Origin of the sequence: Sphingosinicella microcystinivorans (assembly GCF_003634215.1) — a bacterium.
Classification (GTDB): Bacteria; Pseudomonadota; Alphaproteobacteria; order Sphingomonadales; family Sphingomonadaceae; genus Sphingosinicella; species Sphingosinicella microcystinivorans.
This window is the reverse complement of record NZ_RBWX01000007.1, coordinates 1,072,645-1,187,149: the sequence shown is the minus strand read 5'-3', so window position 1 is coordinate 1,187,149 and position 114,505 is coordinate 1,072,645. Positions and strand designations below refer to the sequence as shown.

104 protein-coding genes (2 of these 104 running past the window's edge) are annotated in these 114,505 nt (G+C 63.0%); 37 read left to right on the top strand and 67 right to left on the bottom strand.

What is annotated here, in order from left to right:
* The 5 genes from sucC to DFR51_RS05730 all read right to left on the bottom strand — a co-directional run.
* Window positions 1–691, bottom strand: the 5' portion of a protein-coding gene (gene sucC / locus DFR51_RS05750) for an ADP-forming succinate--CoA ligase subunit beta (RefSeq protein ID WP_121048025.1). It extends 509 nt beyond the left edge of the window; 691 of the gene's 1,200 nt are visible here — the first part of the coding sequence; it begins with the start codon at window positions 689–691; its stop codon lies off the left edge, out of view.
* A 9-nt stretch (window positions 692–700) separates the two neighbouring features.
* The gene (gene mdh / locus DFR51_RS05745; RefSeq protein ID WP_121048024.1) at window positions 701–1,663 is read right to left on the bottom strand and encodes a malate dehydrogenase; all 963 of its coding nucleotides are present in this window, start codon (window positions 1,661–1,663) and stop codon (window positions 701–703) included.
* Between the two features lie 159 nt (window positions 1,664–1,822).
* A complete protein-coding gene (gene zapE, locus DFR51_RS05740) occupies window positions 1,823–2,938 on the bottom strand; it encodes a cell division protein ZapE (protein ID WP_121048023.1) in 1,116 nt (371 codons plus the stop codon).
* On the bottom strand, window positions 2,935–3,366 hold the full coding sequence (locus DFR51_RS05735) for a PaaI family thioesterase (protein ID WP_121048022.1): 432 nt from the start codon (window positions 3,364–3,366) through the stop codon (window positions 2,935–2,937). Before DFR51_RS05735 ends, zapE begins: the two co-directional genes overlap by 4 nt.
* A gap of 10 nt (window positions 3,367–3,376) precedes the next feature.
* Window positions 3,377–4,126: a ParA family protein gene (locus DFR51_RS05730; protein WP_160119189.1), complete on the bottom strand. Its 750-nt coding sequence runs from the start codon at window positions 4,124–4,126 to the stop codon at window positions 3,377–3,379.
* A gap of 84 nt (window positions 4,127–4,210) precedes the next feature.
* On the opposite strand from DFR51_RS05730, the gene DFR51_RS05725 reads away from it, so the two are divergent.
* Window positions 4,211–5,494, top strand: coding sequence for a serine hydrolase domain-containing protein (locus DFR51_RS05725; RefSeq protein WP_121048020.1), 1,284 nt, complete (start codon window positions 4,211–4,213; stop codon window positions 5,492–5,494).
* Here the strand turns inward: DFR51_RS05725 and DFR51_RS05720 are convergent.
* On the bottom strand, window positions 5,486–6,379 hold the full coding sequence (locus DFR51_RS05720; protein ID WP_121049856.1) for a prephenate dehydratase: 894 nt from the start codon (window positions 6,377–6,379) through the stop codon (window positions 5,486–5,488). The genes DFR51_RS05725 and DFR51_RS05720 overlap by 9 nt on opposite strands.
* Window positions 6,380–6,527: 148 nt before the next feature.
* On the opposite strand from DFR51_RS05720, the gene DFR51_RS05715 reads away from it, so the two are divergent.
* Window positions 6,528–7,193, top strand: a complete 666-nt coding sequence (locus DFR51_RS05715) for a c-type cytochrome (RefSeq protein WP_121048019.1) — start codon at window positions 6,528–6,530, stop codon at window positions 7,191–7,193.
* Here DFR51_RS05715 and DFR51_RS05710 read toward each other — a convergent pair.
* Genes DFR51_RS05710 through DFR51_RS05700 form a run of 3 tightly spaced genes read right to left on the bottom strand, consistent with a single transcriptional unit; the run spans window position 7,190 to window position 10,042 of the window.
* Window positions 7,190–8,449: a DUF418 domain-containing protein gene (locus DFR51_RS05710; RefSeq protein WP_121048018.1), complete on the bottom strand. Its 1,260-nt coding sequence runs from the start codon at window positions 8,447–8,449 to the stop codon at window positions 7,190–7,192. The genes DFR51_RS05715 and DFR51_RS05710 overlap by 4 nt on opposite strands.
* 38 nt (window positions 8,450–8,487) lie before the next feature.
* The gene (locus tag DFR51_RS05705; protein WP_121048017.1) at window positions 8,488–9,366 is read right to left on the bottom strand and encodes an LOG family protein; all 879 of its coding nucleotides are present in this window, start codon (window positions 9,364–9,366) and stop codon (window positions 8,488–8,490) included.
* A gap of 31 nt (window positions 9,367–9,397) precedes the next feature.
* Window positions 9,398–10,042, bottom strand: coding sequence for an extensin-like domain-containing protein (locus DFR51_RS05700; RefSeq protein WP_121048016.1), 645 nt, complete (start codon window positions 10,040–10,042; stop codon window positions 9,398–9,400).
* 196 nt (window positions 10,043–10,238) lie between these two features.
* Between DFR51_RS05700 and DFR51_RS05695 the strand changes: the two genes are divergently transcribed.
* Window positions 10,239–11,351, top strand: coding sequence for a GGDEF domain-containing protein (locus DFR51_RS05695; RefSeq protein WP_160119188.1), 1,113 nt, complete (start codon window positions 10,239–10,241; stop codon window positions 11,349–11,351).
* On the opposite strand, the gene DFR51_RS05690 is transcribed toward DFR51_RS05695, so the two are convergent.
* Complete coding sequence (locus tag DFR51_RS05690) at window positions 11,348–12,496, bottom strand: alpha-hydroxy acid oxidase (RefSeq protein WP_121048014.1); 1,149 nt, start codon at window positions 12,494–12,496, stop codon at window positions 11,348–11,350. The genes DFR51_RS05695 and DFR51_RS05690 overlap by 4 nt on opposite strands.
* Window positions 12,497–12,643: 147 nt before the next feature.
* On the opposite strand from DFR51_RS05690, the gene DFR51_RS05685 reads away from it, so the two are divergent.
* From DFR51_RS05685 to DFR51_RS05675, 3 genes are all read left to right on the top strand, one after another.
* Window positions 12,644–13,780, top strand: coding sequence for a phosphoserine transaminase (locus DFR51_RS05685; RefSeq protein WP_121048013.1), 1,137 nt, complete (start codon window positions 12,644–12,646; stop codon window positions 13,778–13,780).
* Between the two features lie 95 nt (window positions 13,781–13,875).
* Entirely contained in the window at window positions 13,876–15,453 is a 1,578-nt protein-coding gene (serA, locus tag DFR51_RS05680; protein ID WP_121048012.1) for a phosphoglycerate dehydrogenase, read from the top strand.
* Window positions 15,454–15,586: 133 nt separating this feature from the next.
* On the top strand, window positions 15,587–16,702 hold the full coding sequence (locus DFR51_RS05675; protein WP_121048011.1) for an ATP phosphoribosyltransferase regulatory subunit: 1,116 nt from the start codon (window positions 15,587–15,589) through the stop codon (window positions 16,700–16,702).
* Here DFR51_RS05675 and DFR51_RS05670 read toward each other — a convergent pair.
* On the bottom strand, window positions 16,699–17,712 hold the full coding sequence (locus tag DFR51_RS05670) for an alpha/beta hydrolase (RefSeq protein ID WP_243445393.1): 1,014 nt from the start codon (window positions 17,710–17,712) through the stop codon (window positions 16,699–16,701). The genes DFR51_RS05675 and DFR51_RS05670 overlap by 4 nt on opposite strands.
* Before the next feature lie 139 nt (window positions 17,713–17,851).
* Between DFR51_RS05670 and DFR51_RS05665 the strand changes: the two genes are divergently transcribed.
* Complete coding sequence (locus tag DFR51_RS05665; RefSeq protein ID WP_121048010.1) at window positions 17,852–19,141, top strand: adenylosuccinate synthase; 1,290 nt, start codon at window positions 17,852–17,854, stop codon at window positions 19,139–19,141.
* 21 nt (window positions 19,142–19,162) lie between these two features.
* On the opposite strand, the gene DFR51_RS05660 is transcribed toward DFR51_RS05665, so the two are convergent.
* From DFR51_RS05660 to DFR51_RS05620, 9 genes are all read right to left on the bottom strand, one after another.
* Window positions 19,163–19,447 carry an acylphosphatase gene (locus DFR51_RS05660; protein ID WP_121048009.1) on the bottom strand — a complete coding sequence of 95 codons (285 nt, stop codon included), beginning with the start codon at window positions 19,445–19,447 and terminating at the stop codon, window positions 19,163–19,165.
* Window positions 19,444–20,514, bottom strand: coding sequence for a chorismate synthase (gene aroC / locus DFR51_RS05655; protein WP_121048008.1), 1,071 nt, complete (start codon window positions 20,512–20,514; stop codon window positions 19,444–19,446). Before aroC ends, DFR51_RS05660 begins: the two co-directional genes overlap by 4 nt.
* A complete protein-coding gene (gene fabI, locus DFR51_RS05650) occupies window positions 20,511–21,314 on the bottom strand; it encodes an enoyl-ACP reductase FabI (protein WP_121048007.1) in 804 nt (267 codons plus the stop codon). Before fabI ends, aroC begins: the two co-directional genes overlap by 4 nt.
* Before the next feature lie 8 nt (window positions 21,315–21,322).
* The gene (locus DFR51_RS05645; RefSeq protein ID WP_121048006.1) at window positions 21,323–22,213 is read right to left on the bottom strand and encodes a YihY/virulence factor BrkB family protein; all 891 of its coding nucleotides are present in this window, start codon (window positions 22,211–22,213) and stop codon (window positions 21,323–21,325) included.
* Window positions 22,210–23,169 carry a DnaJ C-terminal domain-containing protein gene (locus DFR51_RS05640; RefSeq protein ID WP_121048005.1) on the bottom strand — a complete coding sequence of 320 codons (960 nt, stop codon included), beginning with the start codon at window positions 23,167–23,169 and terminating at the stop codon, window positions 22,210–22,212. The genes DFR51_RS05645 and DFR51_RS05640 overlap by 4 nt, the downstream gene beginning before the upstream one ends.
* A 96-nt stretch (window positions 23,170–23,265) precedes the next feature.
* Window positions 23,266–24,291 (bottom strand): ACR3 family arsenite efflux transporter, encoded by a 1,026-nt coding sequence (arsB, locus tag DFR51_RS05635; protein WP_121048004.1) that lies wholly within the window; start codon window positions 24,289–24,291, stop codon window positions 23,266–23,268.
* Window positions 24,288–24,785, bottom strand: a complete 498-nt coding sequence (locus DFR51_RS05630) for an arsenate reductase ArsC (RefSeq protein WP_121048003.1) — start codon at window positions 24,783–24,785, stop codon at window positions 24,288–24,290. Before DFR51_RS05630 ends, arsB begins: the two co-directional genes overlap by 4 nt.
* Window positions 24,786–24,789: 4 nt before the next feature.
* Window positions 24,790–25,230: an ArsI/CadI family heavy metal resistance metalloenzyme gene (locus DFR51_RS05625; RefSeq protein ID WP_121048002.1), complete on the bottom strand. Its 441-nt coding sequence runs from the start codon at window positions 25,228–25,230 to the stop codon at window positions 24,790–24,792.
* Window positions 25,231–25,233: 3 nt separating this feature from the next.
* A complete protein-coding gene (locus tag DFR51_RS05620; RefSeq protein ID WP_121048001.1) occupies window positions 25,234–25,575 on the bottom strand; it encodes an ArsR/SmtB family transcription factor in 342 nt (113 codons plus the stop codon).
* Window positions 25,576–25,704: 129 nt separating this feature from the next.
* On the opposite strand from DFR51_RS05620, the gene pdxH reads away from it, so the two are divergent.
* The 5 genes from pdxH to DFR51_RS05600 all read left to right on the top strand — a co-directional run bounded on the left by pdxH (window position 25,705) and on the right by DFR51_RS05600 (window position 29,372).
* Window positions 25,705–26,292 carry a pyridoxamine 5'-phosphate oxidase gene (gene pdxH, locus DFR51_RS05615; RefSeq protein WP_121049850.1) on the top strand — a complete coding sequence of 196 codons (588 nt, stop codon included), beginning with the start codon at window positions 25,705–25,707 and terminating at the stop codon, window positions 26,290–26,292.
* Window positions 26,292–27,215, top strand: a complete 924-nt coding sequence (locus DFR51_RS05610; RefSeq protein WP_121048000.1) for a cation diffusion facilitator family transporter — start codon at window positions 26,292–26,294, stop codon at window positions 27,213–27,215. Before pdxH ends, DFR51_RS05610 begins: the two co-directional genes overlap by 1 nt.
* Entirely contained in the window at window positions 27,205–28,008 is an 804-nt protein-coding gene (locus DFR51_RS05605; protein WP_121047999.1) for a PhzF family phenazine biosynthesis protein, read from the top strand. Before DFR51_RS05610 ends, DFR51_RS05605 begins: the two co-directional genes overlap by 11 nt.
* A complete protein-coding gene (locus tag DFR51_RS18720) occupies window positions 28,005–28,592 on the top strand; it encodes a hypothetical protein (protein ID WP_126494725.1) in 588 nt (195 codons plus the stop codon). Before DFR51_RS05605 ends, DFR51_RS18720 begins: the two co-directional genes overlap by 4 nt.
* A gap of 78 nt (window positions 28,593–28,670) precedes the next feature.
* A complete protein-coding gene (locus DFR51_RS05600; protein WP_121047998.1) occupies window positions 28,671–29,372 on the top strand; it encodes an endonuclease/exonuclease/phosphatase family protein in 702 nt (233 codons plus the stop codon).
* A 4-nt stretch (window positions 29,373–29,376) separates the two neighbouring features.
* Here the strand turns inward: DFR51_RS05600 and mnmA are convergent, their stop codons facing one another.
* On the bottom strand, window positions 29,377–30,486 hold the full coding sequence (gene mnmA, locus DFR51_RS05595; RefSeq protein ID WP_121047997.1) for a tRNA 2-thiouridine(34) synthase MnmA: 1,110 nt from the start codon (window positions 30,484–30,486) through the stop codon (window positions 29,377–29,379).
* A 253-nt stretch (window positions 30,487–30,739) separates the two neighbouring features.
* Here mnmA and sciP point away from each other — a divergent pair, with 253 nt between their 5' ends.
* The 4 genes from sciP (at window position 30,740) to fliN (ending at window position 33,406) form a co-directional block, all read left to right on the top strand.
* Window positions 30,740–31,036, top strand: coding sequence for a CtrA inhibitor SciP (gene sciP / locus DFR51_RS05590; RefSeq protein WP_121047996.1), 297 nt, complete (start codon window positions 30,740–30,742; stop codon window positions 31,034–31,036).
* Window positions 31,037–31,230: 194 nt separating this feature from the next.
* Window positions 31,231–32,070, top strand: coding sequence for a flagellar M-ring protein FliF C-terminal domain-containing protein (locus DFR51_RS05585; RefSeq protein ID WP_126494723.1), 840 nt, complete (start codon window positions 31,231–31,233; stop codon window positions 32,068–32,070).
* Window positions 32,067–33,047 (top strand): flagellar motor switch protein FliG, encoded by a 981-nt coding sequence (locus tag DFR51_RS05580; RefSeq protein WP_121047994.1) that lies wholly within the window; start codon window positions 32,067–32,069, stop codon window positions 33,045–33,047. The genes DFR51_RS05585 and DFR51_RS05580 overlap by 4 nt, the downstream gene beginning before the upstream one ends.
* A gap of 29 nt (window positions 33,048–33,076) precedes the next feature.
* Window positions 33,077–33,406: a flagellar motor switch protein FliN gene (gene fliN / locus DFR51_RS05575; protein ID WP_121047993.1), complete on the top strand. Its 330-nt coding sequence runs from the start codon at window positions 33,077–33,079 to the stop codon at window positions 33,404–33,406.
* 160 nt (window positions 33,407–33,566) lie between these two features.
* Here the strand turns inward: fliN and DFR51_RS05570 are convergent, their stop codons facing one another.
* Together DFR51_RS05570 and DFR51_RS05565 are read right to left on the bottom strand one after the other, a co-directional pair.
* Window positions 33,567–33,908, bottom strand: coding sequence for an energy transducer TonB family protein (locus DFR51_RS05570; protein WP_121047992.1), 342 nt, complete (start codon window positions 33,906–33,908; stop codon window positions 33,567–33,569).
* 84 nt (window positions 33,909–33,992) lie between these two features.
* The gene (locus DFR51_RS05565; protein ID WP_121049847.1) at window positions 33,993–34,778 is read right to left on the bottom strand and encodes a succinate dehydrogenase iron-sulfur subunit; all 786 of its coding nucleotides are present in this window, start codon (window positions 34,776–34,778) and stop codon (window positions 33,993–33,995) included.
* Between the two features lie 222 nt (window positions 34,779–35,000).
* Between DFR51_RS05565 and DFR51_RS05560 the strand changes: the two genes are divergently transcribed.
* The 4 genes from DFR51_RS05560 to DFR51_RS05545 all read left to right on the top strand — a co-directional run bounded on the left by DFR51_RS05560 (window position 35,001) and on the right by DFR51_RS05545 (window position 40,625).
* Window positions 35,001–36,059, top strand: coding sequence for a CDP-alcohol phosphatidyltransferase family protein (locus tag DFR51_RS05560; protein ID WP_121047991.1), 1,059 nt, complete (start codon window positions 35,001–35,003; stop codon window positions 36,057–36,059).
* Window positions 36,056–36,490, top strand: coding sequence for an HIT family protein (locus DFR51_RS05555; RefSeq protein WP_121049844.1), 435 nt, complete (start codon window positions 36,056–36,058; stop codon window positions 36,488–36,490). Before DFR51_RS05560 ends, DFR51_RS05555 begins: the two co-directional genes overlap by 4 nt.
* 85 nt (window positions 36,491–36,575) lie before the next feature.
* Window positions 36,576–38,711 (top strand): methyl-accepting chemotaxis protein, encoded by a 2,136-nt coding sequence (locus DFR51_RS19310; protein ID WP_121047990.1) that lies wholly within the window; start codon window positions 36,576–36,578, stop codon window positions 38,709–38,711.
* A 42-nt stretch (window positions 38,712–38,753) separates the two neighbouring features.
* Window positions 38,754–40,625, top strand: a complete 1,872-nt coding sequence (locus DFR51_RS05545; protein ID WP_121047989.1) for an ABC-F family ATP-binding cassette domain-containing protein — start codon at window positions 38,754–38,756, stop codon at window positions 40,623–40,625.
* Here DFR51_RS05545 and DFR51_RS05540 read toward each other — a convergent pair.
* From DFR51_RS05540 to DFR51_RS05515, 6 genes are all read right to left on the bottom strand, one after another.
* A complete protein-coding gene (locus tag DFR51_RS05540) occupies window positions 40,622–41,206 on the bottom strand; it encodes a TetR/AcrR family transcriptional regulator (protein ID WP_160119186.1) in 585 nt (194 codons plus the stop codon). The genes DFR51_RS05545 and DFR51_RS05540 overlap by 4 nt on opposite strands.
* 110 nt (window positions 41,207–41,316) lie before the next feature.
* Window positions 41,317–41,928 (bottom strand): TetR/AcrR family transcriptional regulator, encoded by a 612-nt coding sequence (locus DFR51_RS05535; protein WP_121047987.1) that lies wholly within the window; start codon window positions 41,926–41,928, stop codon window positions 41,317–41,319.
* Between the two features lie 436 nt (window positions 41,929–42,364).
* Window positions 42,365–43,483 carry an LLM class flavin-dependent oxidoreductase gene (locus DFR51_RS05530; RefSeq protein ID WP_121047986.1) on the bottom strand — a complete coding sequence of 373 codons (1,119 nt, stop codon included), beginning with the start codon at window positions 43,481–43,483 and terminating at the stop codon, window positions 42,365–42,367.
* On the bottom strand, window positions 43,480–45,117 hold the full coding sequence (locus DFR51_RS05525; protein WP_121047985.1) for an AMP-binding protein: 1,638 nt from the start codon (window positions 45,115–45,117) through the stop codon (window positions 43,480–43,482). The genes DFR51_RS05530 and DFR51_RS05525 overlap by 4 nt, the downstream gene beginning before the upstream one ends.
* Window positions 45,118–45,197: 80 nt before the next feature.
* Window positions 45,198–45,785 (bottom strand): TetR/AcrR family transcriptional regulator, encoded by a 588-nt coding sequence (locus DFR51_RS05520; protein ID WP_121047984.1) that lies wholly within the window; start codon window positions 45,783–45,785, stop codon window positions 45,198–45,200.
* 77 nt (window positions 45,786–45,862) lie between these two features.
* A complete protein-coding gene (locus DFR51_RS05515; protein WP_121047983.1) occupies window positions 45,863–47,032 on the bottom strand; it encodes an iron-containing alcohol dehydrogenase in 1,170 nt (389 codons plus the stop codon).
* A 160-nt stretch (window positions 47,033–47,192) separates the two neighbouring features.
* Between DFR51_RS05515 and DFR51_RS05510 the strand changes: the two genes are divergently transcribed.
* Window positions 47,193–48,365, top strand: coding sequence for a CaiB/BaiF CoA transferase family protein (locus DFR51_RS05510; RefSeq protein WP_121047982.1), 1,173 nt, complete (start codon window positions 47,193–47,195; stop codon window positions 48,363–48,365).
* A 14-nt stretch (window positions 48,366–48,379) separates the two neighbouring features.
* Here the strand turns inward: DFR51_RS05510 and DFR51_RS05505 are convergent, their stop codons facing one another.
* The 5 genes from DFR51_RS05505 to DFR51_RS05485 all read right to left on the bottom strand — a co-directional run bounded on the left by DFR51_RS05505 (window position 48,380) and on the right by DFR51_RS05485 (window position 57,666).
* The gene (locus tag DFR51_RS05505; protein WP_243446544.1) at window positions 48,380–49,630 is read right to left on the bottom strand and encodes a cytochrome P450; all 1,251 of its coding nucleotides are present in this window, start codon (window positions 49,628–49,630) and stop codon (window positions 48,380–48,382) included.
* On the bottom strand, window positions 49,630–50,535 hold the full coding sequence (locus DFR51_RS05500; protein ID WP_121047981.1) for an MBL fold metallo-hydrolase: 906 nt from the start codon (window positions 50,533–50,535) through the stop codon (window positions 49,630–49,632). Before DFR51_RS05500 ends, DFR51_RS05505 begins: the two co-directional genes overlap by 1 nt.
* Window positions 50,536–50,607: 72 nt before the next feature.
* A complete protein-coding gene (locus DFR51_RS05495) occupies window positions 50,608–52,872 on the bottom strand; it encodes a TonB-dependent receptor (protein ID WP_121047980.1) in 2,265 nt (754 codons plus the stop codon).
* Between the two features lie 228 nt (window positions 52,873–53,100).
* Window positions 53,101–55,068, bottom strand: coding sequence for a flavin-containing monooxygenase (locus DFR51_RS05490; RefSeq protein ID WP_121049838.1), 1,968 nt, complete (start codon window positions 55,066–55,068; stop codon window positions 53,101–53,103).
* A gap of 321 nt (window positions 55,069–55,389) precedes the next feature.
* On the bottom strand, window positions 55,390–57,666 hold the full coding sequence (locus tag DFR51_RS05485) for a penicillin acylase family protein (protein WP_121047979.1): 2,277 nt from the start codon (window positions 57,664–57,666) through the stop codon (window positions 55,390–55,392).
* 113 nt (window positions 57,667–57,779) lie between these two features.
* On the opposite strand from DFR51_RS05485, the gene DFR51_RS05480 reads away from it, so the two are divergent.
* On the top strand, window positions 57,780–60,323 hold the full coding sequence (locus DFR51_RS05480) for a TonB-dependent receptor (RefSeq protein WP_126494721.1): 2,544 nt from the start codon (window positions 57,780–57,782) through the stop codon (window positions 60,321–60,323).
* A 76-nt stretch (window positions 60,324–60,399) separates the two neighbouring features.
* Here the strand turns inward: DFR51_RS05480 and DFR51_RS05475 are convergent, their stop codons facing one another.
* Genes DFR51_RS05475 through ectA form a run of 7 tightly spaced genes read right to left on the bottom strand, consistent with a single transcriptional unit; the run spans window position 60,400 to window position 67,639 of the window.
* A complete protein-coding gene (locus DFR51_RS05475; RefSeq protein ID WP_121047977.1) occupies window positions 60,400–61,764 on the bottom strand; it encodes an MFS transporter in 1,365 nt (454 codons plus the stop codon).
* A 10-nt stretch (window positions 61,765–61,774) separates the two neighbouring features.
* Entirely contained in the window at window positions 61,775–62,998 is a 1,224-nt protein-coding gene (locus DFR51_RS05470) for an MFS transporter (RefSeq protein WP_121047976.1), read from the bottom strand.
* Between the two features lie 17 nt (window positions 62,999–63,015).
* Window positions 63,016–64,452 (bottom strand): aspartate kinase, encoded by a 1,437-nt coding sequence (locus DFR51_RS05465; RefSeq protein WP_121047975.1) that lies wholly within the window; start codon window positions 64,450–64,452, stop codon window positions 63,016–63,018.
* Window positions 64,449–65,363: an ectoine hydroxylase gene (thpD, locus tag DFR51_RS05460; protein WP_121049835.1), complete on the bottom strand. Its 915-nt coding sequence runs from the start codon at window positions 65,361–65,363 to the stop codon at window positions 64,449–64,451. The genes DFR51_RS05465 and thpD overlap by 4 nt, the downstream gene beginning before the upstream one ends.
* A gap of 21 nt (window positions 65,364–65,384) precedes the next feature.
* Entirely contained in the window at window positions 65,385–65,798 is a 414-nt protein-coding gene (locus tag DFR51_RS05455; protein ID WP_121049832.1) for an ectoine synthase, read from the bottom strand.
* Between the two features lie 21 nt (window positions 65,799–65,819).
* Window positions 65,820–67,127, bottom strand: coding sequence for a diaminobutyrate--2-oxoglutarate transaminase (gene ectB / locus DFR51_RS05450; RefSeq protein WP_121047974.1), 1,308 nt, complete (start codon window positions 67,125–67,127; stop codon window positions 65,820–65,822).
* A complete protein-coding gene (ectA, locus tag DFR51_RS05445; RefSeq protein WP_121047973.1) occupies window positions 67,124–67,639 on the bottom strand; it encodes a diaminobutyrate acetyltransferase in 516 nt (171 codons plus the stop codon). The genes ectB and ectA overlap by 4 nt, the downstream gene beginning before the upstream one ends.
* A 285-nt stretch (window positions 67,640–67,924) precedes the next feature.
* Here ectA and DFR51_RS05440 point away from each other — a divergent pair, with 285 nt between their 5' ends.
* Entirely contained in the window at window positions 67,925–68,422 is a 498-nt protein-coding gene (locus DFR51_RS05440; protein WP_121047972.1) for a MarR family winged helix-turn-helix transcriptional regulator, read from the top strand.
* Window positions 68,423–68,428: 6 nt separating this feature from the next.
* Here the strand turns inward: DFR51_RS05440 and DFR51_RS05435 are convergent, their stop codons facing one another.
* A complete protein-coding gene (locus DFR51_RS05435) occupies window positions 68,429–69,022 on the bottom strand; it encodes a cupin domain-containing protein (RefSeq protein ID WP_243446543.1) in 594 nt (197 codons plus the stop codon).
* 107 nt (window positions 69,023–69,129) lie between these two features.
* Here DFR51_RS05435 and aptA point away from each other — a divergent pair, with 107 nt between their 5' ends.
* From aptA to DFR51_RS05415, 4 genes are all read left to right on the top strand, one after another.
* Window positions 69,130–70,443: an omega-aminotransferase AptA gene (gene aptA / locus DFR51_RS05430; RefSeq protein WP_121047971.1), complete on the top strand. Its 1,314-nt coding sequence runs from the start codon at window positions 69,130–69,132 to the stop codon at window positions 70,441–70,443.
* Window positions 70,444–70,546: 103 nt separating this feature from the next.
* Entirely contained in the window at window positions 70,547–71,731 is a 1,185-nt protein-coding gene (locus DFR51_RS05425; RefSeq protein WP_121047970.1) for an HlyD family secretion protein, read from the top strand.
* Between the two features lie 5 nt (window positions 71,732–71,736).
* A complete protein-coding gene (locus DFR51_RS05420; protein ID WP_121047969.1) occupies window positions 71,737–73,929 on the top strand; it encodes a glycosyltransferase in 2,193 nt (730 codons plus the stop codon).
* Window positions 73,930–74,117: 188 nt separating this feature from the next.
* Entirely contained in the window at window positions 74,118–75,092 is a 975-nt protein-coding gene (locus DFR51_RS05415) for a bile acid:sodium symporter family protein (RefSeq protein WP_121047968.1), read from the top strand.
* 27 nt (window positions 75,093–75,119) lie between these two features.
* Here the strand turns inward: DFR51_RS05415 and acuI are convergent, their stop codons facing one another.
* From acuI to DFR51_RS05370, 9 genes are all read right to left on the bottom strand, one after another.
* Window positions 75,120–76,097 (bottom strand): acrylyl-CoA reductase (NADPH), encoded by a 978-nt coding sequence (gene acuI, locus DFR51_RS05410; RefSeq protein ID WP_121047967.1) that lies wholly within the window; start codon window positions 76,095–76,097, stop codon window positions 75,120–75,122.
* Window positions 76,098–76,109: 12 nt separating this feature from the next.
* Complete coding sequence (locus tag DFR51_RS05405) at window positions 76,110–76,883, bottom strand: methyltransferase family protein (protein ID WP_197723606.1); 774 nt, start codon at window positions 76,881–76,883, stop codon at window positions 76,110–76,112.
* An 11-nt stretch (window positions 76,884–76,894) separates the two neighbouring features.
* Entirely contained in the window at window positions 76,895–77,362 is a 468-nt protein-coding gene (locus DFR51_RS05400) for a DUF3237 domain-containing protein (protein ID WP_121047966.1), read from the bottom strand.
* A complete protein-coding gene (locus DFR51_RS05395; protein WP_121047965.1) occupies window positions 77,359–78,132 on the bottom strand; it encodes a glucose 1-dehydrogenase in 774 nt (257 codons plus the stop codon). Before DFR51_RS05395 ends, DFR51_RS05400 begins: the two co-directional genes overlap by 4 nt.
* Before the next feature lie 13 nt (window positions 78,133–78,145).
* Window positions 78,146–80,725 (bottom strand): TonB-dependent receptor, encoded by a 2,580-nt coding sequence (locus DFR51_RS05390; RefSeq protein WP_243445389.1) that lies wholly within the window; start codon window positions 80,723–80,725, stop codon window positions 78,146–78,148.
* Between the two features lie 121 nt (window positions 80,726–80,846).
* Window positions 80,847–81,956, bottom strand: a complete 1,110-nt coding sequence (locus tag DFR51_RS05385; RefSeq protein ID WP_121047964.1) for a saccharopine dehydrogenase family protein — start codon at window positions 81,954–81,956, stop codon at window positions 80,847–80,849.
* Window positions 81,953–83,545, bottom strand: coding sequence for an AMP-binding protein (locus DFR51_RS05380; RefSeq protein ID WP_243446553.1), 1,593 nt, complete (start codon window positions 83,543–83,545; stop codon window positions 81,953–81,955). Before DFR51_RS05380 ends, DFR51_RS05385 begins: the two co-directional genes overlap by 4 nt.
* 32 nt (window positions 83,546–83,577) lie before the next feature.
* Entirely contained in the window at window positions 83,578–84,792 is a 1,215-nt protein-coding gene (locus DFR51_RS05375; protein ID WP_121047962.1) for a thiolase family protein, read from the bottom strand.
* Between the two features lie 77 nt (window positions 84,793–84,869).
* Window positions 84,870–86,189 carry an acyl-CoA dehydrogenase family protein gene (locus tag DFR51_RS05370; protein WP_197723605.1) on the bottom strand — a complete coding sequence of 440 codons (1,320 nt, stop codon included), beginning with the start codon at window positions 86,187–86,189 and terminating at the stop codon, window positions 84,870–84,872.
* Between the two features lie 152 nt (window positions 86,190–86,341).
* Here DFR51_RS05370 and DFR51_RS05365 point away from each other — a divergent pair, with 152 nt between their 5' ends.
* Complete coding sequence (locus DFR51_RS05365; RefSeq protein WP_121047961.1) at window positions 86,342–87,364, top strand: AraC family transcriptional regulator; 1,023 nt, start codon at window positions 86,342–86,344, stop codon at window positions 87,362–87,364.
* Window positions 87,365–87,372: 8 nt separating this feature from the next.
* Here DFR51_RS05365 and DFR51_RS05360 read toward each other — a convergent pair whose 3' ends face one another.
* The 5 genes from DFR51_RS05360 to DFR51_RS05340 form a co-directional block, all read right to left on the bottom strand.
* Window positions 87,373–88,329 carry a threonine ammonia-lyase gene (locus tag DFR51_RS05360; protein ID WP_121047960.1) on the bottom strand — a complete coding sequence of 319 codons (957 nt, stop codon included), beginning with the start codon at window positions 88,327–88,329 and terminating at the stop codon, window positions 87,373–87,375.
* Between the two features lie 58 nt (window positions 88,330–88,387).
* Window positions 88,388–89,587 carry a DmpA family aminopeptidase gene (locus DFR51_RS05355; protein WP_197723604.1) on the bottom strand — a complete coding sequence of 400 codons (1,200 nt, stop codon included), beginning with the start codon at window positions 89,585–89,587 and terminating at the stop codon, window positions 88,388–88,390.
* A 29-nt stretch (window positions 89,588–89,616) separates the two neighbouring features.
* Window positions 89,617–90,918, bottom strand: a complete 1,302-nt coding sequence (locus DFR51_RS05350) for an MFS transporter (RefSeq protein ID WP_170151748.1) — start codon at window positions 90,916–90,918, stop codon at window positions 89,617–89,619.
* Window positions 90,919–90,986: 68 nt separating this feature from the next.
* Window positions 90,987–92,603, bottom strand: a complete 1,617-nt coding sequence (locus DFR51_RS05345; RefSeq protein ID WP_160119185.1) for a class I adenylate-forming enzyme family protein — start codon at window positions 92,601–92,603, stop codon at window positions 90,987–90,989.
* Window positions 92,603–93,073 carry a MaoC family dehydratase gene (locus tag DFR51_RS05340; protein ID WP_121047957.1) on the bottom strand — a complete coding sequence of 157 codons (471 nt, stop codon included), beginning with the start codon at window positions 93,071–93,073 and terminating at the stop codon, window positions 92,603–92,605. The genes DFR51_RS05345 and DFR51_RS05340 overlap by 1 nt, the downstream gene beginning before the upstream one ends.
* Window positions 93,074–93,316: 243 nt before the next feature.
* On the opposite strand from DFR51_RS05340, the gene DFR51_RS05335 reads away from it, so the two are divergent.
* The gene (locus DFR51_RS05335) at window positions 93,317–94,051 is read left to right on the top strand and encodes a TetR/AcrR family transcriptional regulator (protein WP_160119184.1); all 735 of its coding nucleotides are present in this window, start codon (window positions 93,317–93,319) and stop codon (window positions 94,049–94,051) included.
* A 9-nt stretch (window positions 94,052–94,060) separates the two neighbouring features.
* On the opposite strand, the gene DFR51_RS05330 is transcribed toward DFR51_RS05335, so the two are convergent.
* Together DFR51_RS05330 and DFR51_RS05325 are read right to left on the bottom strand one after the other, a co-directional pair.
* On the bottom strand, window positions 94,061–95,404 hold the full coding sequence (locus DFR51_RS05330) for a serine hydrolase domain-containing protein (protein WP_121047955.1): 1,344 nt from the start codon (window positions 95,402–95,404) through the stop codon (window positions 94,061–94,063).
* Window positions 95,401–96,324 (bottom strand): enoyl-CoA hydratase/isomerase family protein, encoded by a 924-nt coding sequence (locus DFR51_RS05325; RefSeq protein WP_160119183.1) that lies wholly within the window; start codon window positions 96,322–96,324, stop codon window positions 95,401–95,403. Before DFR51_RS05325 ends, DFR51_RS05330 begins: the two co-directional genes overlap by 4 nt.
* Window positions 96,325–96,486: 162 nt before the next feature.
* Here DFR51_RS05325 and DFR51_RS05320 point away from each other — a divergent pair, with 162 nt between their 5' ends.
* Window positions 96,487–98,706: a TonB-dependent receptor gene (locus DFR51_RS05320; RefSeq protein ID WP_121047954.1), complete on the top strand. Its 2,220-nt coding sequence runs from the start codon at window positions 96,487–96,489 to the stop codon at window positions 98,704–98,706.
* Window positions 98,707–98,828: 122 nt separating this feature from the next.
* Window positions 98,829–100,286 carry a serine hydrolase domain-containing protein gene (locus DFR51_RS05315; RefSeq protein WP_121047953.1) on the top strand — a complete coding sequence of 486 codons (1,458 nt, stop codon included), beginning with the start codon at window positions 98,829–98,831 and terminating at the stop codon, window positions 100,284–100,286.
* Between the two features lie 390 nt (window positions 100,287–100,676).
* Here the strand turns inward: DFR51_RS05315 and DFR51_RS05310 are convergent, their stop codons facing one another.
* Entirely contained in the window at window positions 100,677–102,719 is a 2,043-nt protein-coding gene (locus tag DFR51_RS05310) for a TonB-dependent receptor (protein WP_160119181.1), read from the bottom strand.
* A gap of 1 nt (window position 102,720) precedes the next feature.
* Here DFR51_RS05310 and DFR51_RS18940 point away from each other — a divergent pair, with 1 nt between their 5' ends.
* Together DFR51_RS18940 and DFR51_RS05305 are read left to right on the top strand one after the other, a co-directional pair.
* Window positions 102,721–103,065: a hypothetical protein gene (locus tag DFR51_RS18940; RefSeq protein WP_160119180.1), complete on the top strand. Its 345-nt coding sequence runs from the start codon at window positions 102,721–102,723 to the stop codon at window positions 103,063–103,065.
* Window positions 103,025–104,038 (top strand): N-acetyltransferase DgcN family protein, encoded by a 1,014-nt coding sequence (locus DFR51_RS05305; RefSeq protein WP_121047951.1) that lies wholly within the window; start codon window positions 103,025–103,027, stop codon window positions 104,036–104,038. Before DFR51_RS18940 ends, DFR51_RS05305 begins: the two co-directional genes overlap by 41 nt.
* Here the strand turns inward: DFR51_RS05305 and DFR51_RS05300 are convergent.
* The 3 genes from DFR51_RS05300 to soxR form a co-directional block, all read right to left on the bottom strand.
* A complete protein-coding gene (locus DFR51_RS05300) occupies window positions 104,028–105,584 on the bottom strand; it encodes an acyl-CoA carboxylase subunit beta (protein ID WP_121047950.1) in 1,557 nt (518 codons plus the stop codon). The genes DFR51_RS05305 and DFR51_RS05300 overlap by 11 nt on opposite strands.
* Before the next feature lie 86 nt (window positions 105,585–105,670).
* On the bottom strand, window positions 105,671–105,976 hold the full coding sequence (locus DFR51_RS05295) for a plasmid stabilization protein (RefSeq protein WP_121047949.1): 306 nt from the start codon (window positions 105,974–105,976) through the stop codon (window positions 105,671–105,673).
* Between the two features lie 59 nt (window positions 105,977–106,035).
* Entirely contained in the window at window positions 106,036–106,509 is a 474-nt protein-coding gene (gene soxR / locus DFR51_RS05290) for a redox-sensitive transcriptional activator SoxR (protein ID WP_121047948.1), read from the bottom strand.
* A gap of 102 nt (window positions 106,510–106,611) precedes the next feature.
* Here soxR and DFR51_RS05285 point away from each other — a divergent pair, with 102 nt between their 5' ends.
* Complete coding sequence (locus DFR51_RS05285) at window positions 106,612–106,992, top strand: VOC family protein (protein WP_121047947.1); 381 nt, start codon at window positions 106,612–106,614, stop codon at window positions 106,990–106,992.
* A gap of 89 nt (window positions 106,993–107,081) precedes the next feature.
* Here the strand turns inward: DFR51_RS05285 and DFR51_RS05280 are convergent, their stop codons facing one another.
* Window positions 107,082–107,681: a hypothetical protein gene (locus DFR51_RS05280; RefSeq protein ID WP_121047946.1), complete on the bottom strand. Its 600-nt coding sequence runs from the start codon at window positions 107,679–107,681 to the stop codon at window positions 107,082–107,084.
* A gap of 149 nt (window positions 107,682–107,830) precedes the next feature.
* Here DFR51_RS05280 and ku point away from each other — a divergent pair, with 149 nt between their 5' ends.
* Together ku and ligD are read left to right on the top strand one after the other, a co-directional pair.
* Window positions 107,831–108,706, top strand: a complete 876-nt coding sequence (ku, locus tag DFR51_RS05275) for a non-homologous end joining protein Ku (RefSeq protein ID WP_121047945.1) — start codon at window positions 107,831–107,833, stop codon at window positions 108,704–108,706.
* 2 nt (window positions 108,707–108,708) lie between these two features.
* Window positions 108,709–111,198 (top strand): DNA ligase D, encoded by a 2,490-nt coding sequence (ligD, locus tag DFR51_RS05270; protein ID WP_121047944.1) that lies wholly within the window; start codon window positions 108,709–108,711, stop codon window positions 111,196–111,198.
* Between the two features lie 5 nt (window positions 111,199–111,203).
* Here the strand turns inward: ligD and DFR51_RS05265 are convergent, their stop codons facing one another.
* Both DFR51_RS05265 and DFR51_RS05260 read right to left on the bottom strand, forming a co-directional pair.
* Window positions 111,204–111,944, bottom strand: coding sequence for a phosphocholine cytidylyltransferase family protein (locus DFR51_RS05265; RefSeq protein WP_121047943.1), 741 nt, complete (start codon window positions 111,942–111,944; stop codon window positions 111,204–111,206).
* A gap of 45 nt (window positions 111,945–111,989) precedes the next feature.
* Window positions 111,990–112,802: an NTP transferase domain-containing protein gene (locus DFR51_RS05260; protein ID WP_121047942.1), complete on the bottom strand. Its 813-nt coding sequence runs from the start codon at window positions 112,800–112,802 to the stop codon at window positions 111,990–111,992.
* A 134-nt stretch (window positions 112,803–112,936) separates the two neighbouring features.
* Between DFR51_RS05260 and DFR51_RS05255 the strand changes: the two genes are divergently transcribed.
* On the top strand, window positions 112,937–113,497 hold the full coding sequence (locus DFR51_RS05255) for a hypothetical protein (RefSeq protein WP_121047941.1): 561 nt from the start codon (window positions 112,937–112,939) through the stop codon (window positions 113,495–113,497).
* On the opposite strand, the gene DFR51_RS05250 is transcribed toward DFR51_RS05255, so the two are convergent.
* The gene (locus tag DFR51_RS05250) at window positions 113,473–114,183 is read right to left on the bottom strand and encodes an N-acetylmuramoyl-L-alanine amidase (protein ID WP_121047940.1); all 711 of its coding nucleotides are present in this window, start codon (window positions 114,181–114,183) and stop codon (window positions 113,473–113,475) included. The two genes, DFR51_RS05255 and DFR51_RS05250, sit on opposite strands and share 25 nt — an antisense overlap.
* Window positions 114,159–114,505, bottom strand: partial view of a DMT family transporter gene (locus tag DFR51_RS05245; RefSeq protein WP_121047939.1) — the final stretch only. It continues 556 nt past the right edge of the window; only the last 347 of its 903 coding nucleotides appear in the window; the start codon falls outside the window, past its right edge; its stop codon occupies window positions 114,159–114,161. Before DFR51_RS05245 ends, DFR51_RS05250 begins: the two co-directional genes overlap by 25 nt.

Sequence of the window (114,505 nt, the reverse complement as noted above, 5' to 3'; positions counted from 1 at the left end):
TGCCGTCGAAGCCCATCTTGGCGTCAAGCACGATGAGCTTGCCGTCCGTCGTCTCGACGAGCGGGTTGATCTCGAGCAGCGAAGCGTCGGTGGACTTGAACGCCGTGTACAGCTGCTGCGCGAGCTTCGCCGCCTGCTTGGCGAGGTCGCCTTCCAGCTTCAGCGCCGCCGCGACGCCGCGGCCGTGGTGCGGCATGAAGCCCGAAGCCGGATCGATGCGGATGGTGTGGATCTTCTCCGGCGTGTGCTCGGCGACTTCCTCGATATCCATGCCGCCTTCCGTGGAAACCACGAAAGCGACACGGCCGACGGCGCGGTCCACGAGCAGCGAGAGGTAATATTCCTTGGCGATCGGTGCGCCCGCTTCGATGTAAAGGCGGTTCACCTGCTTGCCGGCATCGCCCGTCTGATGCGTCACGAGCACGCGGCCCAACATCTCGGCAGCGTTGGACTTCACCTCTTCAACCGACTTCACGACGCGCACGCCGCCCTTGGCATCGGCGCCGAGACCGTTGAAGCGGCCCTTGCCGCGCCCGCCGGCGTGGATCTGCGACTTCACCACATAGACAGGTCCGGGAAGCTGCTTCGCAGCCGCCTCGGCCTCATCAGCGGTGAAGGCCGGGAAACCGGCCGAAATCGGCGCGCCGAACTTCGCCAGCAGTTGCTTGGCTTGATACTCGTGGATGTTCATTAGCGATCCTTATTTCAGCGAGCTATCGAGGTTGCGGCAGGCGTCCATCAGTTCCTTCACCGCGTTCACCGACACGTCGAAGTTGGCCTTGGCCTCGCCCTTCAGCTCGATCTCGACGATCTTCTCGACGCCGTTCGCACCGATGATGATAGGAACGCCGACATACAGGTCCTTGACGCCGTATTCGCCCGAGAGGAACGCCGCGCACGGCAGCAGCCGGCGCTTGTCCTTGAGGTAGGAGTCGGCCATCGCGATCGCCGAGGAAGCGGGCGCATAGTAGGCCGAGCCGTTGCCGAGCAGCCCGACGATCTCTCCGCCGCCCGAACGCGTGCGCGCCACGATCGCGTCGATCTTCTCCTGGGTCGACCAGCCCATCTTGATGAGGTCCGGCACCGGGATGCCCGCGACGGTCGAATATTCAACGACCGGCACCATCGTGTCGCCGTGGCCGCCGAGCACGAAGGCGGTGACGTCCTCGACCGAGACGTTGAACTCTTCAGCGAGGAAGTGGCGGAAGCGCGCCGAATCGAGAACGCCGGCCATGCCGACGACCTTGTTCGCGGGAAGACCCGAGAACTCGCGCAGCGCCCAGACCATGGCGTCAAGCGGGTTGGTGATACAGATCACGAAGGCGTTCGGCGCGTGTGCCTTGATGCCCTCGCCCACGGCCTTCATGACCTTCAGGTTGATGCCGAGCAGGTCGTCGCGGCTCATGCCGGGCTTGCGCGGCACGCCAGCGGTGACGATGCAGACGTCCGCGCCTGCGATATCGGCGTAGTCGCTGGTGCCCTTCAGGCGCGCGTCGAAGCCCTCGACCGGGGCCGACTGAGCAAGATCGAGGGCCTTGCCCTTGGGCATCCCTTCCGCGATGTCGAACAGGACGACGTCGCCCAGTTCCTTCATTCCGACGAGATGTGCGAGCGTGCCGCCGATCATCCCGGCGCCGATCAGAGCAATTTTATTGCGTGCCATGGGTCTCTCTCACTGAAGGCGATGCGTGGAACGCCGACCGGACGACCGGCGAAAACGCGATCCCGATAGCCCCTGATTCGCGGCGCTGCAACCATTCGTAAAAATCCGCGCTGCGCAAAATTCTTGTCCGTGTGTGCAACGCAGCAAATAAGCCGGGCTTCAGGCGGTCCTTACGCCGTGCCCTTCTGCCATGTAGTCGGCGGACTGCATCTCCATCAGGCGCGAAACGGTGCGCTCGAACTCGAAGGCAAAATCACCGGCCGGATAAAGCTCGGCGGGATGCGCGTCGGCGCCCATCAGCAGCTTGACCCGGTACTCATAAAGCGCGTCGATCAGCGCCACGAAGCGCGTCGCCTCGTTGCGCTTCTCCGGCCCCATCTTCGGCACACCGACGATGATAACGGTGTGATAGCGCTGCGCGATCGCAAGATAATCCGCCGCCCCCCGCGCCTCCCCGCACAGACGCTTGAACGAGAAGACAGCGACACCCTTCAGCGATTTCGGGACATGAAGCGTTCGCCCGCCGCCCACATCGATCGTCTCGGTAGGGACGTGGGCGCGGTCCTCCGGCGGATAGTCGGTGAGGCGGAAGAAGGCTTCGGAGAGTGCCGCGGTCGCTTCGGGACCGTTCGGAACGTAATAGGTCGGCATCCCTGCGAGCCGGTCGAGCCGGTAGTCCGTCGGCCCATTCAGGCTCACGACGTCCAGTTCGCGTTCGATAAGATCGATGAAGGGCAGGAAAAGCTCGCGGCTGAGGCCATTCTTGTAAAGGTCACGCGGCGGCCTGTTGGAGGTTGCGACCATCGTAACGCCGTGATCGAGAATCGCTGTGAACAGGCGCGAAAGGATCATCGCGTCAGCAACGTTCGTCACCTGAAGCTCGTCGAAAGCCAGCAGGCGCACACCCTTCGCGATATCGTCGGCAACCCGCAGGATCGGGTCGTCGACGCTGCGCTCGCGCCATTTGTGAAGCGCGGCGTGGACCTCCAGCATGAAGGCATGGAAATGGACACGACGTTTGGGGATCGCTGGCGCAGCCTCGTAGAAGAGGTCCATCAGCATCGATTTGCCGCGCCCGACCGCGCCCCACATGTAAATGCCGCGCGGCGTGTCCTCGGACTTGCCGAACAGGCGGGAAAGCAAGCCGCTTTTCGGCGGCCCCGCACGAAGCTCCGCCTCGAGCGTGCCGAGTCGCGCGGCAGCAGCCGCCTGATCAGGATCGGCCTTCAGCTCATTCGCCGCGATCAACGCGCTGTACGCCTCGACAACGCTCAACGCGGCGCAACCTTCCTCAAAACGCCGGAGAACGAAGCGATCGGCCCGTCCTGCGTCACGAGACCGCGCAGGAAGATAAGCTTGCCGGTTTCACGCGTGATCTCACCGGTCGCATAGATATCCATGCCCGGAACACCGGCCCCAAGGAACTCCGTGTTCAGCGTCAGGGTCACGGCCCGGTGCGCGGTAAGCGCGGGTGCGGCGATCGCGAACAGCGCCATATCGATGAACGTCGTCACATAGCCGCCGTGCAAGCGGCCCTGATTGTTGCGATGCTTCGTCTCCGTAGGAGAGCGACACTCGACGCTGCCGTCCGCGCCGGCACGGAAGTAGACCGGCCCGACCAGACTCTGGAAACTGTCCGCGTCAAGCTGACTCCAGCGGCGCCAGCCTTTGAACGGCCCGTCCGCAATCTCTATGCTCGGCATCGCGCGGCGGTCAGGCCTTTCGCGGCCGAGCGGGCCGGGTGAGCTTGCGTTCGACAGCCGTCACGAGCTTAGAAAACTCCTTGGTTTCCACAGCATCGGGCGCGATTTCGGCGAGCGGCAGGCAATAGACCGCCATTTCCTCGACCTTGCTCGAATACGGGATGGCGTGAACGTCCGGGCAGGCCTCGAGCGTCTCGCGATGCAGCGCGCGGCGCTTGTCGACCATCGTGAACACCGGAATCACCGGCGGCTCGCCCTTGTGGTGCCGACTCAGATGCTCGGCGAGTTGCTCGTTCGTGCGCGCCGAGAGCGGCGACATCGTCATCGGCTCGACGATGAGGTCCGCCGCCCGGAAGATCTGGTCGGCGAGCAGGCCGAAACCCGGCGGGCAATCGAGCACGACGCGGTCGTACTCACCTGCCACGGCCGCGAGCCGCTTCGCCAGCAGCTTAGCGCGCTGCGATTCGACGAGCTGGACATCGAGCTTGCGCAGCGATTCGTCCGCCGCGAGCACCTCAAGGCCCTGCCACTTGCTCGGCAAGATATAGGCCTCGATATCGCCGCCGCCGCTTCCGGCGAACAGCTTGCGGGCCTTCTTGCTCGGTTCGACCTGCAGCAGGTCCGACGCCGCACCCTGCGCATCGAGATCCCACAGCAGCGTGCGCCGCTTGGCCTGCGTTGCAAGGAGGTGTGCAAGATTGACAGCCACGGACGTCTTGCCGACGCCGCCCTTCAGGCTGAAGACTGCGATGACTTTCATGCCGCTCCGCCGTTGACGTCCTGTTTTTCCATGGCACTCATGTGGCATTTCTAAGCCACGTAGCCAACAGGGGAATCGTCGCCGATGACATTGCAATCCAGGCTCGACCGTCGCAGCCTCCTCGGCGGAATCGCAGCTTTCGGCGGTCTTGCGCTGCTTCCGGCCTGTGCCGCGACGTCCAGAACCGCCGCGCCCGCTGCAGCCCCCGTCCGCAACTGGGCGGCGCTGAAGGCGCTTGCCGAGCGCTATGTGGCGGAGCGCAAGGTCGCGGGCATGATCATCGGCGTCGGGAACGGCGAGTCCCCTGCTTTCTATACCGGCGCAGGAACGCTCGGTTTGCAGCGCGAAACGCCGGTCGACGCCAAAAGCATATGGCGCATCTATTCGATGACGAAGCCGATCACGGGCGTGCTTGCAGCGCAGATGATCAGCGAAGGCGCGCTCGGCCTCGATCAGCCGATCGGCGACATCCTTCCGGCGTTCAAGGCAATGAAGGTCGCGATCGATCCCGCCACCAGCCTTGAAGCGCGCGCTGCGAGCGGGCCGATCACGGTGCGCCACCTGCTGACGCACACCGCCGGGTTCACCTACCACTTCATGCCGAACGCTGTCGGCAAGGCCTATCGCCGCTTCGGTCTGATGCCGGGGATGCGCACGGTCGGGCGCGAGCCGGGTGACGGCGAATCGCCCAGCAGCCTGCAGGCCTTCGCGAACGCTGTGGCCGAGCTTCCCCTCATCGCCGACCCCGGCACAGCGTGGAACTACAGCATTTCGCTCGATGTGCTCGGCGCCGTTATCGAGAAGGTCGCGCGGAAACCGTTCGAAACCGTGCTGCAGGAACGGCTGCTCACGCCGCTCGCGATGCACGACACCGGCTTCGCCGTCCCCGCTGCGTCAATGAACAGGCTTGCCACTAATTATCTGCTCCACAGCAACAACCTCGTACCCGTCGATGTTCCGCCGAAGACCGAATATGCCGTGCCCGCAAGCTATCCCGCGGGCGGCGGCGGCCTCGTGTCGACGGCGGACGATTACATGCGCTTCATGCGCATGGTCGCGAACGGCGGCCACCATGGCAGCGCCCGAATCATCTCGCCCGAAGCCGCGAAGCTCGCGGTCTCGAATCTGCTTCCCAGGGGCGTCTACTATGAAGGCAACCAGGGCTACGGTGCGGGCGGGCGGGTCGTGATCACGCCGGGGCCGGGCCTCATCCCCGGCAGTTACGGCTGGGGCGGAGCGGCAGGAACGCTTGCGACAGCGTTGCCCGCGCAGAAGCTTAGCGTTGTTCTGATGACGCAGTATATGCCGCAACAGGCCTACCCGCTTCCCGAAGAGCTCGGAAAGGCGCTCGCCGCAGATCTAGCGTGAGCGCGCCTGCGCGTAGGTGCCGAGCATCCGCACCCACTTGGTGTGGTACTTGAGTTCATCGAGCGCACGCTCAACGTTCGGGTCGTCCGGACGTCCCTCGATGTCCACGTAGAACTCGGCGGCCTGGAACTGGCCGTCGCGCATATAGCTTTCGAGCTTCGTGAGGTTGACCCCGTTGGTGGCGAAGCCGCCAAGCGCCTTGTAAAGCGCGGCGGGCACAGACCGCACTTCGAACAGCAGCGATGTCATTGCGGGAAGCCCCGCCTCCGGCATCCTGGGTTCGCGTGCCAGCGCGACGAAGCGCGTCGTATTGTGCGCCTCGTCCTCAATTCCTTCGGCGAGCGGTGTCAGGCCGTAAAGCTGCCCGGCGAGCTGCGAGGCGATCGCCGCCACAGTCTTGTCCCCGTCGTCCGCGACCTTCGCGGCCGAAGCAGCGGTATCAAAAGACGCGACCGGGCTGATCCCCCATTCGCGAAGCCGCTTCCGGCATTGGCCGAGCGCCTGCGGATGGCTGATCGCGACCTTCACGTCCGACAGCGTGGTGCCCGGCACGGCGAGCAGCGAGTGGCGCACGCGAACGAAATGCTCGGCAACGATCCACAGCCCCGACTCCGGCAGCAGGAAGTGAATGTCCGCGACGCGCCCATGCAGTGAGTTCTCGATCGGGATGATTGCGCGCCCCGCCAGCCCTTCGCGCACCGCATCGATGGCGTCGGAGAACGAAAGACACGGCAGCGTCGGCGCTCCCTCCGCCATTTCGCGCGCAGCCTGGTGAGAATAGGCGCCCGGCGCACCCTGAAAGGCGACGGCGGTTTCCGGCGTTTTTTCAGCGGCTTGCGCAAGCTCTTCAACGAGCCGCGCGGCGGATTCGGGATAGTTCTGCATCGCCGCGTTCTTTGCGGTGCGGGGGCTTACCACGTCAAGCGCAGCCTGCGGCGATCTGGAGCTTGGCAATCCCGACTCCTGAAACTATGTTCCGCGCGATTTTGAACCGGGGGGCTTCAGAGAAAGGCCCCGCTCTTCGGAGGGCGCAGTGGACAGTTACGAATGGAACAAGATTATCGGCTGGGTGCTCGCGGCCGCGATTGCGGTGCTTGGCCTGTCGATCCTCACGGGATTCGTCTATGCGCCCGGTCACTCCGAAACGAAGGGCTACGTCGTCGAGGGTGTTGAGGTCGAAGCTGATGCGGGCGCCGGAGCTGCCGAAGCCGTGCAACCGATCGCGGCGTTCCTCGCTACCGCCAACCCGGCGAAGGGCGAAGCACAGTTCAAGAAGTGCGCAGCCTGCCACACGGTCAACAAGGGCGGCGCCAACGGTCAGGGCCCGAACCTCTACGGCATTCTGGGCGCCAAGGTCGCGCACCTTCCCGGCTTCGGCTATTCGGACGCGGTGAAGAACCACGGCGGCAACTGGGGCTGGGACGAGCTCAGCCACTGGGTCGAATCGCCCCGCAAGTATATTCCGGGCAACAAGATGAGCTTCGCGGGCATTTCGAAGCCGCAGGATCGCGCCGACCTGCTCGTCTACCTCAACTCGCAGAGCGACAGCCCGCTGCCGCTACCGGCCGTGCCGGCGGTTGCTGAAGCACCTGCCGCTGAAACTCCAGCCGATGCCGCCGCCACCGATGCAGCGCCCGCTGCAGGTGAACAGGCCGCCGCCGCTCCGGCGGAAGCGGCACCCGCGGAAGCAACGCACTAAGACCGAATGAATGCTGGGCGCTGGCCATATGTGAGCCAGCGCCACAGCCATTCGAGCGGCCCCATTCTGAAGCGGCCGAGCCACCACGTGGCGAACGCGGTCAAGACGATCGCAATGCCGAGCGCAATCAACCAGCTCTCCGCAATCGATACCTTTCCGTGCAGCCCGAGCGCAAAACCCGGGAACAGCAGCCACTGGCCGACCAACGTCTCGCCGATATAGGTGGTGAACGCCATTCGGCCGGGCGCGGCGAAGATTCCGAGCACACGACGACCTGCTGTCGTCTGCAGCGCCGCGAGCACGATCCCTGCGTGACCCAGCGTCGTTGTCAAACGCCCGATTTGATACGTGACCTCCGAGATCGGAATCGGCACCAGGAAACCCGCCGCAACCGCCTGCTCCGCCTCAATGGCGTTGATCGGAATGCCGATCGCATACCCTGTCAGCGCAACCTTGAGATACAGGCCGTGCGTCAGTTCGCCGCCTAGAAAGCCGAATTTGAACAGCCCGGCGCCGATCAGCATCATGGCCAGCGCATCCAGCGACCACCAACTGATACTGGCAAGATCGTTCCATTCATTGGCGATCGTCATCTTGTAGGCGAGGTTGTCGGCAAGGCTTCCCCGCCGCGCTGCCAGCGATCGTGCATCAGCCTCGAAGTCAGGCTGAACGGCCGCGAGATAATCCTGCCAGGCAAGGATGCGTTCGTCTTCCTCGCTTGCACCTGCCGCAATCGCCGCCTCCGCATGTTCGCGGGTGTTCATGCCTTCCGCCACCGCGGCCGTACCGATCGCGGTCACGACCGCCAGGCCACCAAGGCCGAGGCCGACGAGCGCACGCGGCGGAAGATCGCGGAAGGGGAACAGAAACAGCCCTGCGATGCCGTAGATCAGCAAGATATCGCCCGGCCACATCAGCAGATAGCCGTGAACGAGGCCGAACCCGATGAGCGCGATCATGCGACGATAGTAGATCGAAAGCGCCGAGCGCCCCGCCTGCGGACGGGAAGCGAGAATCACGAAACCCGCACCGAAAAGCAGCGAAAGCAGCCCACGCATCGTGCCTTCAACGAAAAGCTGCTGCACCCACCAGACGACGCGGTCGGACAGGGCCCAGCCCGAGATGCGCGGATCGGAAGCAACGCCGGGAACGCTGCCCATGGCCCAGATGTTGAGCAGCATGATGCCGAGAATGGCGATACCGCGCAGGATATCCAGCGCTTCGATGCGTGACGCGCTATCCCGCGCTTCGCCCATCCCCCTCCCCGGTTCGGACGAACGTTCCTAAAGTCGCCCTAGCAGGGGCCACCCATAGCAGAAATTTCGTAGAATCCCGCCACGATTTCCCAAGCCTCTTCAGCCGTTTCGACAAAGTGGAACAGCGAAAGGTCATCGCGCGAAATCGTACCTTCTTCGGCAAGCGCCTCGAAGTTGACGATGCGCTCCCAGAACTCGCGGCCGAACAGCAGCACGGGAAACGGCTTCACCTTGCGCGTCTGGATAAGGGTCAGCGTCTCGAACAGTTCATCGAACGTACCGAAACCGCCGGGGAACGCCGCTACAGCCTTGGCACGCATGAGGAAATGCATCTTCCGAAGCGCGAAGTAGTGGAACTGGAATGAAAGCGCCGGCGTCACATAGGGATTCGGCAGCTGTTCGTGTTCAAGCACGATATTGAGCGCAACGGATTCCGCGCCAGCATCATGCGCGCCCTTGTTCGCCGCCTCCATGATCGACGGTCCGCCGCCCGAGCAAACCACGAAATGCCGCTCGCCGTCCTCACGCGGCAGCGAGGAGACGAGATGGGCGAGCTTGTAGGCCTCGGTGTAATATTTCGCCTTGGCGCGGAGCCGCTCCGCCACCGTTCTCTCCCAATCCGTGCGCGCAGCGGCGACGAGCGCATCTGCGGTTTCGGGAGAGGGAATGCGCGCAGAGCCGTAAAGCACGAAGGTGGACGCGATGCCGTGCTCTTTCAGCAGCATCTCGGGCTTCAGCAGCTCAAGCTGGAAACGAACGGGTCGCAATTCCTCGCGCAACAGGAAATCCTGATCCTGAAACGCCAGCCGATAGCTCGGATGTTCGGTTTGCGGGATCGGTGTCGTCTTGGCGGCCGCTGCCGCATCCTCTTCCGCCGAGGGGAACGTTCGGTGCGAGACTGGGGTTTTATCATCCATGGGGCGTCTCTAACGCCCAAAGTGCCGCGCGTCAGCGGCAATATGGCCCGCGTCCCATGTCGAGATGCAGGTGATCCTGATGAAAAGCGTCGCCTTCGGGGCCGATAACGATGTTGAATCGCGCGCAGCCTGCACGGTGAGCGGCACGCAGGAACGATTGCTCATCCGCCGCTCCGCGCCATCCGGATTTCACCGCAACCGTACGGCCGTTCGCCAGCGTGAAGCTTGCGATATCGACCGCGTTGGCACGCGCGTGTTCGGAAAGCCGCGCGCCCGGCTGGCTGTTGCGCGTGCGGCAGGCATAAGTGCCGTAGCTCTGGATACGGACGACGTCCGCCCCGAAATGATCGCGTGCCGCCGGGCGGACGCCTTCATGCACCCACCGGTAGAGCGATTCGGCAACCGGACACGAGACCGCCTTGAGCCCAGCGACGGGGACACCGATATCGAGCAGCAAAACGGCGTTCTCGTATCCACACTGCCCTTCGACATGGGGATCGAGCTTGCGGTATTTCATGCCCTGCAGCCGATCGAGCCGCGCGAAGCAGGCCGCCGCGTTTTCAGGCGTGTTTTCAGAATGTTGCGACACGGGTTTCTGACCCGAAACCGGCGGAGCACCACCCGAACAGGCCGCGGCGGCAATAAGCGACAAGGCGGAAAGAACACGGCCCAGCATGCGCCTCTTTTAGCGTTGGGAGCGCCACCCGCAACCAGCCAGCCGTTTTCGGCCCGTCGCATTTGACGGCGGCGTTAACCTTGCCTCAATCCGCATGGGGAAACCTCGCCTCCAATTGCTCCTGAGAGAGCTAAGTAAGAGTCGCGGGGTGTTTGGGTAGCGTATGAAACGAGCCTTCTTCCCAAGGGCAGAAACCGTGCTCGACGGAATCTATGTGGATTTGGTGCGCAGCATCTACGCAGCGTTCATTCCTCCGTTGATCATGAGTGTCGGCTTCATCGCGGGCGGCACAATGGTTGTTCGGGAAACCGGCGACGCGGCGCTCGCGGTTATTGTCGCCGCTGGAGCGCTTATGAGCGTCAGCCGCCTTGCCGTCGCTCTTATCGGGCGCCGGGAAGCGTTTGATCCGGGTCTCGGCGTCGACCGTGCGCGGCGTCTCGAACGCCAATTCGCAGTCGCATACCTCGGTTTTGCAGTGTGCCTGGGCGCCTTTGGCGCTCGCGTGTTCATGCTGCCTGCGAACGAAGCCCACCTGTTCACCGCTGTATTGCTCGTGGGTTACGGTGCGGGCGTCGTCGCCGGTATGGCGCCGCGTCCGCATCTCGCCATCGCCAGCATGTTCATCGGCTTGGTGCCGGGCCTTGTTTCCAGCTTCCTGGTCGCAAGCGAACTGTATTGGGCCACAGCGGCGATGATGACAGCGTTGCTCGTCGGCGGCATTCGCAACGTGCTCGATCGTTACCATTTCACTGTACGCGAAATCAGCCGCCGCATCACGTTCGGCAATCTGGCGCGCACGGACGGCCTCACCGACCTGCCGAATCGCCTCGCGCTTCGCGAATGGTTCGAGGAGCATGTAACGCTCAATCCGAACGCCGGACTTGTCGCGGTGCACTGTCTCGATCTCGACGACTTCAAGGCCGTCAACGAGGAGCTCGGGCACCCGGTCGGAGACGCGCTGCTGTTGGCGGTCGGCAAGCGCCTAGCTTACATCATCCGCGAGTCTGACAAGGCGGCGCGGCTGGGCAGCGACGAGTTCGCCATCGTTCAGTGCGGTATGAAGCACCCGGAGGAGGCCGCCATTCTCGCGCGGCGGATCGAGGCGGCGATCCGCCAGCCGTTCCGGCTCGATGGCCGGGTAGCGAAACTTTCCACCTGCATCGGCTATGCCGTTTCAGACGACCGCGCAGAGGATCTCGAACCCCTCATCAGCCGCGCCGACGAGGCCCTTTACACCGCCAAGCGCCGCGGCGGCGGTATCGCCGCGCAGATCAGGGACGAGCAGAACGGGATCTCTGCCGCGGCTTAGCGAAACCGCAAGTTTTCTCGCGAAAGGTCCGAGAGCGTGCGTGCGCCCATCAGTTTCATGTCGCGCTCGATCTCCCCGCGCAGCTTGCCGAGGATGCGTTCGACGCCCGGCTGCCCTGCCGCCGCAAGCGCATAAAGATAGAGCCGTCCGCCGGAGACCGCGCGCGCACCCATCGACAGCGCCTTCAGAACATGCGTGCCGCGCCGCACACCGCCGTCGAGGATGATTTCCAGCCTATCGCCTACAGCATCGACGATCTCGGCAAGTTGATCGAACGGCGCGCGTGACCCATCGAGCTGGCGCCCGCCATGGTTCGAGATCATGATCGCGCTCGCCCCGATATCGATCGCCCGACGCGCGCATTCCACCGACATTACGCCCTTCAGGCAGAACGGCCCGCCCCACTCGGCGCGGATCGCTTCGGCCGCCTTCCAATCCATCGACTGGTCGAGCAGCGAAGTGAAATATTCGCTCACCGTCACGGCCGTGTTGCTGCCCTGCTTGATGTGGTTCTTCAGGTTCGGAAGTTCGAATCTCTCGCGGAGCAGATAGTTCAGCGTCCACGAAGGATGCGTCGCGAAGCTGATCATGCTGGAAGGCGTCAGCTTGGGCGGCGAGGTGAAGCCGGTGCGATAGTCGCGCTCGCGGTTGCCGCCGACAATCGTGTCCACGGTCAGCGCCAGCGCATCGAACCCGGCGGCTTTCGCCGCCTGGATCATGTCCCGGTTAATGCCGCGGTCCTTGTGATAGTAGAACTGGAACAGCTTCGGCGTGGAAATCATGCTCCCGATCTCCTCAAGGCTCACAGTCGCGAGACTGGAAATCCCGCAGAACGTACCGAACTTCTCCGCCGCGCGCGCAACGGCGCGCTCGCCATCGTGATGGAAAAGGCGTTGAAGCGCTGTCGGGGAGAGGAACAGCGGCATCTCGATGCGTTTGCCGAACAGCGTGGTGGACATATCCACCGTTTCGACACCCGCGAGCACACGCGGCACCAGGTCGCAGTCATTGAACGCGGCCGTACTGCGCGCGAGAGTGATTTCGTCGTCAGCCGCGCCGTCAATGTAGTGAAACACGGGTGCTGGCAGGCGCTTTTGCGCGAGTTTGCGGAAATCCGCGATATTGTGACAATCACTGAGACGCATTGAAAATCCCCCGGACCTTATCGCCCCGCCTGTAGCATCGGGACCGGTTGCCACAAAATGGCCATTTGACTCTCTCGTACGCATCTCTATGAGCGGCGGCGGGCCACGCCGTCCCAACGCGGCGCGCGCTCTCTGTAAGGAGAGATTATGACTGACGTTACGAAGCCGGGCATCCTGCCCGCACGCCCCCAGTTTTCTTCCGGCCCCTGCGCCAAGCGCCCCGGATGGGACCCCACTAAATTCAATCTCGACGTGCTTGGCCGCTCGCACCGCGCCAAGCTCGGCAAGGCGCGCCTGAAGCTCGCCATCGACCTCACCCGCAAGGTGCTGGGCGTGCCGGATGATTACCGCATCGGTATCGTCCCCGCGTCGGATACGGGCGCGGTGGAAATGGCGATGTGGTCGATTCTTGGGCAGCGCTCCGTCACCACGATCGCGTGGGAAAGCTTCGGTGAAGGTTGGGTCACCGATGTCGCAAAGCAGCTGAAGCTGAACCCCACGGTCCTGAAGGCTCCCTATGGCGAGCTTCCCGATCTCAAGGCCGTCGATTTCGCCAGCGATGTGATCTTCACATGGAACGGCACGACCTCTGGCGTCCGCGCGCCCAATGGCGACTGGATCCCGGCGGACCGCGAAGGGCTCACCTTCGCCGACGCCACTTCCGGCGCGTTCGCGCAGGATCTGCCGTGGGACAAGCTCGATGTCACGACCTTCTCCTGGCAGAAGGTGCTCGGCGGCGAAGGCGGGCACGGCGTGCTCATCCTCTCCCCACGCGCGGTCGAACGGCTTGAAACCTACACGCCCGCATGGCCGCTGCCGAAGATCTTCCGCATGACCAAAGGCGGCAAGCTGATCGAAGGCATCTTTGTCGGCGAGACGATCAACACGCCTTCGATGCTCTGCGTCGAGGACTATATCGACGCGCTCGAATGGGCGGACGGTCTCGGCGGCTGGAAAGCCCTCGCCGCCCGCGCCGACGCGAACGCGGCCGCGCTCAATGCGTGGGTCGAAAAGACGCCGTGGATCGAAAATCTCGCCGTTGATCCCGCAACGCGTTCGAATACCAGCGTCTGCCTGAAGATCACGGACTCGCGCGCCGATGCGGAAACGCCGAAGAAGATCGCTTCGCTCCTCGAAAAGGAAAACGCGGCGCTCGACATCAACGGCTATCGCGACGCCCCGGCCGGCCTTCGCATCTGGTGCGGCGCCACGGTCGAAACCGCTGATATCGAGGCGCTGACACCCTGGCTCGACTGGGCCTTCGCGCAAGTCGTTTCAAACTGAACTGAAACCGTCACCCCGGCGAAAGCCGGGGTCCATCCCCCTGAATGAATGGATACCGGCCCAAGCCGGTATGATGACGAGGAAAGCGATATCCCATGCCCAAGGTTCTGATTTCCGATAAAATGTCCCCGAAGGCCGCCGCCATCTTCAAGGAGCGCGGCGTCGAGTTCGATGAAAAGCCCGGCCTCACCAAGGAAGAGCTGAAGGCGATCATCGGCCAGTACGACGGTCTCGCCATCCGCTCGGCCACCAAGGTCACCGCAGACGTCCTCGAAGCCGCGACGAATCTCAAGGTCGTCGGCCGTGCGGGCATTGGTGTTGATAACGTCGATATTCCCTCCGCCTCCGCGAAGGGCGTCGTCGTGATGAACACGCCGTTCGGCAACTCGATCACCACCGCAGAGCACGCCATCGCGCTGATGTTCGCACTCGCCCGTCAGCTGCCCGAGGCAGACGCCTCCACGCAGGCCGGCAAGTGGGAAAAGAACCGCTTCATGGGCGTCGAGGTCACGGGCAAGACGCTCGGCCTGATCGGCGCGGGTAACATCGGCTCGATCGTCGCCGAGCGCGCCCTCGGGCTCAAGATGAAGGTCGTCGCCTTCGATCCGTTCCTGACCCCGGAACGTGCCGAGGACATCGGTATTGAAAAGGTCGAGCTCGACCAGCTCCTCGCGCGCGCCGACTTCATCACACTGCACACGCCGCTCACCGATTCGACGCGCAACATCCTCAGCCGCGAAAACCTTCTCAAAACGAAAAAGGGCGTGCGCATCATCAACTGCGCGCGCGGCGGTCTCATCGACGAGGCGGCGCTGAAGGAACTGCTCGATTCGGGCCACATCGCAGGCGCCGCGCTCGACGTGTTCGTCACCGAGCCTGCGCACGAAAGCCCCCTCTTCGGCACCCCCGGCTTCATTTCGACGCCGCACCTCGGCGCGTCCACGGACGAGGCGCAGGTGAACGTCGCGATCCAGGTCGCCGAGCAGATCTCGGACTTCCTGCTGTCGGGCGCCGTCACCAACGCACTCAACGTGCCGTCGCTCTCCGCCGAGGAAGCGCCGAAGGTCCGCCCCTATATCGAGCTTGCCGAAAAGCTCGGCCTGCTCGCGGGACAGCTCGCCAAGGGCGCGATCAGCCACGTCACCGTCGAGGTCGAAGGTGCCGCTGCCGAACTCAACATCAAGCCGATCACCAGCGCGGTCATCACCGGCCTGATGCGCCCGATTTCGGACACGGTGAACATGGTTAACGCTGTTCACATTGCCCGCGAGCGCGACATCGGAATCGCGGAAGTCCGCCACGAACGCGAGACGGACTACCACACGCTCCTGCGCGTGACGGTGAAGACCGAGGAAGGCGAACGCTCGGTCGCGGGCACACTCTTCGGCATGAAGCATCCGCGCCTCGTCGAGCTCTTCGGCATCAAGGTCGAAGCCGATCTCGACGGCTCGATGCTGTTCATTGCGAACGAGGACAAGCCGGGCTTCATCGGCAAGGTCGGCAGTGCGCTCGGTGAAGCGGGCGTCAATATCGGCACCTTCCACCTTGGCCGCCGCGGCCAAGGGGGCGAGGCCATCCTGCTGCTCTCGGTGGACGGCGCTATCGACGATCCACTGCTCTGGACGATCTGCAAGCTGGACGGCGTGAAGGACGTGAAGGCGCTTCGCTTCTAGCGCGCAGCGCCCTTCCGGTGATGCCGGACTCTTATCCTCTCCCTCTCCCCGCCGGGGAGAGGGTTGGGGAGAGGGGCAAACAAACACCCTCAATCTTGTTTCCATCCCCCCACCCCGCTAGAGCCGGGCCACCATGACTGATCCGATCTCCAAGGGCCTACTCCCCGAAGGCTTCCGCGACCGCCTGCCACCGCAGGCAGAGGCGGCCGCCGATCTGCTCCGCACGCTGCTGGATCAGGTTTCGGCGCATGGCTACGAGCGCGTCTCGCCGCCGCTCGTCGAGTTCGAAGACAGTCTCGTCACCCGCCTTTCCTCCGCGCGCCCGCAGGACCTGCTCCGTTTCGTCGATCCGCTGTCGCAGCGCACGCTGGCGCTGCGTCCCGATATCACCGCGCAGGTCGGTCGGATTGCCGCCACGCGCATGGCGCACATCGCGCGCCCGCTGCGACTTGCTTACGGCGGCCCCGTGCTCCGCGTGCGCCCCGCACAGGTCGGCCCGCAGCGCGAAGCGATGCAGATGGGCGCTGAGCTCATCGGCTCAGATCACGTCGATGCCGTCGCCGAACTCCTCGGCATCGCGCTTGAAGCCCTCGCCGCGGCGGGCCTCGCCGACATGTCGGTGGACCTAACGCTGCCCGACCTCGTCGGCACGCTCGCTGCCGGGCCGTGGCCCGTCACCGCGCCGCTTGCCGATGTGCAGACGGCGCTCGACGGCAAGGATGCCGCCGCGCTGCAGGCACTCGGCGCGGCCCAATACAGCACGCTGATCGAGGCCGCCGGCCCCTCCGATTCCGCGCTCGCGCGCCTGAAAGCGCTGAATGTCTCCGGCGCGCTCAACACACGCATCGCAGGCCTTGAGCGTCTGGTGGCGACCGCAGCCCCGCACGCGGCCGTCACCATCGACCCGACCGAGCGCCATGGCTTTGAATACCAGACGTGGATCGGCTTTTCAGTGTTCGCTGCGGGCGTACGCGGCGAGGTCGGCCGCGGCGGCACCTATCTCGTCCGTCACCCCGGTGGCGGAGAAGAGACGGCGGTAGGCTTCTCGCTGTATGTGGACGGCCTTGTCGACGCAGGGCTTGGCGCCTCGCGCCGCCGCCGCCTGTTCGTGCCGCTCGGCGAAGCCGCGCACGCCGCCAAACTCCGCGCCGAGGGCTGGACCACGGTCGCCGCGCTCACCGACGCGGACACGCCGACGCGCCTGCGGTGCGACTACGCGCTCGCCAACGGCGAACTCGTCAAACTCTAAAGTGCCGCCTTCAGGAATGCATCGACGTCTGCCGTCGCAGAGTCGCCGTCCGCCCCTAAATCCTGATTGAGTTCACGGTGGCTGGTGTCCGGGACAGCCACCGCCCGCGCCGTCGCCCCCGCCTTTTCAAGCGCCTGCACCAGCGATCGAGACTGGCCGAGCGAAGCATCGCGCCCCTCAACATAAAGCGCCAGCCATGCAGCGGCGTTCGGCGACGCCGTGTGCGTCATCGGCGATAGCGCAGCTTGCCGCTTCGGATCATCCCCGAACGCCGGGCCGTAGAGCTTCTGCACGACCGGCCCGCCCGTCTTCATCTGCGCCGCCACATCATACCCTGCGCCGTCCAGCAGCACGACCGCCTTCACTGCGCCCATCGGCACGTCCGCCGCCTTCAGATACTGCGGATCTGTCGCCACCAGCGCCGCGAGGTGCGCCCCGGCACTATGCCCCATCAGCGCGATGCGGTTCGGATCGATGCCGTATTCCGCCGCGCGGAACCGCAGCATGTCGATCGCGGACGCAACGTCCGCCGCCTGCTGCTCCACGGTCGCCTTCGGCACCAACCGGTAGTTGATCGATGCGAACGCATAGCCCTCGCCCGTGAAATGCTCCGGCTTGCGTCCGGAAGCCTGCCGCTTGTCGCCGAGGCTCCATGCGCCGCCGTGGATGAACACGATGAGGGGCGCAGGCGCGGCGCCTTTCGCGCGGTAAAAGTCGATCGCCTGCCGCGCATCGTTGCCATAGCTCACCGTCACGGTCGGCATCGCCCCCGCGCCGGGGCCGTTGCGCAGCACGTCGAGCGCTCGCCTGCAGTCTTCCGAAACCTTGTCGCGATTCTCGATGATGCACTGGCGTACCTTCGGCTTGTTGGCCTTGTCGCTGCCGCACAGCGTCTCCATGTCGGCGCGGCAGGCCATCAGCCCTCCACCCATGCGCGGCCTCTGCTGCGCCTCTGCCGTCACGCCCACCAGCACGAACGCCATCGCTCCCAGAATCAGCTTTGCCCGCATTTCATCTCCCAGCCTTCGTGTTCCATACGCGTGATAGAGCGAATAACCTTCGCCTCCCATGCAAAAGCCGTGGACGCATCGGCGCGACAACCCTAGTGAGTGCCGCCGTGTATCGACGCTGAATGGAGACGTCCCCGAAATGGCCAACGTGACCGTGATCGGCGCCCAATGGGGCGACGAGGGCAAGGGCAAGATTGTCGACTGGCTATCGGCCCGTGCTGATGTCGTCGTACGCTTCCAGGGCGGTCACAATGCGGGCCATACGCTCGTCGTCGGCAACAACACCTACAAGCTCAGCCTACTGCCTTCGGGTATCGTACGCGGCACGCTGTCCGTCATCGGCAACGGCGTCGTGCTCGATCCGTGGCATCTCAAGGCGGAGATCGAGAAGCTGCGCGGACAGGGCGTTGCGATCAGCCCGGAAAATCTCATCATCAGCGAAACCTGCCCGCTGATTCTTCCGTTCCACCGCGATCTCGACGCGCTGCGCGAGGACGCGAGCGGCGCCGGCAAGATCGGCACCACCCGGCGCGGAATCGGTCCGGCTTATGAAGACAAGGTAGGCCGCCGCGCGCTCCGCGTCTGCGACCTTGCGCACCTCGATGAGGCCGGTCCGCAGATCGACCGACTGCTCGCGCACCACAACGCGCTGCGCGCGGGCTTCGGCGTCGATCCCATCGATCGTGACGCGCTGATCGCCGATCTCGAAGCGATCGCGCCCGAGGTGCTGCCCTATGCCGGTCCGGCGTGGGTCGGCCTCAACGAGGCGCGCCGCGCGGGCAAGCGCATCCTTTTCGAAGGCGCACAGGGCGTGCTGCTCGATGTCGACCACGGCACCTACCCGTTCGTAACCAGTTCCAACACGATCGCGGGCACCGCGAGCGGCGGCTCCGGCCTCGGCCCATCCGCGACCGGTTACGTGCTCGGCATCGTCAAGGCGTACACGACGCGTGTCGGTTCGGGCCCCTTCCCCTCCGAGCTTGACGATGCCACCGGCCAGCGTCTCGGCGAGCGCGGCCACGAGTTCGGCACCGTCACGGGCCGCAAGCGCCGCTGCGGCTGGTTCGACGCGGCGCTGCTGCGCCAGTCGATCGCCGTCTCTGGCGTCACCGGCATCGCGCTTACCAAGCTCGACGTGCTCGATGGTTTCGAGGAATTGAAGATCTGCACCGGCTACGATGTGAACGGTGTTCACTACGATCATTTACCGGCGCATCCCGCCGCGCAGGCCGCTGCGAAGCCGATCTACGAGACGTTCGACGGCTGGCACGAATCAACCGCCGGCGCACGCAGTTGGGCACAGCTCCCGGCGCAGGCGATCAAGTACGTTCGCCGCATCGAGGAACTCATCGGCTGCCCTGTGGCACTCGTCTCGACGAGCCCGGAGCGTGAAGACACAATCCTTGTGACGGATCCGTTCGCCGACTGAGTATCGCGGAACGCCGCGGGATCAGACCGTGGGTTTCTTCGTGAAGCCCCTCGGCACGATCCCCTTCGCCTCCTCCACCTCAATGCGCACCACCTTCGCGGCGGGCGGGCCTTCATGGCAGGCGGCGATCAGCTTTTCGATGTCGTCGGGCGTCCCCACCGCGAGCGCCTCCACCGTGCCGTCGGTGCGGTTGCGCACCCAGCCGTCGAGGCCGAGGGCCTGCGCGGTTTCGAGCGTCCATGCGCGGAACCAGACGCCTTGCACGCGGCCATGGATGCGCAGCCGCCGCGCGGTCCGGTCGGTCATCCCACCTGCGCGCGGTGCATGAGGAAGGCGTCGGCGAGCACGCACGCCATCATCGCCTCGGCAACCGGTACGGCGCGAATGCCGACGCACGGGTCGTGGCGTCCCTTGGTCATTACCTCGACCGCTTCGCCGTAGCGCGTAATCGTCTGCACCGGCGTCAGGATGGACGAGGTGGGTTTCAGCGCGATGCGGCAGACGACGTCCTGCCCGGTGGAAATGCCGCCCATCACCCCGCCGGCGTGGTTCGTATCGAACACCGGCGGGTCACCCGCCCCTGCGCCCGGCCGCATACGGTCGGCATTGTCCTCGCCGCGCAGGCGCGCCGCCGCGAAGCCATCACCGATCTCCACGCCCTTCACGGCATTGATCGACATCATCGCCGCCGCAAGTTCCCCATCGAGCTTCGCGTAGAGCGGCGAGCCCCAGCCCGCCGGAACTCCGCTCGCGAACACCTCGACAACCGCACCTACCGATGACCCGGACTTGCGCACGCTGTCGAGCAACACCTCCCAGCGCTTCGCCGCATCTGGGTCCGCGCACCAAAAGTCGTTGTCGCCGAGCGTGTGCGCCGCAAACCGCTCCACGCGGTCGCCGCCGATCTCCACGACATGCCCCAGGATACCGACACCCGCGATCACCTTCCGCGCCACCGCCCCCGCCGCCACGCGCGCCGCCGTCTCGCGCGCGGACGAACGCCCGCCGCCGCGATAGTCGCGGAAGCCGTATTTCGCGTCGTACGTGTAATCAGCATGGCCGGGCCGGTACTTTTCGGCGATGTCGCCATAGTCCTTCGAACGCTGGTCTACGTTCTCGATCATCATCGAAATCGGCGTGCCGGTCGTCTTGCCCTCGAACACGCCGGAAAGGATTTTCACCTCATCAGGCTCGCGCCGCTGCGTCGTGTGGCGGGACTGGCCGGGCTTCCTTTTGTCGAGCCACGGCTGGATATCCGCTTCCGAAAGCGCGATCCCCGGCGGGCAGCCATCCACGACGACGCCGAGCGCTGGGCCGTGGCTCTCGCCCCACGTCGTGAATCGGAAGATGCGGCCGAAGCTGTTGAACATCAGGAGAGCGCGATGTCCGGCGCGTCTTCCGCCTTCATGCCGATCACGTTGTAGCCGGCGTCAACATGGTGGATCTCGCCCGTCACGCCGCTTGAAAGGTCGGAGAGCATATAGAGCGCAGCGCCGCCCACGTCCTCGATGGTGACGTTGCGCCGCAAGGGGCTGTTCAGCTCGTTCCACTTCAAAATGTAGCGGAAATCGCCGATGCCGCTCGCCGCCAGCGTCTTGATCGGCCCGGCGGAGATCGCGTTCACGCGAATATTCTCCGGCCCGAGGTCCATCGCAAGATACTTCACGCTCGTTTCAAGCGCAGCCTTCGCGACGCCCATCACGTTGTAGTGTGGCACCACCTTCTCGGCGCCGTAGTAGCTGAGCGTCAGCACCGAGCCGCCATTCGGCATCATCGCCCGCGCCTTCCGCGTCACCGCCACAAAGCTGTAGGCGGAGATGTTCATGGTCAGCAGGAAGTTTTCGAGGCTAGTATCGACATATTTGCCGCGCAGCTCATTCTTGTCCGAAAAGCCGATGGCGTGAACCACGAAATCGATCGTCGGCCAGCGCGCCGCCAGCGTCTCGAACGCGGCATCGAGCCCCGCCATGTCGGAAACGTCGCAATCGATCAGGAAGTCGGAGCCCACGCTCTCAGCCAGCGGCCGCACGCGCTTTTCCAGCGCCTCGCCCTGATAGCTGAACGCCAGCTCGGCGCCCTGGTCCGCAAGCGCCTTCGTAATCCCCCACGCCAGCGAGCGTTCATTCGCGAGCCCCATGATCAGCCCGCGTTTTCCCTGCATCAATCCAGCCATATCTGCTTTCAGCCTTTCGGTTGTCCCCCCGATTCCGCGTCCTTTTGCCCATTTTCGGGTTCCATGGCCAGTGCCGCGTTGAGCTCCGCGCCAATCACGAATCCCATGCCCGCAATGAAGAAGAACAAGAGGGTGATCATCACACCCGCGAGCGGGCCGTAGAAGCGGTCATACGTGGAAACATCGGCAAGCAGGCGCGGCAGAATCAGTGTCGCGCCGACCCATACGCCCGCCGTAACCGCAGCGCCCGGCCACTTCGGGCCGCGCTTTCGGAATCGTGCGGGGGTGAGGCTGTGAAACAACAGATAGAGCGCAAGGAACAGCACCACGAGCGGCCCCAGCCGCCCGATGTCGATGATTTCCTCGATCGTATCGATCCACGGCACGAAACGCGCGATGAACTCTTCGGCGGTCACCACGATCACCTGCGCCGCGAATGCCGCCAGCATCAGGAAAACGCTGCCCAGGATCACCGCGAAGCTGCCGAGCCGGCGCTGCCAGACGGGCGCCGCATAACCCGTATGATAGGCGCGGCGCAGGATATCGCGGATCGTCTCGATGTAGCTCCCGGCGGTCCATAGCCCCACGAGAATTGAAAAGGTGAGAATACCGGTGGAGCCCTGCATCGCCGCCTCGATGGGCGGGCCGACGATCCCGGCCACGGATGGCGGCAAGGTTCGCAGAAAACCCTCGACCGCTTCAAGCCCCGCATCCGAACGGCCGAGCATCCCCGCAAACGTGCCAAGCACGATGAAGAACGGGAACAGCGCCAGCATCGAAAGATAGGCGAGATTCCCGGCGTGGATGAAACCATCGTCCCACACGCCCTTCACGACGCGAAGGGCCACGCGAACCGCGCGCCGCTCTTCCTCGAGCAGACGCGCGAAAAAGCGGATCATGCCATTCCGGCGCGGGGATCGTGCGCCTTGCCGCTGTCCCATCCTTCCGCGAACGTCTTCAGCGCCGCATCGCTTTCGGGAATTGCGATCACAAGCGTAACCAGAAGATCGCCGCGTCCACCGTCTTTCCGGTGGAAGCCCTTGCCTTTCAAGCGCAGCACCTTCCCCGAAGAGGCACCGGGCGGGACGGAAAGCATCACCGATCCGCTGGTCGTCGGCGCCTTCACCTTGGCGCCCAGCACAGCCTCATCGAGCCTGATCGGCAGATCCAGGCGGATGTCGTCGCCGTCGCGCTTGAAAAAGCGATGCGGCGCGGTGCGCAGCGTCACGATGGCGTCACCGTTGCCGCCCGGTCCTGGCTCGCCCTGTCCGGCAAGCCGGATCTGCTGACCTTCCGCGAACCCTGCGGGAAGTTTCAGGTCCACCGTCTTTCCCGAAGCGAGCGTCACGCGCTGCGGCTTCAGCTCGGCGGCTTCGGTGAAGTCCACAGCAAGTTTGTAGGCGACGTTGCGGCCTTTGGGGGGCGCTTGGCGCGGACCCGCGCCGCCGCCGAAATCGAAGCCCCCGAAACCGCCGCCGCCGCCACCACGCCGCCCGCGCCCGAAAAGTTCGGAAAGCAGGTCGTCGGCCGCGCCCGAGAAGCTGAAATCCTCACCGCCCATGCCCGCGCCGCCGGTGTGCGTCCGGCTATAACCGCCGCCCGGTCCACCACCGAACCCGAACGGCATCTTGGGGTTGCCCTGCTCATCGATTTCGCCGCGATCATACTGCGCGCGCTTGTCCTTGTCGGAAAGCAGGTCGTAGGCGGCCGTCACCTCGGAGAATTTCTCCGCGGCCTTCGGGTTGTCCTTGTTACGGTCGGGGTGCAGTTCCTTGGCCAGCTTGCGGTATGCGGATTTGATTTCCGCATCGCTCGCGCCACGCTTTACACCAAGGGTCGAATAGAGATCGCTCATCGTCCCTACGCTCACCACAATGCCTCCGGAAAATCCACTGTTGCCGAAATACAACAGGCTGGAGATAGGGAGGAATTCCGGCGCCGCAAGAGGCGTTCAGGCGCTCTTTTCGTACCAACTGCGCGAACGGTTCACGATCGCGACCAGCGAGAGCATGACAGGCACCTCGATCAGCACGCCCACCACCGTGGCGAGCGCGGCGCCCGATGTGATGCCGAACAGGCTGATGGCGGTCGCCACGGCAAGCTCGAAGAAATTGCTTGCGCCGATCAGCGCGGAGGGGCCCGCGATGCAATGTGCCTCGCCCAGCGTCCGGTTCGCGACATAGCCGATGCCGAAGATCAGATAGCCCTGAATAGCGATCGGTACGGCGAGCAGCGCGATGACGAGCGGCTGCGCCAGAATTTGCGGCCCCTGAAACGCGAACAGCAATACCAGCGTCGCCAGCAACGCGGTCAGCGACATGGGCTGGATCGCCGCAAGCGCGCGTTGCAATCGCGCGTCCCCGCCCGATGCGAGCACCCGTGTCCGCGCGGTCTGCGCGATGATCACCGGCACGACGATATAGAGCCCCACCGAAATCAGCAGCGTCTGCCACGGCACCGTGATCGCGGAGAGGCCGAGCAGCAGGCCAACGATCGGCGCGAAGGCGAAAACCATCACCGCGTCGTTGAGCGCGACCTGGCTGAGCGTGAAATGCGGTTCGCCGCGGCAAAGGTTGCTCCACACGAACACCATCGCCGTACAGGGCGCCGCGCCCAGCAGGATGAGCCCCGCGATATAGGACTCGATTTCCGCTTCAGGCAGCAACGGGCGGAACAGCCAACCGATGAACAGCCAGCCGAGCGCCGCCATCGTAAAGGGCTTTATCGCCCAGTTGAGCGCTAGCGTAATGCCGATGCCGCGCCAGTGTGCTCCAACCTGCCGCAGCGCGGCGAAATCGATCTTCATCAGCATCGGAATAATCATCAGCCACACGAGCACGGCGACGGGCAGGTTGACGTTGTAAAGCTCCGCCCCCGCGATCGCCGCGAACAGACCCGGCATCACCGATCCAAGCAGGATGCCCGCGGCAATGCAGGCGATCACCCACAATGTCAGATAGCGCTCGAACAGGCTCATGCCGCATCGCCCTTCCCGATCTCAGCCAGCCGATGCCTAAGGCTCAGCCGGTCAATGGATGCGATGGGAAGCGCCGTGAACAGCGAAATGCGGTTCTTCAGCTGCCGGTAGGCATCGAAGAACGCAGCGTGGATTTCGGCTTCGCTGCCCTGGACGGCGGCTGGATCGGGGATTCCCCAGTGTGCCGTCACCGGCTGCCCCGGCCAGATCGGACAGACTTCACCCGCCGCATTGTCGCAGACCGTGAACACGAAATCGAGCTTGGGAGCCCCCGGTTCCGCGAACTCGTCCCAGCTTTTGGAACGCAGGTCATCGACACTGTGCCCAAGGCTGCGTAGTACGTCGAGCGCCGCCGGGTTCACCGTACCACGCGGGTGGCTGCCGGCGCTGAACGCCCGAAACCGTCCCTCCCCGATCTCGTTCAATATGGCCTCGGCCAGAATCGAACGCGCAGAGTTCGCGGTGCACAGAAAGAGGACGTTGTAAGGCTCCATCGTCTCAACCGCAGCAGCGCTGGCCGGTTGCGGCCGGATCGGCGGCAATGCGGCTCAGTTCCGGCCCGGTGCCGTAGTCGATAGCATCGCCCGTCGTCAGGAAGGTCTCCCAGGCGATATTCTGCGGGTCGGCGATCCAGCTTTTGGTGGATTTGGCGTAGCAGCACGTCGTCGCGCCTTCATCGAGAACGGGGCGATCCGCTTTCTGCAGGCGCCCGTAAACCTCCGCCAGTTCGTCCGCGTTTTCCACCTGTATGCCGAGATGCGACAGGCCCGGCGTGGCATCGTCGTGGGTTGAAATGGCGAAGTTGACGCGCGGATCTTCCAGCATCCACTTGGCATAGTCGGCCTTCATCACGGTCGGCTCGGCTGCGAACAACGCTGAATAAAAACGGGTCGAGGCGTCGAGGTCGCTTACGGCGACATGAACATGCAGGCGTTTCATCGTTCAGGCTCCTTTGGCGAGACGTTCTGGGGCTGCGGTGTCGGTGCATGTGCGCCCGCCGCAGCAGTTTTCGAGAAGATAGTCGCTGAGCCCGCGAACGGTTTCGAACCGGGCGCTGTAAATGAGCGTCCGCCCCAGCCGCGTTTTTGCAACGAGCCCAGCCCGCTCGAGATGAGCGAGGTGGAACGACAGCGACGACGGCGGCATGCCCAGGTGCTCCGCTACCGTGCCGGCGGGAAGCCCTTCCGGCCCAGCCTCCACGAGCAGCCGGAACGCTGCAAGGCGATGCTCCTGCGCCAGCGCAGAGAGCGCCGCAATGGCAGCGCTGCTTGTTGAAATGCGCATAATCGACTCATCCTTCTATATTTCCAGAATTATCGAATCAAAAGCATGCGTCAATGAATATTTCGATGATCATCGAAATATTCCGACATGCGGTTCCCTCCCCGCGTTGCAGGGTCTATGAAGCCGGCCATGACGACGCTTCCCGACGATCCCTTCGAACTCTTTGGCCGCTGGTTTCAGGAGGCGTCCGCCTCCGAGCTCAACGATCCCAATGCCATGTCGCTCGCGACTGCGGATGCCGCTGGGCGGCCGTCGGTGCGGATCGTGCTGCTGAAGGATGTCGATCCGCGCGGCTTTACCTTCTACACGAACACGCTGAGCCGGAAGGGCCGCGAGCTTGCCGCGAACCCGCACGCGCACCTCAATTTCCATTGGAAATCGCTGCGTCGGCAGGTCCGCATCGACGGCGCCGTGGAGCCGGTGACGCCCGCAGAGGCGGACGACTATTTTGCCGTGCGGCCCCGCGCCTCCCAGATCGGCGCATGGGCGAGCATTCAGTCACAACCGCTGGGCGACCGGGCGACGCTGGAAGGCCGCGTTGCCGAGTTCACTGCGAAATACGAAGGCGGCGACGTGCCGCGCCCGCCGCACTGGTCGGGCTACCGCGTCGTGCCTTCGCGAATCGAATTCTGGCAGGATCGCGCGAATCGTCTGCACGAGCGCTACATCTTCGACCGCGACGGCAGCGGCTGGGTGCGCTCGATGCAGTATCCGTGATGGACGCCGAAAGGCTCGAGGCGCGTGGCAAGCTCACCCGTCGGGCGGCGATTGCCTCGTTCTCGGCGGCCTTCGTTCTGGGCGCGGTCAAGGTCTGGGCCGCGATGGAAACGGGCTCCGTCGCGATGCTCGGCTCGCTCGCCGACACCGCACTCGATCTCATCGCCTCGATCATCACGCTCATCGGCGTGCGCGTCGCCGCTGAACCGGCTGACGCGGACCACCGTTTCGGCCACGGCAAGGCGGAGCCGATCGCAGCCCTGCTGCAAACCGTGTTCATCACCGTTTCCGCTATCGGCATCGGCTGGCGCGCGGTGCAGGCGTTCGCGAACGACACGCCGCCCGCCGAAGCAGAACTCGGCATCGGTGTTTCGATCTTCGCGATTCTGGTCACTCTGGCGCTTGTTTCCTACCAGCGCCTTATCGTCCGCCGCACCGGCTCCCTCGCGATCGATGCGGACCGGATGCACTACCAGTCCGATCTGCTGCTCAATCTCTCCGTCATCGCCGCGCTGGTGCTGGATGCGATGCTTGGAATGCGCGGTGCGGACCCGTTGTTCGGCGTATTCATTGCACTCTGGCTCGTGTGGGGCGCCTTCAAGACCGCTCAGCACGCGCTCGACATGCTGATGGACAAGGAATGGCCGGACGAGAAACGCGAACAATTGAAAGCCCTCGTCTGCGCGGCGGAGGGTGTAGAAGGCATCCACGAGCTGAAGACGCGCCATGCGGGGCACACCGATTTCATTCAGTTCCACATCTGGGTCGATCCGCACATGACCGTGCAGGCCGCGCACGACATCGTCGACGTTGTCGAGGCCCGCGTGCTGGAAGCCTTCCCCGGCAGCGACATCCTCGTCCACGTCGACCCGAGCGGACACTTCGACACGCACCCCGTGCAGGAAGAGAGCCATGCCCAATAAGCTGCCCTTCGCCCAGATCGATGCCTTCGCGGCGCGCGCCTTCGAAGGCAATCCCGCCGCCGTGATGCCGCTCGAATCGTGGCTCGCCGACGACGTGTTGCAGGCGATCGCCGAGGAGAACAACCTCGCCGAAACCGCCTTCTTCATCCCCTCGGACGAACCGGACGCGGACTACGACCTCCGCTGGTTCACCCCCGCGATAGAGGTGGACCTGTGCGGCCACGCGACGCTCGCGAGCGGCCACTATCTCCTCTCGCGCGACGTCGATCTCGATCGCATCCGCTTCCGGACGCGCCTTGCAGGCGTGCTGGAAGTCCGGCGTGCAAACGGCGCCTACGAGCTCGATCTCCCCGCCCGGCGCCCGACGCCCGACGCGGCGGACCCGCGGGTGGTGAAAGCGCTCGGCCTGACGCCCGAAGCCGTCCTCTCCTATCCGGGTGAAAACTGGCTCTACGTCGTCCCCGACGCCGCATCCGTCCGCGCCTTGAAGCCCGATTTCGGGCTCCTGCGCGAAGTGGGCAACCACCTCGTCGTCGTCACCGCACCCGGCGACGGCGCTTTCGACGTCGTCAGCCGCGTGTTCGCGGCGGGTGCCGGGATCGACGAAGACCCCGTCACCGGCGCCGCGCACGCCATGCTGACGCCCTACTGGGCGGAGCGGCTGGGCAAGCCGGCATTCCAGGCGTTTCAGGCGAGCCGCCGCGGCGGCCGCGTCGCCTGCCGCCTCGAAGGCGAGCGCGCGGTGCTCGGCGGCAAGTGCGTCACGGTAATCGAAGGCAGCTTCACCCTTTGAACGCTGTTCAAGAACTCTGGCGCTGGAGAGCCAAACTGCTAGCAGGTGCGATCATCGGCTATTTGCTCTTCTACATCTATACTGAAACATCATCATATCCGCGATTTCCACCACCAAAAGGTTTGGACGCAGGCACGCGCTACACTGGTATCGTCGAGCAGAAACCCACTTATAAATGGTCCGACAGACCATACCAAATTCGCACGGCGGACGGTGTTGTTAAGTGGGGTTGTCGCGCTAACAGCAGCTTTGCTTTGCACTGCCCTACCCGTGAAATATGGGACATGTTGATTGGCAAAAAAGCAGAGGTTATCTTGTTACCGACACCCGGCGCAAAATATCAAGATAACGTTATCCTCCAGATGAAAATTGACGGCGTCGAAATCGTATCTTTTGAAGAACGAGCCGACGATTTGTTAATAAACATGAAAAATGACGCTGAAAATTGGCCAATATATTTTTCTATAATTGGGGCATTGTTTGGAGTTTTTTCTGTAATGCACTGGCATAAATGTTATAGAATTTCTCGACCTCCGCAGCACGTTTGCGAGCCAAACTCAGAAAAACGATCGGGTAACTGGTAAAGCAATCGGTGGAGATTTTCCTGAGTCAAGGCAGCTTCACCCTTTGAAGAGCGTCGCCGCGCACCTATCTTCCCGCGCATGACCCTCCGCGTCGCCAGCTACAACATGCGCAAGGCCATCGGCCTCGATCGCCTCCGCAAGCCCGATCGCGTGCTCGCCGTGCTCAACGAGCTCGATGCGGACATCATCGCGCTACAGGAGGCGGACCGCCGGCTTGGCGAGCGGGCAAGCGCGATTCCCCGCGCCATGATCGAAGCGGAAAGCCCTTACCGCGCCGTTCCCATCGAGAACCGACCGAACAGCATCGGCTGGCACGGCAACGCCATCCTAGTCCGCAAGGACCACGAGATCATTCACGGCGAACCGTTGTTCCTCCCGATGCTGGAGCCGCGCGGCGCGGTGCTCGCCGATCTCGTCGTGCGCGGCGAGTCGGTGCGCGTCGTCGGCATGCACCTCGATCTGTCCGGGCTCTATCGGGCGCGGCAGGCGAAGATGCTCGTCGATCACCTCGGCGAGCGCACGACGCAGCTTCCCAGCATCTTGATGGGTGACCTCAACGACTGGATGGTGAACAGCAAGGCGCTCAAGGAATTCCAGCGCCATCACCAGTGCGCCGCCTGCGGCCCCAGCTTCCCGACGCGCCGCCCGCTCGGCACGCTCGATCGCATCTTCGTTTCCGACCATTTCAAGGTGGAAGAAAGTGGCGTCCACACCTCGCTAACCGCGAAGCGCGCCAGCGATCACCTTCCCGTTTGGGCAAACATCGCCCGCAGCACCTGAACGGTCACGCCGCGGCGAGCGCCGAGACGGTCCCGTCGATCCAGCCGCCGCCGAGCACCCGCTCGCCGTCATACAGAACGCACGCCTGCCCCGGCGCGACGCCATATTCCGGCGCCGCGAACGTCACCCGCTGGCCGTCGAAGCGCGCGGGCGCGGGCTTTGCCATCGAGCGGACCTTGGCGAGAACGTCGAGACCATCGCCAATGGCCGGCCCCAGCCAGTTGATCTTGCCGAGCACAGCCGCCGCAACACCCAGCGCCGCGCGCGGTCCGACGACGACACGCCGCGTCTCCGGCTCCAGCCGCACGACGTAGAGCGGATCGGCAAGCCCGCCGATCTCGAGGCCCCGCCGCTGGCCGACCGTGTAATGGATGAGGCCGCGATGCTGCCCAAGCACGGCGCCGCCCATGTCGACGATTTCGCCGGGTTCACCCGCCTCGGGACGCAGTTTGCGCACGATCCCAGCATAATCGCCCGAGGGCACGAAACAGATGTCCTGGCTATCCGGCTTGTCCGCCACCACGAGCCCGAAGCGCCGCGCATGTTCGCGCACCGCCGGCTTCTCCATGCCGCCAAGCGGAAAGCGCAGGTAGCTGAGCTGCTCCCCTGTCGTCGCGAACAGGAAATAACTCTGGTCTCGTGCCGGATCGACCGCGCGGTGCAATTCGGGCCCGCCCGCGCCATCTACCCGCCGGACATAATGGCCGGTCGCCATCGCATCGGCGCCAAGGTCACGCGCGACCGAGAGGAGATCGCGGAACTTCACGGTCTGGTTGCACGTCACGCAGGGAATCGGCGTGCGCCCCTGCACATATTCGTCGGCGAACGCTTCGATCACGCTGTCCTTGAAGGCGCTTTCGTAGTCGAGCACGTAATGCGCGATGCCAAGCCGGTCGGCGACGCGCCGCGCATCGTGGATATCGCTCCCCGCGCAGCAGGTGCCCGCCTTGCCCACCGCGACGCCGTGATCGTAAAGCTGAAGCGTGACCCCGATCGTCTCGTAGCCCGCATCTTTCACGAGCGCCGCGACGACGCTCGAGTCGACGCCGCCGGACATGGCGACGACAACGCGCGCTCCGGGCCGAAGACCGCCGATATCGAGATTGCTGCTCATGCTCGCGCATATAGAGGGCGCTTACGATTTTTGCACGTTCTGCCCCGTATGTAATCCCGACGACCGCGCTTGCGGTTCCTCGATCTGGGTGATTCGCTAAAGGCAGGTACAACGATTTCAAACACTAAGATGGGAAGGGTCGCGTTAAGCTCTGTTGCTGCAGAATTTACCTTGGCGTTTAGGCGTTCTTTTAAGGGTCTGGCGCTAGGGTACATCAACAAGGCAGTCGCGTAGTGTTGGAGCCAAAAGAATAATGATGGAAAATCAAAAGTTTCGCCCTGCATCAGTCATCGGCCCCCTTGGGGAGCCGCTTACGCTCGACACGTTGCCGCCGTCGGACACGCGCCGCTGGGTGGTGCGCCGCAAGGCGGAGGTCGTGGCTGCGGTGAAGGGCGGGCTCATCTCAGCGGACGACGCGTGCGAACGCTATGGCCTCAGTCCCGAAGAATTCGCAGCGTGGGAACGCGCCGTCGACCGTGTCGGAATGCCCGGCCTCCGCGTCACGCGCGTTCAGCACTACCGGGCGCTCTACGACCGCGAAAGCGCCTGACACCATATTAGCCAACCGGCGCCCCTACCTGTGCGGGCGCCTGCCAAAGGGCGGTAGACATCGGGGGACGTCTGCCGCCCTTTCTGCGTCTGGCACACGGGGATCCCGCCCCCCGACCCGCCATTTCTTTACGCCATTTTCACCATCCGGGCCCCACAGTTCCGCATTGTTTGACAGTCGGGAAACGTGTGCGCGTGGAACAGGCCCAGAAAGCGCCGGACTTGAAAGCGCTGGAGCAGAACGGGAAGCCCCAGTTGCTGCTTGTCGCCCTGCTCTGCGCGGCCGTAGCGCTGCTCGGCCTTTCGCTGCTGCGCGATCCCGCCCCCGCTCCGGCTGATCCCTCCCCCATTGCCGCCACCACACCCATTTCCGATCGGCAGGCCGGCGTCGAAACCCGGCTGCGCGAACAGGTCGAAGGGATGATCGGCGCGATCGTCGGCCGCGAAAACGTGCGCGCCGTCGTCTCTGCGGAGATCGAACCGGACCAGACGCGGCAGGTTTCGGAGGCCGTAGAGCCCGGCACGAACAGTACCGAGACGACCACCATCAGGAGCAGCGGCCAGATTCGCCGCCTCACCGTTTCGGTCATGGTCGACGGTCATCATGTCAAAGCGCCGGATGGGGTCCGCTACGAGCCGCGCACGAAGGCCGAACTCGCGCGCTTCACGCGCCTTGCGAAGGGCGCCGTGGGCTTCGACGCGATGCGCGGCGACTCACTGATCGTCGAGACCGTGCGCTTCGCCGCGGCCGAGACCACGCCTGCATTTTCCGGCACCGTGGATGCAGCCTTGCCGCTCGCGCGCGTTATCCTGATCGGCATGCTTGGCCTCGCTGCGCTGTTCCTGATTCTGCGCAGTTTCAGGCGGCACACGCCCGTTGTGATGCCCGCGCCTGAGCCAGCGCCATCGGAACCCGCAACCTTCGCGCTCATGGCCGATGCTGGCCGCAGTCCTGCGCTTCGCCGCGCAGGGGATGCCGTTGCCGCGCGCCCGGCCGCTGCCGCCGCAATCGTCCGCCAGTGGATGTCCGCATGAGGGCGCATGCCGCAGCCCTGCGCGCCGAGCCCGCCGCTGAAGCGGAGCCGCTTGCCGCGCTCTCCGGCGTCGAGCGCGCCGCCGCGCTGATGGTCGCGCTCGGGCGCGAGCATGGCGGCGCGATCTGGGCGCATCTCGGCAACGACGAGGCCCGGGCGCTGAGCGACGCCATGGCACGGATCGGCCCGGTTCCGGCACCGCTTGCTGAGCGGCTGCTTGCCACGTTCGCAGGCGAGGTCTCCGGCACCGCGGCTTTGGACGGCTCCAAGCCAGCGCAAGAGACCACGTGGGATACGCTCGGCAACGTCAGCGAAGACGTTCTTGCCGCCTATCTTCGCGGCGAACACCCGCAGACGGCTGCGGTCGTGCTCAGCCGGATCGGACGCGAGCAGGCTGCGCGTGTCCTTTCGCGCCTGCCCGACGATACCGCGATGGATGTCGTGCTCAGAATGCTTCGCGTCGGCGCCGTACGGCAGGACGTGCTCGATACGGTCGAGGAGACTCTGCGCACCGATCTGCTTTCGAACCCCGCGCACAGTACACGCCGCGACACGCACGAAGTGATGGCAGAGATATTCAACCACCTCGACCGCAACGCCGAGGCGCGCTTCATGCTGGCGCTCGAAGATCGCGCCTTCGATGCCGCAGAGCGCATCCGCGCGTTGATGTTCACGTTCGAGGATCTCGCGCGTCTCGATGCGGCCAGCATCCAGACACTGCTCCGCAATATCGACAAGAACCGGCTCGCCGCGGCGCTGAAGGGCGCCGGCGAAGCGCTGCGCGAGTTCTTCTTCATGAGCATGTCGGAGCGCGCCGCGCGCATCCTGCGCGAGGATATGGAGCTGATGGGTCCCATTCGCCTGCGCGAGGCGGAGGAAGCCCGGCAAGCAATCGTTCAGGTGGCAAAGCAGCTCGCGGATGCGGGGGAGATCGTTCTCGCCGACAGCCGCGACGGCAGCGAGGAGTTCGTATTCTGATGCCTGCGTCTTTTCGAGGGAGAAGCAACATGGACGATCTGCGTCCCGATTATGAACCCGCCCGCGCCTATGCGGCAGAAGTGTCGCCCGAAGAGGCTGCCAACGGCCTGACCGGGGCGGTGGAGCTCGAATCCGTCTTCGACGTGCCGGTGCGCGTGCAAGCCGTACTCGGCCGCTCGGCGGTCGAAGTCAGCCAGCTCCTGAAGCTCGCCCCCGGCGCCGTGATCGAGCTCGACCGGCGCGTCGGCGAAGCGATCGACATCTTCGTGAACGACCGCCTCGTCGCACGCGGCGAAGTGGTGCTGGTCGATGAGCACCTCGGCGTCACCATGACGGAAATCGTGAAGCAAGACGCCTGAAGCGTAAATCGCACGTCGACGCGTTGAGAGATTAGCGTTCAGCGCAAGGCGAAAATGGTGGATTTCGAGCACGGGAGCGGTGCGTACGAAAAGTGCGTGAGCACCGGCAGTTCAGGAAACCACCGTTTGCAGCCCGCCATGAGCTGACTATCCACGTACCCTAGGTAAGCTTCCAGGCAATGGGGATTACCAGCTTGGTCGGGCCGTCCGGTGGCGGCGGCACGGTGCCGATCTTCTTGGGAATGCGCACCGCTTCACGGTCCAGAATCTGCGATCCCGTCGGCTCGACGAGTTCGACGCCGGTAATCGTGCCCCCGGCATCCACGCTGATCCGCACCTTCGCGGTGCCCTCATCGCCCCGTATCTGGGCACTGCGCGGATAGGAGTGCTGCGCGGCAATAAGCCGCGTGACGGTCGATCTCCAATCCGCAGCAGACGCCGTCCCCGCCGAAGCGAGGAGAACGAGCGCGGCAATCGCAGTTTTATGGATCCACCCTTCCATGGGTGCACGCTAGCGGCCCAAGTCTTGCGAAAGGGTTTATTCCGCCTGGGAAATGGTCGCCCAGGCAAAGGCGCAGCGGAAACCCTAAAGCTGGCGTTCCACCATCATCTTCTTGATTTCGCCGATCGCCTTTGCCGGGTTGAGACCCTTCGGGCAGACGTTCGCGCAGTTCATGATCGTGTGGCAGCGATAGAGCCGGAAGGGATCTTCCAGCGCATCGAGCCGTTCGCCGGTCATCTCGTCGCGGCTGTCTGCGAGCCAGCGATAGGCCTGCAGCAGGATCGCCGGGCCAAGGAACTTGTCGGAGTTCCACCAGTAGCTCGGGCAACCGGTCGAGCAGCAGGCGCAGAGGATGCACTCATAGAGCCCGTCCAGCTTCTCGCGGTCTTCCGGGGACTGGATGCGCTCCTTGCCCGAGGGCGTCGTGGAAACGGTCTGCAGCCACGGCTTGATCGAAGCGTACTGCGCGTAGAAGTGCTTGAAGTCGGGCACGAGGTCTTTCACGACCTCCATATGCGGCAGCGGCGTGATCGCGACGTCGCCCTTCACCTCGTCGATCGGCTTCGTGCAGGCGAGCGTGTTCGAGCCGTCGATGTTCATCGAGCACGAACCGCAGATGCCTTCGCGGCACGACCGGCGGAAGGTCAGCGTGGGGTCGACCTCGTTCTTGATCTTGATGAGCGCGTCGAGAACCATCGGCCCGCAGCTGTCGAGGTCGAGCTCGTAGCTGTCCATGCGCGGGTTCGCGCTGTCGTCGGGCGACCAGCGATAGATTTTGAACGTCTTGATATGCGTCGCACCCTCGGGGGCCTTGTGCACCTTGCCCTTGCCGTTCACCTTGCTGTTCTTCGGAAGCGTGAATTCGGCCATCGCGCGCGTATCTCCTGTTCTCTCGCGCGTGCTGCCTAGCGCAATCGCGTGGCGGAAAAAACCGTAAAAAGCGTCCTGCCCTTCAATAAGCGATCCGGCGCCACCCCCAACTTGCACAGCCGAGTCCGGCGTCTATAAGCACGGCAGGGCTGCAAACCGACTGGGATACCTTTGGAACCGACGCTCCTTCTTGCCGGGACAAACGAAACACCCATCTGGGGCATGTCTTCCGCCGAGCGCATCCGGCGCATCGCGTCGGCGCGCAAGCCGCAGGCGGAGCAGTCGGGCGCCGTCGTCGCCGACACGCGCTTCGCCTTCGACCCGCAGTGGTTCAGTTGGATCGCTGAACGCCCCGGCACCGCCCTCACCCTTGGCGGGCGCCCAGTTCTCGCGAACGTCACTCCCGAGCGCGCGCCAGCCATCAGGGATGCGATCGACACAGGCAGCGCTGAATGGGCAGAAGGGCTCGCCGTCACCGCCTATGAAGACGGCATCACCATTTACAACGCCGCCCTCCGAAAGCGCGAGCGCCCGTTCCTGATGGAACTGGTCCCCGCGAACATCCGCGCCATCGAACGCGCGAGCTATTTCGGCGCCTACAAGGGCGTCACCGACATCCTCACCAAGTACCTGTGGCCCGAATGGGCCCTCGTCCTCACCCGCATCGCCGCGCGCATCGGCATGACACCCAACATGGTGACAACCATCGGCGCCGCGCTCTGCGTGTGGGCGACTTTTCTCTTCTGGGACGGCCATTACTGGACCGGCATGGCAGCCGGTCTTGCCTTCATGGTCCTCGACACCGTCGATGGAAAGCTCGCGCGCTGCACCATCACCTCGTCGCGGTGGGGCGACATCTTCGATCACGGGCTCGATCTCGTGCACCCCCCCTTCTGGTGGTATGCTTGGGGCGTCGGCCTTGCTGCGCACGGCCTCGAACTTGCCCCCGATGTATTCTGGACGGTGATGGGTGTGATGGTCGGTGGCTATGTTCTGCAGCGGCTCATCGAGGGCTGGTTCATCCATGTTTCCGGCATGCACATCCACGTCTGGCAGAAGGTCGACACGGACTTCCGCCTGATCACCGCACGCCGCAATCCGAACATGGTGATCCTGTTCGTCAGCATGCTGTTCTCTCGGCCGGACATAGGTCTCCTCGCCGTCACGGCGTGGACCGTGCTCAGTCTCGTCTTCCATTTCGTCCGCTTGCTGCAGGCGATTGTCGCGCGGCGACAGGGCGTCACGCTCACCTCGTGGCTCAGCGACGGCAGCGCGGCATGAACGGCACGATCCACCGCTTCGGCTATCCGGCCACACTGATCGCCGAGTACGACCACTGGGTCGTTCTGCTACGCCCCGCACAGCCTACGCTCGGCAGCCTCGTGCTGGCCGCGAAGTCGGAAGCGACGGCTTTCGCGGATCTCGAACCGACCGCCTATGCGGAACTCGCTAACGTCAGCCGCGATATCGAAGTCGCGCTTCGCGCCGCCGTCGATCACACCAAGCTCAACTACCTGATGCTGATGATGGTGGACCCCCACGTCCACGCCCACGTCATCCCCCGCTACGAAGGTAGCCGCAGCTTCGAAGGCCGCGCGTTCCCGGACGCCGGCTGGCCGAAGCTCCCCGCGCTCGGAGAAGCGGTGGATTTGGATGCGCCCGGAATCGCGTCCGTTTCGGCGTGGCTCAAGGGGCTCTGGCCCGCGCGCTGAAAAACCCGCGCAATATTAACCATGGTGAAACACCACCGGCCGAAATTGGGTCAGGCGGGAACCGGATGCGCCGCTTTCCCGGAGTATGGGGCTTGTGCTGGCTATGGAGCGTTTCAGGGATTTGATCGCGCGCGTCGACGTGTCGCGCTTTACCGCGATCATAACTCACTGGAAGATCAGCAAGAAAGTTCTGGTGAGCTACGGCATCGGCGGGCTCGCGATGGCCATTCTCGCGATGGTCGCCACTGGCTCGCTGCTCGTCACCCGCTCCACTGTCTCCGAAGTCACTCGCCTGGCCGACAGCGCCCGCTCGATCTCTCGCGCGCACACCACCGCGATGACGGCGCAGGGACGCATCAAGGACTACGTAATCCGCCCCGAGGCATCGCTTGTCGCCGAGGTCAACGAAAGCCTCGATGCGGCGCAGGAAGCGCTGAAACGCGCCGAAGACGGGGCGGCCATTGTCCACGAGGAAGACACGCTCGCGCGGATCGACCGGCTCCGCGGTGTGTTCCGCACCGAATTTCGCGGCATCGTCGAGAACCAGACGGCCATTACCCGGCTCGTGTCCGGCACGATCGAGGCCAAGGGGCCGGAGATCAGCACTACGCTCCATGACATCGTCACAGCGAGTCACGAGGCCGGCGACCATCAGACGAGTTATAATGCAGCGCTAGCGCTTGAAACCTATTCGCTGCTGCGGGTCGACGTGAACCGGTACCTTTCCGCACCCTCACCCGAGATCGTCAAGCAGACCAAATCCGACCTCCTCAACCTCGAAGATGCGCTGAACGGCGTTTTCGAGGGCCTCAACGATCCCGCGCTCACCCGCAAGGCCGATAGCGTCATCGTCAGCCTTGTCGCCTACGACAAGGCATTCGACGAGATCGTCCGCCGTACCACCGACCGCGACGCTGCTGTTGATAGGCTGCTCGGCAAGACCGGCCCGGCGTTCGAGCGCAACGTGCAGGCCTTCTCCGAAGCGATCGCCGATCAACAGGGTACCGCCGATTTCGCTGCACAGGCCGCCGCCGGCGGCGCCATTCTCATCACGCTTATTGCCGGCGCCGCCGGTATCGGCGTGTCGATCGTAGCAGGTCTCCTCACCAACCATCTCATCGCACGCCCGATCGCAACGATGGCGAACGCGATGCTCGCGCTCGCGCGCGGCGAAACCGGCACGCGCATCGAAGGCGCGCGGCGACGCGACGAGGTCGGCGACATGGCGCGAGCCGTGGCCGTGTTCAAGGAAAACGCGACCGAAGTCGAAGAGCGCCGCCGTGCCGCTGTGGAAGCGGAGCGTCGCGAACGTGAACGCGAGGAAACCGCCCGCGCCGAACGCGAAGCCGAACGCCAGCAAGCCGCTGTCGAAAAGCGCGCAGCGCTCAACGAACTCGCCGACGCCTTCGAAACAAGCGTCCGTCACGTCGTCGCCGCCGTAGACAGCGCCGCGCGCCAGATCGCGGCAGGCTCGCAGCAGGTCAGCGATGCGGCACGCAGCAGCGCCGTGCTCGTCACCGATGTTACTGTCTCGGCGGAGGAAGCGAGCCACAACGCGCTCACCGTTGCCAATGCATCCGAGGAAATGGCCCGTTCGCTCGCCGAGGTCTCGCACCGGGTCGTCGAATCGTCGGCAATGTCCGAGCAGGCCGTATCCCGCGCCCGTGCGACCGACGAAATCGTCACGGGTCTCTCGGTAGACGCCGAAAAAATCGGAGAGATCGTCGGCCTCATCAATTCGATCGCCGAGCAAACCAACCTGCTTGCACTCAACGCGACCATCGAGGCGGCCCGCGCCGGCGAAGCTGGACGCGGATTTGCGGTCGTCGCAAGCGAGATCAAGGCGCTCGCGAACCAGACCAGAAAAGCGACGATCGACATCAACGAGCGAATCGGCGCGATTCAGTCTGTGACGCGCGAAACCGTTGGTGCAATTGAAGAAATCGTCTCCACGATTGGCGAAATCAACAGTATCGCCGCCACGGTCGCCGCCGCCGTGGAACAGCAGGCCGCCACCACGTCCGAAATCGCCCGCAACACCCATCAGGCTTCCGACAGCACGCACGCCGTCGCACGCAATATCGATCAGGTACGCACCGGCGTCGAAGCGACGGGCCTTGCGGCAAAGGACGCACTCGATGCTGCTGCCGACCTTAATCGGCAGGCAAGCACGCTCACCACAGAGGTGGACCGCTTCCTCGCACGCGTCCGCGCAGCCTAAGCGACTTTCCAGCAGCGACACCTTCGTGTATCGCCCCCGCCCATGCTCAACATCAACGGCATCACCGTGCGGCTTGGCGGCCGCATCATTCTGGACGGCGCGACCGCGTCGCTGCCCACGGGAAGCCGTGTCGGCCTGATCGGACGCAACGGCGCCGGCAAGTCCACGCTGATGCGCGTGATGTGCGGCCTCCTCGAAGCGGACGGCGGCGAGATCGAGACCGCGAACCGCTCGCGTATGGGTTATATCGCGCAGGAAGCGCCGGCGGGCACCGCAACACCGCTTGAAACCGTACTCGCTGCGGACACCGAACGTGCCGCGCTGCTCACCGAGTCTGAAACCGCGACTGACCCTGACCGCATTTCCGAAATCCATGAGCGCCTGAACGCCATCGACGCCTGGACAGCGGAGGCGCGCGCTGCACGCATCCTCGTCGGACTCGGCTTCGATGAGGAGATGCAGGGCCGCACGCTCGATAGCTACTCAGGCGGCTGGAAGATGCGCGTCGCGCTCGCCGCCCTGCTCTTCTCCGAACCGGACCTGCTGCTCCTCGACGAGCCTTCAAACCACCTCGACCTCGAAGCGACGCTCTGGCTCGAAAACTTCCTGAAGAGCTACCGTGCGACGATGATCATCATCAGTCACGAGCGAGACCTGCTGAACAATGTCGTCGATCACATCCTGCATCTCGAAGGCGGGAAGATCACGCTCTACCCCGGCGGGTACGACGCATTCGAGAGGCAGCGCGCCGAACGGCTCGCGCAGATCGAGGCGGCGCGAAACGCGCAGACCCGCCAGCGCGAGAAGCTGCAGGACTATATCGCTCGCAACAGCGCCCGCGCCAGCACCGCGCGGCAGGCCCAGTCCCGTGCCAAGGCGCTGGCAAAAATGCAGCCCATCGCCGCGATCGCGGAAGATCCCAGCCTCAGCTTCGCCTTTCCGAACCCGAGCGAGCTGAAGCCGCCGCTCATCACGCTGGACATGGCTTCGGTCGGCTATACCGAAGGCAATCCGATCCTCACGCGGCTCAATCTTCGCCTCGACCCCGACGACCGCGTGGCGCTGCTCGGCCGCAACGGCAACGGCAAGACGACGCTCGCCCGCCTGCTCGCCGCGCAGCTGCCGCCGATGGAAGGCGACATGCGCACTGCGGGCAAGATGCGCGTCGGCTACTTCACCCAGTATCAGGTCGAGGAACTCGACACCGACGACACGCCGCTTGAACACATGACGCGGATCATGAAGGGCGCGACGCCCGGTGCCGTCCGTGCCCAACTCGGGCGTTTCGGCTTCTCGGGCGACAAGGCACTCACGAAAGTCGGCAAGCTCTCGGGCGGCGAGCGCGCACGGCTGGCGCTCGCACTCATCACGCGCGAGGCACCGCACATGCTGATCCTCGACGAGCCGACCAACCACCTCGACGTCGATTCACGCGAGGCGCTGGTCCAAGCGCTGAACGAATATTCGGGCGCCGTCGTGCTCGTCAGCCACGACCGCCACATGCTGGAGTTGACAGCCGACCGGCTGGTTCTGGTCGATGACGGCTGCGCCGAGGATTTTGCCGGCAGCCTTGAAGACTACACCGATTTCGTGCTCGGAAAATCGAACGATCGGCAGACCGGTGGCGCATCCTCCGGAAGCCGCAAGGGAGCGCGCAAAGCCGCGGCCGATACACGCGAGCAGGAAAAGCGGCTACGCGCCGCAGTCAAGGCTTTCGAAGCGGACCTCGCCAAGCTCACCGCGGAACGCAGTGCGGTCGATCTTGCGATGTTCGATCCCTCTGCCGCTGCCCCCGCGCATGCGAAGAGGTCGATGAGCGAACTGATGAAACTGCGGGCCGATCTTACGGACCGCATTCAAGCCACAGAGGCTGAATGGCTTGCCGCATCGGAAGCGCTGGAGATCGCGGCTTAGGCTGTCGGCGCCAACCGCCGCAGCATTGTCTTTGCAAGATCGAGCGCACGGGCACGCGGCAGGCGCTCTGAAGAGAGGCTGTAGTCGAGCCACAGCCCGTCCATCGTCGCCGAGACGAGCGCTGCGATATCGCGCGGCGGCACCGGGCCTTCGGGAAGCCGCGCCACCGCCTGCGCGAGCAGTGCCTGCAAACGCGCGTTGTAATTCACGCTCACCGCGGCGAAATCGGGATTGTTGCGGACGAGCGCCCAGAAGGCGATCCACGCGCCAAGGATATCGGGGTTCGACCATTCGTCGCTGAAATGCACTTCGAACAGCCGGTCGATCGTCTTCCACGGGTCCGCGTATCCAGCCGCGAGCTCTTCTTCAAAACGCGCGATGAAACTGTCGCAAAGCTCCTGGTAGGTTTCCAGCAGCAGGTTGTCGGGGTTGCTGAAGTAGTGGCGCAGCAACCCGTGTGACACACCGGCTCGGCGGCAAATCTCGCGCCCAGTGGTGCCGCGCGGGCCGAGTTGCGCGAGACAGCTGATCGTTACCGCAAGCAGGTCCTGCCGCCGCAGTGCCGGTGTCTGTCGACGCACGCGACGCCTTTTCGTGCCTTCTATCGTTGCTGCCATACCTGCCTTCACCATCAAGACAGACATATCGCAGGCTGCGGGCCTGTCACGCAAGCCGAAGCCGGCACTCCGGCTCAGTCTAGATCGGGATCGTGGTAGTTTTGTACGTATGACGCGATCAGCCGATCGATCGCATCGCGCGTCACCCGATTATAGTCTTCCGAAAAGCCCAGCGTCGCCACCATCTTCCAGTGGCCGTACATGAGCGTCACGAACAGGAAGCCAATCTCCCGGCATGCTTTCTGGCTCAGCGTCGGGTTGCTGATCTGAATCTCGTGCGCGATCGTGTACTGGAGCAGGTTATACTGCCCGCTCAGGCTCATGCGCACCGCCTCGGAACTTGCCGCAAGCGAGAACATAGCGTCGTAAACGCCATCGTCCTTCGGTTTCTGGTTCCCCGCAAGGAAGCCGAAGTAGAAGTCCAGGAACATTGGCAGGCGCTCGGTTGTGGCCGCCTCGATGATGCCCTTCATCAAGCAGTCCCGGTAGCTTGCCGCGAGTGCGTCGCAAACGGCGACCATAAGGCCTTCGGGATCGGGGAAGTAATGCCGGATCAACTGCCGCGACATGTCCGCTTCCTTGGCGATCGAATCGTAGGAGGGCATGGGCAGGCCTTCGCGGCCAATCGCCTTGATGGCAGCCTGAACGATCTCAGGCTTGCGAATTTCAGAAATGGGCTTCGGCATGCCGCCCCCGGGTAAGCTATGGTTACTGATATATACCCGCGGGCGCGAGCGGCGCGGATGCTAACAGCGATGAAAGCAGTAGCAAGCAAATAGTTAACAAGACGCAGAAAAGTGTTCGGCAAATGCAGGGTTGCAGCACGCCGGGCGAGCCCCGCTATCGGGGGCCGGTTTTGATTGCGAACTCAAACACATGCCTACAGGCACACGAATCCGCCACTTTCAGTTTGAAAGCAAGAAGAGGGCCAATCGCCTTAATGCGCGCATTTCCGGCGATACGGCGCGAGCATTGCCTTCAAAGTGTAAAGGAGACCGACAACGACCGAACAGGGTTCGTCATCCCAATGCGGCGCACACACCCTCGCGCCATGCATTTAGGTGCGAGTCGTTCTCGAATGGTGCGGGTAAATGCAGCGGCGATGCATGGAAGAGAGAAGAGCTACACGCCTTCCCTGACACCAGCTGCAGCAAGGCGCGGCAGCACATCCCGTGCAAGCCGCTGCAAGGCATCGACATAGTCAATCGCGCTGAAGATCACACCGTCGACGCCCGCTTCGACCACGCTGACGAGCTTCGCAGCCACGGTTTCCGCGCTGCCGACAACGGGCATTCCAGACCCCAGGGCTACCGTGCGTCGCATGAAGCGCATCTGGTCGGAATCCTCGGCCACACCGTTTTCACGTGCCAGCGTGGAAATGAAGCCGTCAATGGCCGCATGGTCCGCCCTGTCTTCCGAATAATAGCGCAGATAATCGGCCGCTTCTGCTTCCGTGTCCTTCAGCACGAGTTGGGCGTTGGTCCAGACCTGCACGTCGCGCCCGTACTCATCCCGGGCCAGCGCTTTATATTTTGCGACCTGGGCCTGCCACTGGTCGGGGTTCTCACCGAACAGACCGATGAGACCCATGTTCGAATGGCGAGCCGCAAAGCGCATCCCCGTTTCGGAAAAGCCCGCATTCATGATCGGCACCGCGCCGCCCTGCGAAGGCTGCGGGCGGGATAGCGCGCCTTTCATGCTGAACCAGCGACTGTCGACATCGAACTCGCTCTTTTCCGACCAGAGGCGGCGGATGAGCGTCAGCCACTCTGCAAGATACGCGTAACGTTCCTCGTGACCCAGCATTTCAATGCCGAACATATCGAACTCACGGCGATTCCAGCCGCCGACGACGTTCATCCCGAACCGCCCACCGGAAATAGCATCGATCGTCGCCGCCTGCTTTGCCACGATCAGCGGGTGCACGGTTGGTGCATGTGTCGTCGCGAACACCCCGATGCGGCGCGTCGCCTGCGCGATTGCCGCAGCATAGGTAAAAGGCTCGATCACATCATGGGAGGCGTGTTGGAAATCGCCGTCTACATAGCCCTTCCAGCGTGCGATCGGCACAATGGCTTCAAGCCCGGCATCGTCCGCCATCTGCGCAATGCGCAAACATTCCGTCCAGTTCGGCTTGAACAGTTCCGGCACGGTCGTGAGCGCCGGCATGGTGTTCGCGCAGAATACGCCAAGCTTGAGCCGATTGTTTGAATAAACGGGATGCCGAGGCGAAACCGTCATTGCGCCAGGGCCTCGCGGCGAACGCGTATCCCGGCCTTCTCGCGATCCCACGTGTCGGCAGTCAAACCCTCTTTCCTCAGATCGCCCTTCAGCACCTTGGCCGATGGTGTCTTCGGCAGCGCACTCATCACCCGTATGTATCGCGGCACCATGAAATAGGGCATCCGCGCCACAAGAAATTCGGTCAGCTCGGTCATATCGATCGTGCTACCGGGTACAGGCGCCACCACGATCATTACCTCGTCTTCGGAATATTCGCTCGGCACGCCGATCGCTGCACATTCGCGAACGGCGGGGTGCGCGCAAACCTCCGCTTCCACCTCGAACGAAGAGATGTTCTCGCCGCGGCGCCGGATCGCATCCTTCATGCGGTCGACGAAGTAGAAATAGCCGTCTTCATCCATGCGGAACGCGTCGCCGGTATGAAACCAGCCGTTCCTCCACGCCTCCGCAGTCGCAACCGGGTTTGCGTTGTAGCCGCTGTTCATGCCCCAAGGCCGGTCGGTGCGGACGAGCATCTCGCCAACCTCGCCGACCGGCACCTCGCAGTCGTTCGCATCGACGAGGCGGACCTCGACGTTTGGGCGCGGGCGACCGCACGTTCCGCGTTTTGTCGGATTCGCTTCTGAGACGATCGGAGAGGAAATCTCCGTCATGTTGAAGATCGTATAAATATCAATGCCAAACCGCGCCTTGAAGGCAGGCGCGTCATCGGTGAACGGCACCATGAACGCCAGCTTCACCTTGTGATCGCGGTCGCGCTCCGAAGGGGGCTGCTTAATAAGGAAGGTCGCCATCACGCCGAGCAGGAAAACCACTGTGGTTTCCGTCTTCCGCACCACATCCCAGAACGTATCGGTGGAGTAGCTGTTGACCACTGCGACAGATGCACCGCGCGCGAGCATCACGAAAGGCGGCCCCATACCCCCGATGTGGAAGATCGGCGCGACTGTCATGTAGCGGTCGTCTTCCGTCACCATCGGCCAGCTTTCAGGACCGGCATTGGAGAACATGTGAAGATAGGACGACAGTACCCCTTTCGAAGGGCCCGTCGTGCCCGACGTGTAGATGATCGACTGGATGTCCCACGGGTCGATCGGCCGTTCGAGCGGTAGCAGCGCCGCTTCCGTACCCGAGAGATCGTCAAAGCGAGATGTCGGCAGACCGAAGTGCGGCGCATCCAGCGCCGTCGTCAGCACCGCCCGTTCAAGGCCCGCCGTGTCGATCTCGGAAAGGCGAGGCGCAAGCTCCGGGTGAACGATAATCACCTTCGCTCCGGAATTCGCCACGACATGGGCGAGCAACCCGCCGCGATAGGCCGTGTTAAACGGCACGAAAACCGCGCCGATGTAGTTGATGGCATAGAAAGCGAGAAGCGCGTCGGGGCCGTTTGGAAGCCAGACCGCGACGTGATCGCCCTGCCGGATACCAAGAGCCTGCAAACCTGCAGCTTTCTCGATCACACGCCGACGTAGATCCTGGAAGCTCCACTCTTCTCCATCTTCGAAGATCACATGGGTCTTTTCCGGACGCTCCACCGCCCAGCGATCGATCAGGTAGCGCAGAACGCATTCGTTCCTGTTCGGAATACGTGGATCGTGAAAATCGCGCGCGGTGTCCTCGCGGTCAGCCATGAGAAACTCCCCTCGTCATTTGTTTGTCGTTGCGGTTGGAAATGCTCCAACCGATGGGCACGCATCCCTGCGCGCCGGCCTCAGTCGAGGCCGATCAGCCGCATACACGCATGAGAGACCTGCTCGATGACATCGTCCCTCTTCCGGCGGCTGCCCCGCCAGTAGCAGTTCGGAATCCACGACAGCAGACCGCCCATCCAAACCGACATCGCCGCTGCGTCGTGAAGCGTCACGAGGCCGTCTGCACGACACTGCTCCACAAGGCGCGCGATCCTGAGATCGAATTCGTGTCGCAGCCGCAGAATCTGCTGTGCATCGATGTTGGTGAGGTTTTTCATCTCGCGCTGATAGACGACGATATATTCCATGCGATCGATGATGATGGCGGCGACCTCCCGCAGCGCAGCGCGGAGCTGATCAACCGAATTTCCAGGTGCAGCCGCTGCGCGATCCAGCGCATCGAGAGATTCACTGACGCCGACGGCGCACACCGAGGCCAGAATCTCCGCTTTGTTCTTGTAGTAAGTATAGAGGTACGGCTTGGTGACGTTGAGCTCGTCCGCGACCATGTCGAGTGTCGCCGTTTCATAGCCCTTTTCGTGGAACAGGCGGCTTGCCACTTCGAGGATGCCTTGCCGTTTCAGCGCGACGACATCAGGTTTCGACATGCGACGACCGCGTGGCCGGACTTGACTTGAGCCCGCCGTGGGCGCCGCTTCGACCAATTTGCTACGCGTTGCTCTCTTCATGCCGCCCTTCTCAGGATCTCCAGTATATCGGCAGAGGACCGCACCGGACGTGGATTGGTCCGTCCCCAGATATCAAGCATGGTGTATTCGGCAACCTGTTGGAAGCGATCTTCGCCCACACCGACTTCCGAAAGGGTACGGGGCATTCCCAGCGTGCGGATAAACCGGTCGAGGGCTTCGGAGGCCGTGCTTCCGGGTTCGCCCAAACACGCGCTGATGCGCTTCTGGCGGCTATCGTCGTATTCTGCATTCCAGGCCAGCACATAGGGCGACATCACGCAGGAAGTGTAGCCGTGCGGCACATCGCAGGTTCCGCCGAGGATATGGCCGATCGCATGGCTCGCACCCATCGGAACGCCGCCAATGATGGAAATCATCGACTGCCAGGCACCAACCTGACACTTCAGGCGCCCCTCAATATCCTTGGAATCCCGCTTCACGCGGCTCAGCCCTTCAACGAGAAGACGCAGCGCACTGTCCGCAAGGCCGTCGGCGAAGTCATTGGATGCGTATGACGCCAGCGTCTCAACCGCGTGATCGACTGCGCGCACGCCTGTCGAAAACCACAGCCATTCAGGCGTATGCAGCGTCAGTTCCGGGTCAAGCACCACGGCGATGGGCGCCATGTTCCGGTGCTCATAGCCCTGCTTGTGCATCACGGTCTCATCCGTCGCCCCGGACAGGGCATTGAACTCGCCGCCCGAAAGCGTCGTCGGCACACAAATCACGCGCACGTCCGGACCGACAGCGATCGGGTTTATGACCTGACCATCATCGGTGACATAGGTTCTGAGCGGCTCGAAACCTTCTACCGTCCGCACGTCATGCTTCAGCAGCAGCGCTATGATCTTGCCGGCATCGGTCACCGATCCGCCGCCTATCGTAACGATCAGATCGGCATTGGCCGCGCGCGCGGCATTTGCGCCGGCGAGAACACCCGATCGCGGCGCATGTGGCTGAATACCGGTCCAGGTCGCAGCATGGCGTTCGCCAAGCGCTGCCTCAACATTGCGCACCGCGTCCGTCGTATTCGCGAGCGTTGTGCCGGCAAGAATGAACACGCGCTGCGCGCCCGCAAGCGCCGCCTGTTCCGCGATAGCCTCCGCCGCGGGCCGACCGATTACGACGCGCTCGGTCGACGTGAAACCCATTGTCGTGCCAGCCATGTCATCCTCCGTATCTTTTTGGAATGCTGGCACAGTGAAATTCTACTGTCCAGTATATTCAATGCCCTCACAGCAGCGAGGCGCACAATCCGCAGCTTGACAAAATTATACTCATCAGTAGGCGAAGGTGCAAGACTATTGCCGATACAGCTGGAAATGGATGACCGTGGCAACAGAGGGAGCCAAGAGCGCGACAGGGCCGTTGTCTGGCATTCGGATCGTGGAATTCGCCGGTCTCGGGCCTACGCCCTTTGCCGCCATGCTGCTTGCCGACTACGGCGCGGATGTGCTGCGCATCGATCGCAAGGGCCAGGCCGGCCTTTCCCCGGGTGATGGCAGGCAGGACTTTCTGAACCGCAGCCGCAGTTCGATCGCGCTCGATCTCAAATCCGCCGATGGCCTCGCGCTTGCGCGGACGCTGATCGGCAAGGCCGACGTTCTCCTCGAAGGTTATCGCCCCGGCGCCATGGAGCGGCTGCAACTCGGCCCCGACGAGGCGTTGGCCCTCAACTCCCGGCTCATCTACGCGCGCATGACGGGCTGGGGCCAAAGTGGGCCGCTGGCGCAGAAGGCTGGGCACGACATCAACTATGTGGCGCTTACCGGGGGGCTCCACATGATGGGCAGCGCAGAGGCCCCGCCCCCCGTCCCCCTCAACGTCGTCGGAGATTTTGGTGGCGGTGGAATGCTGGTTGTTTCGGGCATCCTGGCAGCCCTTGTGGAGCGCCAGTCGAGCGGCCGCGGCCAGATCATCGATGCCGCCATGATCGACGGCGCGGCCCTGCTGCTCACCCAGCTTTACGCTTGGAAGGCGATGGGCTTCTGGACATCCGAGCGCGCCGCGAACCTGTTGGACGGCGGCGCCTATTTCTACCGCTGCTATGAAACCGCGGAAGGCTACGTCGCGGTCGGCGCGATCGAACCTCAATTCCATGCCGCGCTGATCGCCGGGCTTGGGCTTGAGCTTACAGATTTTTCCGATCACATGAACCGCGCGCTCTGGCCGGAGCGCTCTCGGACGCTCGAAGCGCTCTTCAAAACACGCACCCGTGATGAATGGATCGCTGTTTTCGAGCCGCTCGACGCGTGCGTGACGCCGGTCCTGACGCAGGATGAGGCCGTACGCCATCCCGCAAACATAAGCCGAAATGTCTTCACGGGTGTGGAGCGCGCAGAGCCCAATCCGGCGCCGCGTTTCTCGCGGACGCCTGCACAAATTCGCAGTGCGCCTACGTTGCCCGGCCAAGGTGGCTATGCTGCATTGAAAGCGTGGGGCATTCCTGATGTGGAGATTCGGGCGCTCGTTGCCCGCGACAGCCTTTCTGCTGAATAGATGCGGTTGACGGGTTACCAATCGATCTGAAGTTCCGTCAGGCCGCGAAAGTGCACCCCGCGCCAGTGCGGACTCTGTATATCTACGCGCATCGTCGGGAGTCGCTTGGCGAGCATCGCAAGGCCGATCTCGCCTTCCAGGCGCGCGAGTTCCGCGCCGACGCAGAAATGAATACCGCCGCCGAACGTCAGATGCCGCGGGCCATCGCGCGTTATGTCGAAGACATCCGGATCCTTAAAAACGCGCGGATCGCGGTTGGCCGCGCCCAGCATCGCCATCACACGCTGGCCGGCCGCGATCGTACGCCCGCCGAAAGTCGTATCGGTAAAGGCGGTGCGGTAAGTCATCGTAAGCGAACTTTCGAAACGCAGGATTTCCTCGGATGCGGACGCCGCGAGCGCAGGATCGCTTACAAGTTTCGTCCACTCCCCAGGATGACGGTGCAGCGTCAGCAACCCGTTGCCAAGCATGTGGGCGGTCGTTTCAAACCCGGCGCCGAACAGCGCAATCGCAACCGTGGTCATCTCCCATTCGGAAAGGCCGTTGCCGTTATCACGTGCCTCAAGAAGCGCCGTAGCGAGGTCATCGCGCGGCTCACTCCGCCGGCGATCGAAAACCTTCTTGAAGAAGCGTTCCAGGAACAAGATCTGGTCGTTTGCCAGTTTCAACTCGTCTGCAGGAAGCGGCCGCATCTCCAGGACGAGGAAACTATCCTGGATCGCCTTGTTGAGCGCCATCAGCAGATCGTCATCCGCCTCATCAGCATCGATACCCAGCATGTCGCACATGACAGCCGTTGGGAGCTTGTAAGCAAAATCGTGGATGAACTCCATGCGGCCACCGTCGATCACCTTATCGAGCAGCCGATCGGTTATCTCCTGAATGCGCGGGCGCATGGCCTGCACACGTCGCGCCGTGAGCGCCTGCGTCACGAGCCCGCGAAGCCGGGTATGTTTAGGCGGGTCTTGAAACACGAACACGTCGGCGAGCCAGCGGTAGGCGGGATGCGAGAAAACGTCGAAATCCTCGCCGTAAAGAAGCCGAATATTCCGCTCGAAATCGCCCTGCCCGAAATTCTGGCGATCCATGATGATCGCGCGAACATCGTCGTAACGCGTCACCACCCAATAGCCGTGATCCGACCAGTGCACGGGATCATGTTCGCGAAGCAGCGCGAAGGCGGGATAGGGATCGGCGAGCAACTCTGTATCGGTCGGGTCCATCGCGAAGTTTTGAAGCCAACGTCCCGATGCAACATCCGCCATCATGCAAGCCTTTCAGGGCTATAGACCGGTTTGAACACTGAGCCTTCCGGCAAAACGCGAACGGCGTGCACACCGCCGAAATGCGCGGGGACGAGAAGCGACCCCCTTTGTGCCGCTTCTTCGAGAACGGCACGGCGGCTTTCGCGCGCCCTATCCTGATCTTCACAGAACTGGCTGTTCCAGTCCGGATTGTGGATCTGGATCGGATGGTGAAGGACATCGCCAACGAAAAGGGCGGAATCGCCATTGGAATGAACACGCATGGCCAGATGACCCGGCGTATGACCGGCGACAGCAAACAGATCGATCCCGGGCAGCACTTCAAACCCGTCCTCGGCCCATTCCACGCGGTTCTGATCGATCAGCGGCTGAACACTGTCTTCGAACACGCCGGCGTTCACCGCCTTGCCTGTCGCCGAAGGTTCCGCACTGTCATCATTCGGATCCCAGTAAGCACGATCACCCAGTGGCAGGATGTATCGCGCATTGGGGAAGGTCGCCTTCCATCCGTCGTCCGAGCGTATGGTGTTCCAGCCGACGTGATCGATATGGAGGTGCGAACAGACCACCGTGTCGATGTCGCCAGGCTGGAATCCCGCCGCGCCGAGGCGGTCGAGAAATTCCGTCTGCAAGCCGCCGAAGATCGGAATTCCCGGGCGTTCCTTATCGTTCCCCGCGCCCGTGTCGAACAGAATCCTTTCAGCGCCGGTATCGATCAGCCAGCTTTGCAGGAAGCCATAGATGAGTCCGGTTTCCGCCTGGTGATAGTCCGGCACAAGCTCATGCTCATGCGGCTGCCAGAGCGCTTCGTCGAATCCCCGGAACATCGCGGCGGGCGGCGCGAAGCCGCCCTGCCATTCCTCAATCCGATGAAGCGTCATGTCTCCGATACGAAACCTGTCCATCCCTTGCGCCTCCCACGGTTATCGTGTCCAGGCGACGGCGTTCCCGACACCCGGACCACGAAACCGACGCGATCAGAACGCGTAGCCGAGCGTGAACCCATAGGTACGCGGCGGGATGACCGACCCGACCCGAACGAGTGCGAAGGTTGGTGCCGTCACGATGTTGTTCGAGATCGCGAACTTGTCGGTAAGGTTGCGCGCCCAGAGGCTCGCGGACAGGCCGCTCTCATGCTTGTAGGTGAGATTTGCGTTTACAAGCGCATATCCCCCCTGCGCCGCATCGCTGTTGTTGAACTCGGTGAAATAGACCTTGCTCTGATAGCTCATGTCGGCACCAAGTGTCAGCTCGCCAGGGCCAACGTCCACAGTATAGTCGAAGCCCGCACCGAACGAGAATTTCGGCGCGTTTGGCAGGCGCTTTCCATCGAGATCCGCAAGCGCCGGATCCGACGGGCACGCGTCGTAGGAAATTCCCGGCCGGCTGACGGCCGCGCCATAGTAGCCGTTACAGAAATCCTGGAACTTCGCATTGAGATAGGCGGCGTAGGCATTGAGCGTAAGATTGTCGTTCACGCGACCGCTGAGCTCAAGCTCGGCACCATAATTCTTCGCGGCGCCGGCATTGATCGTTTCCACGATGCTCTGCGCGTTGACGAAGCCGACCTGAAGGTCGGTGTAGTCGTAATAGAACACAGCACCGCTCAAAAGGATGCGGTTGTCGGCAAGCTGCTGCTTGAAGCCTGCCTCATAGTTCCACACGAATTCGGGATCGATCACCGAGTTCGCGCTGCCCACGTTTATAACGCCGGACTTGAAACCGCGCGTGACCGTACCGTAGATCAGCGTATCGTCGGCCGGCCGCCATTCGACGAGCAACTTCGGCGTGATCGCCCCCCACCCCTTCTTTCGATCGGTGGGAATATCGATCCCCGCCGCTTCGAAAGTGAACTGGCCGACGCCTTTGCGCCGTTCATAGCTGTAGCGCGCACCCGCCGTGACCCTCAGCTGAGACGTCAGATCGAATGCCGCCTGCGCGAAAACGCCGTAAGACTTCGTATCCACCGTACCGCGCTGGAAATAGTTGCCGTCGTCGAACGTATCCGCCGGCAATCCGAAGAGAAGCCCAAGGTTGATCGTCGGAACCTTGACTTCGCCGTAGAGCTCCTCCTCGAAATACATAGCGCCTGCGAGGATATCGAGGCCGCCGCTCTTGTAGTTTAGCAGCAGTTCCTGGCTGAACGAGTTGGCGTCCTCGACATAGTTGTTCTGGCCGTACATCCAGACGTCCGAAACGTCGAGATCGGTCCGATTGAAACGGCTGAAATCGCGGTATGCCGTGATCGATTTCAGGTTGAAATCACCCGAATCCCACTCGACAAGAGCCGTGTAGTTCTCCCCGTTGCGCTTATTGATCGGGTCTTCGTCCGAATAGATGTTCCGGAGGTTCGGCTTCTCGCCGCGCGCGGTATAATAATCAAAGATTGTTTCACCGCCGAGCAACTTGTGCGGCAGAGATTCCGCCGGAACGATCGTTGGACCGAAGTAATGGAAGGCGTAGTTGTTGTCGTCTTCCTCATAGTGCTCGACGATCAGCGATGCCGTCAATTCCGGCGAAAGGCGCGCCTCCAGAATGCCGCGCACCGCATAGGCATCGCGGTTGTCGACATCGGAGCCAGTGAACAGGTTCTTGCCGTATCCGTCGCGCTTTTCCCTCTTGCCGGCAACCCTGAAGAGCAGCGTATCCGCTATGAGCGAACCTCCGACAGCGCCCTCCAGTGTAACTGCGTCATAATTCGCATACGTACCACGAATGTAGCCGGACAGATCTTCCGTCGGCTTTGCTGTAATGAGGTTGATTGCACCGCCCGTGGCGCCGCGCCCATAAAGCGTGCCCTGCGGCCCACGCAGCACTTCGATCTGCGCAAGATCATAGAAGCCAGCCAACTGCGCAGCCGGACGCGAGATCATCGCGCCATCCTGGAGGAATGCCACGGCACCATCGGCACCAAGATCGATGCTGGTCATCCCGATACCGCGAATAAACGTGCGGTTCACACCGAACTGGTCGCCGATCGACACGTTCGGCACGGAAGATTGAAGGTCGCCGATGTCCTGAATGCCGCCCGGCCCCAGATCCTGGGAGGAGATGGCTGAGACTGCAGCTGCGGTGTCCGCAAGCGACGTATTCTGGCGCGTGGCGGTGATGACGATTTCCGAAGCCTGGGGCTCATCTACACTGTCAGCGCCCGGCGCCTGTTGCGCAAGCGCAATGCCCGAGAGTGACGCGGTCGCCAGAAGGCCAGCCCCGAATGCAAATACACATGAGTTCCGTCGCATAGCAACACCTCCCCGATCGTTTATGACTTATAGGCAAAGAATATACTTGTGAGTAGATTTTGCAAGCACCTTCAACAGGCTGAGTCCATTGAATTCAGTCAAAAAAAATGGCATAAATTCAAAACCTTTTCACAATCGACGTCGCAGGACCGCTGCGTCCGATCGAATTTTCCATACTGATTGGTATAAGCCCTCTAAGAGCGCAAACGCACTGAGAGGCTGGCCGCGCTAACCGTTCGCTGCAGCCTTCTCCCCTTCCCGCGCAGGCGCACGGTTATCCGTGAAGATGAATTCGGCCGGATGGGCGTTCCTCGTCATGCGCCAGAATGCGTCGTTCCGCCACGGCGTGATGGCAACGATGCGCCCACGCGCATTGCGGTACCAATTCTCCGTGCCCGGGTGGGTCCAAACGAGCTTTTCGTGCGCGGCATCCACCTTGTTCAAGTAGTCGTCGTAAACCTGCTCGCGAACCTCCACGGCAGATGCGCCCTGCCGCACCATCTCTTCGACAATCCTCAGTGCATAGTGGGTCTGGTTCTCGATCGAGCGGATCATGCTTCCGCCGTGGCCCGCCCCCACATTCGGTCCGAGCAGGATGAAGAAGTTCGGAAACCCGGGGACCACCGTGCCCAGATATGCAGCGGCATTGTCGCCGTCCCAGAAGTCACGCAGCACGCGCCCACCGCGCCCGACAACATCGTAGGAGCCGAGAACATTCGCGGCCTGAAAGCCCGTGGCCAGGATCAGAACGTCCGCTGAAACGCTCTCACCATTCCCGGCGATAAGCTGTTCCCCTCGAATCTCGGAGAGGCGGTCCGGGATCAGCCGCACATTTTCCCGTCGAAGCGTACGATACCACCCGTTGTCGAGCAGCATGCGTTTTGCGAACGGCGGATAATCCGGGAGGACATGCGGCAGAAGATCCTGCCGATCGCCAAGCTCTTCCATCACGTACCGCGTGAAATACTCCCGGTGTCCGTCGTTGATAGCGTTCACGGCACGCTCGGGATGGTTCCAATCGGGATCCCTGAACAGCGTGCCGTGCACCCTGTCGTTGAACGTCCAGGACAGGCGCTGCTCATACCAGGCCCTGTAAAGCGGCACAGTCTGCAGCAGATAGCGCACACCGTCCGGCACTACCTTCCGGAACTGCGGGAATGGAGCTGCCCATTGCTTCGAACGCGCGAATATCGTGAGTTCCGAAACGCTTCCAGCAATGGCGGGCACAACCTGCATCGCCGACGCACCGTTTCCGACGACCGCCACGCGCTTGCCGGTCACATCCAGGTCTTCCGGCCAATCCGATGTGTGCACAACGCGGCCCGCGAAGCCATCGAGCCCCGGAATATTGGGGACCAGCGGCATGTTTAAAATACCGACCGCACTGAAGACGAGGTCTGCGTAGTGATGCTCAACCCGCCCATTCTTGTCAGTGATGGTGACTTTCCAGCGGCTCTCGCCCTCCATCCACTCCGCCTTCTGAACCGTCGTCTCGAAGCTGACACGATCATTCAGGCCGTACTCGGCAGCGGTTTCGACAAGATAGGAGGAAATCTCGTCACGCAGCGGGAAATACTTGGACCAGTCAGCGCCGCGAAACGAGAAGGTATAAGTGAGGTTCGGCGTATCGACGCCGCAGCCAGGGTAGCGGTTTTCCCACCACGTCCCGCCGAACTGCGTGTTTTTCTCAAAGATTCTACACTCTACGCCCATATCTGCGAGCTTGATCGCCGCGCATATTCCAGAAACGCCCGCGCCGATCACGATTGCGCTCAACGGCCGCTCGGGCCGAGGCACCGACACCTCTCCTTCCAGCCTCATCGTCGCAGCGATGACATCGCCGTATTCATCCGGCACGTCTTCGACCATGGCGACGCTCAGTATGTGCGCAAGCTGAGCGTTGGTGGGGCGTGGCAGCGCGAAATCCAGTCCGTTCAGCCAAGCTACGATCGCTTCGTAGGCAGCATCTCGGATCAGCTGCTGAAGATCATCCGGAAGCCCTGCAGAATCATTGTCGTCGAGCCCTTTGCCACGCTTCGGCGCGAACGGCGCCTCCAGCCACTTGGCATCACCGGTCATCTGGAAGAGGCATAGGAGCAGAGAGGGAATATTACCGTTATCGACGCCCGCGCGAAGCCGGACATAGTCAACGCCCGCGCCCGCGGCAGGCCTGTCGGTAATATTTTCCAATCTCATTTCCTCTTGCAGCGCGTCCACGAACGGCAGTTGCTTGCATTTAATATACTGCTGGGTATGACAATATGTCAACGCGCAACAAAGCGCCCGCTGAAAGAGTGGATGAAACGCATACCAGATAGTAGGTGCCTTGCCGGTGCTCAGCGGATATCAGGGAACATTTCCGCGATTTCAGGCTGAAAGCGCTTGGGAAATGTGTGCTATACGTTGTGCCTGCAAGTTAGCCGCAACCAATCGTGCCTTCAGCGCACGGGTCCGGGCTGAAACGTTCGTTGCCTCTCGCTTTTTCGTTAGCCGAGCGCCGTCTCGGCCCTCTCCGCGCTAGAGACGCTCCCGCCTGATCGTGTTTGCCTCAACCTCATCGCGGGTGCGCCAGCTTGGCCTCAGTCGCTTCTCGGTGAAAAATGGAAGTTGATCAGCAACGTGCGGAGATCCAGGCCGGGTGGCGTTGCCGTAGACCAAGAGGACCTCGCCCCGAGCACCGTTCGATCCAAAGGTCACGAATTGTGTCCAGCCCTCCCCGGCATTGGCACGGGCAACCCCCTGCTCATCGCGCGGCGTATATTTGACAAGGCGTAGTCCGCCATAGGCGTCCATACTGCCGCTGGACGGCGCTTCGCCCACGATTCTTGGATTGCGGTAGGTCTCATCGCGCTGCGTCAGCACAACGCGGTGCATTTCGCCCCAGGGAACATCGAGCGCGCGCCCCTCGGCCCGGAGAGCGCGAACAGCATGAACAAGAGCGTTCAGCGCGCCTGATCGGTCACCAATACCCACCGGCGTTTCCAGCGGACGCGAAGGGTCATAAGGAACCGCGAACAGCGACGGAGGCGTGGTCGGCGTGCTGTTCGGCGTCGGCGCGGAGGAGTTTACGTAAGCCTCACGGAACCGATCGAACAACACCGCACCGCGACTTTCCGCGTCGGCCTTCCGGTCCCAACGCGACAGGACCTCAACAGCTTCCTTCAGCTCCGTGTTTTCCGCCTGACGCGCGATTTCGAACAAATCCGGCAACCATCGATCGGCCAGAACCATGTGCGTAGACTGCTTCGAAGCCAACATATCCGCCGCCGAGAGTTTCGGCTTGGCGATCAAGGCCATTGCGGATTGCTGCGGTCGAAGGTCCATCAGATCGAAAGTCAGCCACGCCGGATAATCCGCCTTGCGGAGCGCCGCCGGGAATGTCGACGTCCACGGAGAATCGTTGGAATTCTGAATGAACCCGCCAGCAGGATCGAGGACGCGAGGAAGACGCGCATAGGGGACGGTTCGCGTCCACAACTGCCGCGGGTCGCTGCCATCCAGAACGCCGCGATGAGAATCATAATCTCCTGAAGACCGTACCGGCCTTACACCCCCGTCTACATAAAGAAGACGCCCGGATCGATCTGCGTAGACCAGGTTGAAATATGGCATCTGCAACATCGAGAATGCCTTCTCGAACGACTTCAGATTCGAAGCCGCCGCCATGCGCCAATACTGTAGAACGGGACGATCCGTATCGAGCCCGGCAACCCGCATTGCCAATGCATGGCCGTCGGCACGCCGTGCGATGACCGGGCCATGCACGCTGTATGCGACGGTAAAGTCTTTTTGGACGCATGAACTGCCCCCGAAAGCGCAAACTGTGACACCGGCAGGCCGTTCCTTCAGTTTCAGCCTCCGATCACCGAAACGATACTGCTCATCCCTCAAGGCAATGTCGTAAACATCGACGTTCTGAGCGGCGTTGACGGTATGGCTCCAACCAAGGTGATCGTTGAATCCGATCGCGAGCACCGGCACGCCAACAAAACTGACTCCCGTAAAATTCGGGCCCGGATTTTTTGCGTCTCCAACAACGATATGCGCTTCCATCCACTGGAAGAGGCCTTTCCGGGCAAGCGGGAAGCCGTTGCTTGACTGGGGGCCCGACGCTCCGAGATCGATGTGGGGATTGCCGACAAGCATTGGCTCGCCCGTCGCACTGCGCGCAGGAGAGACCGCATACGCGTTCGATCCGAACTGTCCGCTGGAGAGCCCGGCTACGGCTTTGCCCTTTTTCCAAGCGGCGGCGTTCGCGTAGCCTCTCGCTCCCATGAAGCTGTAGTGGATTGCAAGTTGATACAGAGCGAGCGCATCCGACTCCCGCACCGGCAAAACGCGCGCGATTGCCGGATCGAGCGTCGCACGGTTACGCTGAGCCCAATCGTTCGCGCCCTGCGTAAATGCCTTGAGCAGAGCGCGCTGCTCGCTACCGCCGGACTTCAGCCAGCGGCGCGCCCGTGCAGGGATATCGTTGGTTATGACGTCGATATCGCTTTCCACATTCCGGTCGCCCGCGCCCGGACCGAAAAACGCCGCATACTCTCCGCGAGCGGAGGCAATGTTCAAAAGGACCTGCTCGGCGTGGTTCGTCATTTGCGCATAACCGAGCGCGCGCATCGCGGACGTGTCGTCCGGCGCATAAATGTGGGGAACACCATACCGGTCCCAAAGGATTTCGGCTGAAGACCGGGCAGCCTCCAGCGCCTGCGCGTGTGCCGCAGAAATCCCAAGAGTCAAAAAAATCCCAACAGCATTTCGCAAGATTTTCAACGCACGCTCTCCATAAACCACCTAGCAGGCATATCCGGTTTTCAGAACGAAAGTTACTCGCAGAACAGCGCGAGACAAAATAATCCTCTGGCATCTCGCCGTGGGCCCAAATTCACTACGTCAAGAACACAGGCGTGAGCTTGATCAACTGCCCCCGCAAAAGATTCTTCGGCACATCAGAGAACAAGCTGCGTATACTTCTTTCGACATGCAAAGTCCTGAAAACTTTTGCTTTTCACGTACGATATAGTCGACACGCCAAGACGTGCACTCTACGCGCATTGGCGCCCAGAATCAGAAGTCCATCACTCCAAACCAAAAATCCAGCACCCCAAAATTCAGGGAAAAAGGCACTATTCATGAATAAACATCGCCAATTTCTAGCGACAACGGCGCTCTCATTTCTTCTTGTCGGCACGTCTCCAGCCTGGGCGCAAAGCGGTACAGACGCGAATTCCGGCGATGTCGTTGTGGTGGACGAAAGTGAAATCATCATCACGGCCAATCGCCGTGAAGAACTGCTTAGCAAGGTTCCGATCAGTGTCGTCGCGCTTTCACGGCAGACGCTCGATCTTCAGGGCGCACGCTCGATCGACGACATTGCCCGGCTTACGCCGAACGTGCAGTTTTCGCGTCAGCAGTTCGGGTCCGGCAACCGTTCCTTCATCGCCATTCGCGGCATCCGTTCCACCGTCGGCACCGCGACAACGGGCATCTACATTGATGATACGCCCATTCAGGTGCGTACAGTCCGTTCCGCAACCAATACGAACATCTATCCCCAGGTTTTCGATCTTGAACGCATCGAGGTGCTGAAAGGCCCGCAGGGCACGCTATTTGGTGCTGGCTCGCAGGGTGGCACAATTCGCTTCCTTACGACCGAAGCCGATCTCGACAGCCTGACCGGGTACGGGCGCACGGAGATTTCCACGACCGAGGACGGCGCGATGTCCTATGAGGCGGGTTTCGCGCTTTCCATGCCATTGGTTACGGATGAACTCGCGGTCCGCGCCAGCGGCTGGTATCGCCGCGACGGCGGATATGTCGATCGTATCGACCGCACGACCGGAGAGACACTGAACAAGAACACGAACAAGCAGGACAGCTACTCGGCCCGCGTTGCTCTCAAGATGAAGCTTGGTGAAACCATTACGGTCTCGCCGTCGATTTTCTATCAGAAAGTCTCCACGGACGATTCCTCGATTTTCTGGCAGAGCCTCACTGATCTTGATGCAGGGGACATTCGTTCAGGAAACGCCCTGCGTTCCCCCGTGGATGATGAGTTCGTCATCGCCGCGATCAAGACCGAAGCTGATCTCGGCAATGTCACTTTCGTTGCCAACACCTCCTACTTTTCGCGCGATATGAACTCGTATCCCAACTATACGGAATACGTCTGGCAGCTGTTCACGGGTCAGCCCTACCCGCTCCTGCCCTCACTGACATTCGGCGCCGATTATCTCAGCTCTCAGGATGTGTTCACGCAGGAGGCACGCCTTCAATCCAGCGATCCGGCCGCACGCCTGGCCTGGACGGTGGGCGCGTTCTATTCCCATTCCAAGCAGATGGATTTCGAAGGGATTCATGGCGCCAGCCTGGAAACGATGGTTCCCCTCCTCACTGGCCGGACAGTTGAAGAGTATTTCGGCGTGCCGCTGTATCAGGGCTATGCGTTCTACGATAACCAGAAGAGCATCGACGAACAGATCGCTGTTTTCGGGCAAGCGGATTACCGCTTCACCGATACGCTGAAAGCCACACTCGGCCTGCGCGTTTCCCACACGCAGTTCTCGTTCGACGGCGTCCTCGCCGGCCCGACCAATGGCAGTGCTGCATTTTTCAGCGGCAAGCAGTCCGAAACGCCGGTCACGCCGAAATTCGGCCTGACGTGGGAACCTGACCAGCGGACGATGGTGTATGCAAGCGCAGCCAAGGGCTTTCGCGTCGGCGGCGCGCAGGGCGGTGTCGCCGCCGGAAGCTGCGCGGCGGACCTCGCGACGCTCGGCCTGACGAGCGCCCCCACTGAATACGGCGCCGACGAAGTCTGGAGCTATGAAGTCGGAACGAAGAGCCGCCTTCTGGGCGGCAAGCTGTCGGTGGAAGCCAGTGCGTTCTGGATCGACTGGTCTCAAATCCAGGCGCGCGTCACACTGCCGTCCTGCGGCGTCGGCTTCATGACCAACGTCGGCTCTGCTACCAGCAAGGGTCTGGATCTGGGTGCCGCGCTGCGTCTCGGCAACCTCTCGCTTGAAGCCGCGGTCGGGTACGTGGACGCGACCTACGATGAAACGCTGCAGATCGGCAGCGCCACGATCGTGGCCAAAGGCCAGCGCCTTGCGCGCTCGCCCTGGTCGGGAAGTGCGTCCGCTCAATACGACCTGCCGCTGGGCGACGTTACCGCTTACGGACGCGTAAACTACCAGTTCCGTTCGGAAGGCAGCCGCGTGCCCAGCATCGTACTTGGTTACGACGGCACGATCCCGGGCGATCCTGCGACACACTTCGTTTCACTGCGCGCGGGTGTCCGCAAAGATACGCTCAACATTTCGGCGTTCATCGACAATCTCTTCAATGATCGCCCGAACTTTATCTCGCGTCAGTTCACGTCGGTTCCCTTTTACGATGGAACGACAACCCGGCCGCGCACATTCGGCCTGACGCTCACGAGCAATTTCTAGAATATCGTCGAGGGGTGGCCATCAGGTCACCCCTTTTCGGGTCCGCTGTACCAGGAGGTCAGCCCCGCGTCCCCACTCACTGGTGCCGCTCGGCGGGTTTGACCGTTCCTCTCAGTGACGTACCCGCTGTTTCTGCAAGAAAATGCAGAGCGATCATCCCGACGACACATGACGCCATCATCGTATAAGCCGGCATCAGCGTATTTCCGGTTATCTGGATGAGCCAGCTGTTGAACGCGGGCGCCGTGCCGCCGAACAGCGAGGTGGAGATGTTATAGGAGATCGCGAAGCCGGCGAAGCGAACCTGGGTAGGGAACATCGCGGGGAACGTAGCGGATATTGTGGAGAGCTGAGGCGCGTAAAGAATCCCAAGCAAAAGAAATCCGATAATCGCACCGGTGAGGCCGGTCCCCATCAAATGGTAAAGCGGCACGGCCGCAACGAAGAGGCCGACGAGCGAAACCCACCACAGCGGCTTGCGGCCCACTCTATCTGAAAGTGCGCCTGCGAACGGCAGCAGAAACATCATGAACAACATGCCGATAATCGGCACGATCAGCGCATCGTCCGGCGACAGCCCGAGCCGGCGCTGAAGATAGGTCGGCATATAGCTTAGCAGCGTGTAGTTGACGACATTCAGCGCGATGACCAGTCCCCCCATCACGACGAGCGGCCGCCAGTAGTCGCGCAGCAGGTGGCGCAGTTCAACGGCAGTGCCTTTCTCCTGCTTTCCCTCACATTCGATTTCTCGAAAGATCGGCGTGTCTTCCATGCGCGCGCGCAGATACATGCCGACGAGACCCATCGGACCCGCAACGAAGAACGGTACGCGCCAACCCCAATCATGCATCACGGCATCACCGAGCCAGAGCGAAAAGCCGAGCATAAGCAGGGCACCGAAAGAGAACCCCGCAAGCGTGCCGACTTCAAGGAAACTTCCGCAGAACCCCCGTTTGTCGTCGGGTGCATATTCGGCCATGAACGTTGCAGCGCCGCCGTATTCTCCGCCGGTGGAAAACCCCTGCACCATCCGCAGCAGCATCAGGAGAACGGGCGCCCATATGCCAATGCTGTCGTAAGACGGAATGAGCCCAACCGCGAAGGTCGCGCCCGACATCATCAAAATCGTGAAAGCAAGGACTGTCTTGCGCCCCAACCTGTCGCCAAGCGGCCCCCAAAAGAGTCCTCCGAGAGGCCTGACGAGAAAGGAGATCGCGAAGGCGGCAAGCGCGAACAGCGTGGCCTCCTCGATGCTGCCGGGAAAGAGTGCCGCGGAGATATAGGTCACGCCGTACGCATAAATGCCATAGTCGAACCACTCCGTCGCGTTGCCCACGGCGGACGCGGTGATCGCGCGGCGCAGAACGCTGGGCGGGACATTTTCCGTTCCGCCAGGCGGAACGGCGGAGCCGAAGGCGTTATCCGCTCGGGAAGTGGTCATGAGGCATCCTTCATTGTTCGGAACCGCGCGGATCCAGCGTCGCTGCCATAGGCGTGGTGCGTGGCAGCGTCTGATAGGCTTGCTGATCGGCATCCGGCACCGGCGGTGACGTCCGCAGGCGCCATATTCCGAATGCCAGCACCCCGGTCGCGCACGTTGCCAGAAGCAGGAACAGGCCGTTGTTCGCAAACGTCATCGCACCGCCGCCCACGATCGGTCCCGCAGCGGCACCCGCTGAGTAGAACAGCACGAGCCCGCCGCTCGCCGCGACGCGCTCATCGGGCCTCAGGTGGTCGTTGGTATGCGCGACGCACAAGGGGTAGAGCGCAAAGACAAGACCGCCGAACAACGCCCCGGCAGCGAGCAGTTTTGCGTCCGGTACGGCCAGGAACGCAAGCAACATACTCGTCAGCGCAGCCGCCCCGAACGTGAAGACGATAACGATGCGGCGGTCGAACCTGTCCGATAGCTTCCCAAGCGGCCATTGCAGCGCCACACCTCCAAGAATGACGGCGCTCATGAAAGTCGCCGTCGCGGCAAGATCCATGCCGAGCCTGCGCGCGTAAATGGCGCCAAGGCCGTAGAACGCCCCCATCATGATCCCCGTGACCGTCGTGCCGACGATGCCGAGCGGCGAGATATCGTAGAGCCGGCGGAGTGCGAGTGGCTGTTCGACGCCAACAACAGGCGCCGTGATCCGTGTCAGCGCCACGGGAATTGCAGAAAGCGATATGAGGATCGAAGCGACGATGAAGGGGAAGCCCGATCCCGCCATTCCAATGCCGAGCAGGAATTGACCGGCCGCCTGACCCGAATAAAGCGCGATCATGTACCCCGCGAGCACCAGCCCGCGCGTTTCAGGCGCGGCCCGCTCGTTGAGCCAACTTTCAAGGCAGATGAACACGCCTGCGATGCACAGCCCGTCTATGAAGCGCAGTGCGCTCCACATCAGCGGATCGAGATGCAGAGCATATGCAAGCGTGCTTGCCGAGAATAACGACACGAACGCCGTGAAAGCACGGATATGCCCCACACCCGCGATGATCCTGTGCACGTGCAGGGACCCAACGGTTAAGCCCGCGAAGTAGGCGGTTGCCACCAGGCCGATCTGCAGGGTTCCAGCACCGCTTTCCTCCAGCCTCACACTCGTCAGCGTCGACAGCACGCCGCCGCCAGCCATCAGCATGAAGATCGCCGTGAGCAGACTGCGAACCGGTAGGAGTGATGGGAGCAAGGCCCTGACCTCCGACGTCAGGCCGCCGCCTGATGGGCTCCGCTGCGGCGTTCAACAAGAGCCGCGTGCAGCGCGGTAATCGCCCGCGCGTAATCATCGCAATCAACGATGAACTGCACATCGACATTCCGAATCTGGTGCTGCATCGCGATCATGACGATCCCGGCATCGGCAAGCGCGTTCAAGGCGCGCGGCACGAGGCCAGGCTCGGAAATATCGCTTCCGATCACGGAAACCATCGCAGCGGTCTGCGACGAAATCGCCGCACCGGGATAACGCTCCTCAAGGTCCGCAATGACCCGCGCGACCGCTTCGGGCGAAGCGGAAAGATAATGCGTGATGGTATTCGCGTTGGATGATTTGCTGACAATCCAGACGCGGTGCCGTGTCAGCACATCGAGGATCGCGGCATCATAGCCCTTCTCTCCCACCATGTCCTGTTCGAAGAACTGGAGGGCATGGACGGTTTGGATGCCGGTGACGATCTCGACGCGCGGAGTTGACGATACGTAGTCGCCGCAGATCAGCGTGCCTTCATCCTGCCTGTCAAACGTGTTGCGCACACGCAGCGGAATTTGTGCCTGCCTCAAGCCTCTGCCGGCACGCGGATGAATCGCTTCCATTCCCAGATTGGCGAGCTGGTCCGCCACGTCGTAGTTTGTTCGGCCGATCTTTTGCGCGCATTCGATGCCGACAAGTTTCGGGTCCGCGCTCGAAAGGTGGAATTCCTTGTGAATGATCGCCTCACGCGCCTTGCTGAGAACAGCGATCCGCGAGAACGTCATTTCCGAATAGCCGCGTGCATACCGCCGGACCATGCCGCCTTCGCAACCCGCATAGCCGGTGACTATGGGCATCTGTGTGCGCAGGTCGATCGGTTCCAGCGCCTTCAGAATGCGCACGTCCAGCGTGTCGATGTCGTTCTGGTCGCATTGTGTCAGATCGACGAAGACGGCGTTGATGCCGCGGTCCCGCAGCAACAGCGCCGTACTGTGCGCGCTGTGCGCCTCGCCGAAGCCGGCGAGCATTTCCCTCACGGTGACGAGCTGCTCCTTCAGACAAAAGCGTCTGTGGTTACGCAGCCGGTGAAGATCGTCGAGGCAGGCCCTCAGCGCATCGATGCGGCTGTCCACGAATCTGTCTGCTTCGCTGCAGCTCGAAGCGCGCGCGAACATCTCCGCGTTTCGCTTATGCATCGCCTTGCGTACGTCCTCGAGCGCGCCGCGCCAGCCGTCATCGCCATTGCCTACTGCAAAACGTGCGTAAACGCCCGGCGCGCCGCTCTTCTTGTGCTCCAGCAGCAGGTCCGTCATGCCGGCATAAGCGGAAACGACGAAAATGCGGTTGTAGAGTTCGGAACCAGTCCGTCCCGCGATCAAAACGTTATCGAATAGCGTGGCCGTGGCCGCCATCGAAGTCCCGCCGATCTTTTCGACGCTATGTGTGCCCGTCATGCCGCGTAGGCCGCCAGATCGTCAGTCACCGGAAACAGCGGATCGACGTCCCGCGACGCGATGAAATCGGGCCGCGGCGTCTTTGCGCCGAACGGTGCCTGCAGGCTGTTCGACACCGCATTGTAGACGATGAATGCATTCGCGCGCGGGAACGGCGTTATGTTGCCGTTTGAACCGTGCATCGTGTTGCAGTCGAAGATGATGACGGTTCCCGGATTGCCGACCGGCGACACGATCCCATGCATCTGCGCAAGGCGCGCAAGACTATCTTCGTCCGGTACACCGTATTCCTGCTTCTTCAGCGACATCTTGTAATGATCGTCCGGCGTTTCCCCGACGCACGACACGAACGTGCGATGGGAACCGGGCATCAACATCAACGGACCGTTGTGCGGCGTATTCTCGGCAAGCAGGATCGACATCGACAAGGCACGCATGCGCGGCATACCGTCCTCGACATGCCAGGTTTCAAAGTCGGAATGCCAATAGAACTCCTTGCCCTGGAAGCCAGGCTTATAGTTCAATCGCGACTGGTGAATATATACGTCGTCGCCGAGCAGAAAGCGCGCGACACCCGCAAGCCGATCGTCGGACGCGAGTCGTCCGATCAACTGGCTTTGCGCATGAATGGCGAAGATGGAGCGGACTTCCGCGCCGCCGGGTTCGGTAATCATGGTATCGCGCTGCAGACCGCTCGGGTCGCCGAGCAGGCGCACCGTCTCCGCCTGCAACGTCGCCATTTCCCGCGCACTGAATACGTCCTCCAGAACCAGATATCCTTGCTGGTCGAACTGCTCCGCCTGTTCGCGGCTCACCGGTGCTTTGGGCGTCCAAGTGCCGTGGACCACGGGGTCCCGGCGCGGAAACATGCCGGGCTCCTCCGATCGGCGGGAGGGGTATAGATCGCTCATGGTTTCTCCTTCCGCCGTCATTCAGGATGCCGCGGCGGCGATCGGTGCTTCATCCAGATTTGCAGGATAGGCACCGTTTTCATCGTGAATTTCGCGGCCGGTGACGGGCGGGTTGAATACACACACGGTCAGGATATCGGTCGCGGGGCGCACGATATGCTCATCGTTCGCGTTCAGCGCGTACATAACACCAGGCGCAAGATCGTGCGTTTCGCCGGACCCCAGATCCTCGATCGTTCCCGTGCCCTTCAGAATCAGAACAGCTTCCAGATGGTTCTGGTAGTGCATCTTCAATTCTTCGCCCGCGTACATGCGGGTAACGTGGAATGAAAAGCCCATTCCGTCGTTCTTGAGCAGCAACCGCGCGCTCTCCCATCCCTTGGAACGGACATTACGGTCACTTGCGCGGACATCTTTCAGTCTGCGGACAATCATCAACTTTTCTCCTTGTTCTGCTTATTCTGCGGCGACGCCATAGCTTTGTGAAAGCACGTCACCGACCGCGGTCTCGAGAATATCGAGACCCGCTTCAAACACGTCGGTATCGATGGTGAGCGGAGCGAGGACTTTCACGATCTCGTCGTGCGGGCCGCTGGTTTCGATGATGAGCCCGCGATCAAAACACGCCGTGGTGACAGCCGAGGCGTTCTCGCCCGACCCCATATCGATGCCGCGCATCATTCCGCGACCGCGCGTGGAAAGCCCGTGTCGGGCGGCGATACGCGCCAGCCGGTGTTCGAGCAGATCGCTTCTCTCCCGCACGCCCTCGACGAATTCCGGATTGGCCCAGAAGTGGCGGAGCGTCGCCGCAGCGGTCACGAATGCGTGATTATTGCCGCGGAACGTCCCGTTGTGCTCGCCAGGCGACCAGATATCGAGCTCAGGCCTGAAAAGCGTGAGCGCGAATGGGAGGCCCATGCCCGAAAGCGACTTGGCGAGTGTAACGATGTCCGGCTTTACGCCGCTCTCCTCGAAACTGAAGAAGCCGCCCGTACGCCCGCAACCCGCCTGGATATCATCAATGATGAGAAGGGCGCCGTGCTGCTTCGCGATCTCCGCTATGCGGCGAAGCCATTCCGCAGACGCTGCATTCAGCCCGCCCTCTCCCTGCACGGTTTCGACAATGAAAGCCGCCGGCGCATCAAGGCCGCTCGATGGATCGGAAAGTCGCTGCTCCAGGAGCGCCGCCGTGTCGACATCCGGGCCGTGGTAGCCATCATAGGGTTCATGCGAGACGTGGCTGAGCGGCACGCCCGCGCCGCCGCGCTTCTGCGCGTTGCCCGTGCAGGCGAGCGCGCCAAGCGTCATGCCGTGGAAACCATTGCTGAACGCAATAATGAGTTCCCGCCCCGTAACCTTGCGTGCGAGCTTTATCGCGGCTTCGACGGCGTTTGTGCCGGTGGGACCCGTGAACATCGCCCGATATTCGAGCCCGCGCGGGCGCAGGATGAGCGACTCCAGCGCGTCCAGGAAATCGGCCTTCGCATCAGTGTGCAGATCAAGCCCGTGGGTTATGCCGTCAGCCGCGATATAATCGAGCAGCGCCTGCTTGAGCACGGGATGATTGTGTCCGTAGTTCAGCGTGGAACACCCGGAAAGGAAATCGAGGTAGCGGCCACCGGCGCTGTCGTGCATCCAAACACCTTCCGCGCGCGTGAACTGCCGCGGCATGGCACGCGCATAGCTGCGCACCGCGGATTCGCGCCGAGCGTAAATTTCAGGAACCGGGCCCGATTTGCTTGGCTGTGGCTTCGTCATCTTCATATCAATTCCCTTGTTTTGGAAAGCTTGCGATAGGCCGTTGGCAGCGGTCCGATGCGGGCCTCCCATTCGGTCTCATGCTCGCCGCCGAAGTGACGTTCCCGATCGAAACGCGGGGTCCGCCGGAGCGTCGCGCCGTGGCGACCGGCAAAACTTTCGAAAAGCGCCCAGGACGCGGCATTGTCCTCGGTGATCGTGGTCGTCAGTGAAAGGACGCCCTGAAGCGCGGGGCGCTCGAGCAGAGCATCGAGCATTTGCCCACCGAGCCCTTCACCTCGCACAGAGTCGCTGACGGCGACCTGCCATACAAAGAACTTGTCCTGCTTAGTTGGCGGCCGGTAGCCGGATATCCAGCCAACGATCGCGTCGTCCCGCTCCGCAACGATGCATGTGTCCGCAAAATCCGAACATTGGAGCAGGTTGCAATAGACGGAGTTTGTGTCGAGCGGCGGACAGTCGGCGATCAGGGCCGAAATCTGTGCGGCATCGGCCGGAACGGGTGGCCGGAAGCTGATGTCCTTGTCCGGCTGGGGGTCATTTGCAACGGACGCCGAAAGCCGTGGCGCGGTAAACGCGCTGCTTGCTTGAGGTTGAATTGTTTATTCTCCCGAAATATTTTTAACCCGACACGATCGACTCTCGCTCGGTTCGTGCCGGAATATAGTCACCAACCTTCGGATTATCAACCTTTCAGGAGCAGGCGAGGCCTCCAACCCGTGAAAGAGCAGAAAAATTATATTTAATGATCCGAAATATAATAGCGCTGGCTCGGAGGGCATGGCCGCGCTAGCCAAGCGTTTATGAGCACCAGCGTACCCAACCAAACCCTGCGTGCTTTACGGCGCATCCTGCGGGCGAGTGAACTTGGCGGGCGACGCCTTGCCGCCGAAACCGGGCTCACCCCCTCCCAGATGCTCGTTCTTCAGGAAATCGCGCGTCGCGAGGACGTGACACCGGGAGCGATCGCATCGACGCTTCAGTTCGGCCATGCGACCGTCACCAACATTCTGGATCGCCTGGCCGCGGGTGGGCTGGTGGCTCGCAGGCGGGGCGAGCAAGACAAGCGTCAGGTCCTTGTTCGCATCACCGAGGCCGGAACAGCGGCCCTGGCGGCTGCACCGGACATGCTGCAGTCCCGCTTCAACGCGGGTTTCATGAAGCTGCCCATCTGGGAGCAGGCCATGATCCTCGCCGCGCTGGAGCGCCTCGGCGACGTCCTCGGTGCAAGCGCCATTGATGCAGCACCGCTGATCGATGCGGGCGCTATCGACCGCGATCAACCACAGGAAAACCGTTAGCCTGTCTTAGAACGTCGGCGGTGTGCAGGCGCTCACGACACGCGCAGGCACGTCACTCACGCAGCGAAAGCGATGCGGTATCCGGCTGTCGAAGCTGTAGGCATCCCCCGGCCCGAGGACGCGCCGCTCGTTCCCGACGGTCACTTCGATCTGGCCGCAGATGATAATTCCCGCTTCCTCACCGTCATGGCTCAGCGGGATGCGGCCAGTGTCCGAACCCGGCTTGTAGCATTCGTCGAGCATCTGCAGCTTGCGCCCGCTCATCGATCGCCCCACCTGACGGTACGAGACATGCCCTTTGCCGATTTCGACAAGGTCGCTAGCGGCATGAAACATCGCATCGTCCGGCTCCCGCTCCAGCGCGAAAAACGCTGAAAGGCCGACCGGGATTGCATCCAGAATGCGCTTCAGGGCACCGAGCGAGGGATTGGCGCGGTCCGCCTCGATAAGCGATATCGTGGAGTTCGTGATCCCCGCACGTTTTGCAAGCACCCGCTGCGACAGGCCTGCTGCCTGTCGTACATGGCGTAGCCGCCACCCAACGCCAAGATCTTCCGACATTCCGCCCTCTTCCACCGCGTTCATGTTGTTGAACCACACTCAACACCATGCCTTCAATGCGCCGAAACGCGCGCGGAAAAAAGCCTAAAGAAAACGCCTTGTTTTCACGCGTCCCAAGTGTTGGAGTGCTTGAGAAAGGACAACACATGCCCGCCAACACGACCGCCCTTGATAACTTCTGGATGCCGTTCACCGCCAACCGGCAGTTCAAGGCCGCGCCGCGCCTGCTCGCGGAGGCGGAGGGCATGTATTACCGCAGCGACGACGGCAGGCGTGTTCTCGATGGCACCGCCGGCCTCTGGTGCGTCAACGCGGGCCACGGCCGCCGCGAAATCGCCGAGGCCGTCGGCGAACAGCTGCGCACGCTCGACTATGCGCCGACGTTCCAGATGGGGCACCCCATCGCGTTCCGTTTCGCCGAGCGGCTCGGTGAGATCGCCCCTGCGGGGCTGGATCGCATCTTTTTCACCAACTCCGGCTCGGAAGCGGTCGATACAGCCCTGAAGATCGCCGTCGCGTACCAGCGGGCGATCGGACAAGGCACCCGCACGCGTTTCATCGGCCGCGAGCGCGGTTACCACGGTGTCGGCTTCGGCGGCATCTCGGTGGGCGGCCTCGTTAACAACCGGCGCGTCTTTCCTACCCTCCCCGGCACCGATCACCTCCGTCACACGCACGACCCGGTGCGCAATGCCTTTTCGCAGGATTTGCCGGAGCACGGCGCCGAGCTTGCCGACGATCTCGAGCGGCTCGTCGGCCTGCACGGCGCGGAAACGATCGCCGCGGTCATCGTCGAACCGATGGCAGGCTCCACCGGCGTTCTGCTGCCGCCGAAGGGCTATCTGGAGCGGCTTCGCGAAATCGCGACACGCCACGGCATCCTGCTGATCTTCGACGAGGTGATCACGGGTTTCGGCCGCCTCGGCACGCCGTTCGCAACCGAAAAGTTCGGCGTTCAGCCGGACATCGTGACGACTGCAAAGGCCATCACCAACGGCGCCGTGCCGATGGGCGCCGTCTTCTGCGCGCGGGGCGTTCACGATGCGCTGATGCAGGGACCCGAGTCCGCCATCGAGCTTTTCCACGGCTACACCTACTCGGGCCACCCGGTGGCCTGCGCGGCGGGCATGGCGACCCTCGACATCTACGCGCGGGAAGGCCTTCTCACGCGCGCGGCAGAGCTCGAAGCCTACTGGAAAGAGGCTGTTTTCAGCCTGCGCGGCCTACCCACGATCACGGACATTCGCGCGATCGGCCTCGTCGCCGGCATTGAGCTGGCATCGCGCGAAGGCGCGCCCGGCAGCCGCGCCTACGACGTGTTCACGGATTGCTTCCAGCGCGGGCTGCTCATCCGCGTGACGGGCGACATCATCGCCCTGTCGCCGCCCCTCATCGCCGAGAAAGCGGAAATCGACACGATGATCGAGATGCTGCGTGAAACGATCAAGGCGACGGCGTAAACGCACAGGCTCAAGGGTGCCGGGGTTAACTCGGAATTAGCCAGATTTGTTTATCACAGCGGCAGAGCGCCAACACCTTGATTGGCGCAGGGGCCGCAAAACCATGAATATCAACGTTCAGAATTTCGTCCGCGCCCGCAGCACACGCCTTGTGCTTGCCGCGTCGCTTATCGCTATCGGCGCAGTCGGCTTCGCGCCCTATGTCTTCAACGACGTTTCGACGCAGGCGGCGATCAACGCGCCGCTCATCCGCCTGTCGGCGCCGGTTGATGGCACGGTGGCGGACCTGCCTGCCGACGGCCGCTATTTCGCGAAGGCCTCCTCGATCCGCCTGCTCGATCTCTCGCAGGATACTGGAGAGGTTGCAGACCTCGCGGCGGCGGCAGATCTGGCGCAGGCGCAGATCGATCTTGCCCAGCGCCAGCTCTCCGAGCTTCGCTCTGAAGAACAGCGACTCGAAAAGCGTGCGTCGGCCTTCAACGCGGCCACGAGCGCCCGCCTCAGCGAAGACCGCGGCGCCGCGCTTGCGGATCTCAATGGATGCCAGGCGGAACGCACGCAGCAGGCAGCGACGCTTGCGCGCGTGCGGAAGCTCGCGCGCGAGGGCTTCATGTCCCCCGCCGCCGTGGAAAAGGCCGAAGCCGCGGCGACGCGCACGAGCAACGAATGCAGCAGCGCCGCCTCGAAGCTGCGCTCGATCGAGGTCACGGAAAAGGCCGCGCGCGCCGGCGTGTTCATCGGCGACAGCTACAATGACGCGCCTTACGCCACGCAGCAGGCCGACCGCCTGATGCTGCAGCGGCAGATCATCGAAAAAACGCTGAACGACGCCACCGCACAGCATACGCAAGCAGAACTGCGCCTGAAAGACGCGCTCGGCCGCGCCAGCTACCGCGCGCCGGCCGGAACGCTGATCTGGGCGGCAACCGCAAGCTCCGGTGCCGCCGTGCGCGCCGGTGAACCCATCCTCGATCTCGTCGATTGCCGCCGCCGTTTCGTGCAGGTCGCGCTGCCCGAACGCAAGGCCGAAGCCATCGTGCCCGGCGGCCCTGCCGACGTGCGCCTGATCGGCTCCGACCGCTGGATGAAAGGCCGCATCTCCAGCATCTCGGGCGCCGCAAGCCGCCGAGAGGAGCGGCTGCTGGCCGCCTCGACCCATTCGAAGCCGGACGCCCGCGAGATCATCGTGGACGTTTCGCTTTCGGCGCCCGCGCCGGAAGCGTTCGACGCCAGCCGCAGGTGCGATGTCGGGCGGCTGGCCGAAGTGCGGTTCAGCCGAACGATCTGACCGTCTTGAACACCCTCCCGCTGATCGAAACACTGGCGCCTCTCGCCCTGGTGCTGGGGGCGCTGATCCTGTTCGGCGGCGTGCGCTACAGCCGTGCCGGCCTTATCGCCACAGTCGGCGCCACGATCCTCTACTATCTCCACTGGCGGATCACGCAGACGATCCCTTGGTCCGGTGGTCCGGGCGACCTTTGGTGGCCCCTCACCTGCCTCACCGTCGAACTCGCGGCTTTGTTTGATGCCGCGATCCTGCTCGCAATCCTCTCCCGCCCTACCGACCGATCGGCAGAGGCCGACACCGGCGAAGCCATGCTGCGCGCACGATGGGCGGAAAGCGCCGCGAAGCTGCCCCCTGTCGACGTGTTCATTGCCACCTACAACGAGCCCCGCGACGTTCTGGAAAAAACCATCCTTGGATGCCTCGCGCTGAATTGGCCGGACGCGCGGGTGTGGGTGCTCGATGATGGCCGCCGTCAATGGGTGCACGACCTCTGCGTCGCCAAGGGCGCCGGCTACATCAACCGCCCCGACAACAAGGGCGCCAAGGCCGGCAACATCAATCACGCCCTCACGCTCACAACCGCGCCCTATGGCGCCGTGTTCGACGCCGATTTCGTGCCGAGGCGCGATTTCCTGCTGCGCACGATGGGCTTCTTTGAAGACGAGAAGGTCGGGATCGTCCAGATCCCGCACAGTTTCTACAACCACGACCCAATGCAGACGAACCTCGGCCTGCAGCAGGCGATGCCGGACGATCAGCGCTTCTTCTTCGAAGCGATCATGCCCGGCCGCGATGGCTGGGATGCCTCGTTCTGCTGCGGCTCGAATTCCGTCACGCGGCGCAAGCTGTTCGAAGATATCGGCGGCGGCCTGCCCGAAGGTTCGATCACGGAAGACATGCTGCTGACGCTCGCGAGTCTGCGCCAGGGCTATGTCACGCGCTATCTCAACGAACCGCTCGCCTATGGCCTGGCGGCGGAAAGCACGGCGGCATTCTTCGTGCAGCGGCAACGCTGGGCCCAGGGCGCGATCCAGATCCTCTATCTGAAGGAAGGGCCGCTCGGTCCCGGCCTCAAGCTGCGGCACCGGCTGATGTTCCTGCCCTCGGCATGGATCACGCAGGGATTGCAATCGGCCTTCGCGATCCTGATGCCGATCATGTTCATGCTCTTCAACCTGTCGCCCATGATCCACGTCGATCTGCCAAGCCTCACCAGCTACCTGCTGCCGCTGATATTGGCGCTGCTCGTGGGCATCACACTGCTTGCACCCGGCCGCTATTACCCGCTGGCGGCCCAGGTCCTCGCGGTGTTCCAGATGTTCCGGATTCTCCCCGTCGTCCTGCAAACCCTCGTGAAGCCGCACGGTCACGTCTTCAAGGTCACGCCAAAGGGCTCCGCCGCAGGCGGCGGAAACTGGGAAACGCGCGTGCTCTTTTCCTGCCTGTTCCTGATCGCGGCGAGCGTGGCGGGCATGGTCGCGAACATGGGCGCGGACTATCGCATCGTCGTGCAAGACGAGCTGTTGCCGATGGTGAGCTTCTGGCTTCTGCTCAATATGCTCGTGATGATCCTCGTCGCGATGATGTGCCTCGAAAAACCGCGCATTCGCGGCGAGGAGCGCTTCGAGATCCAGCAGCCGCTGTCGCTGCTCAGCGACACAGGTCACATGATCACCTCCGGCAAGGGCGATATTTCGCTGTCGGGCCTTGGCATGGAGGTCTCCGAGCCCGCCGATCTGGTGATCGGGGAGCGCGTGCAGGTGATCCTGCCAGAGGTCGGTATCGTTCGCGGCTTCGTTCGCAGGACCGGTCGCCGCATCGGTGTCGCGTTCGATTTCCATTCCGAAGAGGTGCGCGACCGCTTGATCGTTTCACTCTTCACAAACCGGATCCAGGTCAACGCGCAGCGGCCGTCCGCGCTTGCAGTGGCGGGTGCTGTCATCCGGAGGCTTTGGGCCGCCGATCTCACGGTGCACGCCCAGCCCGCGCCTGCACCCGAACCCGAAGCACCGGAGATCAAGCTCGCCGCGGCGACGCGTCTCGTCCCGCCCTCTGCTGCCCGGAAGCTTGCGGCGGCAAGCCTGGAAACCGGCGTCGCGCTCGCGACCTCTGCGGTCGAAGACGAGCCTCATGACGGGGTCGGCACCCCGCATACCGCGCCTTTGCCGGAGCCGAGACGTGCCGGCGCCGCGGGCTAGAACCGGCTCGCGTTCACACGATGACAAGCCGCCATTTGGAGGCTGTCAGAGCTGAAGGTCGATCGGTTCTGGCTGTTCAAAATGCGCAGGTTTACGGCGTGTCGTAGGGATGCAGGTTTCAAAATGCGTGTCTCCTGACATAGAACGCCTGCGCCAACGCCGCCGGTGCGGCCGCATCAGGAGTCGACATGCTGGTCAAGTTGCGCCCGGACGGGTTCACGATCGCACTTTTCACCGTCGTCGCCCTCGCAAGCGTATTGCCCTGCCGAGGCGATGCCGCGGAAGCCTTCGCAATCGCCACGCGTCTCGCCATCATGCTGCTGTTCTTCATGCACGGCGCCAAGCTTTCGCGCGAAGCGGTCATGCGCGGCGCGGGCGCGGTGAAGCTGCACCTGTCGGCCCTCGGCATGACCTACATCGTGTTCCCCTTGGTCGCGCTCGGGGTCGCGCTGGCGCCGGACCGCATCGTATCCGCCGACATCAAGGCGGGCCTCATGTTTCTCGCCGTGCTGCCTTCCACCGTCCAGTCGTCGATCGCGTTCACATCGATCGGACACGGCAATGTCGCCGCGGCCGTCTGCAGCGCATCGCTGTCCAACTTCATCGGTGTTTTCCTCACGCCGCTGCTCGCCGGGCTGCTGATCCATGCCCAGGGGGCCGGCGGCGAGGTCGATACGGGCGCGGCCATCCGCTCGGTGGTGGTGACGCTGCTGATACCCTTCATCGTCGGGCACCTGTCCCGGCCGCTCATCGGACGCTTCGTCGATCGCCATAAAGCCTTTCTTGGAAAGCTCGATCGCGGCTCGATACTGCTCGTCGTCTACACCGCGTTCAGTGCGGCGGTCGTCGATGGGCTGTGGTCACGCGTTTCGGGCGTGGATCTCGCAACCATCGCCGGGCTTGCCGTGCTGTTGCTCGCGGCGGTCCTGCTCGTTTCCCTCGCGCTGTCGCGCGTCCTCGGCTTGTCACGGGCGGACAAAGTGGCGCTGGTATTCTGCGGCTCCACAAAGAGCCTGGCGAGCGGCGTGCCGATCGCGGCGGCGCTGTTCGCAGCGCCGCTCGTCGGGATGCTGATCCTTCCGCTGATGGTCTACCACCAGATCCAGCTGCTCGTCTGCGCGGTCATTGCGCGCGTCTACGCGGATGACCCCGGGGCTGCCTGACGAACGGCGTCGCGGACCTCTCGCGGCCTAGAGCGGCACCACGATCCGTCCGCGCACCTTGCCCTGCAGGATGTCGCCGGCCGCGGGAATCACATCGTCGAGCGCAATCTCGCGGATCATGCTTTCGAGCTTCGCGGGATCAAGGTCACGGGCGAGACGGCTCCACGCCTCTTCACGGTCTGCGCGGGGCGCCATCACGCTGTCGACGCCCGAAAGCGTCACGTTGCGCAGGATGAACGGATAGAGCGTCGCCGGAAGGTCGATGCCCTGCGCAAGGCCGGTCGCTGCGACGATCCCGCCGTAGCGCGTCTGCGCGCAGACGTTGACGAGCGTGTGACTGCCCACCGTGTCGATTGCGCCTGCCCATCGTTCGGCCTGCATCGGCGCGCCGGGTTCGGTGAGCGTATTCCGATCGATGATCTCGGCCGCGCCGAGCGCCTTCAGATAGTCGGCGCCTTCCGGCCTGCCCGTTGATGCCGCGACCCGGTACCCGAGCTTCGAAAGCACTGCGATGGCAACACTGCCGACGCCGCCGCTCGCCCCCGTCACGATCACTTCGCCGTCCCCCGGCTTCACACCGAGCTTCTCAAGCCGCAGCACGCACAGCATCGCGGCATAACCCGCCGTGCCGATCGCCATCGCCTGCCGCGTCGTGAAGGCATCCGGCAGGCGCACAAGCCAGTCGCCGTTCACGCGCGCCTTGCCCGCAAGCCCGCCCCAGTGCCGTTCGCCGACACCCCAGCCGTTCAGCACCACGCGGTCGCCCGCTTTCCAGCCTGGATGCGCGCTCGTCTCGACAACGCCGGCGAAATCGATGCCGGGCACCATCGGAAAGCTCTGGATGAGCGGAATGGCACCCGTGATGGCCAGCCCGTCCTTGAAATTCACCGTCGAGTATTCAACCCGGACGGTGACATTGCCCTCAGGCAGATCGCTGCCTTCCAACTCGGCGATCCGTGCCGTCTGCCCGGCATCCGTCTTGTCGATAACAATGGCCTTAAACATGCAGCGAAACTCCTATGATTTCCGAAAGCGATCAGCGAGCGCGCGACCGTTCAGCAGGCCCCACGGGATCAGCAGCCCCGTCTTCGCCTTGTAGTCCGCCCAGCCCGGATGGCGCGAGATCGCGTGGTCCTTCTGGTACATGCGCGGCAGGAAGGTGGAGACGGTCGCATAGATCACGATCGCCCACGCGATCCAGTGCTGCGCGAGCAGCGCATAGGCCGAATAGATCATGATCTCGCCGAGATAATTGGGATTGCGCGTGTACGCATAAAGCCCGCCGGTGAAGAGCCCGGAGCGATACTTCAGCGTGAAGTGCCGCTGGCCGTCCGCCGCGATCATCGTGACGACGCCGAGCGTGTGAAGCGCGATCGCGGCGGCAAGCATCGGCCCCGAAGGATCGATGTGCCGCGACAGGAACAGCCACGGGATCAGCCAGTACCACGCGACCAGCATCACATACATATTGACCGCGCCCCACCACGCCGTCGTGCGGTCGAGCTGATGGTCGCGAAAGCCCAGATCCTTTATCAGCCAGCAATAGCCGTAGCAGCCATGCAGCGCGAGATAGACCCACGCCGCGTTACTGAAATTGTCCGTCACCCGCATCATCCCGAAGATGATGAACACCGTGAAGATCTTGTGCAGATTCACCGCCGTGGCGACCTTGATGCGCGGGCTACCCTTCGCCTCGAAGATCAGGTTCGCATGAATCCAAAGCATGAAGCGCGCCCATGCCGGTACAGGCTCTCGCGCCGCCTCCGCTCCGCCGATTGCAGTCGTCGCCATGATGCCTCCCCTCAGAGTATCTCGTAGGTGCGGTACTGCACGCCGCCGTTCCCCGTGCTGCCGATCCCGACCGCACAGATACCGTTCAGCCATGCATACGTTGGACTGCCGGTTTCGAAGAGAATGAGCGTGCGGAAATAATAGCGCGAAGGGTCGACAGGCGCCGCGCTCGCCACATCCAGCACGGCGGGCAGCAAGCCCGGATCGGCAACGATGCGCCCCGTATAGGTGAGATAGACAAGCGCGCCGTCATCGGTTTCCACCGTGGCGCGCACATCGAGCGCGATCGACCCGTCGCTACGCACCAGCGCCCAGTCACCCCCCGGCGGAATAAACCGACCGCTCAGCCGCTCCCCTTTCAGCGTACCACCGCCTACCGGGAAGATCGCGCGCTGTCCGTTCGGCGTCGCGCCGATCGTGATGGGCGCGGTGAGCGCAATGTCCGCGTCATAAAGATGCCGGTATCGAAGCTCGGTCATGCCGCCGTGTACCCTCCGTCCACGATGAGTTCGCTTCCCGTCATGTACCGCGCATCGTCGCTCGCGAGAAACAGGATCGGCCCCGCAATTTCGTCAGGGACCGCGAACCGCCCGATCGGAATGCGCGCGAGCGTCTCCGCCGCGAACGCCTCCCCCGCTTCGGCCTCCATCGTACCGATCGCGTCCGACACGAGCACCGTATCCGTATAGCCGGGGTGCATCGAATTTACGCGGATCGGATAGCCGTGCCGCGCGCAGTGCAGCGCCGCGTTGCGCGTCAGCAGCTTCACCGCGCCCTTCGAAGCGTTATACGCCGCCAGCAGCGGTTCGCCGACATTGCCCGCGATCGAGGCGACGTTCACGATCGCCCCGCCCCCCGCCTTCATTGCACCGATCGCCGCTTTGGTGCCGAGGAATACGCCCTCGACATTCACGGCCATCGTCAGCCGCCATTCAGCAAGTGAGCTTTCCTCGATCGAAGCGATGCGCGCGATCCCCGCATTGTTCACGAGCACGTCGAGGCGGCCGTGCCGATGGATCACGTCCGCAACGAGCCGGTCCCAGTCCGCCTCGCGCGTCACGTCCTGCACAGCCGCTTCAACCGCCAGGCCTTCGCTTGAAAGACGCGCCGCCTGAGCCTCCGCCTCGCCGCTCAGCACATCGGTGATGACCACCACCGCGCCCTCGCGCGCGAACCGCTCGGCGGAGGCGAGGCCGATGCCCCGCGCCCCGCCGGTGATGACGACGACCTTGCCTTCGAAACGCCGCATGATCGCCTCCGCCTCAGAACCGTGCCGTGACTTCGACGCCGTAGGTACGCGGCGATCCACGGTTCAGGTAATCGAGGCCGAACACGTCGATATTGAGCCCGTAGGTGTAGTAGAACTTGTTGGTGAGGTTCTTGCCCCACACGCTCACCGCCCATGTCTTCGCGTCGTAAGTCAGGCGGCTGTTGAACAGCCAGTAACCGGGATTGCCGCACGCGATCGCGGGGCCGGCCTGCCGGATATTGAATCCGGGTGCGGGCGCGTCGCAGGGCGATTGGCCGTAATCCTTGAACGGATCGAAGTAGTATTTTCCCATGTAGGACGTATCACCGCGCAGCGTCAGCGTGCCGTTCCCGATCTCCGCGACATCCCAGTCGAAGCCCGCCGAGAACGTGATCTCCGGCGCGTTCGGGAATGGGTTCCCGTTCACGTTTCGCGTCGGGCTGCTCGGATCGGTGGGATCAAGCGCGTTGCCCTTGTATTTGCTGTTCAGCAGGCCAAGCGACGCGTCGAACCGCAGCGTGTCGAGCGCCTGCCACGCCAGTTCCGCCTCGCCGCCGTAAAGCCGCCCGTTGGCACTGCGCGTGAAGGTGGTGGCGCCGATCACCTGCGTCACCTGATGGTTCGAATAATCGTAGTAGAAGCCCGCGAGATTGAGCTGCACGCTGCGGTCGAACAGGCGCGTCTTCAGGCCGCCTTCGTAGGCGTTCACCTTCTCGGGCTGGATGTAATAGACCTGATTGGTGCCCTGATAGGCGAGGCCGTTGAAGCTGCCGCTCCTGTACCCGCGGCTGTAATTCACATAGCCCATGATATCGTCGGTGAAATCATAGCTCACGTTGATGCGCCCGGTCAGGCGGTTCGCCTTCTCCCGCTGGCTCACCGCAGGCAAGCTCGGATCATAGGGGAAGCTGTACGGGATCGTGCTCGCCACGATGTTGTTGCCCGCGAGATCGTAAAGGATCGTACGCCCGTTCGAATATTTCACCTTGTCCATCGTGTAGCGTAGCCCGACGCTGATATTCAGCTGGTCGGTCACGTCGAAGCTGACGTCGCCGTAGATCGCCTTCGATGGCCGCGTGATCGTGTAATACTGATCGCCGAGGATCGGGCTGAACGGCGGCGCGCCCGCCGCGCGGCACGCTGCGGAGAATGCCCCGCCGAAGCCGCCGCCCCCGCTGTTGTCCACCGCGATATCGGTGAGCAGCGCGACGAGCGAACGCGCATCGAGGAACCCGGTCGGGTTGACGTTTACCGGCGCGCAGAAGCCGGGATCCGAAGGCGCAAGCGTCGGGTCGAGCGCGAACGCGGGCAGGATGCCGATCGAATCCGGCGTCGCGATCGCCGGGTTGCTGTAGGTGCCCGGCAAGCCCGCGCCGAGCAGGATCGGACGCAGGACGCCGAAGAAGTCGACCTCGTTGTGCGTATCCACCTTGTCTCGGCCGTAATAGAGCCCGCCGACCACGCTGATCCGGTCGCCGTCATAGGTCAGGCGCAGGTCCTGATTGAAGTTCTCGCTCTTCGAATTGTACCGCAGCGAGCAGAGATCGTTCGGCGATCCGTCGCAGTCGAACGGCGAATTGCGATACTTGCCCTTGTCGTAGCCGGTGATCGAGGTCAGCGTCAGCTCGTCGCTGACATCGTAAGCGATGGTGAGCGCCACGCCCTTTGAGGAGCTGTAATATTTGCCCCCCGTGTCGGAGGCCACTTCATTGCGCTTCAGCAAACGCCCGCCAAGCGCCGCCTGCGGATCATAGCGCGAATAGCCGAGCGCATCCCGCCCGCCCGAAAGCTGGCCCTGCGAATAGGCGAGTGCCGCCCACGGATCGTCCTTGGAGGCATAACCCTTCACAGTGATGTCGAGTGCATCAGTCGGCTTGAAGCGTACCGTGATGCGGCCCGCGATCGAATCCGTCGTGGCGACGTCGCGGTCCTGGATCGGGTTGAACATGAAGCCGTCGCCCTTGGACCGGGTTCCGGCGAAGCGGATACCGAGCACGTCGGGAATGAGCGTCGCTTCGAACGCGGCTTCGGCGGACTTGGTATCGTAATTGCCGTAGCCGAGCGTCAGATAGCCATCCATGCCATCGAGGTCGGGGCGCTTGGTGAAAAAGCTGATCGCGCCGCCCGTCGTGTTGCGCCCGTAGAGCGTGCCCTGCGGCCCGCGCAGCACCTCGACGCGGTCAAGGTCATAAAGCTGCTGGCCATGGCTGGCGCGGAAGCTCTGATAGACCTCGTCCACGTAGACGCCCACGGGTGAAGCCGTGGAGGCGGTGAATTCGTTCGCCACCGAGATGCCGCGCAGCGAGAAGTTCGGCTGCGTCTTGCCGTAGGGCGTCGTCACCTGAAGGTTCGGCATCGTGCCCATCAGATCGGAGGTTTCCGAAACACCGCGCGCGGCGAGATCGTCACCGGTGAACGCCGATACGGCGACCGGCACGTCCTGCAGGTTCTGGCTGCGCTTCTGCGCGGTGACGACGATTTCCTCCAGGCCACCGGAAACTTCCGTGGCGGCGTCCTGTGCAAATGCGGGCGCCGCGATCGTCGTTGAAAGCAGCAGCGCGATGATCCGCGTCGTTTCCATTTTCCTGTCCATATGATCCTCCCCTGATCGTTCGTGTGGACAAAACTCTTCCGTTCCTGCCGAAGCATTCGGCAGGCTTTAACCTCTGCAATGGTCTTGGGGCTTCAGCCCCGCGCGTTACCGCGCCTTGCGATCACGTCGCCTGCGCCTCCCACGTGTGATACCCGTGCTCGGCCCATACGTTCAGGATGGCACGGGCGCCGAAAGCCTTCGCCGGAGACTGGAAGCCGGCGGCGAGCAATTGTCCGCCAAGGATGCGGCGGCATCCTTCCGCAGCAAGAAGACCTGTCTGGATGTAAGGCGAATTTCCGCGCAGGATCACGGACACGCCCGATGTGTTCCCGCGCCCGATGCACGAGATCACCGACCGGTTGACGTCCGGGTTTTCGCGATCCGGCTCGACCTGAGTCAATTGCCCGCCGAGTTCGTTGCAGATGCGCTCCTGTTCCGCATCGGGCAGGTGGCTATATTCCTTCTCGAACTTTTCCAGCGTGGCGATCACGGCGTCGAACATCGCCTGGCTGCGGAAGCCGACGAGCGTCGAACAGTTGCTGACGCGGGCATCGCCCTCGTACCACACCGGCTCACCGCCGCCCGACCACGGCAAGCCGCGGAACAACCGATGCGAATCCGGCGCCTTCACGAGGTAGGATGTCGCCATCGGCCACTGCACGAGCTGGCGGTGTTCGATGTAATATTGCGGCCGCGTGCACATGCGCAGGAACGACTTGGTCGAAGCGACGCTGGTCGCGGAATCGGCCAGATAGAGAATGTCGAGCGAGTCGATGCCGGGTATCTCGAGCGCGATTTCAGCCGCGATGTTCCCCGCCGCCCACATGTAGGATGTGGCGGGCGCCAGCAGAAGGCCGCGCGCAGCGAACTTCGCGCCGTAGGTTTCGCGGACATGGCGCATCCAGTCCGCCTCACCCGTGGTGTCGAGATAATGGCAGCCCGCGTCGAGGCAGGCCTGCACCACCGGGTCGCCGAGCTGCATGAACGGGCCGGTGACGTTGTAAACGACCTTCGCGTCTGCAAAGAGCTTGGCGAGCGAAGCCGCATCGTGCGAAACTGCGCGGCATTCGAAGCTGGCACCCTTGAGCTCCGGCACGCGCGCCATCTGCTCTTCGAGCCGTTTCTGATCGCGGCCCGCGGCGATGAACGGAATCCCCGCCTCCGCCAGATGCCAGGAGATCAATTTGCCCGTGTAGCCACTGGCGCCGTAAACGATAACAGGTGCGCTCATTGCGTCGCTCTCCCCAGAGTGATTGTGGTGGGTCCTGATGGCCCGAAGATTACCGCATCCGGTGCGCCGAGCATCGTGATGAGATGCCGGGCCTGCGGTTTTTCAGAGGCCGTCTTTGGAATTTCACTGACGATCTGCACCAGCGAAGGCATGGCAGCCGATCCGATCTGCTGCCGGCAATGCGCGAACACGGAAAGCGGATCGAAGTCCCCTGCGGGCACGATCGCCGCAACGACCTCTTTCTCGCCCGGAGCGTTATCAGCCGTGGCGGCGCCGTAAACATGAACATCGCCCACCCCGTTCATCGCGGCTATCTCCGCCTCGATCTGCACGGCGTTCACGAAATCGCCGTTGCGGCGGATCGCATCGCCCGCGCGGTGGGAGAAGAACACCCAGCCGTCCGCGTCCTTGTAGCCGATGTCGCCCGTGCGAAACCACCCGCCCCGCGTCTTCGCCGCCGATGCTTCGGGGTTCCGGAAATACTCCACCGGGGGCGTATCGCCCGTTTCGGGCCGAAAGCACATTTCGCCCTGCACGCCCGGCGGGCATTCGCGGTCGTCCTCGTCCAGGATCGCGCAGATCGTACCCGCAGGCGGTTTACCGATCGATCCGATCGGCCCCGCACCCGGCAGGTTGATCGTCAGCCCCCCTTCCGCCGCACCGAAGAACTCCAGCACGTCCACGCCGAAGCGCGTCTCGAAATCATGCCACATGCTCGGCGGCATCCCGGCGCTCAACACCATGCGCACCTTGTGCTGCCGGTCGCGCGGCGACGGTGGCTCCGCGTAGATCGCCACCGCCATGCCGCCCAGCAGGTTGAACACCGTGCAGCCATAGTGCCCCAGAATTTCCCACAGCCGGGACTTCGAAAAGCGCCGGCTGACCACGAGCGGAAGCTGCATCGCCAGAGCGTTGCCGAGCGTGATGAGCTGCGCGTTCGCGTGCGTGAAGGAAAGCCCCGTGTAGAGCGTGTCGTCGTCGCGCACCCGAAGCAGCGGCCCAAAGGTGGAAACGGCAGCGTAGCGTGCATAAGGCGCAAGGATCGCCTTGGGATCGCCCGTGGTGCCGGACGTGTAGAGCATCTGCATCGGCCGTGCGAGATCGGCACCGGGATCAACAGGCGGCGCGCCCGCGCCCGCAATCGCCTGCGCCAGCGTGGCGACACGAACCCCGGTCAAGGGCGGCGCAGCATCGCCTAGCACCCACACCCAGCCGAGGTCAGGCACGTCGGCGATCACCTCGGCAAGCGCGCCGATCGCTTCCGGCGCAACAATGGCGCCCCGGCACCCCGCGAAGCGAAGCATGAATGCCAGCCGCGCACCGCGCGTCCGGGGGTCGATCGGCACGAAAATGGTTGCGGCAAGTTCCGATCCCACCATCGCGTCAACGAACTCGGGATGGTTCGGCATCACCAGCGCAAAGCTTTCGCCTGCCTTCATGCCTTCCCCGGCGAGCGCCGCAGCAATACGTTCGCCGTTCGCCAGCAATTCACGGTAGCTCCGCGTCTCCTCGGCGAAGCTCCCATCCGGGCGGATGTCGACAAATGTCAGCATCGCCCCATCGTGCGCCGCTGCGCCGTCGCGGAGCATTTGCACGGGCGTGCGCAGAGAGGGCGTCGCGTTCACCGCGAAAGCACCGTCATCACCAGCGCTGCGGCATCCCGGCCAAGAAAGCCGCCGCCGTTCTCGGCGACCGCCAGCCGTGCGCCCTCCACCTGCCGCGCACCGGCACGTCCGCGAAGCTGCTCCGTCAACTCATGGATCTGCGCAAGCCCCGTGGCGCCGATGGGGTGCCCCTTGCGGACAAGGCCGCCGGATGTATTCACCGGCACCCGTCCGCCAAGCGCTGTCGCACCGCTTTCGAGAAGCGCCACGCCTTCATTGCGCGGACACAGCCCGAGATATTCGTAATACATCAGCTCGGCAGGCGACGTGGCGTCGTGAAGTTCGACGCAGTCGATATCCTCGGTCGCGATCCCCGCCATCGTATAGGCTTCGCGCGCTGCCCATTCAGTGATCCCGGGCGCGCCCGGAGCGGGTTCGAACGCGCTTGCGATCAGCGAACTCCGCACATGCACCGGATCGGCGATGCCGCGTTCGCGTGCGAACTTCGTCGACACGATCACCGCCGCAGCCGCACCGTCGCCGAGCGGCGAGCACATCGGCAGCGTCAGCGGCGCCGAAATCAGAGGCGCAGCGAGCACTGCATCGGTATCGAGAACGTCGCGAAACTGCGCGCGCGGGTTCAGGCTGCCGTGCAGCGAATTCTTCGCCGAAACCTCTGCGAAATGCCGCGCCGTCGCACCGCTCCGCGCGCTGTAGTCCCGCGCCATGCGGGCATAGATATCCATGAACAGCGAACGCTGCCGCCCCGGCTCGTCGCTCGCGGGCCGGTCACCGTCCACGTAGGCATAAAGCTCTTCGGGTTTCTCGACGTCGACAGCGCCCAGGAACACCGCGAAGCTCTTCGCCTTGTCCTCGTGGAACAATTTCTCGACACCGAACGCCAGCACCACATCATAAATGCCCAGCGTCACCATCGTGCACGCCTGCTGAAATGCCGTCGATGCCGTGGCGCAGGCGTTCTCCACGTTCACTACCGGGATGCGCCCGATGCCCATGCCGCGCAAAATCGCCTGCCCGGCAATGCACGCCTGGCCGGTGACGATAGGCGCGGCTGCATTTCCCGCCCATGCCGCCTCGATCTCGCGCGCCTCGACGTTCGCATCCTTGAGCGCTTCGCTGATCGCCTCGTGCGCGAGGCTGGACAGGCTGCGGTCCAGATGCTTGCCGAAGCGGGTCATTCCGACACCGGCGATGATCGCGTTCTGCTTCATTCCATCCCCTCGGGCAAACCTTCTCCGTCGGTCGAAAACCCGTTCGGCCGCGCGATTTCATTTCTGTATTTCTGCTCTCAGCCCGGCAGCAGATCCGGATCGGTCAGCAGCATTCCCCCCTTGATCGCGATGACCTCGTTACAGCCGTCCTCGATCAGCGAAGCGCGGGCATCGCGGAACAATTTCTCCATCGGATATTCACGCGTCAGCCCATTGCCGCCGAACATCTGCAAGGCATCGCTCGTCACTTCGAGCGCGTGCTGCGTCGAAGTCACTTTGGAGAACATTGCCGCCTGCAGCGCGGGCATCGGATTGTTCATGTTGAACGCCGTCACACGCCGCGCCAGGGCACGCGAGATTTCAACCTTGCGCGCCATGTGGAACAGTCGCCGCGCGACGTCCTGATGCCGGATGAGCGGAACGCCGCCCTGCCGCCGTTCGTGCGCATAGGCATGGGCGAGTTCATAGGCAGCGCGCGCACAACCCGTGAAGGTCGCGCCCATCAGCGCGTTCGCCTCGCTGTGGATCGCATACACGCCCTTCAGATAATCCTCGGGCGCGACCAGCAGATGATCGATGTCGAGCGTCACGTCGTTGAAGAAGATCTCACCCTGCGGCAGCGCGCGCTGGCCCATCTTCTCCAGCGGCTTGCCCTTGGACACGCCCGGCGCATCGAGCGGCACGATCACCACCGCGCCGCGTGCGGGATCGTAACCCGAACCCGTCTCAGCAGCGCAGTAGAGGATGCAGAGTTCCGCGACCGGACCGTTCGAAACCCACGCCGATTTCTGGCCGTTGATGACGATCTTGCCATCGGAAATGCGCGCCACGCAGTTCGGCCGGTTCGGCTTTCCTGCGGCGTGAGCGGCGTGCCCGCCGGGGTCGATCGAATCGCTCCCCCGGTCGGGCTCCGTGATGCCCCAGCTCCCGATCAGCGACTCAGGGTAGGTGCGGGCCACGAAATCATTGCCGAATTTCGCCGCCATATAGTGCGGCAGCAGGCCGGCGCCTGCGGAAATGGCGAGGCCGGAATCGCCCCAGCCGAGTTCTTCGAAAAGGATCGCGAACACATGCGGCATCTCTTCGGCAGAGAAGGATGCCAGCGTTTCCATGTTGATACCAAGCTCGGCATAGCCGCGGCGGAATTCCCAATAGCGGGACGCCTTGTCTACCACCGCGTCCGCGCTCAGCCGATCGAGTTCGGTGCCGATCGGTCGCATGACCTTTTCGGCAAAACCGTGCAGCGACTTCTGGAGTTCGGTTGCGATTTCCGGAAGTGGCGGTTCCGCGCCAAGCTGACCCAGTTTGACGTGGGGGTTCGAATCCCACTGCGCGAACGGCAGCGGTCCACTGCCAGAGGCGATGTCGTGATGGACGACGGCTAGCTGATGGTTCACGATCTTCCTCCAAGGCGGGCCAGGATGATCTTGCGCCACCCGTTCCCGATGCTGCGATCAAAACACGAAGATGAGCATCGTTGAATGTCATCTCGCGCCAAGCTTTTGACTTTAACTGCCACGTTCCGCATGATGCGCGACCGGAGGCCAATATGAAGATCGAACTGCTCGGCTCTATGCGAATGCCGAACCAGAGTGTCCGCATCATGCGTGCGGCGCTGGACGAGGCCGGCGTCAATCCGCTCCCCCTGCTCGCCAAAGCGGGTATTGCGGCGGCCGAGGCGGATGACCCGCAGGGCGAGGTTTCCGGGCTTCAGGAACTGCGCTTTCAGGAGGTGTTTGCCGGTGCAACGCGGGACATTCCCGGCCTGTGGTTCCACACCGGAATGCGCTACCGCCTGATGACCTATGGCCCGCTCGGGCTCGCCGTGCTTTCGGCCGGAACGGTGCACGACGGCCTGAAGGTGCTGGTCGCATTTCAGGCGCTCACCTACTCACTACTGCAATATCGGCTTTACGATGAGAACGGCGCGCTTGCGGGCATGGAGGCCGACGACAGCAACGTCGCGCCTGACCTTCGCGAATTCTGCCTTGTGCGTTCACTCGGATCGGCCACGACCTTCCTCAAGGACATGCGGCAGCCGTTTCCGCTCGCCCGCATCGAATCCTCCGTCTCGCCGCGCAGTGACGGCATCGACTATGCGGCGGAACTTGGCGTGCCGGTCGAATTCGGCGCGCCGGCAACGCGCTGGGTGTTCCAACCCGGCGCGGCTGATCTCGCACTGCCGATGGCGAGCCCGCTTCTCGAACAGACCTATCAGCAGCTCTGCGCGCGGCTTATCGACGAAGCGCAGGTCAGCGACGACATGGTGGGTCGCCTGTATTCGCTCCTTGTGCGGTCGAGTCGCGGCTTCCCGTCGGCAGCACAGGCTGCGGCGGAGCTGGCGGTTTCGGAGCGCACGCTGCATCGACGGCTAGCCAAGCAGAACCTCGGTTTCGGCGACGTGCTCGATCAGGTCCGCGAGCAGCGCGCCTGCTACCTCCTCGATCGTTCGCACCTCTCGGTCGAGGCGATCGGCGAAATGCTGGGCTTTGCCGAAACCGCGAGCTTCTCCCGCGCCTTCAAGCGATGGACCGGCGTCTCACCCATCAAGTTCCGGCAGCGTCCGCGCTGATCCAGGTTTTATGGCACGCCGCCGGCCAGGATTGTCGCCAGGTGGGCCGCATCGAGATGCCCGCCCGAGACGATGCATACGACCGGCCCAGGGTGATCGCCCGCAAGCGCGGCAGCGACGGGAGCGGCTCCCGCGCCTTCCGCGATCACGTGATGACGCTCGGCGAGCATCCGCACGGCGGCGGCCGTTTCCGCAAGCGAGACGAACGCGCTCCCTTTCAGAAGGCTACGTACCAGCGGCCACATGGCCGGGATTACGGTCGGGCCGCCCATGCCCGTGATGAAGGATGGCGCAAACGGCACCGTCACGGGCTCACCGGCGGCAAACGCAGCGCGCACCGGTGCCCCCGCCTCGGTTTCGCTCGCAAAAACCTCCGCACCTGACCCATAAGCCTTCAGAGCGGCAGCGATGCCGCAGGAAAGCCCGCCACCGCCATACGGAACGAGCACGGTTGCGACATCGGGCAGATCCTCAACGATTTCGGCCCCGATCGTGGCGTTCCCGGCAAGCACTTCGTTTTCGATGACCGGATGAATGAACGCCGGGTCCGTCGGCGGCTCGGCCAACATCGCCCACCAGCGATCGTAAGCGAGCGTCACCACGTTCGCCCCGAACCGTTCCAGCGCCTCCACTTTGCTGCGCGCCGCCGTATCGGGCACATAGGCGGTCACCGGAATGCCCTGCGCACGTCCGGCATAGGCAAGGCCCTGCGCGAAGTTTCCGGCGCTTGCAGTAGACACGCCGCCGCGCACGGAATCTCCGCAGCTGAGGAGCGCGTTCGCCGCGCAGCGTATCTTGAACGAGCCCACCGGCTGCAGCAGTTCGAGTTTCAGGAAAATGTCGCTGCGCGCGCTGCCCTGCAAACGCACAAGCGGCGTCCGCAGGGCAAGACCGGAAATGCGCACGCGCGCGGCTTCGATCGTCGTGCGATCCGGAATGGTCGGGGTGATTGCAGAATCAGTCATCCCGCGATCTTTCCGATTTTTCGCGCCGTGGGAAGACCGCACCCTCCCCCCAGCCTTCCTATCGGCGCGGGAACCGCGCCTTCATGATACGCTGCAGCTGATCGTGCGGGATGCCGTAGACCTTCACGTTGTTCGCACCTGTCATCGTTTCCGACGCAACAAGCTGGTTCACGAGCGCCTCTTCCGTCGCCTGAACGACACCCGAAAACAGCGCGTTCATCGTTCCGCTGTCGGTATCGTTGATCATCGCGGGCAAGCGCGGCGCTTGGCCCAGCGGAATCACGTGGCTTGTCGAGAAGGCGAGCGCGAGTTCGCCCGAGAGAGCGCCTGCCGTGCTTCCGTTGCGCCCAACGCCGAGCGCGGCGCGGCGTGCAAGGCGCTCCAGCTGATGCGGCATCAGCGGTGCATCTGTGGCGATCACGATCAGCAGCGAATTCTTGTCCTGCGGTTTGCCTGCATCGGGACCGAGAGCCGCGATACCGTTGATCTCCGGCCACGCGCCCTTGATCTCCTTACTGATCGGCACACCGGCAATGCGAAGATCTTCGCGGCTTCCGTGGTTCGCCTGGACGAGCACGCCAACGGTATATCGCTTTTCGCCCGCTGAAACGACCCGCGACGACGTACCGATTCCCCCCTTGAACGTGTAGGCGACCATCCCCGTCCCGCCACCGACATTGCCCTCGGCAACCGGGCCGCCCTTGGCACTGTCCAGCGCCGCGAATACATGCTCGCGCGTCAGGCCGTGCCCGAAGACGTCATTGAGCCGGCTGTCGAGCGTCTCGGCGACCACCGGAAGCACGCGCGAGAAAAGCAGCTCTTCCGGCACCTTGCCGATCGACCAATCCAAGAGGCTCTGATGCACGAGGCCCACGTTGCCCGATCCCGTCAGCGCGACCGGCCCCAGGAACGATCCGATCTCGTCGACGAGATGCATCCCTGTCCATTCGCCCGTACCGTTGATCACGGCGCGGCCCGCCGCAACGGCATCGATGCTGCCTTTGCCGAGCGGATGGATGATCGTCACGCCGGTGCGATACGGCCCCTTGCCGATCACCAGCGGACCGTCGCCTGAAATGACCGTGGCGTGGCCGACCTCGACCCCCGCAACGTCGGTGATCGCATTCAGCGCGCCGGGTGTGCCATCAAACGGAACCCCGAGGTCGCGTGCGCGCGGACCTGCCATCGCAGCTGCAGAAAAGAGCAACCCTACAAGCAGCACCAATGCTGCTGACCATTTCGTGCGCGCCAAAGTCATGATTTGACCTTCCCTGATGAACGATGAATTCATTTCCCGCCCCCCGCGGCATGAGCTTTGCGAAACTGCACGAGAAGCAGCAGGCTCGCCGCCACCAGCAGCGCCGGCAAAACCGTAAACGTAAAGCGCACGCCAATGAGCGCTGACTCGGGCTGCGCCACGGCCGTTCCGGTCGATGCAATAAACCCCGTCCATGACAGCACGACCCCCGTCACAAGACCGCCGAGCGCCAGGCCCACCTTTTCGCCCGCCGTCCAAAGGCCGGTGAACATGCCCTGCCGCGGCATCCCGGTCGTGCGTGCATCCGCATCGAGCACATCAGGCAGCAGCGCAAAGGGAAACAGCTGCTGCCCAGAAAACGCCAACCCCATCAGACAGACCTGGGCATAAAGCAGCATATCGGGCGTCTCGCCGTCGCAAAACCACAGCCCCGCCGTCGCAAACACCAGCAGCACGCTCGACGCCAGATAAGCGCGCACCTTGCCGGTGCTGCGAGAGATGCGAACCCACATCGGCATGGTGACGATCGCCGATACATTGAGCGCGACGAACAGCAGCGTCACGGTCATCCCCGAACCGCCCCGAATATGCACGGCGTAATAGGGCAGTGCCCCGGAAAAGCACCCCAGTCCGGCGAGTTGCAACAGATAGGTGACGAGCAGCAGGAGGAACGGCTTGCATGCCGCCGCCTGCCGGATTCCCTCCCCCAGCTTGAACTCGGCCAGGACCAATGCTCCGCTTCCGAGCTTCCGCGTCGCGAACACGGGCACGAGCATGGCAATGCCGCAGACGATCCCGATGGTGAGCGCCATCACCGCATACCCCTCGCGCCCGCCGCCTGCCAGATCGACAAGGAACGGCGCCCCCGCACCACCGAGCAGAATGCCGACCATCGCGAACCCCATGCGGAACGACATCAGGGTCGTACGCTCCTCTGGGCTGCGGGAAATCTCGGCGGGCATCGCGATATAGGGCACCGAGAATACCGCATAGGCTGTGGCGCAGGCCATGTAGGCGACGGTCACATAAATGAAGCGCTCGAGCGTCGTCTGCAACGCGGGAACCGAAAACAGCATCACGAAGAACAGGCTCATCGTGATGCCGCCAACCAGCATATAGGGCCTGCGGCGCCCCCAGCGGCTCTGCGTACGATCGGACATCATGCCGATCATCGGATCGATCAGAACGTCCCAGAACTTGGGGAGGAATACGGTAATTGCCGCCAGCGCCGGCGAGATGCCGAGAACACTGGTCATGAAATAGAGCAGCAATACGCTGGGCACGGTGGAAAACACGCCGGTTCCAAGCGAACCGACACCGAATGCCGCCATCGTGCCAATGGAAAGGCCGCGTGTGTCCGCTGGGGGCGCTGAAGTCGCCGCGCACCCCATGTCACGATTCACCGGGCGACACTCAGTTGACGCACTTCATCGCGAAGCGCGTGCTTGTCCACCTTCCCGATCGGCAGCAGCGGCAGCGCCTCGCGGATCTGGAAGGACTTGGGAACCTTGTAGTTCGCAAGCCGCGTACTCGCGAACGATCGCAGCATCACCTCGTCGATCGCCGCGCCCGGCGCCGGAATCACGAACGCCCAGCCAACCTCGTCATAGCGTGGATCGGCAACGGGGATTACGGCTGCCGCTGCGACTCCCGGGTGCTCCTCCAGCGCGAGTTCGACCTCGCGCGGGTACACGTTGTAGCCGCCCGATTTGAACATCTCGACGCTGCGCCCGACGAAACGCCAGTTCCCGCCGGGCAGCACCTTCACCTGGTCGCCGGTGCGAAACCAGCCGTCCGCCGTGAAGGCCGCTGCTGTCGCTTCGGGATTGTTGAAATAGCCGAGCATCACCCCCGGCCCCTTGATCTGTACCTCGCCGATGCCGTTTTCAGAAACAGGCGCACCATCGGGATCGACAACGCGATACGCGTTGTTGTGATCGTGATGACCGATCGTTTCCGTCAGCAACGTGAAATCAGCGTCCGGCGGATTGACGCTGTTTATCGATCCACCTTCGGTCAGTCCGTAGTGCAGCGAGAAGAAATAGCCCTTCCCCTCCAGCCTGCGCAGCAACGGCGCAGGCATCGGTGCGCCGCCCCATGCGATCACCTTCACGCTGCCGAGATTGCGCCGCGCGATATCAGGATGATCGAACACGGCCTGATGCATCAGCGGCAATCCGCCGAGGATCGTGATCTTCTCGCGTTCCGTCGTTTCCAGAACGCCAGCCGGATCGAACGTTTCCATGAACACGATCGTGCCGCCGTCGATCAGACAGTTTCCGCACACATCGGACTGGCAACCGACATGGTTGGTCGGCAGATTGCAGATCACGCGGTGCCCGGCGCGTAGATGGGCGTGGCCCACGAACGTTTCCGCAAGCGCCTTGTAGGAATGGAAGAAACTGTCGTGGGAGAGAACGGCCCCCTTGGGCTTTCCGGTCGATCCCGAGGTGTAGACAATGCTCACCGGATCGCGTCGCGATGTCCGGTTCAATCGATCGGTAACATCAGCAAGGCCATCGCCCGCAGCGAGAAAGGCATCGAGCGGCTGGCTGATCCCCTCCAGAATGCCGCCAATGGTTACGAGCGGGGCGCTCGCGGCGACATCACACGCAAGGTCGCGCAGATCGTCGTCGTAGCGGCGCCCGGCCGGGTCTTGGAGAATGGAAACCAGCAGTTTCGGCTGACAGTCTCCAAGCACATGGCGCATTTCTTCACGCCGGTATTTCGGGTTCACGCCCACCCACACAGCGCCCGCGCGCATCGCGCCGAGCAGCATCAGCATGAATTCGGGGCGCGGCGTCACGATCATTGCGACACGGTCGCCCGTCGCTATGCCCGCCCCGATCAGCGCGCGCGCATAGCGATCGATCTCGCGGTCGAATTCGGAATAGGAGAGGTGCAGATCCCCGAAGATGATCGCCTCTCGATCCGGCGCGGCTTCGGCATAAGCAGCAACAGCATCTGGAAGCCGCTCGATGCTACGGACAAGGTCCGACCCCGCCGGCATCTGCATCAGGCATCCTCTCTCGAAAGGAGGCCGATCCATTCCGCAACAAGCGCCGGGCGTTCCTGCCCCTCGATCTCGATCGTGTTTTCAGACGTGATGAGATAGGCGCCGTCTTCGCGCTGCTCGACGCTTTTGATCGTCATGCGGTTGCGAAAACGCGCATTCACCGGAACCGGCGAAATGAAGCGCACCCGATTGAGGCCGTAGTTGAGATCGTATCCGATCGCGCCGCCATCATGCCGATAGCGGATCGGCGAACACAAATGGCTCAGCATCGACAGCGTTTGGAAGCCGAACAGGACAGTCTGACCAAACGGGCTATGCTTGCGGGCGTATTCCGGGTCCATGTGCATGGGATCGATGTCACGCGTCACCCGCCCGAAGGCGTCGATCTCGTCCTGCGAGAGCGATATCCAGTCGCTGACCAGTATCTCCTGCCCGACCAGCGACAACAGGGTTTCGACATCATATTCCATCGGTGTTACGCAGCCCTTCCGGTTTCGGAACGGGGGCCTCAGCGCTTCGCATCGCGGGATGCGCGTGCACGAACAAGGGCCACCCTCCCTTTTGATACAAGCTGCTTATCACGATTGAATTTAAATTCAAGTTTATAAATTGCCGTTTGGACCTATGATTAGAAATTGGTTTCATGGCCGGTTTCCGGTACACGTGCTCAATCGAGGTTGATCAAGAACGCAATGGCAACAAAGAAGAAAACTGTGGCTGCAAGGCCCGCCGTCGCGCCGCTGGGCCGCAAGGAACGCCGCAACGCCGTGAGCAAGAAGCCCGCTGCTCCGCAAACGCAGCGCGGCAACCAGACGCGCGAGAAACTGAAGGAAGCGACCGTGCGGGTGCTGGAGCGGATCGGCTACCGCGCCATGCGCCTGTCCGACATCGCCTCCGAGGCCGGGGTGAACGTCAGCCTTCTCTATCACTATTTTTCGGGCAAGGCGGACCTCACCCACGAAATCCTCGGAGAGCTGCTCGACAGCCAGCGCTTTCACGACCTGTCGACCATGGCCCCGTCGAACGATCCTTTCGAATCGATCGTCCGCGCCAACAAGGTCATGGTCACCACCTATTCGCGCACGCCCGGCCTGATGCGGTGCCTGCTGCACTTCGACGAGGAAGAGGTCGAGTTTTCGGAGCTCTATCGCAAGGTGAGCGCGGAATGGAGCCTCAAGATCGCCAAAGACATCGCGCGCCGCTGCCCCGGCGTGACGCTCGGTGAGGAGCAGCGGTTGATGATCGCTTATGCCCTCGGCGGCATGGTCGATAACTTCCTGTTCGAGCTCTACGTCGATCGCAATCCGACGCTGGTAAAAGCCTTCTCCTCACCGGATGACGTGGCGCATTTCCTCGCCATTCTCTGGTACCGCGCGATCTACCTCGCAAACCCGCCCGCCGAGCAGTTGAAGGGCTACGAGGGCTTTACCAGCCTCAAGATGGCCTGAACCGGATCGTCAGTTTGTCGCCGTTCCGCGCGGACGCGCGGCGCGGAGCAGGTCGATCGCCCAAACAGCGGGGTTATGCCCTACCTGATTGAGCGTTCCGCCGAGGCTGATCCCCGTGCCCGGTTCAAAGAGCATGATCGCGCCCCAGAATCCGGTGTGTCCGAAATAGGAAATGCCGTCCGGCGTCGTCAGGCGGGACACGCCAAGCCCGCGCTCCACCACTATGTCGCCGCGCATCTGGCGCCACTGCGGCGTTGTCATCAACGTCAGCGTTTCGGCCTTCTTGAACAGCCGCCCCTCGCCGAGCGCGCGCATGAAGCGGTTCAGCTCCTCGGCGGTTGAAACCACGCCGCCGCCTGCCCAGTCGAAGGAAATGTTGAAGCGCCCGGTGCGGCCGGGAAAGTCCCCGATGTAGAAATCCGCCGCATTGCCCTCGTAAGGCGCCGTCGCCGGTTTCATCGCATATTCGAGATAGGTGTGTTTCAGCCCGAGCGGATCGAACAGCCGCTCCCGATAGGCGGCGTGCAACGTATCGCCGGTGAGCTTCTCGATCACGAGGCCGAGGATGATGTAGCCCGTGTCGCTGTAGTGGTAGCCCTGCCCCGGAGCAAACAGCCCGTTCGTAGCGCCGCCGTTGTGATTCAGGTAGAAATTCAGAATCCCGGCCTGTGCGTTCTCCGGCTGCGACGCGTCCCAGGGCGTCCAGGTCTTGCCGGTCATTAGCGCGGCGGTATCACAACCAGGCGTATCGAGGCATTTGCGGTGCGCACCGAGCACGCCGAGCAGGACGCCGCCGAACGATTCCGGCGCCGCATCACCCTGATTATCCTCTGACGTAATCTTCGCATCATCCATGAAAACGTCGCGCATGCCGGATTGGTGCGCCAGCAATTGGCGGATCGTCAGCCCGGCCCCGTAGCTCCGGCCTTCGAACGTCATCAGCCGGTCAAGGATCGCGGGCGCCAACACGCCGAGCGATCCGAGCGTCGTTTCGATCCCGTCAGGCCCCAGCCTGCCCTCTTCGGCAAGCTGCAGGATCACCGTGGCCGTCATCGTCTTCGTGACGCTGGCGATGGGAAACTGGTCCTTCGCCGAAATCAACGCCGCGCCCCCTTCCCGCGCGGGGCCGACGCCTTTTGCATAAAGGAGCTTTTGCGCGGGGTCTTCCAGGACAACCACCGCATTGTGGATAGCATCAGCCGGCACAGGCGATGACGAGGCCAGCGGCAAGGCCTGCACTACCGCATCGAGGCGCGCCGCCTCGGATACCCCCGGCGACGCGTCGTGCGCGCACGCCGCTAACATCAGCATCACCGCGCCGACAGTCGCGCAACCGGCTTTCCGTACCATCATAGTCCCTCCGAACCTCGCGCCTTGAATCCGGCAACACGCTCAGCCACCTCCGCGTCGAGCAGGCTCGCCGCAAGGCTCTTCGTTTCCTCCGCCATGGCCGCCTCGATGCGGTCGCGCTCCAGCAGATTGATCGCGCGTTTCAAGTTGCGCACCGCCTTCGTCGGCCGCGACGCAATCAGCTCGGCAAGCGCGACCGCTGCTTCAAGGTGCTGCCCGGTCGGCACGATATCGGTCACGAGTCCCGCCGCCTGCAACGCCGCGCCATCCAGATGTTCGCCGCCCATGATCCACTTGAACGTTCGCTGCGGGCCGATCAGCCGGGGCAGCAGTGCGGTCACGCCGCCACTTACGAACATGCCCCATTCGATCTCGGGGAAAAATGCGCGCGCCTCCTCGGACCAGATCACCGCGTCGCAGTTGATGGTCCATTCAAAGCCGCCGCCCACAGCCCATCCGTGAACGGCCGCGATGACGGGCTTTTCGCCGAACATGATCTCACGACTCACCTGCTGCATCACGTCCACACGCGCGCGCATCGCCATCTCGTCCCCGTCCGCCGGCACGTCGTGCGCGGTCAGGTCGTCACCGGCGCAAAAGGCCTTGCCGTTTCCATGCAGCACGATCGCCGCCGTTGCCACGTCCGCATTGGCATCGCGCAGCGCCGCGATAAACGCTTGCACCATCGACTCGTTGATCGCGTTGAGACACGCGGGCCGATTGAGCGTGATAACGCTGACCCGCCCCTGGCGGGATAACAGGACTTCCGGCGATGCTGTCAATTCTCTTACCCTCAAACCCTGCGCCGACGTCGCGCTGTTGACGTTTCGATATTTGATTTTAAATTTAATTTCAAGTAAAGCTGCCGATAGAGATGGCGTCGGGTCGAGAGGGAGCCCAGCGATTGGGAGAGGTTCCCGCAATCGGCCCAAACGCTGCAGTTCAGGAGGACAGGTTTTTAGCGCTGAGCCGGATGGAGCCGGAACGGGAGGCCCAAGGACCACCCTCTCATAATGCACAGCATTTGACTTGAATATGAATTTATATTCTACAACGTGATACGAACAGACCAAAGGGGGAATGGAATGTCGAAATCGGTAAATCCTGTCAGCAGCCGACGTCCCGCGCGGCGCCTCATGCGGTCGGCCGCGGTGCTTGCACTGCTCTCGCCTGTACCGGCGTTGGCGCAGGAAGATACTTACGGCATCGAAATCATCACCGTCACCGCCCAGAAGCGCACGGAAAGCGTGCAGGACGTGCCGATCGCCATCACAGCCTACTCCGAAGCCGGCCTCACAGCGCGCGGCATCGATGGCCTCGCCGATCTTGCGCAAAATACGCCAAGCCTGGGCTTCGGCAATTTTTCGGACCTTAAACTTTCGCCCATCGCCCTGCGCGGCATTTCCGCAAGCTCGGGTTCTGCAGGGCAGGATCCGGCTGTCGGCGTCTATGTCGACGAGGTTTTCATGGGCGGCGGCGTCGGCGCCAATATCGACATGGTGGATGTCGAGCGCGTCGAGGTGCTGCGCGGTCCGCAGGGCACGCTCTTCGGTCGCAATACCGTGGGCGGTGTGATCAGCATCACCACACAGAAGCCGACACACGAATTCGAAGGCTATGTCTCTGCTGGCTACGGCGACTACGATGCCGTCAACCTGCGCGGCGCCGTCAGCGGCCCTATCATCGCAGACAAGCTCCTCGCCCGCGTCTCGGCGCAATATGAAGACCGCAACGGCTTCACGCGCAACGAGATCGACGGCACGCGCGGCGACGATTCACACACGTGGGGCATACGCGGCCAGTTGCTCATGCTGCCTACGGAGAACGCCGAATTCACGCTCACCGGCGAGTATCGCAAGGTGAACCAGCGCTCGAAATATTTCGAAACGCTGAGCTACAATCCCGATCAGCTTCTCCCCCAGCTCCTTGAGCTGTTCGAGCTGCCGCTCAACACCGACCCCTTCGATCGCCGCGTCTATTCCGACCTCGCGACGAAGGAAACGCTGAAGGCGTGGGCCGTTTCGTTCAACGCGAACATCGATTTCGGCGGCGTCGATTTCACCAGCATCACCTCTTATCGCGAGCACGAATACGACAACATCGGCGATACCGACATGTCTCCGCTGCGCTGGCTCTACGACGGCGACCCGGAAGATGTCTGGCGTTTCAGCCAGGAGCTGCGTCTCGCCTCACAGGGAGACACGGCGCTGAGCTGGATCGCCGGTCTCTATTATTTCCACCAGACGAGCCGCAACCTCAGCTTCGTCCGCCTCGGCCAGGACCTTGCCGATTTGCTCGAGGTGCCGGCGATGGACATCGGTTCCGACGCGGACATGAAGCTGGATAGCTACGCGGCCTACGCAAACCTCTCCTACAAGATCACTGATCAGCTCGAAGCCACGCTCGGTGGGCGCTACACTTACGAAAAGAAGTCGATCCTCTATTCGCAGTTCGATCCGCTCGCGCTCCTCGGCGGTCAGGTCGATGGCCTCGCCGGCAAGGATACCTGGAAAGCCTTCACACCCAGCTTCAACATCCGCTATCATTTCAATCCCTCGGCAATGGCCTATGCGACCGTCAGCCGCGGCTTCAAGAGCGGCGGTTTCAACGATGCGCTCGGTGATGCGAACGGCATCAGCTACGATCCCGAATACATCTGGAACTACGAGATCGGCGCCAAGGTGAGCCTGCTCGAAAACCGTCTGCTCGTGAACGTCGCCGCGTTCGCAATGGAATGGACGGACATCCAGATCTCGGCAGACGATCCGAACACCCTCCCCTTCGATCCGCGCACCAGCAACGCCGGCAAGGCGCACTCACGCGGTGTCGAGCTCGAAGTCACAGCCGTGCCGATCCCGGCGCTTGAACTCGGCTTCAATCTCGCGCTCACCGATGCGGAATATGATGAAGGCACGGTGCCCACGGCACCCGGCAGTCCTGAAATTCCGCTGGCCGATCTGCCGCGCGCGCCGGAAACACGCTTTGGTCTCAACGCACAATACACGGCCCCGCTCGGTGACTTGGCACTCACCCTGCGCGGCGATTATCTCTACGAGCGCGGCACGGACCTGCTGCCGATCAAGGATCCCGCGGCCCGCGTCGGCACGGTGGGCCTCCTTAACGGCCGCATCACGCTTGCCGGCGCGGAAGACCGATGGTCGATCGCGCTCTGGGGCAAGAACCTCACCGACAAGACCTACAAGACCCGCCTGTTCGATCTCTCGAACCAGGCACTTGTAGGGCAGCAGCTCATCGTGCTCGGCGCGCCGCGCACGTTCGGCGTGGAGGCGCGATTCAACTTTTAGGATCACGCCCGAAAAACGTGCCATCATCAAAGAGACGTCGCGACGGGACCGCGGCAGCTCGATGATGGTGGCACCCACATGAAAGGACCATCTGAGTGAAACAAGGTGTTTTGCGCGAACTCATGCGTTCATCGAAGGCTCCAGGCGCCCAGGGCTGGCGCAGGGGCGTGCTCCCGCTTCTCGTCGGCGTCGCACTGCTCGGCACGGATGCCATGAATTCGGAAGTGAAGGCGGAGGCGCTCTCGCCGGAAACCGCGGCCCGCATCGATGCAATCATCGCGAACCGCATGGAAGCCGCCCCCTTCCCCGGGCTCGCCATTGCGATCGAGCGCAAGGGTGAAGTCGTCTATGCGAAGGGCTTCGGCAAGGCCGATCTGGAGCAGGACGTTCCGGTCACGGTCGACACCGTCTTCCCGATCGGATCGATCACCAAGTCCTTCACCGGTCTCGCCCTCGCGCAACTCGTCGTTGATGGCAAGGTATCCATCGAGGAAACCGCCGGCCATTATCTTCCCGATCTGCCCGAACCCGCGCGGAGCGTGAAGGTTCGAAACCTGCTCAATCACACGGGCGGCCTTGTCAATTACACGGATCTTCCGGAGTTCCCATACAACGCGCGCAAGGAATTCACGCGCGAGGAAATGGTCGGCTACTTCGCGAGCAAGCCGCTGATGTTCAAGCCGGGAACGGCCTGGAGCTATTCGAACTCCGGCACATATCTCATCGGTCTCATCATCGAAAAAGTCTCGGGCGTGACCTACGATGAATATATCCGTACGCACATCCTCGAGCCGTTCGGCATGTCCAAATCACTCTACTCGGACTGGACACGCCTCGTCCCGAACCGCGCGCACGGATACAAGAAGGGCAAGAACGGCTGGCAGAATGCACTGCAGTACGATCCCACCGTTCCGTTCTCGGCCGGCGCAATCATGTCGACCGTGGGTGACCTTCTGAAATATCGGCGCGGCGTGTTCGCTTCCGACAAGACGAGCCAGGCCGTCCGCGATGTGATTCTGAAGCACGACAAACTCGCTGACGGAACCGAGATCATGTATACGCTCGGCTGTCTGGGCGAGACGCGCTTCGAGGGGCACCGCAAGATCGCACATGCCGGGGACATCTATGGGTTCTCAGCAAATTACGCCTACTACCCGGATGATGATCTCGTCATCGTCATCACCACCAACAACCAGGGCGGTGCATTCCCGCCGCTCAGCGTCGAACAGAAAATCGCGCGAGAGATGCTCGGCGTGCCGCAGCCGGTCGTCAAATCATTGCCGGTTTCAGCGGATTTCGCCGCGAGCGTTTCGGGCGACTATTATTTCGCCCCCTACCGCTTCGGGCCAGAGGTGCACGGCTTCTCCTTCAAGGATGGCCAGCTATACCTTAATTTCGGCGGAACCAAGTCGGGCGGCCCGGCGCTGCCGCTGCTCTATCAGGGCGCGGGCCGCTTCGTCTCCGTTGTCGACGACGAACACAACGTCGTCTTCAAACCCGGCAAGCGCGGCAAACCTGCCACGCTGACGATGCAGTATTATGGCGGCACGTTCAGTGCGCAGCAGATGTCCGCGAAGTAACCTCGCCGAACAAGAAAGAGAGGCCGGGAAAGCAATTTCCCGGCCTCTCTTTTTTAAACTCTGGCTTTATGCCTGAAACCCATAGGCATGAGAGCCAGGCAGGAAACCGACGACTACGTTTGTGGCGACTAGGTATCCCAGCGCTTTGCTTTACGAACACGGAAGCAGATGCCGTCTATCCAGCACCGCATTACCTTCTGCGACATTTCGGGCCGAAGGCGTAAACCCTTTCTACGCAGCGCCGTTTCGACCTCCGCCACGTTCCTAAAACGACCACTTTTGGCAAGATTCACTGCTTCGGCAAATATCTCGTTTGTTTTATCGTACCGTGCCATGCTCATTATACTGCCCAACGGCAGTATAATGAGCAACAGCTTAGGATTTCGATGCTTAGAACTTGAAGCGCGCCTCGACGCCGTAGGTGCGCGGCGTGGAGAGAGACTGCACAACCTGCCCGCCGATGATCACGCCATCGTTGCGGTAGAGCGCATAGTCCTTGTTGGTAAGGTTGCGTCCCCACAGGAACAGCGACCAGCCTTGTTCGCTGCCGATCCCGATCCGACCATTGAGGAGCGTGACATCGCCCTCCGAATAGACATTGTCCGGTCCGAAAAAGATCCGGCTGCGATGCGTGAGGTCACCCCGCAGCGTCAGCGAGAGCGTGTCGCTGAGTGACGCTTCATATTGCGCCCCGACGCTGATGTTGTGCTTGGGCGCTTTCACCATCGTGTTGCCGGTGAAGTCGTCGCCGCCCGGCGTAGCGTTCGCATAGTCGCGGAACTTCGCGTCGAGGTAGCTGTAATTCACTGTGAGATCGAAGCCGTTCACGGGACGGGCGGTCAATTCGAGTTCGACACCCTTGCTGCGCGCACGTGCCGCGTTCGAGGTCTGGAACTGCGGCAGGCCACCCACCAGTTCCAACTGGTTCACCTGCAGATCCTTGTAGCGCAGGTAATAGGCCGATGCGTTGAAGCGAAGGTGGTTGTCGAGAAGGTCGGATTTCAGGCCGATCTCGTAGCTCGTCACGAATTCCGGATCATACTCTGCATCGTCCGTGAGCGTCACCGAAAATACGTTGTAACCGCCCGATTTGAAGCCCCGGCTGACGGTCGCGTATGTCAGAACCTTGTCGTTCCACTTGTAATTGAGGCTGAGCGAGGGAGAGAAATCATCCTCCGATCGGCCAAAGCGGCGCTCGGGCATCGTTGCGAGCAACAATCCGAATGGGTCGCCGATCTGGCTGTGGATGACGTCCTTCTTTTCCCAAGTGTAGCGCAGCCCGGCGGTAACGCTGAACTGATCCGTCACATGGTAGACCGCCTGGCCGAACCCGGCGATGCTTTCGGACTTCACCGTCGCAAGAATGTTCCCGGTTACGGCCTCGGGATAGATGCCGAGGTCAGCACCGATCACTGCAGCCGAATTCGTCTCAAGCCGCTGGTGAAAGTAATAAACGCCAAACACATAGGTCAGCGGGCCGCTGTCGCCCGAAGCAAAGCGCAGTTCCTGGCTGAACTGGTTCTGATCCTCGCTGATGCCCGAAGCGAGCAGGTCGAGCGCCGTGTAATCGTTGTCCGCGAGATTGTACCACTTGAAGTCGCGGTAAGCGGTGATGCTCGTCAGCTTGCCACCGCCCAGCGACCAGTTGATCTCGCCCGATGCGCCAAACGTGTCGCGGTTCTGCACTGTGTCTCGATTTTGAACGACCTTGCGGTCCCAGCCGTCCGGGTCCGCAAGCGGCGTGCCGGTGAGAGCGCCGTTGTCGAGAATGTCGATGGCACCGGAATTTGTCCGGTCGCGAGAGGCGTCGACGCGCACGACGAGTTCGAAGTCGTCGTTCTCGCTATAAACCGCGGTCAGACGACCCGAAAGCGAATCGACGTCGTCGAGATCGGTGCCGGTCAGCAGGTTCTTCACCAGCCCGTCGCGACGGTCGATGCCGCCCGAAATGCCGACATAGAACTTGCCCGGAACCACCGGCCCGCTGATCGATGCGCTCGCCCGGATCGCATCATAGTTTCCGTAGCTGGCGCTAATGTCGCCGCGAAGCTCGTCGCCCGGCTTCCGTGTGATGAAGTTGATCGCGCCTGCGATCGTGTTCTTGCCGTACAGCGTGCCCTGCGGTCCGCGCAGCACCTCGATGCGTTCCAGGTCGTAAAGGCTGTTGTTGATGGTCGTCGGGCGGCCCATGTAGACGCCGTCCACGTAAACGCCGACACCCTGATCGACACCCGGGTTGTTTGTGTCTGAAACGATGCCGCGAATCGAGATCGACGTGCCGCGCAGCTCGCGCATGTCGATGTAGACGCTGGGCAGCGCGGTCGCGAAATCCTCGATACGGCCGATACCCTGATCCCTGATGGCTTCGGCGGAGAACGCCGACACCGAGATCGGCACGTCCTGGATCGATTCCGCGCGCTTCTGGGCGGTCACGATGATCTCTTCCAGTTCACCCGTCTGGGCCGTCGCGGAAGCGGCGATGCCGGCGCTCCCGACGCAAATCGCCGAGCACAAAAGCGTGCGCTTCAATACATGCATCTTGTTTCCCCTTTTTGTCCCATGCGCCGATTCGGCCCATTTCCCCGTCACCAAGCTCCGCCGTGCGCCTGTTGCGGGCGCCGTCGGTACGATCGGGATCATTCTCTATTTTGAAATTGAATTCAAGTTGATTATTGTCCGATGCGCATCATCGTTTCCAAAAGACCAAACCCAACCGCTGAAGGATATTGAACCAACCCATGACAGACCTGCCGTCACCCTATCTTCTCTTCCTGGGTGACACCCGGAACGAGACCTATGCCAAGACCGCTTTCGGCCTGCGCGACTGGGCGCCCGAGACGGTGATCGGCGAATATGCCATGCCCGAAGCGACGGTGACTCTGGGGCTCGAAAGGCTCACGCCCGCCGAGGCGGCGTCCCGCGGTGCGCGCGCGCTGCTTCTCGGCATCGCGCCGGTTGGCGGCGCGATCCCGGCGCACTGGCTGTCGGAGCTTGTCGCGGCGCTGGAGGCCGGGCTCGATATCGTCGCCGGGCTCCACCAGCGGCTCGCGGACATTCCCGAACTCGCCGCGACGGCCCGGCGCCTTGGCCGCACGCTGCACGATGTTCGGCACCCCACCGTCAGCTTCAGCACGGGAACGGGCCTCCCCCGCATGGGCAAGCGCCTTCTCACCGTCGGCACGGACTGCGCGCTCGGCAAGAAATACACCGCGCTCGCCATTGCAAAGCGGTGGCGCGCGCTTGGCGGCAACGCGGATTTCCGCGCGACAGGGCAGACCGGCATCATGATCGCCGGGCACGGGGTCGCCATCGATGCCGTCGTCGCCGATTTCATCGCGGGCGCCGCCGAGTGGCTGAGCCCCGCGAACAGCGCCGATCACTGGGACATCATCGAAGGCCAGGGTTCGCTCTATCACCCCGCCTTCGCGGGCGTGACGCTCGGCCTCCTGCACGGCGCGCAGCCCGACCTGTTCGTGCTCTGCCACGATCCGACGCGCGGCACGATCTACGGCTATCCGCACATCCCGATGCCCGATCTCGCCGATGCGATCGCGCTCTACGAGCAGCTCGGTCGGCTGACGAACCCCGCCATCGCCTGCGCCGGGATCAGCATCAACAGTTCGAAAATGAGCGATCCAGAGCGGCAGGACTGGATGGCCCGCACATCAGACCGACTCGGCCTGCCCGTCGCCGATCCGCTGCGCGACGGCGTCGATGCGTTCATTCAGAGGATGCAAACCGTCACGGCATAACCCCGTGCCGCATCGCGGGTTGCGCGGGCGCCGTCCGCCGCGCCAACGTCTGGTCCAGAACCCGGATCAGGCGCGGCCGCGTTTCGCGCGGGTCGATCACGTCGTCGATATTGAGCTTCGACGCGGCATGGAACGGTCCCGCGCAGCGCGCGTAGTTCGCCGTCAGCTCGCGGATCAGCGCCTGCGGATCGTCCGCCGCCTCAATCTCTCTGGAATGCGCTGCGAGCACCGATCCACCCGGCGGCAGCGAGCCGAAATCCGCCGTCGGCCAAGCAAGGATCATCGCCTGCTGCGCTTCCGCACCGCCCATTGCGATCGCCCCGAACCCGAACGCCTTGCGGATGACGAGCGTGATGCGCGGCACCGCCGACCATGAAATCGCATAGCTGAGCGCAAGCCCCGCACGCAGCGTCCCCTCCTGCTCCGCCTTCGGCCCGGGCATCACGCCGGGCACGTCCTGCAGGAAGATGATCGGGATGTGATAGGCCGAGCACAGGTCCACGAAGTGCCGCGCCTTGTTCGCCGCCTGCGCGGTGATCGCGCCTGCCGAAACCATCGGCTGGTTCGCGATGATCCCCACCGAATGGCCGCCGAGCCGGGCGAGCCCGGTCACGATCATGCGCGCGTGGTCGGGCTTGATCTCGAAGAAGCTGTCCCGGTCGACAACGCTGTGGATCAGCTCTTTCACATCATAGGGAAGCCGCGGGTTTTCTGGGATAAGGCTCACTAGCCGCTCGTCCATCCGGTCAGCGGGATCATCGCAAGCCAGCCGCTCCGGATACTCATAGGCATTGCGCGGGAAATAGGAGAGGAAACGCTGCGCCATGGCGATGGCCGCTTCCTCGGTCGGCGCCGCATTGTCGGCGACCCCCGAAATCCGGCAATGTACGCCCACGCCGCCAAGCTCCTCGGGCGACACGCTTTGCCCGGTCGCGGATTTCACCACCGGCGGACCGGCAGCCGCGAGCATCGCGGTGCCCTCCACCATGATGATGAATTCGGCAAGGCTGCTGAGCAGCGCGGAATCCCCCGCGCTCGGCCCCATCACGATCGCGACCTGCGGCGCGATTCCGGAAAGCCGCGCAAGCGTGATGAGGTGCGAAGCCTCGGGCAGCCCCTCCCCGATCATCTCCTGCGCGCGCGCGCCCGCGCCGTCCTGCAGCCAGATGATGGGCATCCGCTCGCGCAGTGCGATGTCAGCGATGCGGTGCTTCTTCCGCCCATGGTGCAGGCCGTAAGTGCCGCCGTGCACGGTGAAATCCTCCGCCGCAACGCACACCGGCCGCCCGTCGATCGTCCCCGTCCCGATGATCACGCCGTCTGCGGGTGTCACCTCTTCCACAGTCTGCGCGTAACCGATCGGGCTCGCGTGCGAGGCGAGTTGGCCATATTCCAGAAAGCTGTCGGGATCGAGCAGCATCGCAATGCGCTCGCGCGCAGTCCCCTTGCCGCGATCCCGCTGCCGGCGGACTTTATCGTCCCCGCCCATCGTGAGCGCCCGCGCGCGCCGTGCCCGCAGTTCCTCGATCGCTTCCGCCATGCCCATAGTCGCTGCTCCGTAATGACGACCAAGGGCTCAACATCTATATAACTTAAATTCAAGTTCTATAATTGAGAGGGAAGGATGCAGTCTCAGGCGTTGCCGCGACGCCGACGGGTTTCCCAACCTTTCTTCGCGGCTGCCGAGCGGGCAGCGGCACTACGCGCGGCCGATGCCGCGCCGCCTTTGCGACCGCCCTTCCGCGATTCGGCATGGCTCCCCGCCTTGCCGCGACCCGAACCGGATTTGTTGCCGCCGCCCGATTCCTTGTTCACGGTCGCCCACGCGCGCCGTTCCGCCTCTTCATGGCTCACGCCGCGCTCTTCATAGCCCTCCTCGATATGACGGGCCTTGCGCTTCTGCTTGTCGGTGTAGCTGCTCTTGTCGCCGCGGGGCATCGCGTCTCTCCTGCTGCACGCCCCCTTTTGCCGATCCAACGCCGTCCGGTGCTATTGGTTCAACGCGCGCCTAAACCTGCGAAATCCTCGGCGCGATCGCCCATCAGGAACCTTGGCCCCGCCCCTGCCCGCGCCGCCCTGTCACCCGGATTGTAAAGCGCGCAACGGTCCAGCGACAGGCAGCCGCACCCGATGCAACCGTCGAGAAGGTCGCGCGTGCGTTCGAGCATGGCGATCCGCGCATCGAGTGCCTTGCGCATGCGGCGACTGATCCGCGTCCAGTCCGCCTGCGTCGGCACGCGCCCATCGGGGAGCGTCGAAAGCTCCGCCTCGATCTCTGCGAGTGTCAGCCCCAGTCGCTGCGCGATCAGTGCGAACGAAAGCCGCCGTATGTCGGAACGCAGAAAGCGGCGCTGGTTGCCGCCGGTACGGATCGAACTCACCAGCCCCCGCTCCTCATAAAAGCGGATTGCCGAGACACTAAGCCCCGTACGCCGGGCAAGTTCGCCGATCGTAAGTGTCGTTCGCATCATGCTGCGGGCTTCCCAAAAATCATGCTTGACCTCAAGTTAACTTGAGGTTGTACGACTCGCAAGGACTGGCGCCGCCGAGCGCCTCAACCTTGGAGAAAATTCATGAGTTTTCCGCGCATTGAACACGTAAACGTCACCGTCACGGACCCGGAGCGAACCGCCGGTCTGATGCAGAAACTGTTCGGTTGGAAGATCCGCTGGCAGGGGCCCGCACGCGATGGCGGACGAACCATCCACGTCGGTTCGGACACCCACTACATCGCGCTCTACACCGGCGCGAACGCCGCCTACACGGAAGAGGATTTTGCAAAGGGCCGCCCGCTCAACCACATCGGCGTAGAGGTCGACGATCTCGACGAAACCGAGGCGCGCGTGTTCGCGGCAGGTCTCGTGCCATTCAATCACGACGACTACGAACCCGGCCGCCGTTTCTATTTTTTCGATCCTGACGGAATCGAATATGAAATCGTCAGCTACGGCTGAAGTTGAGAACGGCAAGGGAGCCGAGCGGCGCATGATGCGTCGCGGCTCCCATGCAGAACGACCTTCGCAATGGACGCTGAGCGCGCCCTTCAGTTCCGGGTCTTCGTCTTGTCGCTATTCCCCTCCACCGCCTTTTGTGTGGAAGACATCATGGGGTTGCCGGTTTCTGTCGCGGCCACCGATTGCCGCTTGCTGCGCCACGCGTCGAAATCGGAATTGAAGCGATCCTGTCGTTCGGCAAGATAGTCCTGATAATCCTGATCGAACCGTGTCATCTGGCTCTGCCGCCAGCGCGCATATTCGCGATCGTAAGAGTCTTGGCGCCCGCTGTTGCGACCATCACTCCTCTCCTGACGATAACCTGCCCGGCCATAGTCTTCGCCGCGATCCGCGCCCTGATAACTGGAGCGGGGGTCGTGGCCGCCCCAGCCGGCACGCCCGCGCCCTCGGTAGCCGCCGTCGCCGCGCGCGTCGTCACCATCATCGCCCCAATATTGGCGCGGCTGGTGTCCGCGGGTCCGATCATCGCGTTCATAAGTATCGGTCATTTGGCTGCCAAACGCGCCCGGATACCGGCGTTCATCTTCATGATCATCGAAATTCCGCGCGCGTTCAAATCGGCCCGGCCTGCCGCCCTGGCCACCGGTGTGGGGTTCATAGTCGCTGCCATAGCGTTCTCCTGATGCCATTTCCTGATCCTTCCGGGGTCTTGAGTCACTCTTCTTCCAACGGCTCCGTCCGGTCTTGGTTTCCCCGAATGCGATGAAGCGACGTGCGTGGAGGAACCGCCTGCCTCGCCTGCAAGTTATGCAAACGGTTGACACACAGGAGGCATGGAATGGCCGCACGACCCTATTGGCGCGGACAGATTCGCCTGGCACTCGTTTCGATCCCCGTCGAGATCTACACAGCCGTCAAAAGCGGTGCGCAGATCAGCTTCCGCCAGATCCACGAGCCGTCGGGCAAGCCCATACGCTACGAAAAGGTCGTGCCCGGCATCGGCCCGGTGAAGGCGGAGGACATTCTCAAGGGCTATGAGATCGGCAAGGGCGAATATGTTCTGCTGCAGCAGGACGAGATTGACGCCGTGAAGCTCGAAAGCCGCAAGACGCTCGAGCTCACGCAGTTCGTCGACGTCACCGAGATCGACCTGCTCTATTACGAAAAGCCCTATTTCGTCGTTCCGGCGGACGATCTCGCCGAAGAGGCGTTTGTGGTCCTTCGCGAGGCACTGCGCCGCACGCGCAAGGTCGGGCTTGGCCAGATCGCGATGCGCGGCCGGGAGTACGCGGTATGCCTCCGCCCCTGCGGGCGCGGACTGATGCTGGAAACGCTACGCTATGCCGACGAGGTGAACCGCGCCGCGTCCTATTTCCGCGACATCGACGACATCAAGCCCGACAGTGAATTGCTCGAACTCGCCGAAACGCTGATCGACAAGAAAACCGCGCCGTTCGACGCCAAGGTTTTCGAGGATCGCTACGTCGAAGCGCTGGAAGGCCTGATCGAGAAGAAGCGGCGCTCACGGGGCCGCAAGATCATCGAGGACGCTGATGAAGAACGGCCCCGAGGCGGCAATGTGATCGACCTGATGGCTGCGCTGCGCAAGTCGGTCGATACGCCGGCGCGAAAGGCCAAACCCCAGAGTCGCAAGACCGCGAGCAAGCCGAAGAAAGCCCCTGCCACCAAGTCTCCGGCGCGCAAACGGGCCTGACCATGGCACGCCGCGCGGACCCGCTCAAAGACTACAACGCCCGGCGCGATTTCAAGAAGACACCTGAACCTGCCGGAACGCCGGGGCGCGCGGAGGGCAACAGTTTCGTTGTGCAGAAGCACGCCGCGACCCGCCTGCACTACGATTTCCGCCTCGAGCTTGATGGCGTTCTCAAGAGCTGGGCCGTTACGCGCGGCCCCAGCCTCAACCCCGACGACAAGCGCCTTGCGGTCCGCACCGAAGACCACCCGCTCAGCTACGGCGGTTTTGAGGGCAATATCCCGAAAGGCGAATACGGCGGCGGCACGGTGATGCTGTGGGACGAAGGCACGTGGGAGCCTGTCGCCGGGAAGGATCCCCGCCAAACGCTGAAGGACGGTCATCTCCACTTCACCCTCCACGGCAAGCGCATGAAGGGCGAATGGCTGCTCGTGCGCATGAAACCGCGCGCGGGGGAAAAGCGGGAGAACTGGCTGCTTCGGAAGATCGACGATACCCACGCGGGCGGGTCGGACGAGCTTGTCGAAACGGTGCTGACCAGCGTCGAGACGGGACGATCGATGGCGCAGATTGCGGCGGGCGCGCCAGCGGTCTCGCTGAAAGGCAAGCGCGGCAAGGCCTTCACCCGCGCCATGACCGAGGCGCGGAGCGCGACCGTGCGCGCGAAACCCAAGAGCGCAAAGTCCGGCCGCCTGCCGGCCTTTCGCGCCCCGCAGCTTGCGACGCTCGTCGATCATGTGCCCACGGGCACGGAATGGATGCACGAGATCAAGTTTGATGGCTACCGCTGCCTGCTCGCCGCAAACGGCGACAAGGCGCGCATCTACACACGTACGGGGCTTGATTGGTCGGATCGGTTCGCGCCGCTCGTCGAAGCTGCGGCAGCGCTCGATCTGCCGCCGTGCCTCATCGACGGCGAGATCGTGGTGATGGACCGGAATGGCAATCCGAGCTTCAGCGCTTTGCAGAAGGCCCTCACGGAGGGCAGCGACGGCTTCGTACTGTTCGGCTTCGACCTGCTCGAACTGGATGGCGAAGACCTCGCGCAGCTTCCCAATATCGCGCGCAAACAGCGCCTCTCGGGGCTGCTGTCCCCAGACGGCCCCATTCGTTACGCCGATCATGTCGTGGGCGCGGGAGAAAAGCTCTATGAGGCGATGTGCGGCGCGGGGCAGGAAGGCATCATCTGCAAGCGCGTCGATGCGCGCTACGTGGGGAAACGCACGAAAAACTGGCTGAAGGTGAAATGCACCCGCCGCCAGGAATTCGTGATCGTCGGCTGGACGGCGAGCAGCGCGAAGGCGCGGCCGTTCGCGTCGCTGCTGCTCGCGCAGAACCGTGCAAATGGACTTGCCTATGCAGGCAAAGCGGGCACAGGATTCGATGCCGATACGTTCGCCATGCTCGAAGGCAAGCTGCGCCCCCTCGCACGCAAGACCGCGCCGGTCGCGGTCCCGCGCGCGGAAGCACGGGGCGCGAACTGGGTGACGCCGAAACTCGTCGCCGAAATTGCCTTTGCCGAATTCACGTCCGATGATCGTCTACGCCATGCCAGTTTCATCGGGTTGCGGGAGGACAAGATGCCGGGCGATATCGCACCCGAAACCCCGGCCCCGGTCAGCGATGGAGATGACGGCGTAACGATTACCCATCCCGATCGCGTGATCTTCCCCGAAGCGAAGATCACCAAGGGCGAGCTCGCCGATTATTATCGGCAGGTCGGCGCCGTCATGCTGCCATGGCTGGCGCATCGCCCGGCAAGCCTTGTCCGCTGTCCGCAGGGCCGTGCGCGTCAGTGTTTCTTCCAGAAGCACGACAGCGGCAGCTTCGGGCCGGCCGTGCATCACATTCCCATCGTCGAAAAGAACGGCAAGCCGGACGATTATCTCTATGTCGAGAATACGCAGGGCATTCTCGCCTGCGTCCAGATGGGCACGATCGAGTTCCACGGCTGGGGTGCCCGCGTCGAGGATGTCGAGCGGCCTGACCGGATGGTCTTCGATCTCGATCCCGACGAGGCGATCGGCTTCGACATCGTGAAAACCGCCGCGAAGGATCTGCGCAAGCATCTGGACGACATCGGTCTCATCAGCTTCCCGATGCTCACCGGCGGCAAAGGTGTCCATGTCGTCGTCCCTCTCACACCCGGCGCGGAGTGGGATGCCGTCAAGGATTTCGCCGAACGCTTCGCGCGCGCCATCGCCGAGTTGGAGCCCGATCGGTTCACGGCCACGATGTCGAAGGCGAAACGCAAGGGACGCATCTTCATCGATTGGCTGCGCAACCAGCGCGGCTCCACCGCGATCATGCCTTATAGCGCGCGCGCAAGGCCCGGAGCGCCCGTGGCTGCGCCCATCTCATGGAAAGAGCTGGACGGCATCGAAAAGGCCGGCACCTTCACCGTGAAGGACGCGAAAAAACTCCTGAAACGCGCCGGCAGCCGCGATCTCGCCGGATGGGGCGTTGCGGCCCAGAATCTACCGGGCATCTAGTCCGATCAGCGCCAGCCAGCGGTCAGTTTCTGCCCCACGGGAACGTCCTCGGGGAAATCCACCTCACCCCATTCGAGCCCCTCGATCGACGTCACGAGCACCGTCGATTCCGGGTCTGCCGCGATGTGGTGGATCGCGCGCAGATACCAGCTCCGCGTTCCTTCGGGCGAATGCATCATCCGCTCCACCTCGGCGCGGAAACGCGCCGCGCCCTCGGCATTGAACCGCAGGAAGCCGATCGATTCAGCGTTGCTTTCCTCCGCGGTCAGCCGCTTGCCGATATCGAGCAGCCGCTCGCCCTCACGGCGCACCTTCATGTCGTCGAGATCGTAGTCGGGTTTCACGTCGACCGTCACGCGGATCGGTGCGTCGGGCGCGGCAAGCACGCGGTCCACAATCTCACGCGAAACGAGCGTGTCGCCGTTCAGGATCACGAACGGCTGATCCATCAGTTCGCGCGCCAGCCAAACCGATCCGAGATTGTCCGCGACCTGATAGAAGGGGTTGAACAGCGTCCGCACGCGCGCGCCGCGATCGTCCCGGCGCGCGATCGCCGCGTCCACCATGTCCGAATTGAAGCCCACGACGACCGTGATGTCGTCGATGCCGCCCGCGATCAGCATGTCGAGCTGCCAATCAAGCAGCGTACGTCCCGAAAACTCGATCAGGCACTTGGGCCGATCGGCGGTCAGCGGCAGCAGGCGCGAGCCCTGTCCTGCACTCAGGATGATGGCACGTTTGGTCATTTTGCGCGCCTAGACCGGAAATGTGGCAGGATGTGGAATGCCTCGTCAGCCGCGCGCAGCGAGGATCGCACTCGCAATTTCATGGTCTTCGACCTTGTCCACGTCGATGCAGGCTTCCGGCCTGTCGAGCCGCACCGGCGCCGCCGTCACGCCAAGCCGCGCGCCTGCCCTCGCCAGCGCGCTCTCCACGCGCAGGGCGCGCAGCAGGTAGCCGATGAGAAGCACAGGTCCGAATGCACCCGCGATGGCGCGCACCTTCTTGCGCTCTCGTTCCACACGCTGCCAGAAACGCACGGCGGAGAGCGCCGCGGGCCGCGCGAGGAAGAAGAGGTTCGCGCCGGAATAGGCACCGCCCCGGAACTTGAGCCATGTGCGCCGCGCATCCGGATAAGCGCGTGCGAACACCTCTTGCGGCACCAGTCCGACAGCCACATCCGTGCCCGCCGCCCTCGCCCCGGAAACGAAACCGGTCAGCGTCTCGGCGTCGAGCAGCACGTTGTCCGCCGTCGTCACGAGGAACGGCCAGCCCTCCGGATGGGTCTCAAGCGCTGCGGCCACCGCCGCGCTCACCGAATTTCCGCCCGAAAGCGTGCTGATCCGCGCATCCGCCGCCATCCATGCCGTACCCGGATGCGCGAGAAGCCTTTCGGGCTCCTGCGCCAGCACGACCGTCCGCGCGACGTCCGGGTGATCCACAAGAGTGCGCGCCACGCGGGAAAGCATGGGCTCGCCCGCAACCGCGATCAATGCCTTGTCCTCCACGCCGAAATGCGCGGCAAGCGGGTCGGTGCCGGGCCGCCTGCCGGCGACGAGGAGCGCCGTAACCTGTGCCTTGTGCTCCGTTTCCAACCCACCCATCCTTGTCGCAAAAGCGCAACACCGCATCCTCGAAGCCGCCTATGACCAAACGCGGGCGAAGTCCATGCTTGGCGCGGGCCCCGGTTTGGGAGACAAGATCACGTCATGGGGGCGTGTGTTCGAGGAATCCGTTCATGCGTCGTTTTACTGCACCTGCACTGCTTGCTGTATCGCTTGTCGCACTCCCCGCCGTCGCGCAGACCGCGCCCGGGGAGAAGGACAAGCCGACGACGAGCCGCGCGCTCGATGCGGCGACACAGCCCGTCGAAGACGTAAACCTGAAAAAGGACGAGATTCCGCAGGATCTGCTCGATATCCTCGATGATCCCTATTCGCTGAAGGGCATTCGCAAATGCGCCGAGGTGCGCACGGCGGTTGAAAAGCTCAACGCCGTGCTCGGCCCCGACCTTGATGTCGAAATCGCCGAGGACCGGGGCAAGAAGCGTGCGGACACCGTTCTGCGCCTTTCGGGCAATTTCCTCTCCAACCTGATCCTGCCCTTCCGCGGCATCGTGCGCGAGATTTCTGGCAGTGCGGAGAACCAGCGACGCTACAAGGCCGCGATCGTCACGGGCGTCGCGCGGCGCAGTTTCCTCAAAGGTTATGGCGCCTCGAAAGGCTGCAAACCGCCCGCCGCGCCGCTGCCGCTCAGCGCCGAAAAGGTGGCGGCTCAGGCGAGCCGCAGCTCGTCCTGAGGGGTCGTGAGCAGGAGACCGAGCAGGATCGCGCGCGTTTCGCCATCCACCACACCGTCGATATTGGAAGGCCGGAACCGCCGCTGGAACGCAACGATCGCCGCCGGGCCATCGCTCACGTCGTAGCCGTAGCGTTCGAGCGCAAGCACCATGCCTGCGTCCGTCCATTGCGGATCGGCGATCGCCTCCGGAACCGGCGTCGCCAGCCCAAGGCGCGCAAGACGCGGCCAATCGAACAGTTCGCCCGGATCGATTTTGCGCGCAGGCGCGATGTCGCTGTGCCCGACGACGTTTCCGGGCCGAATCCCGTGCCGCTTCACGATCTCGGCGAGCAGCGGGATCAGCGCGTCCATCTGCGCCTCCGGGAACGGCCGATAGCCGAACTCGTGGCCGGGATTAACGATCTCGATGCCGATGCTTGCGGAATTGACGTCGCTGATGCCGCGCCAGAACGATTTGCCCGCGTGCCACGCACGCCGCTCCTCATCCACCAGGCGCAGCACATTGCCGTCCTCGGCGATCATGTAGTGCGCCGAAACCTTCGCCTCCGCGTCGGTCAGGCGCTGTAGCGCCGCCGTACCGGACTGCATTCCCGTGTAGTGCAGCACCACCATCGAAACCGGCATCGAGCGCGCGTCGTGGTTGGGCGAAGGGCAATCGATCATCGCTTCACCTCGCGCGCCCATTCTTTGACCAGCCCCTCGTCCGTCTTCTGCGTCGCGCTCCGCCATGTCACCACGGCGACGCCCATGAAGGTGACAAGCGCACCCATCACGAATTCGAAGCTGATCGGCGTGTCATACACCATGATCGCGATGATCGCCGCAATCAGCGGCGTCGGCAAGGTGAGCGGCGCCATCACCGTGACGGGATAGCGCTGCAGCAGCCAGCTCATCCCGACATGGCCGACGATCGACGAACCGATCGCAGCATAGAGAAGCCAGCCCCACACGTGCGCGTCCGCAGCCGCGGCGCGGGCCATGCCGCCGGGTTCGAACCACAGCGCGG

Excerpts from the sequence above, each read along its gene's own strand:
- mdh (WP_121048024.1), bottom strand. The coding sequence starts at position 1,663 with ATGGCACGCAATAAAATTGCTCTGATCGGCGCCGGGATGATCGGCGGC.
- DFR51_RS05735 (WP_121048022.1), bottom strand. The coding sequence starts at position 3,366 with ATGCCGAGCATAGAGATTGCGGACGGGCCGTTCAAAGGCTGGCGCCGC.
- DFR51_RS05730 (WP_160119189.1), bottom strand. The coding sequence starts at position 4,126 with ATGAAAGTCATCGCAGTCTTCAGCCTGAAGGGCGGCGTCGGCAAGACG.
- DFR51_RS05725 (WP_121048020.1), top strand. The coding sequence starts at position 4,211 with ATGACATTGCAATCCAGGCTCGACCGTCGCAGCCTCCTCGGCGGAATC.
- DFR51_RS05720 (WP_121049856.1), bottom strand. The coding sequence starts at position 6,379 with ATGCAGAACTATCCCGAATCCGCCGCGCGGCTCGTTGAAGAGCTTGCG.
- DFR51_RS05710 (WP_121048018.1), bottom strand. The coding sequence starts at position 8,449 with ATGGGCGAAGCGCGGGATAGCGCGTCACGCATCGAAGCGCTGGATATC.
- DFR51_RS05705 (WP_121048017.1), bottom strand. The coding sequence starts at position 9,366 with ATGGATGATAAAACCCCAGTCTCGCACCGAACGTTCCCCTCGGCGGAA.
- DFR51_RS05700 (WP_121048016.1), bottom strand. The coding sequence starts at position 10,042 with ATGCTGGGCCGTGTTCTTTCCGCCTTGTCGCTTATTGCCGCCGCGGCC.
- DFR51_RS05690 (WP_121048014.1), bottom strand. The coding sequence starts at position 12,496 with ATGCGTCTCAGTGATTGTCACAATATCGCGGATTTCCGCAAACTCGCG.
- DFR51_RS05685 (WP_121048013.1), top strand. The coding sequence starts at position 12,644 with ATGACTGACGTTACGAAGCCGGGCATCCTGCCCGCACGCCCCCAGTTT.
- serA (WP_121048012.1), top strand. The coding sequence starts at position 13,876 with ATGCCCAAGGTTCTGATTTCCGATAAAATGTCCCCGAAGGCCGCCGCC.
- DFR51_RS05675 (WP_121048011.1), top strand. The coding sequence starts at position 15,587 with ATGACTGATCCGATCTCCAAGGGCCTACTCCCCGAAGGCTTCCGCGAC.
- DFR51_RS05670 (WP_243445393.1), bottom strand. The coding sequence starts at position 17,712 with ATGCGGGCAAAGCTGATTCTGGGAGCGATGGCGTTCGTGCTGGTGGGC.
- DFR51_RS05665 (WP_121048010.1), top strand. The coding sequence starts at position 17,852 with ATGGCCAACGTGACCGTGATCGGCGCCCAATGGGGCGACGAGGGCAAG.
- DFR51_RS05660 (WP_121048009.1), bottom strand. The coding sequence starts at position 19,447 with ATGACCGACCGGACCGCGCGGCGGCTGCGCATCCATGGCCGCGTGCAA.
- fabI (WP_121048007.1), bottom strand. The coding sequence starts at position 21,314 with ATGGCTGGATTGATGCAGGGAAAACGCGGGCTGATCATGGGGCTCGCG.
- DFR51_RS05645 (WP_121048006.1), bottom strand. The coding sequence starts at position 22,213 with ATGATCCGCTTTTTCGCGCGTCTGCTCGAGGAAGAGCGGCGCGCGGTT.
- DFR51_RS05640 (WP_121048005.1), bottom strand. The coding sequence starts at position 23,169 with ATGAGCGATCTCTATTCGACCCTTGGTGTAAAGCGTGGCGCGAGCGAT.
- arsB (WP_121048004.1), bottom strand. The coding sequence starts at position 24,291 with ATGAGCCTGTTCGAGCGCTATCTGACATTGTGGGTGATCGCCTGCATT.
- DFR51_RS05630 (WP_121048003.1), bottom strand. The coding sequence starts at position 24,785 with ATGGAGCCTTACAACGTCCTCTTTCTGTGCACCGCGAACTCTGCGCGT.
- DFR51_RS05625 (WP_121048002.1), bottom strand. The coding sequence starts at position 25,230 with ATGAAACGCCTGCATGTTCATGTCGCCGTAAGCGACCTCGACGCCTCG.
- DFR51_RS05620 (WP_121048001.1), bottom strand. The coding sequence starts at position 25,575 with ATGCGCATTTCAACAAGCAGCGCTGCCATTGCGGCGCTCTCTGCGCTG.
- pdxH (WP_121049850.1), top strand. The coding sequence starts at position 25,705 with ATGACGACGCTTCCCGACGATCCCTTCGAACTCTTTGGCCGCTGGTTT.
- DFR51_RS05610 (WP_121048000.1), top strand. The coding sequence starts at position 26,292 with ATGGACGCCGAAAGGCTCGAGGCGCGTGGCAAGCTCACCCGTCGGGCG.
- DFR51_RS05605 (WP_121047999.1), top strand. The coding sequence starts at position 27,205 with ATGCCCAATAAGCTGCCCTTCGCCCAGATCGATGCCTTCGCGGCGCGC.
- DFR51_RS05600 (WP_121047998.1), top strand. The coding sequence starts at position 28,671 with ATGACCCTCCGCGTCGCCAGCTACAACATGCGCAAGGCCATCGGCCTC.
- mnmA (WP_121047997.1), bottom strand. The coding sequence starts at position 30,486 with ATGAGCAGCAATCTCGATATCGGCGGTCTTCGGCCCGGAGCGCGCGTT.
- sciP (WP_121047996.1), top strand. The coding sequence starts at position 30,740 with ATGATGGAAAATCAAAAGTTTCGCCCTGCATCAGTCATCGGCCCCCTT.
- DFR51_RS05580 (WP_121047994.1), top strand. The coding sequence starts at position 32,067 with ATGAGGGCGCATGCCGCAGCCCTGCGCGCCGAGCCCGCCGCTGAAGCG.
- fliN (WP_121047993.1), top strand. The coding sequence starts at position 33,077 with ATGGACGATCTGCGTCCCGATTATGAACCCGCCCGCGCCTATGCGGCA.
- DFR51_RS05570 (WP_121047992.1), bottom strand. The coding sequence starts at position 33,908 with ATGGAAGGGTGGATCCATAAAACTGCGATTGCCGCGCTCGTTCTCCTC.
- DFR51_RS05565 (WP_121049847.1), bottom strand. The coding sequence starts at position 34,778 with ATGGCCGAATTCACGCTTCCGAAGAACAGCAAGGTGAACGGCAAGGGC.
- DFR51_RS05560 (WP_121047991.1), top strand. The coding sequence starts at position 35,001 with ATGTCTTCCGCCGAGCGCATCCGGCGCATCGCGTCGGCGCGCAAGCCG.
- DFR51_RS05555 (WP_121049844.1), top strand. The coding sequence starts at position 36,056 with ATGAACGGCACGATCCACCGCTTCGGCTATCCGGCCACACTGATCGCC.
- DFR51_RS19310 (WP_121047990.1), top strand. The coding sequence starts at position 36,576 with ATGGGGCTTGTGCTGGCTATGGAGCGTTTCAGGGATTTGATCGCGCGC.
- DFR51_RS05545 (WP_121047989.1), top strand. The coding sequence starts at position 38,754 with ATGCTCAACATCAACGGCATCACCGTGCGGCTTGGCGGCCGCATCATT.
- DFR51_RS05535 (WP_121047987.1), bottom strand. The coding sequence starts at position 41,928 with ATGCCGAAGCCCATTTCTGAAATTCGCAAGCCTGAGATCGTTCAGGCT.
- DFR51_RS05530 (WP_121047986.1), bottom strand. The coding sequence starts at position 43,483 with ATGACGGTTTCGCCTCGGCATCCCGTTTATTCAAACAATCGGCTCAAG.
- DFR51_RS05525 (WP_121047985.1), bottom strand. The coding sequence starts at position 45,117 with ATGGCTGACCGCGAGGACACCGCGCGCGATTTTCACGATCCACGTATT.
- DFR51_RS05520 (WP_121047984.1), bottom strand. The coding sequence starts at position 45,785 with ATGTCGAAACCTGATGTCGTCGCGCTGAAACGGCAAGGCATCCTCGAA.
- DFR51_RS05515 (WP_121047983.1), bottom strand. The coding sequence starts at position 47,032 with ATGGCTGGCACGACAATGGGTTTCACGTCGACCGAGCGCGTCGTAATC.
- DFR51_RS05510 (WP_121047982.1), top strand. The coding sequence starts at position 47,193 with ATGACCGTGGCAACAGAGGGAGCCAAGAGCGCGACAGGGCCGTTGTCT.
- DFR51_RS05505 (WP_243446544.1), bottom strand. The coding sequence starts at position 49,630 with ATGGCGGATGTTGCATCGGGACGTTGGCTTCAAAACTTCGCGATGGAC.
- DFR51_RS05500 (WP_121047981.1), bottom strand. The coding sequence starts at position 50,535 with ATGGACAGGTTTCGTATCGGAGACATGACGCTTCATCGGATTGAGGAA.
- DFR51_RS05495 (WP_121047980.1), bottom strand. The coding sequence starts at position 52,872 with ATGCGACGGAACTCATGTGTATTTGCATTCGGGGCTGGCCTTCTGGCG.
- DFR51_RS05490 (WP_121049838.1), bottom strand. The coding sequence starts at position 55,068 with ATGAGATTGGAAAATATTACCGACAGGCCTGCCGCGGGCGCGGGCGTT.
- DFR51_RS05475 (WP_121047977.1), bottom strand. The coding sequence starts at position 61,764 with ATGACCACTTCCCGAGCGGATAACGCCTTCGGCTCCGCCGTTCCGCCT.
- DFR51_RS05465 (WP_121047975.1), bottom strand. The coding sequence starts at position 64,452 with ATGACGGGCACACATAGCGTCGAAAAGATCGGCGGGACTTCGATGGCG.
- thpD (WP_121049835.1), bottom strand. The coding sequence starts at position 65,363 with ATGAGCGATCTATACCCCTCCCGCCGATCGGAGGAGCCCGGCATGTTT.
- DFR51_RS05455 (WP_121049832.1), bottom strand. The coding sequence starts at position 65,798 with ATGATTGTCCGCAGACTGAAAGATGTCCGCGCAAGTGACCGTAATGTC.
- ectB (WP_121047974.1), bottom strand. The coding sequence starts at position 67,127 with ATGAAGATGACGAAGCCACAGCCAAGCAAATCGGGCCCGGTTCCTGAA.
- DFR51_RS05440 (WP_121047972.1), top strand. The coding sequence starts at position 67,925 with ATGAGCACCAGCGTACCCAACCAAACCCTGCGTGCTTTACGGCGCATC.
- aptA (WP_121047971.1), top strand. The coding sequence starts at position 69,130 with ATGCCCGCCAACACGACCGCCCTTGATAACTTCTGGATGCCGTTCACC.
- DFR51_RS05425 (WP_121047970.1), top strand. The coding sequence starts at position 70,547 with ATGAATATCAACGTTCAGAATTTCGTCCGCGCCCGCAGCACACGCCTT.
- DFR51_RS05415 (WP_121047968.1), top strand. The coding sequence starts at position 74,118 with ATGCTGGTCAAGTTGCGCCCGGACGGGTTCACGATCGCACTTTTCACC.
- acuI (WP_121047967.1), bottom strand. The coding sequence starts at position 76,097 with ATGTTTAAGGCCATTGTTATCGACAAGACGGATGCCGGGCAGACGGCA.
- DFR51_RS05405 (WP_197723606.1), bottom strand. The coding sequence starts at position 76,883 with ATGGCGACGACTGCAATCGGCGGAGCGGAGGCGGCGCGAGAGCCTGTA.
- DFR51_RS05400 (WP_121047966.1), bottom strand. The coding sequence starts at position 77,362 with ATGACCGAGCTTCGATACCGGCATCTTTATGACGCGGACATTGCGCTC.
- DFR51_RS05395 (WP_121047965.1), bottom strand. The coding sequence starts at position 78,132 with ATGCGGCGTTTCGAAGGCAAGGTCGTCGTCATCACCGGCGGGGCGCGG.
- DFR51_RS05390 (WP_243445389.1), bottom strand. The coding sequence starts at position 80,725 with ATGGACAGGAAAATGGAAACGACGCGGATCATCGCGCTGCTGCTTTCA.
- DFR51_RS05385 (WP_121047964.1), bottom strand. The coding sequence starts at position 81,956 with ATGAGCGCACCTGTTATCGTTTACGGCGCCAGTGGCTACACGGGCAAA.
- DFR51_RS05380 (WP_243446553.1), bottom strand. The coding sequence starts at position 83,545 with ATGCTCCGCGACGGCGCAGCGGCGCACGATGGGGCGATGCTGACATTT.
- DFR51_RS05375 (WP_121047962.1), bottom strand. The coding sequence starts at position 84,792 with ATGAAGCAGAACGCGATCATCGCCGGTGTCGGAATGACCCGCTTCGGC.
- DFR51_RS05365 (WP_121047961.1), top strand. The coding sequence starts at position 86,342 with ATGAAGATCGAACTGCTCGGCTCTATGCGAATGCCGAACCAGAGTGTC.
- DFR51_RS05360 (WP_121047960.1), bottom strand. The coding sequence starts at position 88,329 with ATGACTGATTCTGCAATCACCCCGACCATTCCGGATCGCACGACGATC.
- DFR51_RS05355 (WP_197723604.1), bottom strand. The coding sequence starts at position 89,587 with ATGACTTTGGCGCGCACGAAATGGTCAGCAGCATTGGTGCTGCTTGTA.
- DFR51_RS05350 (WP_170151748.1), bottom strand. The coding sequence starts at position 90,918 with ATGGCGGCATTCGGTGTCGGTTCGCTTGGAACCGGCGTGTTTTCCACC.
- DFR51_RS05345 (WP_160119185.1), bottom strand. The coding sequence starts at position 92,603 with ATGCAGATGCCGGCGGGGTCGGACCTTGTCCGTAGCATCGAGCGGCTT.
- DFR51_RS05340 (WP_121047957.1), bottom strand. The coding sequence starts at position 93,073 with ATGGAATATGATGTCGAAACCCTGTTGTCGCTGGTCGGGCAGGAGATA.
- DFR51_RS05330 (WP_121047955.1), bottom strand. The coding sequence starts at position 95,404 with ATGATGGTACGGAAAGCCGGTTGCGCGACTGTCGGCGCGGTGATGCTG.
- DFR51_RS05320 (WP_121047954.1), top strand. The coding sequence starts at position 96,487 with ATGTCGAAATCGGTAAATCCTGTCAGCAGCCGACGTCCCGCGCGGCGC.
- DFR51_RS05315 (WP_121047953.1), top strand. The coding sequence starts at position 98,829 with ATGCGTTCATCGAAGGCTCCAGGCGCCCAGGGCTGGCGCAGGGGCGTG.
- DFR51_RS18940 (WP_160119180.1), top strand. The coding sequence starts at position 102,721 with ATGATCTCTTCCAGTTCACCCGTCTGGGCCGTCGCGGAAGCGGCGATG.
- DFR51_RS05305 (WP_121047951.1), top strand. The coding sequence starts at position 103,025 with ATGACAGACCTGCCGTCACCCTATCTTCTCTTCCTGGGTGACACCCGG.
- DFR51_RS05300 (WP_121047950.1), bottom strand. The coding sequence starts at position 105,584 with ATGGGCATGGCGGAAGCGATCGAGGAACTGCGGGCACGGCGCGCGCGG.
- DFR51_RS05295 (WP_121047949.1), bottom strand. The coding sequence starts at position 105,976 with ATGCCCCGCGGCGACAAGAGCAGCTACACCGACAAGCAGAAGCGCAAG.
- soxR (WP_121047948.1), bottom strand. The coding sequence starts at position 106,509 with ATGATGCGAACGACACTTACGATCGGCGAACTTGCCCGGCGTACGGGG.
- DFR51_RS05285 (WP_121047947.1), top strand. The coding sequence starts at position 106,612 with ATGAGTTTTCCGCGCATTGAACACGTAAACGTCACCGTCACGGACCCG.
- DFR51_RS05280 (WP_121047946.1), bottom strand. The coding sequence starts at position 107,681 with ATGGCATCAGGAGAACGCTATGGCAGCGACTATGAACCCCACACCGGT.
- ku (WP_121047945.1), top strand. The coding sequence starts at position 107,831 with ATGGCCGCACGACCCTATTGGCGCGGACAGATTCGCCTGGCACTCGTT.
- ligD (WP_121047944.1), top strand. The coding sequence starts at position 108,709 with ATGGCACGCCGCGCGGACCCGCTCAAAGACTACAACGCCCGGCGCGAT.
- DFR51_RS05265 (WP_121047943.1), bottom strand. The coding sequence starts at position 111,944 with ATGACCAAACGTGCCATCATCCTGAGTGCAGGACAGGGCTCGCGCCTG.
- DFR51_RS05260 (WP_121047942.1), bottom strand. The coding sequence starts at position 112,802 with ATGGGTGGGTTGGAAACGGAGCACAAGGCACAGGTTACGGCGCTCCTC.
- DFR51_RS05255 (WP_121047941.1), top strand. The coding sequence starts at position 112,937 with ATGCGTCGTTTTACTGCACCTGCACTGCTTGCTGTATCGCTTGTCGCA.
- DFR51_RS05250 (WP_121047940.1), bottom strand. The coding sequence starts at position 114,183 with ATGGGCGCGCGAGGTGAAGCGATGATCGATTGCCCTTCGCCCAACCAC.